General features: G+C 71.4%; 108 protein-coding genes. 62 read left to right on the top strand and 46 right to left on the bottom strand.

Annotated elements, in window-relative coordinates:
* Positions 1-35 precede the first annotated feature (35 nt).
* Complete coding sequence (murA, locus tag RIN75_RS22435) at positions 36-1,295, top strand: UDP-N-acetylglucosamine 1-carboxyvinyltransferase (protein ID WP_309113958.1); 1,260 nt, start codon at positions 36-38, stop codon at positions 1,293-1,295.
* On the opposite strand, the gene RIN75_RS22430 is transcribed toward murA, so the two are convergent.
* Both RIN75_RS22430 and RIN75_RS22425 read right to left on the bottom strand, forming a co-directional pair.
* Positions 1,285-2,343 carry a molybdopterin-dependent oxidoreductase gene (locus tag RIN75_RS22430; RefSeq protein ID WP_309113957.1) on the bottom strand — a complete coding sequence of 353 codons (1,059 nt, stop codon included), beginning with the start codon at positions 2,341-2,343 and terminating at the stop codon, positions 1,285-1,287. The genes murA and RIN75_RS22430 overlap by 11 nt on opposite strands.
* Entirely contained in the window at positions 2,340-2,645 is a 306-nt protein-coding gene (locus RIN75_RS22425; protein ID WP_309113956.1) for a hypothetical protein, read from the bottom strand. Before RIN75_RS22425 ends, RIN75_RS22430 begins: the two co-directional genes overlap by 4 nt.
* 91 nt (positions 2,646-2,736) lie before the next feature.
* On the opposite strand from RIN75_RS22425, the gene RIN75_RS22420 reads away from it, so the two are divergent.
* Positions 2,737-4,728, top strand: a complete 1,992-nt coding sequence (locus tag RIN75_RS22420; protein ID WP_309113955.1) for a protein meaA — start codon at positions 2,737-2,739, stop codon at positions 4,726-4,728.
* A gap of 82 nt (positions 4,729-4,810) precedes the next feature.
* Here the strand turns inward: RIN75_RS22420 and RIN75_RS22415 are convergent, their stop codons facing one another.
* Entirely contained in the window at positions 4,811-5,338 is a 528-nt protein-coding gene (locus tag RIN75_RS22415; protein ID WP_309113954.1) for a cysteine hydrolase family protein, read from the bottom strand.
* Between the two features lie 72 nt (positions 5,339-5,410).
* Between RIN75_RS22415 and RIN75_RS22410 the strand changes: the two genes are divergently transcribed.
* Entirely contained in the window at positions 5,411-6,361 is a 951-nt protein-coding gene (locus tag RIN75_RS22410; protein ID WP_309113953.1) for a helix-turn-helix domain-containing protein, read from the top strand.
* Here RIN75_RS22410 and RIN75_RS22405 read toward each other — a convergent pair.
* Positions 6,348-7,154 carry a hypothetical protein gene (locus RIN75_RS22405; RefSeq protein ID WP_309113952.1) on the bottom strand — a complete coding sequence of 269 codons (807 nt, stop codon included), beginning with the start codon at positions 7,152-7,154 and terminating at the stop codon, positions 6,348-6,350. The genes RIN75_RS22410 and RIN75_RS22405 overlap by 14 nt on opposite strands.
* Positions 7,155-7,210: 56 nt before the next feature.
* Between RIN75_RS22405 and RIN75_RS22400 the strand changes: the two genes are divergently transcribed.
* Positions 7,211-7,984: an enoyl-CoA hydratase-related protein gene (locus tag RIN75_RS22400; RefSeq protein WP_309113951.1), complete on the top strand. Its 774-nt coding sequence runs from the start codon at positions 7,211-7,213 to the stop codon at positions 7,982-7,984.
* A 1-nt stretch (position 7,985) separates the two neighbouring features.
* Here RIN75_RS22400 and RIN75_RS22395 read toward each other — a convergent pair whose 3' ends face one another.
* Genes RIN75_RS22395 through RIN75_RS22380 form a run of 4 tightly spaced genes read right to left on the bottom strand, consistent with a single transcriptional unit; the run spans position 7,986 to position 10,594 of the window.
* Positions 7,986-8,219 carry a hypothetical protein gene (locus RIN75_RS22395; protein ID WP_309113950.1) on the bottom strand — a complete coding sequence of 78 codons (234 nt, stop codon included), beginning with the start codon at positions 8,217-8,219 and terminating at the stop codon, positions 7,986-7,988.
* A 25-nt stretch (positions 8,220-8,244) separates the two neighbouring features.
* The gene (locus tag RIN75_RS22390) at positions 8,245-8,760 is read right to left on the bottom strand and encodes a GNAT family N-acetyltransferase (protein WP_309113949.1); all 516 of its coding nucleotides are present in this window, start codon (positions 8,758-8,760) and stop codon (positions 8,245-8,247) included.
* Positions 8,757-9,293 carry an NUDIX hydrolase gene (locus RIN75_RS22385; RefSeq protein WP_309113948.1) on the bottom strand — a complete coding sequence of 179 codons (537 nt, stop codon included), beginning with the start codon at positions 9,291-9,293 and terminating at the stop codon, positions 8,757-8,759. The genes RIN75_RS22390 and RIN75_RS22385 overlap by 4 nt, the downstream gene beginning before the upstream one ends.
* A gap of 2 nt (positions 9,294-9,295) precedes the next feature.
* Positions 9,296-10,594 (bottom strand): amino acid permease, encoded by a 1,299-nt coding sequence (locus tag RIN75_RS22380; protein ID WP_309113973.1) that lies wholly within the window; start codon positions 10,592-10,594, stop codon positions 9,296-9,298.
* Positions 10,595-10,711: 117 nt separating this feature from the next.
* On the opposite strand from RIN75_RS22380, the gene nucS reads away from it, so the two are divergent.
* The 4 genes from nucS to RIN75_RS22360 all read left to right on the top strand — a co-directional run bounded on the left by nucS (position 10,712) and on the right by RIN75_RS22360 (position 13,064).
* Complete coding sequence (gene nucS, locus RIN75_RS22375) at positions 10,712-11,371, top strand: endonuclease NucS (RefSeq protein ID WP_309113947.1); 660 nt, start codon at positions 10,712-10,714, stop codon at positions 11,369-11,371.
* A gap of 100 nt (positions 11,372-11,471) precedes the next feature.
* A complete protein-coding gene (locus tag RIN75_RS22370; RefSeq protein ID WP_309113946.1) occupies positions 11,472-12,224 on the top strand; it encodes an FHA domain-containing protein in 753 nt (250 codons plus the stop codon).
* A 10-nt stretch (positions 12,225-12,234) separates the two neighbouring features.
* Entirely contained in the window at positions 12,235-12,582 is a 348-nt protein-coding gene (locus RIN75_RS22365; protein ID WP_309113945.1) for a hypothetical protein, read from the top strand.
* A gap of 170 nt (positions 12,583-12,752) precedes the next feature.
* Positions 12,753-13,064 carry a hypothetical protein gene (locus RIN75_RS22360; protein WP_309113944.1) on the top strand — a complete coding sequence of 104 codons (312 nt, stop codon included), beginning with the start codon at positions 12,753-12,755 and terminating at the stop codon, positions 13,062-13,064.
* Here the strand turns inward: RIN75_RS22360 and RIN75_RS22355 are convergent.
* Positions 13,031-13,675, bottom strand: coding sequence for a hypothetical protein (locus RIN75_RS22355; RefSeq protein ID WP_309113943.1), 645 nt, complete (start codon positions 13,673-13,675; stop codon positions 13,031-13,033). The two genes, RIN75_RS22360 and RIN75_RS22355, sit on opposite strands and share 34 nt — an antisense overlap.
* A gap of 133 nt (positions 13,676-13,808) precedes the next feature.
* Here RIN75_RS22355 and RIN75_RS22350 point away from each other — a divergent pair, with 133 nt between their 5' ends.
* The 9 genes from RIN75_RS22350 (at position 13,809) to RIN75_RS22305 (ending at position 23,931) form a co-directional block, all read left to right on the top strand.
* On the top strand, positions 13,809-15,494 hold the full coding sequence (locus tag RIN75_RS22350; protein WP_309113942.1) for a sodium:solute symporter family protein: 1,686 nt from the start codon (positions 13,809-13,811) through the stop codon (positions 15,492-15,494).
* Positions 15,495-15,518: 24 nt separating this feature from the next.
* The gene (locus tag RIN75_RS22345; protein WP_309113941.1) at positions 15,519-15,779 is read left to right on the top strand and encodes a hypothetical protein; all 261 of its coding nucleotides are present in this window, start codon (positions 15,519-15,521) and stop codon (positions 15,777-15,779) included.
* Between the two features lie 216 nt (positions 15,780-15,995).
* Positions 15,996-16,991 carry a hypothetical protein gene (locus RIN75_RS22340; protein WP_309113940.1) on the top strand — a complete coding sequence of 332 codons (996 nt, stop codon included), beginning with the start codon at positions 15,996-15,998 and terminating at the stop codon, positions 16,989-16,991.
* Between the two features lie 85 nt (positions 16,992-17,076).
* Positions 17,077-18,582, top strand: a complete 1,506-nt coding sequence (locus RIN75_RS22335; RefSeq protein WP_309113939.1) for an aldehyde dehydrogenase family protein — start codon at positions 17,077-17,079, stop codon at positions 18,580-18,582.
* A 128-nt stretch (positions 18,583-18,710) separates the two neighbouring features.
* A complete protein-coding gene (gene dhaK, locus RIN75_RS22330; RefSeq protein WP_309113938.1) occupies positions 18,711-19,712 on the top strand; it encodes a dihydroxyacetone kinase subunit DhaK in 1,002 nt (333 codons plus the stop codon).
* Positions 19,712-20,347, top strand: a complete 636-nt coding sequence (gene dhaL / locus RIN75_RS22325; RefSeq protein WP_309113972.1) for a dihydroxyacetone kinase subunit DhaL — start codon at positions 19,712-19,714, stop codon at positions 20,345-20,347. The genes dhaK and dhaL overlap by 1 nt, the downstream gene beginning before the upstream one ends.
* The gene (gene dhaM, locus RIN75_RS44185; RefSeq protein ID WP_375296003.1) at positions 20,344-21,396 is read left to right on the top strand and encodes a dihydroxyacetone kinase phosphoryl donor subunit DhaM; all 1,053 of its coding nucleotides are present in this window, start codon (positions 20,344-20,346) and stop codon (positions 21,394-21,396) included. Before dhaL ends, dhaM begins: the two co-directional genes overlap by 4 nt.
* A gap of 136 nt (positions 21,397-21,532) precedes the next feature.
* Positions 21,533-23,308 (top strand): 3-hydroxybutyryl-CoA dehydrogenase, encoded by a 1,776-nt coding sequence (locus RIN75_RS22310; protein WP_309113937.1) that lies wholly within the window; start codon positions 21,533-21,535, stop codon positions 23,306-23,308.
* Positions 23,309-23,346: 38 nt separating this feature from the next.
* On the top strand, positions 23,347-23,931 hold the full coding sequence (locus RIN75_RS22305; RefSeq protein WP_309113936.1) for a DUF3558 family protein: 585 nt from the start codon (positions 23,347-23,349) through the stop codon (positions 23,929-23,931).
* Positions 23,932-24,391: 460 nt separating this feature from the next.
* Here RIN75_RS22305 and RIN75_RS22300 read toward each other — a convergent pair whose 3' ends face one another.
* Positions 24,392-24,601: a zinc ribbon domain-containing protein gene (locus tag RIN75_RS22300; protein ID WP_309113935.1), complete on the bottom strand. Its 210-nt coding sequence runs from the start codon at positions 24,599-24,601 to the stop codon at positions 24,392-24,394.
* 4 nt (positions 24,602-24,605) lie between these two features.
* Positions 24,606-24,992: a hypothetical protein gene (locus RIN75_RS22295; RefSeq protein ID WP_309113934.1), complete on the bottom strand. Its 387-nt coding sequence runs from the start codon at positions 24,990-24,992 to the stop codon at positions 24,606-24,608.
* 51 nt (positions 24,993-25,043) lie between these two features.
* Here RIN75_RS22295 and RIN75_RS22290 point away from each other — a divergent pair, with 51 nt between their 5' ends.
* A complete protein-coding gene (locus RIN75_RS22290) occupies positions 25,044-25,337 on the top strand; it encodes a hypothetical protein (RefSeq protein ID WP_309113933.1) in 294 nt (97 codons plus the stop codon).
* Positions 25,338-25,539: 202 nt separating this feature from the next.
* Entirely contained in the window at positions 25,540-26,292 is a 753-nt protein-coding gene (locus tag RIN75_RS22285; RefSeq protein WP_309113932.1) for an alpha/beta hydrolase, read from the top strand.
* On the opposite strand, the gene RIN75_RS22280 is transcribed toward RIN75_RS22285, so the two are convergent.
* Entirely contained in the window at positions 26,268-26,798 is a 531-nt protein-coding gene (locus tag RIN75_RS22280; protein ID WP_309113931.1) for a GNAT family N-acetyltransferase, read from the bottom strand. The two genes, RIN75_RS22285 and RIN75_RS22280, sit on opposite strands and share 25 nt — an antisense overlap.
* Positions 26,799-26,835: 37 nt before the next feature.
* On the opposite strand from RIN75_RS22280, the gene RIN75_RS22275 reads away from it, so the two are divergent.
* Positions 26,836-27,546: an alpha/beta fold hydrolase gene (locus tag RIN75_RS22275; RefSeq protein WP_309113930.1), complete on the top strand. Its 711-nt coding sequence runs from the start codon at positions 26,836-26,838 to the stop codon at positions 27,544-27,546.
* 3 nt (positions 27,547-27,549) lie between these two features.
* On the opposite strand, the gene RIN75_RS22270 is transcribed toward RIN75_RS22275, so the two are convergent.
* Both RIN75_RS22270 and ccrA read right to left on the bottom strand, forming a co-directional pair.
* Complete coding sequence (locus RIN75_RS22270) at positions 27,550-28,824, bottom strand: chromosome segregation protein (protein ID WP_309113929.1); 1,275 nt, start codon at positions 28,822-28,824, stop codon at positions 27,550-27,552.
* Positions 28,825-28,892: 68 nt separating this feature from the next.
* Entirely contained in the window at positions 28,893-30,224 is a 1,332-nt protein-coding gene (gene ccrA / locus RIN75_RS22265; protein ID WP_309113928.1) for a crotonyl-CoA carboxylase/reductase, read from the bottom strand.
* 209 nt (positions 30,225-30,433) lie between these two features.
* Between ccrA and RIN75_RS22260 the strand changes: the two genes are divergently transcribed.
* Both RIN75_RS22260 and RIN75_RS22255 read left to right on the top strand, forming a co-directional pair.
* On the top strand, positions 30,434-30,793 hold the full coding sequence (locus RIN75_RS22260) for an SPW repeat protein (protein WP_309113927.1): 360 nt from the start codon (positions 30,434-30,436) through the stop codon (positions 30,791-30,793).
* Between the two features lie 69 nt (positions 30,794-30,862).
* Positions 30,863-31,414, top strand: a complete 552-nt coding sequence (locus RIN75_RS22255; RefSeq protein ID WP_309113926.1) for a helix-turn-helix domain-containing protein — start codon at positions 30,863-30,865, stop codon at positions 31,412-31,414.
* A 125-nt stretch (positions 31,415-31,539) separates the two neighbouring features.
* Here RIN75_RS22255 and mce read toward each other — a convergent pair whose 3' ends face one another.
* Positions 31,540-31,980, bottom strand: coding sequence for a methylmalonyl-CoA epimerase (gene mce / locus RIN75_RS22250; RefSeq protein ID WP_309113925.1), 441 nt, complete (start codon positions 31,978-31,980; stop codon positions 31,540-31,542).
* 125 nt (positions 31,981-32,105) lie between these two features.
* On the opposite strand from mce, the gene RIN75_RS22245 reads away from it, so the two are divergent.
* The 3 genes from RIN75_RS22245 to RIN75_RS22235 are packed head-to-tail and all read left to right on the top strand — an operon-like array spanning position 32,106 to position 34,841.
* Positions 32,106-33,293 carry an acetyl-CoA C-acetyltransferase gene (locus tag RIN75_RS22245; RefSeq protein ID WP_309113924.1) on the top strand — a complete coding sequence of 396 codons (1,188 nt, stop codon included), beginning with the start codon at positions 32,106-32,108 and terminating at the stop codon, positions 33,291-33,293.
* 4 nt (positions 33,294-33,297) lie between these two features.
* Positions 33,298-34,263 (top strand): methylmalonyl Co-A mutase-associated GTPase MeaB, encoded by a 966-nt coding sequence (meaB, locus tag RIN75_RS22240; RefSeq protein WP_309113923.1) that lies wholly within the window; start codon positions 33,298-33,300, stop codon positions 34,261-34,263.
* Positions 34,260-34,841, top strand: a complete 582-nt coding sequence (locus tag RIN75_RS22235; protein WP_309113922.1) for a hypothetical protein — start codon at positions 34,260-34,262, stop codon at positions 34,839-34,841. The genes meaB and RIN75_RS22235 overlap by 4 nt, the downstream gene beginning before the upstream one ends.
* Here RIN75_RS22235 and RIN75_RS22230 read toward each other — a convergent pair.
* The gene (locus RIN75_RS22230) at positions 34,822-35,655 is read right to left on the bottom strand and encodes an arylamine N-acetyltransferase (protein ID WP_309113921.1); all 834 of its coding nucleotides are present in this window, start codon (positions 35,653-35,655) and stop codon (positions 34,822-34,824) included. The genes RIN75_RS22235 and RIN75_RS22230 overlap by 20 nt on opposite strands.
* Positions 35,656-35,765: 110 nt before the next feature.
* Here RIN75_RS22230 and RIN75_RS22225 point away from each other — a divergent pair, with 110 nt between their 5' ends.
* From RIN75_RS22225 to RIN75_RS22215, 3 genes are read left to right on the top strand one after another with little or no spacing between them, the layout of a single operon-like run.
* Entirely contained in the window at positions 35,766-36,164 is a 399-nt protein-coding gene (locus RIN75_RS22225) for a pyridoxamine 5'-phosphate oxidase family protein (protein ID WP_309113920.1), read from the top strand.
* 49 nt (positions 36,165-36,213) lie between these two features.
* Positions 36,214-37,782, top strand: coding sequence for a GAF domain-containing protein (locus RIN75_RS22220; protein WP_309113919.1), 1,569 nt, complete (start codon positions 36,214-36,216; stop codon positions 37,780-37,782).
* 11 nt (positions 37,783-37,793) lie between these two features.
* Positions 37,794-38,447 (top strand): response regulator transcription factor, encoded by a 654-nt coding sequence (locus RIN75_RS22215; RefSeq protein WP_309113918.1) that lies wholly within the window; start codon positions 37,794-37,796, stop codon positions 38,445-38,447.
* Positions 38,448-38,638: 191 nt separating this feature from the next.
* Here RIN75_RS22215 and RIN75_RS22210 read toward each other — a convergent pair whose 3' ends face one another.
* A complete protein-coding gene (locus RIN75_RS22210; protein WP_309113917.1) occupies positions 38,639-40,135 on the bottom strand; it encodes an alpha/beta hydrolase in 1,497 nt (498 codons plus the stop codon).
* A gap of 132 nt (positions 40,136-40,267) precedes the next feature.
* Here RIN75_RS22210 and RIN75_RS22205 point away from each other — a divergent pair, with 132 nt between their 5' ends.
* Positions 40,268-41,272, top strand: coding sequence for a hypothetical protein (locus RIN75_RS22205; protein WP_309113916.1), 1,005 nt, complete (start codon positions 40,268-40,270; stop codon positions 41,270-41,272).
* A gap of 612 nt (positions 41,273-41,884) precedes the next feature.
* Here the strand turns inward: RIN75_RS22205 and RIN75_RS22200 are convergent.
* From RIN75_RS22200 to RIN75_RS22180, 5 genes are all read right to left on the bottom strand, one after another.
* On the bottom strand, positions 41,885-42,853 hold the full coding sequence (locus RIN75_RS22200) for an ABC transporter substrate-binding protein (protein ID WP_309113915.1): 969 nt from the start codon (positions 42,851-42,853) through the stop codon (positions 41,885-41,887).
* Between the two features lie 18 nt (positions 42,854-42,871).
* Positions 42,872-43,885 carry an ABC transporter permease gene (locus RIN75_RS22195; protein WP_309113914.1) on the bottom strand — a complete coding sequence of 338 codons (1,014 nt, stop codon included), beginning with the start codon at positions 43,883-43,885 and terminating at the stop codon, positions 42,872-42,874.
* Entirely contained in the window at positions 43,882-44,643 is a 762-nt protein-coding gene (locus tag RIN75_RS22190; protein ID WP_309113913.1) for an ATP-binding cassette domain-containing protein, read from the bottom strand. Before RIN75_RS22190 ends, RIN75_RS22195 begins: the two co-directional genes overlap by 4 nt.
* Before the next feature lie 291 nt (positions 44,644-44,934).
* A complete protein-coding gene (locus tag RIN75_RS22185; protein ID WP_309113912.1) occupies positions 44,935-45,921 on the bottom strand; it encodes a class I mannose-6-phosphate isomerase in 987 nt (328 codons plus the stop codon).
* Positions 45,918-46,901: a LacI family DNA-binding transcriptional regulator gene (locus tag RIN75_RS22180; RefSeq protein WP_309113971.1), complete on the bottom strand. Its 984-nt coding sequence runs from the start codon at positions 46,899-46,901 to the stop codon at positions 45,918-45,920. The genes RIN75_RS22185 and RIN75_RS22180 overlap by 4 nt, the downstream gene beginning before the upstream one ends.
* A gap of 335 nt (positions 46,902-47,236) precedes the next feature.
* Between RIN75_RS22180 and RIN75_RS22175 the strand changes: the two genes are divergently transcribed.
* Positions 47,237-50,434, top strand: coding sequence for a GH92 family glycosyl hydrolase (locus RIN75_RS22175; RefSeq protein WP_309113911.1), 3,198 nt, complete (start codon positions 47,237-47,239; stop codon positions 50,432-50,434).
* 68 nt (positions 50,435-50,502) lie between these two features.
* The gene (locus RIN75_RS22170; protein ID WP_309113910.1) at positions 50,503-51,561 is read left to right on the top strand and encodes a monodechloroaminopyrrolnitrin synthase PrnB family protein; all 1,059 of its coding nucleotides are present in this window, start codon (positions 50,503-50,505) and stop codon (positions 51,559-51,561) included.
* Here the strand turns inward: RIN75_RS22170 and RIN75_RS22165 are convergent.
* Positions 51,544-52,962: a PLP-dependent aminotransferase family protein gene (locus tag RIN75_RS22165; RefSeq protein ID WP_309113909.1), complete on the bottom strand. Its 1,419-nt coding sequence runs from the start codon at positions 52,960-52,962 to the stop codon at positions 51,544-51,546. The two genes, RIN75_RS22170 and RIN75_RS22165, sit on opposite strands and share 18 nt — an antisense overlap.
* A 63-nt stretch (positions 52,963-53,025) precedes the next feature.
* On the opposite strand from RIN75_RS22165, the gene RIN75_RS22160 reads away from it, so the two are divergent.
* From RIN75_RS22160 to RIN75_RS22145, 4 genes are all read left to right on the top strand, one after another.
* The gene (locus RIN75_RS22160; RefSeq protein WP_309113908.1) at positions 53,026-55,239 is read left to right on the top strand and encodes a GH92 family glycosyl hydrolase; all 2,214 of its coding nucleotides are present in this window, start codon (positions 53,026-53,028) and stop codon (positions 55,237-55,239) included.
* Positions 55,240-55,346: 107 nt separating this feature from the next.
* Positions 55,347-56,258 carry an ABC transporter ATP-binding protein gene (locus RIN75_RS22155; protein WP_309113907.1) on the top strand — a complete coding sequence of 304 codons (912 nt, stop codon included), beginning with the start codon at positions 55,347-55,349 and terminating at the stop codon, positions 56,256-56,258.
* Complete coding sequence (locus RIN75_RS22150; protein ID WP_309113906.1) at positions 56,255-57,298, top strand: ABC transporter permease; 1,044 nt, start codon at positions 56,255-56,257, stop codon at positions 57,296-57,298. The genes RIN75_RS22155 and RIN75_RS22150 overlap by 4 nt, the downstream gene beginning before the upstream one ends.
* 421 nt (positions 57,299-57,719) lie before the next feature.
* Positions 57,720-58,049 carry a DUF3817 domain-containing protein gene (locus RIN75_RS22145; RefSeq protein ID WP_309113905.1) on the top strand — a complete coding sequence of 110 codons (330 nt, stop codon included), beginning with the start codon at positions 57,720-57,722 and terminating at the stop codon, positions 58,047-58,049.
* On the opposite strand, the gene RIN75_RS22140 is transcribed toward RIN75_RS22145, so the two are convergent.
* Together RIN75_RS22140 and RIN75_RS22135 are read right to left on the bottom strand one after the other, a co-directional pair.
* On the bottom strand, positions 58,031-59,068 hold the full coding sequence (locus tag RIN75_RS22140) for a phosphotransferase (RefSeq protein WP_309113904.1): 1,038 nt from the start codon (positions 59,066-59,068) through the stop codon (positions 58,031-58,033). The genes RIN75_RS22145 and RIN75_RS22140 overlap by 19 nt on opposite strands.
* Positions 59,069-59,138: 70 nt before the next feature.
* The gene (locus RIN75_RS22135; RefSeq protein ID WP_309113903.1) at positions 59,139-59,642 is read right to left on the bottom strand and encodes a MarR family transcriptional regulator; all 504 of its coding nucleotides are present in this window, start codon (positions 59,640-59,642) and stop codon (positions 59,139-59,141) included.
* A gap of 43 nt (positions 59,643-59,685) precedes the next feature.
* Between RIN75_RS22135 and RIN75_RS22130 the strand changes: the two genes are divergently transcribed.
* The 3 genes from RIN75_RS22130 to RIN75_RS22120 all read left to right on the top strand — a co-directional run bounded on the left by RIN75_RS22130 (position 59,686) and on the right by RIN75_RS22120 (position 61,897).
* Positions 59,686-59,988, top strand: a complete 303-nt coding sequence (locus RIN75_RS22130; protein ID WP_309113902.1) for an MTH1187 family thiamine-binding protein — start codon at positions 59,686-59,688, stop codon at positions 59,986-59,988.
* Between the two features lie 25 nt (positions 59,989-60,013).
* Positions 60,014-60,859 carry a hypothetical protein gene (locus RIN75_RS22125; RefSeq protein WP_309113901.1) on the top strand — a complete coding sequence of 282 codons (846 nt, stop codon included), beginning with the start codon at positions 60,014-60,016 and terminating at the stop codon, positions 60,857-60,859.
* 69 nt (positions 60,860-60,928) lie between these two features.
* The gene (locus RIN75_RS22120; RefSeq protein ID WP_309113900.1) at positions 60,929-61,897 is read left to right on the top strand and encodes a tetratricopeptide repeat protein; all 969 of its coding nucleotides are present in this window, start codon (positions 60,929-60,931) and stop codon (positions 61,895-61,897) included.
* A gap of 42 nt (positions 61,898-61,939) precedes the next feature.
* On the opposite strand, the gene RIN75_RS22115 is transcribed toward RIN75_RS22120, so the two are convergent.
* A complete protein-coding gene (locus RIN75_RS22115) occupies positions 61,940-63,379 on the bottom strand; it encodes a neutral zinc metallopeptidase (RefSeq protein WP_309113899.1) in 1,440 nt (479 codons plus the stop codon).
* A gap of 395 nt (positions 63,380-63,774) precedes the next feature.
* A complete protein-coding gene (locus tag RIN75_RS22110) occupies positions 63,775-65,148 on the bottom strand; it encodes a neutral zinc metallopeptidase (protein WP_309113898.1) in 1,374 nt (457 codons plus the stop codon).
* 293 nt (positions 65,149-65,441) lie between these two features.
* Between RIN75_RS22110 and RIN75_RS22105 the strand changes: the two genes are divergently transcribed.
* The 3 genes from RIN75_RS22105 (at position 65,442) to RIN75_RS22095 (ending at position 66,815) form a co-directional block, all read left to right on the top strand.
* Positions 65,442-66,005, top strand: coding sequence for a discoidin domain-containing protein (locus tag RIN75_RS22105; RefSeq protein ID WP_309113970.1), 564 nt, complete (start codon positions 65,442-65,444; stop codon positions 66,003-66,005).
* 289 nt (positions 66,006-66,294) lie between these two features.
* Complete coding sequence (locus RIN75_RS22100) at positions 66,295-66,528, top strand: hypothetical protein (RefSeq protein ID WP_309113897.1); 234 nt, start codon at positions 66,295-66,297, stop codon at positions 66,526-66,528.
* An 86-nt stretch (positions 66,529-66,614) separates the two neighbouring features.
* Positions 66,615-66,815, top strand: a complete 201-nt coding sequence (locus RIN75_RS22095) for a hypothetical protein (protein WP_309113896.1) — start codon at positions 66,615-66,617, stop codon at positions 66,813-66,815.
* Between the two features lie 8 nt (positions 66,816-66,823).
* Here RIN75_RS22095 and glgB read toward each other — a convergent pair whose 3' ends face one another.
* From glgB to RIN75_RS22075, 4 genes are all read right to left on the bottom strand, one after another.
* The gene (glgB, locus tag RIN75_RS22090) at positions 66,824-69,019 is read right to left on the bottom strand and encodes a 1,4-alpha-glucan branching protein GlgB (protein ID WP_309113895.1); all 2,196 of its coding nucleotides are present in this window, start codon (positions 69,017-69,019) and stop codon (positions 66,824-66,826) included.
* Complete coding sequence (locus RIN75_RS22085) at positions 69,016-70,365, bottom strand: aminoglycoside phosphotransferase (RefSeq protein ID WP_309113969.1); 1,350 nt, start codon at positions 70,363-70,365, stop codon at positions 69,016-69,018. Before RIN75_RS22085 ends, glgB begins: the two co-directional genes overlap by 4 nt.
* 8 nt (positions 70,366-70,373) lie before the next feature.
* On the bottom strand, positions 70,374-72,185 hold the full coding sequence (gene treS / locus RIN75_RS22080; RefSeq protein ID WP_309113894.1) for a maltose alpha-D-glucosyltransferase: 1,812 nt from the start codon (positions 72,183-72,185) through the stop codon (positions 70,374-70,376).
* An 89-nt stretch (positions 72,186-72,274) separates the two neighbouring features.
* Positions 72,275-74,254 (bottom strand): alpha-1,4-glucan--maltose-1-phosphate maltosyltransferase, encoded by a 1,980-nt coding sequence (locus RIN75_RS22075; protein WP_309113893.1) that lies wholly within the window; start codon positions 74,252-74,254, stop codon positions 72,275-72,277.
* A gap of 396 nt (positions 74,255-74,650) precedes the next feature.
* Here RIN75_RS22075 and RIN75_RS22070 point away from each other — a divergent pair, with 396 nt between their 5' ends.
* From RIN75_RS22070 to RIN75_RS22060, 3 genes are all read left to right on the top strand, one after another.
* A complete protein-coding gene (locus RIN75_RS22070) occupies positions 74,651-77,242 on the top strand; it encodes an NACHT domain-containing protein (RefSeq protein ID WP_309113892.1) in 2,592 nt (863 codons plus the stop codon).
* Between the two features lie 138 nt (positions 77,243-77,380).
* A complete protein-coding gene (gene glgP, locus RIN75_RS22065) occupies positions 77,381-79,951 on the top strand; it encodes an alpha-glucan family phosphorylase (RefSeq protein ID WP_309113891.1) in 2,571 nt (856 codons plus the stop codon).
* Between the two features lie 228 nt (positions 79,952-80,179).
* Complete coding sequence (locus RIN75_RS22060) at positions 80,180-80,698, top strand: hypothetical protein (RefSeq protein ID WP_309113890.1); 519 nt, start codon at positions 80,180-80,182, stop codon at positions 80,696-80,698.
* Positions 80,699-81,576: 878 nt separating this feature from the next.
* Here RIN75_RS22060 and RIN75_RS22055 read toward each other — a convergent pair.
* The 4 genes from RIN75_RS22055 to glgX all read right to left on the bottom strand — a co-directional run bounded on the left by RIN75_RS22055 (position 81,577) and on the right by glgX (position 86,629).
* Positions 81,577-82,686 carry a hypothetical protein gene (locus RIN75_RS22055; RefSeq protein ID WP_309113889.1) on the bottom strand — a complete coding sequence of 370 codons (1,110 nt, stop codon included), beginning with the start codon at positions 82,684-82,686 and terminating at the stop codon, positions 81,577-81,579.
* A 39-nt stretch (positions 82,687-82,725) separates the two neighbouring features.
* Positions 82,726-83,112 carry a rhodanese-like domain-containing protein gene (locus tag RIN75_RS22050; protein ID WP_309113888.1) on the bottom strand — a complete coding sequence of 129 codons (387 nt, stop codon included), beginning with the start codon at positions 83,110-83,112 and terminating at the stop codon, positions 82,726-82,728.
* Positions 83,109-83,687: a cysteine dioxygenase family protein gene (locus RIN75_RS22045; protein WP_309113887.1), complete on the bottom strand. Its 579-nt coding sequence runs from the start codon at positions 83,685-83,687 to the stop codon at positions 83,109-83,111. The genes RIN75_RS22050 and RIN75_RS22045 overlap by 4 nt, the downstream gene beginning before the upstream one ends.
* Before the next feature lie 821 nt (positions 83,688-84,508).
* A complete protein-coding gene (gene glgX, locus RIN75_RS22040) occupies positions 84,509-86,629 on the bottom strand; it encodes a glycogen debranching protein GlgX (RefSeq protein ID WP_309113886.1) in 2,121 nt (706 codons plus the stop codon).
* A gap of 271 nt (positions 86,630-86,900) precedes the next feature.
* Between glgX and RIN75_RS22035 the strand changes: the two genes are divergently transcribed.
* From RIN75_RS22035 to RIN75_RS22020, 4 genes are all read left to right on the top strand, one after another.
* Positions 86,901-87,677, top strand: a complete 777-nt coding sequence (locus RIN75_RS22035; protein ID WP_375296004.1) for an ABC transporter ATP-binding protein — start codon at positions 86,901-86,903, stop codon at positions 87,675-87,677.
* 160 nt (positions 87,678-87,837) lie between these two features.
* Entirely contained in the window at positions 87,838-88,617 is a 780-nt protein-coding gene (locus tag RIN75_RS22030) for an enoyl-CoA hydratase-related protein (RefSeq protein WP_309113885.1), read from the top strand.
* Positions 88,607-89,563 carry a class I SAM-dependent methyltransferase gene (locus tag RIN75_RS22025; RefSeq protein ID WP_309113884.1) on the top strand — a complete coding sequence of 319 codons (957 nt, stop codon included), beginning with the start codon at positions 88,607-88,609 and terminating at the stop codon, positions 89,561-89,563. Before RIN75_RS22030 ends, RIN75_RS22025 begins: the two co-directional genes overlap by 11 nt.
* Before the next feature lies 1 nt (position 89,564).
* Positions 89,565-90,719: a class I SAM-dependent methyltransferase gene (locus RIN75_RS22020; protein ID WP_309113883.1), complete on the top strand. Its 1,155-nt coding sequence runs from the start codon at positions 89,565-89,567 to the stop codon at positions 90,717-90,719.
* Here the strand turns inward: RIN75_RS22020 and RIN75_RS22015 are convergent.
* On the bottom strand, positions 90,693-91,640 hold the full coding sequence (locus RIN75_RS22015; RefSeq protein WP_309113882.1) for a nucleoside hydrolase: 948 nt from the start codon (positions 91,638-91,640) through the stop codon (positions 90,693-90,695). The genes RIN75_RS22020 and RIN75_RS22015 overlap by 27 nt on opposite strands.
* Before the next feature lie 35 nt (positions 91,641-91,675).
* Here RIN75_RS22015 and RIN75_RS22010 point away from each other — a divergent pair, with 35 nt between their 5' ends.
* A complete protein-coding gene (locus RIN75_RS22010; RefSeq protein ID WP_309113881.1) occupies positions 91,676-92,419 on the top strand; it encodes an acyltransferase in 744 nt (247 codons plus the stop codon).
* Position 92,420: 1 nt separating this feature from the next.
* Here the strand turns inward: RIN75_RS22010 and RIN75_RS22005 are convergent, their stop codons facing one another.
* Positions 92,421-92,627, bottom strand: coding sequence for a helix-turn-helix domain-containing protein (locus RIN75_RS22005; RefSeq protein WP_309113880.1), 207 nt, complete (start codon positions 92,625-92,627; stop codon positions 92,421-92,423).
* A gap of 46 nt (positions 92,628-92,673) precedes the next feature.
* Between RIN75_RS22005 and RIN75_RS22000 the strand changes: the two genes are divergently transcribed.
* Complete coding sequence (locus RIN75_RS22000; protein WP_309113879.1) at positions 92,674-93,228, top strand: NADP-dependent oxidoreductase; 555 nt, start codon at positions 92,674-92,676, stop codon at positions 93,226-93,228.
* Between the two features lie 24 nt (positions 93,229-93,252).
* Here the strand turns inward: RIN75_RS22000 and RIN75_RS21995 are convergent, their stop codons facing one another.
* The 3 genes from RIN75_RS21995 to RIN75_RS21985 are packed head-to-tail and all read right to left on the bottom strand — an operon-like array spanning position 93,253 to position 96,792.
* A complete protein-coding gene (locus tag RIN75_RS21995) occupies positions 93,253-94,503 on the bottom strand; it encodes a glycosyltransferase family 4 protein (protein ID WP_309113878.1) in 1,251 nt (416 codons plus the stop codon).
* Between the two features lie 58 nt (positions 94,504-94,561).
* On the bottom strand, positions 94,562-96,049 hold the full coding sequence (locus RIN75_RS21990; RefSeq protein WP_309113877.1) for a glycoside hydrolase family 57 protein: 1,488 nt from the start codon (positions 96,047-96,049) through the stop codon (positions 94,562-94,564).
* Positions 96,046-96,792, bottom strand: coding sequence for a class I SAM-dependent methyltransferase (locus tag RIN75_RS21985; RefSeq protein WP_309113876.1), 747 nt, complete (start codon positions 96,790-96,792; stop codon positions 96,046-96,048). Before RIN75_RS21985 ends, RIN75_RS21990 begins: the two co-directional genes overlap by 4 nt.
* Positions 96,793-97,110: 318 nt before the next feature.
* On the opposite strand from RIN75_RS21985, the gene RIN75_RS21980 reads away from it, so the two are divergent.
* Genes RIN75_RS21980 through RIN75_RS21970 form a run of 3 tightly spaced genes read left to right on the top strand, consistent with a single transcriptional unit; the run spans position 97,111 to position 99,321 of the window.
* Positions 97,111-98,112 (top strand): hypothetical protein, encoded by a 1,002-nt coding sequence (locus tag RIN75_RS21980; protein ID WP_309113875.1) that lies wholly within the window; start codon positions 97,111-97,113, stop codon positions 98,110-98,112.
* Complete coding sequence (locus RIN75_RS21975; protein WP_309113874.1) at positions 98,112-98,687, top strand: hypothetical protein; 576 nt, start codon at positions 98,112-98,114, stop codon at positions 98,685-98,687. The genes RIN75_RS21980 and RIN75_RS21975 overlap by 1 nt, the downstream gene beginning before the upstream one ends.
* Positions 98,688-98,694: 7 nt before the next feature.
* Positions 98,695-99,321 carry a hypothetical protein gene (locus RIN75_RS21970; RefSeq protein WP_309113873.1) on the top strand — a complete coding sequence of 209 codons (627 nt, stop codon included), beginning with the start codon at positions 98,695-98,697 and terminating at the stop codon, positions 99,319-99,321.
* Positions 99,322-99,335: 14 nt separating this feature from the next.
* Here the strand turns inward: RIN75_RS21970 and RIN75_RS21965 are convergent, their stop codons facing one another.
* On the bottom strand, positions 99,336-99,494 hold the full coding sequence (locus RIN75_RS21965; RefSeq protein ID WP_309113872.1) for a hypothetical protein: 159 nt from the start codon (positions 99,492-99,494) through the stop codon (positions 99,336-99,338).
* Between the two features lie 49 nt (positions 99,495-99,543).
* Positions 99,544-100,386 (bottom strand): DegV family protein, encoded by an 843-nt coding sequence (locus RIN75_RS21960; RefSeq protein WP_309113871.1) that lies wholly within the window; start codon positions 100,384-100,386, stop codon positions 99,544-99,546.
* Between the two features lie 285 nt (positions 100,387-100,671).
* Here RIN75_RS21960 and RIN75_RS21955 point away from each other — a divergent pair, with 285 nt between their 5' ends.
* The 7 genes from RIN75_RS21955 (at position 100,672) to mnmA (ending at position 108,717) form a co-directional block, all read left to right on the top strand.
* Positions 100,672-101,454 (top strand): electron transfer flavoprotein subunit beta/FixA family protein, encoded by a 783-nt coding sequence (locus tag RIN75_RS21955; protein ID WP_309113870.1) that lies wholly within the window; start codon positions 100,672-100,674, stop codon positions 101,452-101,454.
* Positions 101,455-101,471: 17 nt separating this feature from the next.
* A complete protein-coding gene (locus RIN75_RS21950) occupies positions 101,472-102,431 on the top strand; it encodes an electron transfer flavoprotein subunit alpha/FixB family protein (RefSeq protein ID WP_309113869.1) in 960 nt (319 codons plus the stop codon).
* 148 nt (positions 102,432-102,579) lie between these two features.
* On the top strand, positions 102,580-103,344 hold the full coding sequence (locus RIN75_RS21945) for a GNAT family N-acyltransferase (RefSeq protein WP_309113868.1): 765 nt from the start codon (positions 102,580-102,582) through the stop codon (positions 103,342-103,344).
* Positions 103,341-104,222 (top strand): lysophospholipid acyltransferase family protein, encoded by an 882-nt coding sequence (locus RIN75_RS21940; RefSeq protein WP_309113867.1) that lies wholly within the window; start codon positions 103,341-103,343, stop codon positions 104,220-104,222. Before RIN75_RS21945 ends, RIN75_RS21940 begins: the two co-directional genes overlap by 4 nt.
* An 858-nt stretch (positions 104,223-105,080) precedes the next feature.
* Entirely contained in the window at positions 105,081-106,454 is a 1,374-nt protein-coding gene (locus RIN75_RS21935; RefSeq protein ID WP_309113866.1) for an MFS transporter, read from the top strand.
* Entirely contained in the window at positions 106,454-107,629 is a 1,176-nt protein-coding gene (locus RIN75_RS21930) for a cysteine desulfurase family protein (protein ID WP_309113865.1), read from the top strand. The genes RIN75_RS21935 and RIN75_RS21930 overlap by 1 nt, the downstream gene beginning before the upstream one ends.
* Positions 107,630-107,634: 5 nt before the next feature.
* The gene (gene mnmA / locus RIN75_RS21925; protein ID WP_309113967.1) at positions 107,635-108,717 is read left to right on the top strand and encodes a tRNA 2-thiouridine(34) synthase MnmA; all 1,083 of its coding nucleotides are present in this window, start codon (positions 107,635-107,637) and stop codon (positions 108,715-108,717) included.
* A gap of 1 nt (position 108,718) precedes the next feature.
* Here the strand turns inward: mnmA and RIN75_RS21920 are convergent, their stop codons facing one another.
* From RIN75_RS21920 to RIN75_RS21910, 3 genes are all read right to left on the bottom strand, one after another.
* Positions 108,719-109,384, bottom strand: a complete 666-nt coding sequence (locus RIN75_RS21920; protein ID WP_309113864.1) for a hypothetical protein — start codon at positions 109,382-109,384, stop codon at positions 108,719-108,721.
* Between the two features lie 80 nt (positions 109,385-109,464).
* Positions 109,465-110,325, bottom strand: a complete 861-nt coding sequence (locus RIN75_RS21915; protein ID WP_309113863.1) for a serine/threonine dehydratase — start codon at positions 110,323-110,325, stop codon at positions 109,465-109,467.
* A gap of 19 nt (positions 110,326-110,344) precedes the next feature.
* Positions 110,345-110,854: a DUF6584 family protein gene (locus RIN75_RS21910; RefSeq protein WP_309113862.1), complete on the bottom strand. Its 510-nt coding sequence runs from the start codon at positions 110,852-110,854 to the stop codon at positions 110,345-110,347.
* Positions 110,855-110,886: 32 nt separating this feature from the next.
* Here RIN75_RS21910 and RIN75_RS21905 point away from each other — a divergent pair, with 32 nt between their 5' ends.
* Together RIN75_RS21905 and RIN75_RS21900 are read left to right on the top strand one after the other, a co-directional pair.
* On the top strand, positions 110,887-112,062 hold the full coding sequence (locus RIN75_RS21905) for a hypothetical protein (RefSeq protein WP_309113861.1): 1,176 nt from the start codon (positions 110,887-110,889) through the stop codon (positions 112,060-112,062).
* A gap of 31 nt (positions 112,063-112,093) precedes the next feature.
* Positions 112,094-112,507: a hypothetical protein gene (locus RIN75_RS21900; RefSeq protein WP_309113860.1), complete on the top strand. Its 414-nt coding sequence runs from the start codon at positions 112,094-112,096 to the stop codon at positions 112,505-112,507.
* Between the two features lie 44 nt (positions 112,508-112,551).
* Here RIN75_RS21900 and paaI read toward each other — a convergent pair whose 3' ends face one another.
* A complete protein-coding gene (gene paaI / locus RIN75_RS21895) occupies positions 112,552-112,938 on the bottom strand; it encodes a hydroxyphenylacetyl-CoA thioesterase PaaI (protein WP_309113859.1) in 387 nt (128 codons plus the stop codon).
* Between the last annotated feature and the right edge of the window lie 139 nt (positions 112,939-113,077).

The raw sequence follows: 113,077 nt of genomic DNA, 5'->3' as shown, positions 1-113,077 counted from the left end.
GCGGCGCAACGACAACCGGATGAGGAGTTTCCTTGGTGAGCGAACACTTCCGGGTCCAGGGCGGTGCGCGGCTGGTCGGCGAGGTCGACGTCGTCGGTGCCAAGAACAGCGTGCTGAAGCTGATGGCGGCGGCGCTGCTGGCCGAGGGCACGACCACCATCACCAACTGCCCCGAGATCCTGGACGTGCCGCTGATGGCCGACGTCCTGCGCAGCCTCGGCTGCGAGGTGACGCTGTCCGGCGACGTCGCCACCATCACCACGCCCAAGGAGCTCAACCACCGGGCCGACTCCGAGGCGATGGGCAAGCTCCGCGCCTCCGTGTGCGTGCTCGGGCCGCTGGTCGGCCGGTGCAAGCGCGCGGTGGTCGCGCTGCCCGGTGGGGACGCGATCGGGTCGCGGCCGCTGGACATGCACCAGAGCGGGCTGCGCAAGCTCGGGGCGCACAGCGAGATCGAGCACGGGTGCGTGGTCGCCGAGGCCGAGGGCCTGCACGGGGCGCAGATCTGGCTGGACTTCCCCAGCGTCGGCGCCACCGAGAACATCCTGATGGCGGCGGTGCTGGCGAACGGCACCACGGTCATCGACAACGCGGCCCGCGAGCCGGAGATCGTCGACATCTGCGTGATGCTCCAGCAGATGGGCGCCAAGATCGAGGGCGCCGGGACCTCGACGCTGACCGTGCACGGCGTGGAGTCGCTCCAGCCGACCGAGCACCGCGTCATCGGTGACCGGATCGTCGGCGCGACCTGGGCGTTCGCCGCCGCGATGACCCGGGGTGACATCACCGTGCGCGGCGTGAACCCGCACCACCTGGACCTGGTGCTGGAGAAGCTGCGGATGGCGGGCGCGGAGGTCACCACGTTCGACTCCGACGGGTTCCGCGTGGTGCAGCAGGACCGGCCGCAGTCGGTGGACTTCGTGACGCTGCCCTACCCCGGGTTCGCGACCGACCTCCAGCCGTTCGCGATCGCGCTGTCGTCGGTGTCCGAGGGCACGTCGATGATCACCGAGAACCTGTTCGAGGCCCGGTTCCGGTTCATCGAGGAGATGGTTCGGCTCGGGGCCGACGCGCGCACGGACGGCCACCACGCGGTCGTGCGCGGGGTGGAGAAGCTGTCCAGCGCGCCGGTGTGGGCCTCCGACATCCGCGCGGGCGCGGGGCTGGTGCTGGCCGGGCTGTGCGCGGACGGCGTGACCGAGGTGTACGAGATCTTCCACATCGAGCGCGGCTACCCCGGCTTCGTGGAGAACCTGCGCAAGCTCGGCGCGACCGTGGAGCGGGTCACGGCCTGACCGTCACCGCCAGGCGCTGGGCCATGTTGTTGGCCATGCCCTGGCGGTTCCACGGCTGCTCGACGGGCTGGGTGCGGCCCTCGGCGTCGGTGGCGCGGACGCTCAGCTCGTGCTCGCCCGGGGTCGCCTCCCACAGGTGCTCGAACCGCCGCCACGCGTAGGGGTCGGTGGGCGGGTCCAGCTTCGCCTCGTGCCACACGCCGTCGATGCCGACCTCGACGCGGGCGACGGGCGCGAACCCGCACCACGCGCGGCCGTGCAGCCGGACCGGACCGGTCTCGACGAACCGGCGGCGGGTCATGAAGTCGGGGAAGCCCGGCGGGGCGAGCAGGGCCTTGGGCAGGATGCGGGTCACCGGCACGCCGTCCTCGTCGGCGTCCTGCTTGACCCGGTACGCCACGGCCTGCTGGAAGCCCTGGAACGGGGTGTTCAGCGCGGTCACCGAGCACAGCCACTTCACGTGGGCCATGCCGTACCAGCCGGGGACCAGCAGCCGCACGGGGAAGCCGTGCTGGGGCAGCAGCGGGCGGCCGTTCATCGCGTAGACCAGCAGGACGTCCTCGCGCAGCGCCTCCGCGACCGGCAGCGCCCGCTGGTAGTCCTGCTCGACGCCCCGGTCCAGGCCGTGGTCCGCGCCGGTGAACACGACGTCCACGGTGTCCGGGGGCAGGTCGGCGAGCAGCGGCGCGAGGGGTGTCCCGGTCCACTCTGCGCAGCCGACCGCCTCGTCCAGCCACGGCTGGCTCACCGGGCGCGGGAACAGTTTCGCCCGGCCGTTGCCGGCGCACTCCAGGGTTACTCGGGCGGTCACGGCGGGCAGCGCTTTCAGGTCGTCGAGCGAGTACTGCCGGCCCAGGACGTCCAAGCGCCACGTGTCCGCGTCGACGAACGGGATGTCGTAGTGGATCAGCAGGTAGTGCAAGCCCTCCGGGGTCACGTCGTAGCGCAGCGCTTCCAGGGGCAGCCCGTGGTTGCGGGCGGCGAGCCGGAGTTCGTCGAGCGAGATGTCCTCGTCGACGCCTGCGACGCGGGACAGGCCGATCGTCATGGCGACCCCTTCAGCAGCAGCTTGGCGTCGGGCACGTCGGCGGGGAAGACCAGCAGGCGGTGTCCGGCGTTCCGGAGCACCACGGTCACCCTGATCCCCGCGCCGCGCAACCGGTTGGCCAGCACCTCGGCCGCCTCGGCGGTCGGCAGGACCGCCACCTCCACCAGGAGCCCGAAGTCGTCGCCGGTGTGGTCGGGCACGCCGCGCCGGTCGTTCCCGAACGCCCACCGCAGCAGCAGGGCGAGCGCCGCGAAGACCACGAGCAGCAACAACGTCTGGGTGAGCGCGGTCACGGTGCCCATGGTCCTCCGTGCTCGATTCAGTGGGCAACGCCACGCGCGGCGGGGGTTACTCGTCAGTACGCTACGGAGAACAACGTCGTAGGAGGTTGCCGTGCCGTATCCGGCCGACCGTGAGCGCGACCGCCCGTGGGTGATGCGGACTTACGCGGGGCACTCCAGCGCGACCGCGTCCAACGCGCTCTACCGCCGCAACCTGGCCAAGGGGCAGACCGGTCTGTCCGTGGCCTTCGACCTGCCCACCCAGACCGGTTACGACCCCGACGACGAACTCGCCAAGGGCGAGGTCGGCAAGGTCGGCGTGCCGATCAGCCACATCGGGGACATGCGGGCGCTGTTCGACCAGATCCCGCTGGGCGAGGCCAACACCTCGATGACCATCAACGCGACCGCCATGTGGCTGCTCGCGCTGTACGTCAGCGTCGCCGAGGAGCAGGGCGCGGACCGCGCGGCCCTGGCCGGCACGACGCAGAACGACATCATCAAGGAGTACCTGTCCCGCGGCACGTACGTGTTCCCGCCCGGGCCGAGCCTGCGGCTGATCACCGACATGGTCGCGTGGACCGTGGCGAACGTGCCGAAGTGGAACCCGATCAACATCTGCTCGTACCACCTCCAAGAGGTCGGCGCGACGCCGGCGCAGGAGATCGCGTACTCGATGTCGACCGCGATCGCCGTGCTGGACTCGGTGTTCGACTCCGGCCAGGTGCCCGAGGAGCGGCGCGGCGAGGTCGTCGCGCGCATCTCGTTCTTCGTGAACGCCGGTGTGCGGTTCATCGAGGAGATGGCCAAGATGCGGGCGTTCGTCCAGCTGTGGGACGAGATCACCCGCGACCGGTACGGCATCGAGAACCCCAAGCACCGCCGGTTCCGCTACGGCGTGCAGGTCAACTCGCTGGGGCTGACCGAGGCGCAGCCGGAGAACAACGTCCAGCGGATCGTGCTGGAGATGCTCGCGGTGACCCTGTCCCGCGACGCCCGCGCCCGCGCGATCCAGTTGCCCGCGTGGAACGAGGCCCTGGGCCTGCCGCGGCCGTGGGACCAGCAGTGGGCGCTGCGCATGCAGCAGGTGCTGGCGTACGAGACGGACCTGCTGGAGTACGAGGACATCTTCGCCGGGTCGCACGTGATCGAGGCCAAGGTGGCGGAGATCGTGGCCGGGGCGCGCGAGGAGATCGACCGCGTCCAGGCGATGGGCGGTGCCGTCGCGGCCGTCGAGTCCGGGTACATGAAGTCGCAGCTGGTGTCGTCGCTGGCCGAGCGGCGGCGGCGGATCGAGGCGGGCGAGGACGTCGTGGTGGGCGTGAACAAGTTCGCCACCACCGAGCCGTCCCCGTTGCAGGCCGAGGGCGCGCAGGCGATCGAGACCATCGACCCGATCGTCGAGCAGCACGCCGTGGAGGCGGTGCGCGCCTGGCGCGCTTCTCGGGACAACGCCCTGGTCGTGTCCACTTTGGACGCCCTGCGGGCGGCGGCGAAGACGGACCGGAACCTGGTCGAGGCCACCATCGCGTGCGCCAAGGCCGGGGTGACGACGGGCGAGTGGGCGTCCGCGCTGCGCGAGACGTTCGGCGAATACCGTGCTCCCACCGGGGTTTCGGCCGCTTCGGCTTCTGGCGAGGCCGGTGCGGAGATCGCCCGCGTGCGCGATCGGGTGCGGGCGACCGGTGAGGAACTGGGCGAGCGGCTGCGCATCCTCGTCGGGAAGCCTGGTTTGGACGGGCACTCGAACGGTGCCGAGCAGGTGGCCGTGCGGGCGCGTGACGTCGGTTTCGAGGTGGTCTACCAGGGCATCCGCCTGACCCCGGCGCAGATCGTGGCCGCCGCGGTGCAGGAGGACGTGCACGTGGTGGGCCTGTCGATCCTGTCGGGTTCGCACCTGGAGGTCGTGCCCGCGGTGGTCGACGGCCTGCGCGCGGCCGGGGCGGGTGACGTGCCGGTGATCGTGGGCGGCATCGTGCCACCGGACGACGCGGCGAAGCTCATCGACCGCGGCATCGCGCGGGTGTTCACGCCCAAGGACTACGAGCTGACCCAGATCATGGACGAGATCGTCTCGGTCGTCCGCAAGGCCCGCGGCCTGTAGTTTCGGCCGGAGTTCGAGCGTTCACCGCGACTTGCGCGGACGACTCGGCGGGCGGTTCCCCCCGGGAGCCGCCCGCCGAGGGTCACCGGCCGGTGATGTCCTTCGTGGACACGATCTCGGCGAAACCGCCGCCGCGCAGGTTGGTCGCGGTCGTCTCGTAGAGCTGTTCCGCGGTCAGGTCTTCGAGGTCGAACGTGAAGGTCGCGTCCAGGACCAGCTTCACCCGGTAGCCCAGGTTGCCGCCGACCCGGGCGGTGGTCTCGACGCACATGTTGGTCTGGATGCCGGCCAGCACGATGTCGGTGATGCCCCGGTTGGTCAGCCACGCGTGCAGGTCGACCTCGCCGTGGAACGCCGAGTTGACCTTCTTGCCGAACACCAGGTCCGGCTGGGCGCGGTCGAGTTCGGGCTTGAAGCGGTTGCCGGGCGAGTCGGGGTGCAGGGTCGAGCCGGGCTTGGTGGAGTCGTGCCGCACGAGGACCAGCGGGCCGTCCCAGGCGTCCAGCAGGGCGGCGATGTTGGCCTCGGCGTCCGGGTTGTTGCGGCGGCCCCACGCCGGGTCGTCGAAGCCCTGCTGCACGTCCACGATGATGAGCGCGGTGTTCGTCATGGCCCTCAGTGTTCGCCGCCGGCGGGATGAGATACGAGCGGCAGAACTGGCGCGATCCGGTACTTTCCTGCCATGCGCACGGTGGGAGTGCTGGTGCTGCCGGGCAGCCGGTCGTTCGACGTCTCGGTGGTCGGCGAGGTGTGGGGCGTGGACCGGTCCGACGCCGGGATCGGGCCGTTCGAGCTGCGCCTGTGCGCGCCGGGGCGCAAGCCCACCGCACTGCACCCGGTGGGCCACGTCCGGGCCACGCACGGGCTGTCCGGGCTCGCGGACTGCGACCTGGTCGTGGTGCCGGGGCGGGTGGACCCGTTCGCGGAGGTGCCTCGGTCGGTTGTCAAAGCGCTGGGGGCGTTCGACGGCGCGGTCGCCGCGCTGTGCTCGGGAGCGTTCACCCTGGCCGCCGCGGGCCTGCTGGACGGTCGCGAGGCGACCACCCACTGGCGCCTGCTCGACGCCCTCGAAACCGCCGCGCCGCACGCCACCGTCCTGCGGGACGTCCTGTTCACCGACGAAGGCCGCGTGCTCACCTCCGCCGGCGTCGTCGGCGGGCTGGACCTGTGCCTGCACCTGGTCCGCCGGGCGCACGGCGCGGACGTCGCCGCCGCCCTCGCCCGCCGCCTCGTCATGCCCCCGACCCGCGAGGGCGGGCAACGCCAGTACGTCGACCCGCCCCTGCCGCACCAGCCGGACCGCGCCGGCATCGCGTCCACGGTGGACTGGGCGGTGGACCGGCTCACCGAACACATCGGCGTCGCCGACCTCGCCGACCACGCGGGCCTGAGCGAACGCACGTTCCACCGCGTGTTCCTCGCCGCCACCGGCAGCACGCCCGGCCGGTGGCTCCAGAAGCAGCGGGTCCTGCTCGCCCAACGCCTCCTGGAGACCACGGACCTGCCGGTGGACCGCGTCGCCGAACGGTCCGGGCTGGGCACGGCCGCGAACCTGCGGCGGCGGCTGCGCGCCGAACTCGGGGTCGCGCCCGACGCCTACCGCCGCACGTTCCGCGTCCCTACCGCGTCGTGACCGCCACGACCCCGCCCTGCCCGTCCACCAGCAGCCGGTTGCCCAGCGGTTTGGCCAGCTTCACCGGGTAGGGGTCGAGCTTCAGCGCGAGCGTGCGCGGGCAGTCGCCGACCTCGCCGATGGTCCGCACGGTCACCGTCACCGACGTCTCCGACTCGCTCACCACGGGCTCGTTGCGCGCGGGCTCGTCGCCGGGGCACGGGTCGGGCGGCGCGGGCATCGACACGGTCAGGTCCGTGCCGTCGCCGCTCGCGTTGGCCGTCACGGCCGGCTGCACCTCGCCCAGCCGCCAGAACAGGTCCGGCGACAGCGCGGGCGTGGCCACGACGCTGCCCGCCTCGGTGGTGAACCGCCACGCGGGCAACGGCCACCGGCCCCGGTCCGTGGTGAACTCCGCCGTGCCGAACTCGGCGCTCACCAGCCGCACGGGCGCGTTCTGCTGCCCCTTGCCGCGCGGCGGCGCGGCGACCGCCTGCAACGCGTCGGCGGCCGGCAGGAACGCGAGTCGGGTCGGCCCGTCGGGCAGGGTGACGGTGGCGGGCTCCGGCGTGGCGGGCGGCGTGCCGACGAACTCGAAGCCGCTCTCGGACGCGCCCAGCTTCTCCTCGCCGGACCGGTACCCGTCCACGACCTCCACCCGCGACCCGAGCAGCACGATCGGCCGGGGCTTCGCGGTGACCGGGAAGTCGACCGGCGCGGCGCCGGTGGGCAACTGGGCGGGGGAGGCCGCGTCGTGACCGGCGGCGCACCCGGTCAGGACCGCGGCCAGCGCGAGCACGGGCAGTCGTCTCATGACTGCAGGACGGAGCGCCGCGCGCAGGTGGTTGCACGGCGGACTACGGTCGGAACATGGCCGAGTACCAGCACATTCGCGTCGAAGAGGCGGACCGCGTCGTCCGGATCACGATGGACCGCGCGAGCAAGCGCAACTCGCTGTCCCACGACCACCTCGCCGAACTGCTGGCGGCGTTCCGCGCGGTCGCCGGCACCGACGCCGTGGGCGTGGTGCTGGCCGCCGAAGGCCCGGTGTTCTCGGCGGGCCACGACTTCGCCGACGTGGCGTCCCGCGACCTGGAGGGCGTGCGCGAGCTGCTGACCCTGTGCACGGACCTGATGACGACGATCGAATCGATCCCGCAGGTGGTGATCGCCCGCGTGCACGGCCTGGCGACGGCGGCCGGCTGCCAGCTGGTGGCGTCCTGCGACCTCGCGGTGGCCGCCGAGGAGGCCGGGTTCGCGCTGCCCGGCGGCAAGGGCGGCTGGTTCTGCCACACGCCCGCCGTGCCGGTGGCCCGTGCGATCGGCCGCAAGCGCCTGATGGAGATGGCGCTGACCGGTGACGTGGTCGACGCCCGGACCGCCTCGGAGTGGGGCCTGGTCAACCGGGTGGTCCCGGCGGCGGAGCTGGACGAGGCGGTGGACGACCTGATGCGGCGGGCCACGCGGGGCAGTCGGGCGAGCAAGGCGTTGGGCAAGCAGACCATCTACGCCCAGCTCGACCGGCCGGAGGCCGACGCCTACGCGATCGCCCTGGAGGTGATGGCGGCGGCGTCCCAGACCCCGGCGGCCAAGGAGGGCATGTCGTCGTTCCTGGAGAAGCGCCCGGCGAACTGGACGGACTGACTCACTTCCGCCACAGCGTGACCCGGAGGTCGACGCTGGGGCTCCCCGACGACGTCTGCGGCCGCAGCCCGATGGCCTCCACCAGAGCCACGGCCTGTTCGTCGGTGAGCACGCACAACTTGGTGCCCGCCACGATCCTGGACGCCGTGCCGACCGGTTCCTCGCTGCTCACCGGCCGGGTGTTGGCGGCTTCGAGGCACGCCTCGGGCGTGGGCGTGCCGTCCGCGAAGCCCACCTTCGCGCTGTTCGTCGGCGGGTGGTCAGACCCTCTTGTAGAACAACGTGGTCGGCCGCAGCACCCCGCCCGGGTCGGCCGCGTAGTCCGGGATCACGCCCGCCTCGGTCCAGCCCGCCGCCCGGTACAGGCGCTCGGCGGCGGAGCCGGTCTGGGTGTCCAGCACCAGCAGGGACGCGCCGCGCGCCGCCGCGCCCTTCTCCGCCGTCGCCAGCAGCTCACGGCCCAGGCCGCGGCCCCGGAAGTCCCGGTGCACCAGCAGTTTCAGGACCTCGGCGCGGTGCGTCCCGTTCGGTGTGGTGGTGAGCGCGACCTGGACGGTGCCGGCGATCCGGCCGTCCACCCGGGCCACCCACACCACGAGCACCCCGTTCGCCACGCCCGCCGCCCGGGACTTCCACCACGCCGCGGCCTGCGCGTGCGGCAGCGGCGCCAGGAAACCGACCGACGCGCCACCCTCGACGGCGTCGCGCAGCACGTCCGCCAGCTCGTCGGCGCAGGCCAGGACGTCGGCCGACAGCAGCTCCTCGACCCCGGTCACGGCTGGGCGTGCTCGTGCAGCAGGAGCAGGGTGTAGGCGGCGATCGACTGGGCGTCGGTGATGTCACCGCGCGCCACCATCGCCTCGAACTCCGCCCGCGGGAACCACGCCGAGCGCATGTCCTGCTCCTCGTGCTCGCGCTCGTGGAAGCCCTCGGTCAGCTCGGTGGCCAGGAACACCCGGCCGCGCTGGCTGGACATGCCCGGCGCGACGTCCAGCACACCCAGCTCCACCAGCTTCCCGGCGCGCAGCCCGGTCTCCTCGCGCAGCTCGCGCTCGGCCAGCGCGCGGGGGGTCGGTTCGGTGCCGTCCGGCGCGGTGCCCTGGGGGAACTCCCAGCGCCGCATCCCCAGCGGGTAGCGGAACTGCTCGACCAGCCGCAACCGCTCCCCGTCCAGCGGGATGACCAGCGCGTAGTCCGGCTTGTCCACCACGCCGTAGATCCCGGTCGTGCCGTCGGCCCGCCGGATCGGGTCCTCGCGGACCGTCATCCACGGGTTCGCGTACACCTCGCGCGATCCGAGGGTTTCCACGATCACTCTCCCTGTGCCAGCTGCGAGCGCCTGCGCCCGTAGGCGAAGTACACCACCAAGCCCACCACGGACCAGATCCCGAACGCCAACCAGGTCACCGGCGCGAGTCCCGCGACCAGCAGCACGCACAGCGCCACGCCCAGCAGCGGCACCACCGGCACCCACGGCGTCCGGAACCCGCGCGGCAGGTCCGGCCGGGTCCGCCGCAGCACGATCACACCCACGTTGACCAGCCCGAACGCCACGAGCGTGCCGATGCTGGTGGCCTCCGCGAGCTGCCCGAGCGGCACCAGCGCGGCGAGCACCGCGACCACGCCGCCGACGATGAGCGTGTTCGCCGCGGGCACCCGACGCGCTCCGATGCGGGCGAACACCCGCGGCACCAGGCCGTCCCGCGACATCGCCACCAGCACCCGGGTCTGTCCATAGAGGACGGTCAACACGACGGACGCGATCGCCACCACCGCACCCGCCGAGAGCACCACCGACGGCCACGACGCCCCGGTCACGTGCTGGAGCACCGTCGCCAGCGACGCGTCCGACCCCTCCAGCACGCCGACGCCCACCGCACCCACGGCGGTCAGCGCGACCAGCACGTACACGACGGTCACGATCGCCAACGAGATCACGATGGCCCGCGGCAGGTCCCGCTGCGGATTCCGGGCCTCCTCACCAGCGGTCGAGGCGGCGTCGAACCCGATGAACGAGAAGAACACCAGCGAGGCGGCCCCCGTCACCCCCGCGATCCCCGCAGGCGCGAACGGCGCCAGGTTCTCCTGCTGGAACCCGAATACCGCCACCACGACAAAGAACAACAACACGGCGACCTTCAACACGGTAGTCACCGTCGTGACCAGCGCACTTTCCTTCGCGCCACCCAGCAACACCGCCGTAGCCAGCAACACCACGACAGCCGCCGGCAGGTTCACCACTTCGCCGGACAAGGCCGCCGGCAGCTCAACCCCCACCGTCGCCTGGAGGAACGCGTTGAGGTACCCGCTCCACCCCACCGCGACCGCCGCCACCGACACGCCGTACTCCAGCAGCAGGCACCACCCGCAGACCCACGCCACCAGCTCGCCCAGCGTGGCGTACGCGTACGAGTACGCCGACCCCGACAACGGCACCGCCCCGGCCAGTTCGGCGTAGGACAGCGCGGAGAACAAAGCGGCCAACGCCGCCACGACGAACGACACCGCGACCGCCGGCCCCGCGACCGGCGCGGCCTGCCCGAGCACCACGAAGATGCCGGTGCCCAGGGTCGCGCCGACCGACAGCGCGACCAGCGGGACCAGCCCCATGGTGCGGCGCAGACCGGTCTCGGGGGTGCGTTCGACGGGTTTGGTGCGAAGCAGTGACACGACGACCGACGGTACCTGCCGGTGCTCCGCCCCTCGCACCCCGTAGCCTGTCCGACCGTGCGCCTCGTCATCGCTCGCTGCCAGGTCGACTACGTCGGACGCCTCACGGCCCACCTCCCGATGGCCCAGCGCCTGCTGCTGATCAAGGCCGACGGCTCGGTGTCGATCCACTCCGACGACCGCGCGTTCAAGCCGCTGAACTGGATGAGCCCCCCGTGCTGGCTCATCGAGGACCCGGACATGTGGGTCGTGCAGAACAAGGCGGGCGAGAAGCTGATCATCACCCTCGCCGAGGTCCTCCACGACTCCAAGCACGAACTCGGCCCCGAGCCCGGCCTGGTCAAGGACGGCGTCGAGGCCGACCTCCAGAAGCTCCTGGCCGAACACGTGACGACTCTCGGCGAGGGCTGGACCCTGGTCCGCCGCGAGTTCCCCACCCCGATCGGCCCGGTCGACCTGATGTGCCGCGACGAAACCGGCGCCTCGGTCGCGGTCGAGATCAAACGCCGAGGCGAGATCGACGGCGTCGAGCAACTGACCCGCTACCTCGAACTCCTCAACCGCGACCCGTTGCTGGCCCCGGTGCGCGGCGTGTTCGCGGCGCAGCAGATCAAGCCCCAGGCGCGGACCCTGGCCGAGGACCGCGGCATCCGCTGCGTGGTCCTGGACTACGACGAACTGCGCGGCATCGAACCGGACGAGTTCCGCCTCTTCTGACGGGTCACCCGAAGGGAGGACAACGCCGGCCGGCGTGTATCCGGGCGCCCGTCGCTGCCCCTTGTGGTTCAGCGGATTGTGCTGACCGGCGGAGGGCGTCATGGCGGCTCGGCTCGTGGTGGTGAGACCTGCCTCGTTGCGGGGTTCGGCGTTCGTCGTGGCCGCCGACCGGGCTGTGGTCGGCCGGGCGGGCGGGGTGGACATCCGGATTCCCGACCGGTCCGTCAGCTCGTGCCACGCGGCGATCGTGCGGCGGGGTGGTCGGGTGGTCGTCGAGGACCTGGGGTCGACGAACGGCACGGCCGTGAACGGCACCACCGTCTCCACAGCCCGGCCCCTGAACAACGGTGACGTCATCGGGTTCGGCGGCGTCGAGTTGCGGTTCGAGGAGGCGTACGACGGCAGCGCCACCGGGTTGTTCGAGCCGGTCGACCGGGGCGTGAACTTCGAGATCCCCGAGCAGCGCGCCGAGGTGATCAACAACGTCGGGCGTGACCAATACGTCCTGCACCAGCGGGACGGGTTCCTGCGGGAGATCGCCGCGACCCGCACCCGCGCCACCCGGCTCATCTGGCTGGGCGCGGTCCTGATCGTCGGTGGTGGCGCGGTGTTCGCGGGCATGGTGCTCAAGTTCATGAGCGACCTGAGCCTCCCGACGTTCCCGCAGGAGCCCGGGGTCATGCCGGATTTCGACTTCATGGGGCCGCGGATCGGCGGCATCCCGATCGGGCTCATCGGCTGGGCGGTCTGCGGGATCGGCAACGTGCTGCTGATCGCGGGCATCGTCCTCCACGTCGTCGCGACCGCGCGCAAGCGCAAGGTCGACGCGCGTTTCCCCGTCCGCCAACCCTGAGGAGGCAGCAATGGCCATCAACATCGGCAGCCAGCACGCCGGCGTGATCAACAACGCCGAAGGCGACCAGAACGTCTACATCGGCAACGCCACCTACACCACCCTGGTCGACCGGGTCCGCGCGGAGCTGCGCAACGTGCCGTTGCCGCCGGCCGTGCAAGCCGAGGTGAACGCCGAACTCGACGCCGTGGGCACGTCGACGGACCAGCAGGCGGTCGGCCGGGTCGGTCGGGTCATCGGGCTGCTCCGGTCGGCGGGCGCGCTGGCCGGTGCGGGCGGCGGCCTGGTGACGGCGTTGTCCGCACTCGTCGGGTCTTTCGGCGAATTGGGTCAGCCGCTCGCGGCGATGCTGCCGTAGACATCGGCCGTTCGGGCGCGTGGCACCGGGAAATTCGCGATATACGCTTTACGCCCCCGTGAAAATCCCCTGGAGCGTCCGCCGTGCGAAGACGAAGACGAAGATCCGGTCGGCTCGCGTTGATCTTTTCCGGAGTTCTCCTCGGATCGGGTTGTGCCGCCGAGGACACCTTGCCGCCGCTCGTCCAGACGCCGAGTTCGGTCGCCGTAGCGCCCGCCCACCTCGCGGCACAACCGTTGTCCGGCAAGGCGGGGGGCGAGGTTCGGCTCAGCGGCGAGGGGTATCCCGCGCACACCCGAGTCGTCTTCACGTTCCACGGGCAACGCGTCGGTGACGCCACCACGGACGGCGCCGGGCGCTTCGTCGACGTCGCGGTGAAGGTGCCCGAATCATTCGACGGTTCCACGCCCGGCGCGCAATTCGTCATCGGCGCCACCGCGGGTCCGTTCTACGCCGAAACGCCGTTCGTGCTCACCCGGTAGCGTTCGAACTCGGCCAGTTCCACGTGCGCGGTGACGAGTCCCGCGTCGATGCGGCCCGGGTACACGCGGCGGTCGGTCCATTGGCGGAACGCGATGCCCTCGCGCATGGCGCCGGCCGGGCCGTGCAGCACGTAGCCGCCCGCCGCCGACCGTTCCTGCAACGCGTGCACCAGGTCCGGCGGGCCGGCGCACCACGTGCGCTCGAACCCGGCGACGGACGCCGCGCCCTCCAGGTACTCAAGAGCCAAAGACCACGGCACGCCCGGCACCGTCGCGAGCACGAACACCAGCGGCAGGTGGTCGGGGTAGTCCTCGGCCGCCGCGTCGGTCACCGCGGCGAGCGCGTGCCCGTACCCGGCGTCCCGCCCGCCGCGCCCGTCGGCGTCACCGAGCCGGTGGTAGAGCAGGACCAGCCGCCCGGCGGCGCGGTGCCGGGCGAGCGCGCCCTTGTGGTGGCTGACGCAGCGCGGGTTCGTCGGGTAGCCGATGGGCCGGAACAGGAACCGCAGGTCGTAGCCGCCGGTCCGGGTGTACTCGGCCAGTTCCCACGGCATCAGCTCGCGCGCCGTGTAGTCGACGCCGTACGCAGTCGCTTCACCTGTTGGGGTCACGCCCGGGACTACGGGGTTTAAGCCCGGGTAGTTCAGATCGGCGAGATCCACTCGTGCGCACTACGGTCGGCTGATCGGGTGTGCGTTAGTGTCCGATGTTGTTTGAGCTTGTTGAATGTGGAGGTGGGCGACGGTGCCCGTGCTCGCGCAGGCAGACCTCCGGCTCGACGCCGGGCCGCTCGACTACGCGCTGCTGGCGGTCTACTTCGTGTTCGTCCTGGGCATCGGGTTCCTCGCCCGCCGCTCGGTGTCGTCGAGCCTGGACTTCCTGCTCTCCGGCCGCTCCCTGCCCGCGTGGGTCACCGGTCTGGCCTTCATCTCCGCCAACCTCGGCGCGATCGAACTGCTCGGCATGGCGGCGAACGGCGCGCAGTACGGCATGGCGACCGTGCACTACTACTGGATCGGCGCGATCCCGGCCATGGTGTTCCTCGGCCTGGTGATGATGCCCTTCTACTACGGCTCGAAGGTCCGCAGCGTCCCCGAGTTCCTGCGCCGCCGCTTCGGCACGGGCGCGCACCTGGTCAACGCCCTCAGCTTCGCCGCCGCCCAGGTGCTGATCGCGGGCGTCAACCTCTACGCGCTGGCGTTCCTGCTCAACCTGATGCTCGGCTGGCCGATCCCGTTCTCGGTGGTCATCGCGGCGGCGATCGTGCTCACCTACACCGCCCTCGGCGGCCTGTCCGCGGCGATCTACAACGAGGTGCTCCAGTTCTTCGTCATCGTCGCCGCCCTGCTGCCGCTGACCATCGTCGGCCTGCACAAGGTCGGCGGCTGGCAGGGCCTGGTGGACAAGGTGACCGCCGGGCCGGGCGGGGCGGAGCAGCTGTCGGCGTGGCCCGCGACCGAGCTGACCGGCATCCAGAACCCGGTGCTCAGCGTCATCGGCATCGTGTTCGGCCTGGGCTTCGTGCTCTCGTTCGGCTATTGGACGACGAACTTCGCCGAGGTGCAGCGCGCGCTGTCGGCCAAGAGCATGTCCGCCGCCCGGCGCACGCCGATCATCGGCGCCTACCCCAAGGCGCTGATCCCGTTCGTGATCATCATCCCGGGCATCATCGCGGCCGTCGTGGTGCCCGAACTCGCCGCGCTCAAGGCCGGTGACGGCAGCGCCGGCGTCGTCTACAACAACGCGCTGCCCGCGCTGATCGGCGAACTGCTGCCCAACGGCATGCTCGGCATCGCCATCACGGGTCTGCTGGCGTCGTTCATGGCCGGTGTCGCGGCGAACGTGTCCTCGTTCAACACGGTCTTCACGTACGACCTGTGGCAGGACTACGTCCGCAAGGACCGGCCCGACGAGTACTACCTGCGCGTCGGCCGGCTGGCCACGATCGGCGGCACGCTGGTCGCCATCGGCACCGCGTTCCTGGCCGCCGGCTACGGCAACATCATGGACTACATCCAGGCGCTGTTCTCGTTCTTCAACGCGCCGCTGTTCGCCACGTTCATCCTGGGCATGTTCTGGAAGCGGATGTCGGCGGCGGCGGGTTGGACCGGCCTGGTCGCGGGCACCTTGGCCGCCGTGGTGGTGTTCGTGCTCGCCGAGACCGGCGCGGTGGACCTGCCCGGCCAGGGCGCGAGCTTCGTCGGCGCGGGCGCGGCGTTCGTCGTGGACATCGTGGTGAGCGTCGCGGTGACCATGTGGACGCGGCCGGTGCCGGAGGAAAGGCTGGTCGGGCTGGTGTGGAGCATGACCCCGAAGGAGAACCGCCGGCACTCCACGACCGGCGAGGACGCCGGCTGGTACCGGTCGCCGGCGCTGCTGGGCATCGGGGTGCTGGTGCTGACCGTCGTCCTCAACATCGTCTTCGGCTGATCGAACCGACCGGGAGGGTTCGTCATGGTGCGCAAGGCCGGTCTGTTCGACCTGCGGCTGGTGATCGCGATGCTGTTCGCGGTCTACGGGGTGGTCCTGGTGGTGGTCGGGTTGGGCTTCACCGACGAGGCCGACCTGGCCCGCGCGGACGGGCTCAACATCAACCTGTGGACCGGGGTCGGGATGCTGGTGCTGGCCGCGCTGTTCGCGTTGTGGGCGTTCCTGCGGCCGGTGGTGGTCCCCGACGAGGTCGACGGTGACCTCAAGGCGGGGGACCAGGTGTAGTCAGCGCCGGGGGTAGACGGGGTTGAAGGCCTCCACCGTCCAGGCGTCGAACCAGCGGACCGCGCGTCGGATGCGCTCGCGCACTCGGTGCTCCTCTCTTCGTGGGTTCCACCTGTTACAGCGAGTCGATCTTCTGGATCGTTTCCGAACGCGGTGGTGAGGCCCAACACAGGGTTCTCGCCACGGATGGCGCAGTCGATCGCTACCGTGCACTCCGTGCATCGACTCGTCGCCGTCCTGTGCGCGCTCCTCGTCGTCACCGGCTGCGCCGCCGGTTCCGACCTCGCCAAGCACAAGCCGTACCCGCGCTCGACCGTGAAGGCGAACGCGGAGGCCGTGTCCGAGTCGGGCACCCAGCCCACCACGTCGGCCGAGGGGCAGCCGGTGGACGCCGCGTTCGCCCCGGACAAGCTGCGCCTGATCGACCCGTGCGAGCTGCTCGACCGCAAGCTGCTGGAGCAGGTCGGCAAGCCCGGCGAGGTGTCGCCGACCGGGTTCAGCCGCTGCTCCAACTTCATGGCGGACGCGGCGGGCAAGGACCTGGCGGTGACCATCGAGGTCGGGCAGACCATGACCACCGAGGTCAAGAACGCCGACAAGACGCTGTCCGGGCTGAAGAGCTACGAGCAGACCCTCGACAACGACGCGTGCTTCGTCTCGGTCATCACCCAGGAGCGGCCCGCGCTGGGCATGACCGTGCAGATCGGCTACAAGGACGGCGACGCCTGCGCCCCCGGCCGGAAGGTCATGGAAGGCGCGTTGAAGACCATCCGCGAACGGGGTGCCACGCGCTCCCCGGCGAAGGGCTCCCTGGTCACCCTCGACCCGTGCGTGCTGCCGGACAAGGCGGTGGTCGACGCGGCGGCGACGGCGTCCAACCGGCAGTACCCGTACGGCCTGCACAGCTGCACGTGGGTCGCCGACGGCCGCGACCTGGTGTTCGACCTGCGCTCGACGTTCGTGCCGGACGATCGGAAGTTCGACGACAAGCAGGTCGAAGTGGACCTCGGCGGCGGGGTCAAGGGGTACCAGCTTGCCAGCACGGGCGCGTACCCGTCGTGCACGGTCAAGTGGGTGCACCGGATGGACGCGGACCAGGAAGGCGAGGTCGTGGAGATCAAGTCGGCGGGGGCGAAGAAGTCGGAGTTCGACCGCTGCGCGACGGCCGTGGCCTTCGCGAAGGGGGTCCTGCCGAAGCTGCCCAAGGCGTGAGGGTGCGAGGCTGAACGGGGGCTGACGGGAGCGCTTGTTACCCGTTACTCTCCAGTAACACCTCGCGCACCTTGGAGGGCCTCCCATGACGCAGACCGCTCCCACCACGCCGTTGCGGGTCGACGACGAGCAGAAGCGGTTCGCCTCGCTCGACCCGCGCACCGGGGAGGTCATCGCGCACCACCCCGTGCACGGCGAGTCCGACGTGCGGGCGGCCGTGGAGCGCGCCCGGGTGGCGGCGGCCTTCTGGGACGACCTCGGGTTCGACGGGCGCAAGGCCCGGCTGGACGCGTGGCGGAAGGTGCTGGTCAAGCGGCTGGACGAGTTCCAGGCGCTGATCTGCGCGGAGACCGGCAAGTCCGCCGACGACGCGCGCACCGAACTCGCCCTGGTGATCGACCACCTGCACTGGGCGGCGAAGCATGCGCCCAAGGTGCTGGGCAGGCGGCGGGTGTCGCCGGGGATGTTGATGTACAACCACGCCGCGACGCTGGAGTACCGGCCGCTGGGCGTGGTCGGCGTGATCGGGCCGTGGAACTACCCGGCGTTCACGCCGATGGGGTCGATCGCGTACGCGCTCGCGGCGGGCAACGCGGTGGTGTTCAAGCCCAGCGAGTTCACGCCCGGCGTCGGGGTGTTCCTGGAGGACACGCTCGCCGAGGTGGTGCCGGAGTACCCGGTGCTGCAGGTGGTGACCGGGTACGGGGAGACCGGCGCGGCGCTGTGCGCGGCCGGGGTGGACAAGCTCGCGTTCACCGGGTCCACGCCGACCGGGAAGAAGGTCATGGCGGCGTGCGCGTCGTCGTTGACCCCGGTGCTGGTCGAGTGCGGCGGCAAGGACCCGCTGATCGTCGCCGAGGACGCGGACGTGGCCGCCGCCGCCGAGGGCGCGGTGTGGGGCGGGATCTTCAACTCCGGGCAGACGTGCGCCGGGGTCGAGCGGGTGTACGTGGCCGACGCGGTGTACGACGAGTTCGTCAAGCTGGTGGTGGAGAAGGTGAAGAAGCTGCGGCCCGGCGGCGAGCCGGACGCGGACTTCGGGCCGATCACCATGCCCAAGCAGGTGGACGTCATCCAGTCGCACGTCGCCGACGCGCTGGACAAGGGCGGGAAGGCGCTCGTGGGCGGGCTGGAGTCGATCCGGCCGCCGTACGTCGAGCCCGTGGTGCTGGTGGACGTGCCGGACGACTCGACGGCGGTGACCGACGAGACCTTCGGGCCGACCCTGGTGGTGACCCGCGTGGCCGACGCCGACGAGGCCGTGCGCAAGTCGAACTCGCTGCCCTACGGGCTGGGCGCGACGGTGTTCTCGCGCAACCGGGGCGAGGAGATCGCGGCGAGGCTGCGCTGCGGGATGGTGTCGATCAACTCGGTGCTGGCGTACGCGTCCGTGCCGGGGCTGCCGTTCGGCGGGGTCGGGGAGTCCGGGTTCGGCCGCATCCACGGCGAGGACGGGCTGCGCGAGTTCACCTACGCGCACTCGGTGACCCGCAAGAAGTTCGGCGGGCTGCTCAACCCGATGACCTACGAGCGCAGCTCGCGCACCATGCGGCACGTGCTGCGGTTGGTACGGCTCCTCTACGGGCGCTGAGGATTCGGCGCTGAGGATTCGGCGCTGAGGATTCGGCGCTGAGGGATTTCGGCGCTGAGGGGTTTCGGCCGGGCCGTTCGCCCTCGGGTGGGGTAGGAATGTGGTGACCATCGGCGAGGGAGGTCACCATGAAGAAGATCATCAACGATCCGGCGACCGTGGTGGCGGACGCGCTGCGCGGCATGGCCGCCGCGCACCCGGACCTGCTCGACGTCCAGTACGACCCCGCCGTGGTCGTCCGGGCGGACGCGCCGGTCTCGCGCAAGGTCGCCGTCATCTCCGGCGGCGGGTCCGGCCACGAGCCGCTGCACGGCGGGTTCGTCGGGCGGGGGATGCTCGACGCGGCCTGCCCCGGCGCGGTGTTCACCTCACCCACCCCGGACCAGGTGCGGGCGGCCATCGCGCGCACCGACGGCGGCGCGGGCGCGCTGCTGATCGTCAAGAACTACACCGGCGACGTCCTGAACTTCGAGACCGCCGCCGAGCTGGCCGCGGTCGACGGGGTCGAGGTCCGCTCGGTGGTGATCGACGACGACGTGGCCGTGAAGGACTCCCTGTACACGGCCGGTCGGCGGGGCGTCGGCGGGACGGTGTTGCTGGAGAAGATCGTCGGCGCGGCGGCCGAGCGCGGGGTGGACCTGGACGGCTGCGAGGCGTTGGCGCGCAAGGTGATCGGGCAGGTGCGCTCGATGGGCCTGGCGCTGTCGGCGTGCACGGTCCCGCACGCGGGGGAGCCGAGCTTCACGCTGGCCGACGACGAGATGGAGCTGGGCATCGGCATCCACGGCGAACCGGGCCGGCAACGGGTGCCCGTGGGACCGGCGTCCGAGCTGGTACCGGCGCTGCTGGACCCGATCGTGGAGGACCTGCCGTTCGCCGAGGGTGACCGGGTCCTGCTGTTCACCAACGGCATGGGCGGCACGCCGCTGATCGAGCTGTACCTGGCGCACGGGATCGCGGAGCGGCTGCTGGCCGAGCGCGGGATCGTGGTGGAGCGGCGGTTGGTCGGCCCGTACATCACCAGCCTGGAGATGCAGGGCATGAGCCTGACGCTGCTGAAGCTGGACGACGAGCTGATCGACCTGTGGGACGCCCCCGTGCACACGCCCGCCCTGCGGTGGGGCCTGTGATGGCGGCCGGGTGCACCACCGAGGGCCTGGCCGACGCCCTCCGCGCCGCGGCGAGGGTCATCTCCGAACACCGCGACGAACTGATCCGCCTCGACCGAGCGATCGGCGACGGCGACCACGGCGAGAACATGAACCGCGGCTTCACAGCTATGGTGTCCAAACTGGACACTTCGGAGCCGGCTTCCCCCGCCGCTGTCCTGAAGCTAGCCGCTTCGACACTGATCTCGACGGTAGGCGGCGCAGCCGGACCTTTGTACGGCACGGCTTTCCTCCGCGCAGCCGCCGCCGTGGGTGATGCTGCGGAGTTGGATCCTCCTTTGCTGGCAAAGGCTTTGCAGGCCGCTTTGGAGGGTGTGGTCGCCCGCGGCAAGGCAGCCGTCGGCGACAAGACGATGGTGGACGCTCTCACTCCGGCCGTCGCTGCGGCGGAGTCGGTAGCCGTGACCGGCGGCGATGTGGCCTCGGTCCTGGCAGCGGCAGCCGAGGCAGCCGAACAGGGAGCGGAATCCACCGTGCCGCTGGTCGCGCGCAAGGGCCGGGCGTCTTATTTGGGGGAGCGCAGCGCCGGGCACTTGGATCCAGGCGCGCGGTCGACGGCGCTGTTGCTGCGGACGTTCGCCGGGAGCGCCCGGTGATCGGCGTGGTGGTGGTGTCCCACAGCCGCCGCTTGGCCGAGGGGGTGGCGGAGCTGGCGGGCCAGATGGCGCCGGACGTGACGATCGTGCCGTCCGGTGGGGATGGTGCGGGCGGTCTGGGCACGGATTTCCTGGCGGTGTCGGAGGCGATCACCCAAGCCGGCCCTGATGGTGTGGTGGTGCTGTACGACCTGGGCAGTGCACGGATGGTCGCCGACATGGCGGCGGAGGAGTCGTCGGTAGAGGTCCGCGTAGTCGACGCCCCGCTGGTGGAGGGCACAGTAGCCGCAGCCGTTGCCGCACAAGGAAACGCACCTCTGGAAGCGGTAGCCGGCGCGGCCGCCCGCGCCGTCGAGGAAGCAGGCTGGGCGCGCCCCGACTCTGGCCTCCGGCCCCCGTCTCCATTGTCCCACGGGGCACCGACAATTCCAGGCGGTGAAGGCGGCGGCGACATCGCTGCGGACAACGCTCCCCAGGCCGACAGCGCTTCGGCGAGCGACAGCGCTTCGGCGAGCGACAGCGCTTCCGGGGGCCATGGCGCTGCCGGGGGCGGCGGCGCTTCCGGGATCGCCAGCACCTCCGAGGACGACAGCGCTTCCCAGGGTGACAGCGCTTCCCAGGGCGATAGCGCTTCCCAGGGCGATAGCGCTTCCCAGGGCGATAGCGCTTCCCGGGGCGACAGCGCTTCCCGGGGCGACAGCGCTTCCCGGGGCGCCAGCGCCGTTTTGTCGGTGGTCGGTGGGACAATGGAGACGGGGGCCGGAGGCCGCGCCGATGTGGCCGGCGAGGTTCGAGCGCAGGTCGTGTTGACCAATGACGTCGGGTTGCACGCTCGGCCTGCCGCGCTCGTCGTGCGGTCGCTGGCGGGGCTGGATGCGCGGGTCGCGGTGCGGTTTGGTGATCAAGAAGCCGATGCCACCAGCGTGCTCGCGCTCATGGGGCTCGGTGCGCCCGGTGGGGGTCGGGTCGAGGTGGTCGCGTCCGGGGCCGACGCGGCCGAGGCGGTGCGGAGGGTGGAGGACCTCGCTGCCCGCAACTTCGACGAATGAGCTGTTGAGACGGGTCTTGACCGGTTTCTTGCTCGATACCGATGGTGAAGCTCACGCGAACGACGGGTGACCGCCGTGGGATAGTCGGGCGCAAGTTACCGTCCGGTAGCCACTCCGCAGAGTGGGAGGTATCGCAGTGACGCGCCAGTTCACCAAGGTGGGAGTCGTCGGCCTCGGCACGATGGGCGCCGGCATCGCCGAAGTACTCGCCCGGACCGGCCTCACTGTCGTCGCGGTGGACGTCGACGAGGAGGGCCTGACCCGCGGCCGCGGTCACCTCGACCACTCCACCAGCCGCGCGGTCGCCAAGGGCAAGCTCGACGATGCCGCCCGCGCCGAACTCCTCGGCCGCATCAGCTACGCCACGTCCCTGGACGCGCTCGCCGACGTCGACCTCGTCATCGAGGCCGTCCCCGAGCGCATGGACCTCAAGGCGCAGGTGTTCGCCGACCTGGACCGCATCTGCCGCCCCGAGGTGGTGTTCGCGTCCAACACGTCGTCGCTGTCGATCACCGAGATCGGCGTCCACACCGGACGCCCCGGCAAGGTCGTCGGCATGCACTTCTTCAACCCGGCGCCGGTGCTCAAGCTGGTCGAGGTGGTGCGCACGGTCGTCACCGAGCCCGACGTGGTCACCGACGCCGTCGCGTTCGCCGAGAGCCTGGGCAAGTCCCCGGTCGTCATCGGCGACCGCGCCGGGTTCATCGCCAACGCGCTGCTGTTCGGCTACCTGAACCACGCCGTGCGCATGTACGAATCCCGTTACGCCACAAGGGAAGACCTCGACGCGGCGATGCGCTACGGCTGCGGCTACCCGATGGGTCCGCTGGCACTGCTCGACCTGATCGGCCTGGACACCGCGTACGAGATCCTCGACACGATGTACCACCAGTCCCGCAACCGCCTGCACGCCCCGGCGCCGCTGCTCAAGCAGATGATCACCGCCGGTCTGCTGGGCCGCAAGAGCGGGCGCGGCTTCTACACCTACGACGGTCCCGACTCGCCGAACGTCGTGCCCGACGCGCTCACACCGGCCGCCGCGTCCTCGGACGCGCCGACGCGCGAGGTCCAGCGGGTCGGCGTCATCGGCACCGGCACCATGGCCACCGGCATCGTCGAGGTGTTTGCCAAGCGCGGCTACGACGTCGTGTTGCGCGCCCGGTCGCAGGACAAGGCCGAGGGCGCGGTCGGCAAGGTGCGCAAGTCGCTGGACAAGGCGGTGTCGCGCGGGAAGCTGTCCGAGGCCGACCGCGACGCCACGCTGGCCCGCATCACCCCGGCTGTCGAGTTCGAGCACCTCGCCGACTGCGACCTCGTCGTCGAAGCGGTCGCGGAGGAGTTGGAGATCAAGAAGGCCGTCTTCCAGGCGCTGGACGAGGTCTGCAAGCCGGGCGCCGTGCTCGCGACCACGACGTCCTCGCTCCCGGTGATCGAGTGCGCGGCGGCGACCTCGCGACCCGGTGACGTGGTGGGCCTGCACTTCTTCAACCCGGCGCAGGTGATGAAGCTGGTGGAGATCGTGGAGACAATCGCCACCTCCGCCGACGTCGTCGCCACGGCCCGCCGGATCTGCCTGGACCTGGGCAAGGTTCCGGTGCACTGCGGCGACCGGGCCGGCTTCATCGTCAACGCACTGCTGTTCCCGTACCTCAACGACGCGGTGAAGATGCTGGAGGCGCACTACGCGGACGCCGACGACATCGACAAGGCGATGAAGGTCGGCTGCTCGCTGCCGATGGGCCCGTTCGAACTGCTGGACGTCGTGGGCCTGGACGTGTCGCTGGCGATCGAACGCACCCTGTACCTGGAGTTCCGCGAGGCCGGCTTCGCCCCCGCGCCGCTGCTGGAGCACCTGGTGACGGCCGGTCGACTGGGTCGCAAGACGGGCAAGGGGTTCCGGGACTACACCTGAGTCACGGGCCGTTGCGCGCGTTTGGCATCGTGGTGACCATGCGGCGTGTGGTTCTCTCGCTCTTGGTGGCGGCACTTGGCGTATCCGGTTGCGCCTACAAGGTGAACGGCACGCCGGTGGCCGGCGTGCTGGACGTCGACCCACCTTTCTCGTCCGCTCCGCCGACGCCGACGTCGGGTTCGACGTCGGCGTCGGGCACACCGAAGCCGGACCGGAACGTCGGCGACATCTGCAAGCTGTTGACTTGGCGCGATCTTCCGTACGACGTGCGGGACAAGTCCGCACCGCCGACGGAAACCGACTACGACCCGTCGTTCGACCAGTCGTGCAAGTGGCAGACCTCCGTCGACAAGCTGGACGTCGGTGTGACCCTGCGCTTCCGCGGTGGTCGGCCGATCTCCCTGGACACCAGCAACGGCTCGTTCGACGTGGGCGGCCGGAAGCTGACGTACTTCGACCGGACGACGGACACGTCGGTGCAGCCGTCGTGCGTGCTGGTGATGGACTACGCGGGCGGGGGAATCGGGATCATCGTGATCGACGGTTCGGCCCGGTTCGGGGCGATCTGCGACCAAGGCAAGAAGGTCGCGGAAGTGCTGCTGTCCAAGGAACCCAAGGGCTGACCCGCATGCGCACGCCACCAGCACGCCCGCCGGAAGGGCTGTAAGTCCGCGCCTTGGCCGCAGATCCACGCAAGTCGCACAACCGCGCCAGGTCGCACAACCGCGCCAGATCGCACAACCGCGCCAGGTCGCACAACCGCGCCAGGTCGCACAACCGCGCCAGGTCGCAGAGCCGCGCCAGGTCGGCTGGGGCGGACCACGTTGGGTCGGCTGGGGCCAGGTCGGCTGGGCCGGACCAGGTCGGGAAGGCTCGGCCAGGTCGGGCCGGCTCGGGGCTGGGCCAGATCGGGCTGGGCCTGCTTGGGGCGGGGACGGTTGCGGTGTCCGGCGGGCTTTGCCTGGGCGGCTGCGGTTTGCGTTGGTTGCCCGGAATGTTCCGACTTGTTCCGGTTAGGCCGAGTGCGTGGTTCGGGCGGTTTGGGCGATTTGCCCGAATTGGCAGGATTGGCAGGGTTGGCGGTCAGCTGCAGCAGCCGCCGCCGCAGCAGCCTCCACCGCCGGCTTGCGGGGCGGACTGGGTGGCTTTGCCGGAGAGGCCTGCCATGGAGAGGAGTTTCACGGTGTCGTCGTGGCCCTGGGGGCACGGGGCGGGGGTGGAGGCTTCGGTCATGGGGCGCTTGACGTCGAAGGTGGCTCCACACGCCTTGCAGCGGAACTCGTAGGTCGGCACGTGCCTATTGTGGCTGCTTCGCGGGTAGCAGCACCAGCGCGGGCACCAGGGCCGCGGCGAGGCTCGCGAGGAGGGTCAGGATCGGCAGGCCGTGGGCCCAGCCCAGGCCGGCTGCGGCGGCGTGGGCGCCGGAGAAGGTCGCGAGCCAGGTGCGGGACCGAGGACGGAGCCAGGCGGTGACCAGGGCGGAGCCGGAGGTGACCAGGAGGATCGTGCTGGCGGCCAAGAGCATGCCGGGCCGGTTGCCCAGGGAGGCCAGGCCGTGACCCGGGCCGGTGCCGAGGCCGTCGCCGCCGCCGACGCCCGCGCCGGCGCGGATGGCGGGGATCGCCAGGACCGCCATCTCGGCGAGTAGGACGGTGCTCACGGCACCCTGCTGCCACTTGTTCACGCCGTGGACCGTAAGGGATCAAGGTCACCACCTTCATTACCCTGGGACCTCGTGCCGCGTCGCAACCGTTCCCAGCGTCCCGCCGAGCCGAGTCCGCCCGGTGGGGGTGCTTGGCCGCGGGCGGAGAGCGGGGCGGACGGGGAGTGGCTGGTTCGCGACGTGTCCGGGGCGGCGACCACGAAGACCTACCGGTGTCCGGGGTGCGACCACGAGATCCGGCCGGGGACGCCGCACCTCGTGGCTTGGCCGGCGGGGGACTACGGGTCGATCGAGGACCGGAGGCACTGGCACCAGGGGTGTTGGGCCTCTCGGGGGAGGCGGGGGCCGACCACTCGTCGTTGGTGACCGAACCGGGTGGAGGGTGGAACCGCTCGGGGTTGGTGAGGGGCGGGGAAGCTGGTCGGTGTTGGTGTGGTGGGTCGGTGGCGAAGGGGTGGGCCGGGTGAGGGGGTGCCGTCTTCCCGCGCTCCTTGTTTACGGGACGTTTGAGGTCGGGGTTGGTTTCGGATTCTGCATGTCGCACGAACGGGTGATTGGGGTTCTGGCTGTGGGTGAGGGTGTGCGGATCACCGGGAACACCCTGTTGCCGGCTCGTCGGGAGGCGGTCACGTTGGTGACCGAGGACGGGTTGCGGCTGGTTGGGGAGTTGGCGTTGCCGGAAGGGCGGGAGCCCGTGGCGACGTTGGTGATGTTGCATCCGTTGCCCACGCACGGCGGGATGATGGATTCCCACCTGTTGCGGAAGGCGGCTTGGCGGTTGCCCGCGTTGGCGGGTGCGGCGGTGTTGCGGTTCAACACACGGGGGACGGCCAGTGCGGCTGGGCGTAGTGAGGGCAGCTTCGACAACGCCAGGGGCGAGCGACTGGATGTCGCCGCCGCGCTGGCGTTCGTCGCCGACCGGGGACTGCCCGACGTCTGGCTGGTCGGGTGGTCCTTCGGCACGGATCTCGCGTTGATGCACGGGTGTGACCCGCGCGTTGTCGGGGCGATCCTGATCTCACCTCCTCTGCGTTGGAGCACGCCGGAACATCTCGTGCGCTGGGCGGACAAGCGGGTGGTGTGCCTGGTACCGGAGCACGACTCCCACCTGCCCCCGACCGAGGCCAGGCGGCGGTTCGGTGCGGACCTCCCGACCGCGGACGTGATCGACTTCCCCGGCGCCAAGCACCTCTTCGTCGGGCAGTCCGACGAAGTGCTCGACGCGATCGTGTCCGCGGCCCTGCCCGAGGTGCCCACACCGCTGCCGCGCACCTGGTCCGGCCCCTGCGAGAAGCGTCAGGCCATCACCACCACCTCCTGACGCCGGTAGACCAGCACCGGCCCCTCGGCCGTGACGGCGTCGCCCACGTGCGCGAAGCCCAGCTTCTCCGCGACGCGCTGGGAGGGCTTGTCACCGGGGTCGGTGATGATCACCACCGGACGGTGCGGACGCTCGCGCCGCGCCCACTCGACGGCCGCGCGTGCCATCTCGGGCGCGTAGCCCCGGCCCCAGTGGCGGGGCCGGAAGCGGTAGAACAGGTTGAGCGTCCGCTCACCGTCCAGCTCGTGGTGGCGCAGCCCGCCGAAGCCGATGACCTCCCCGGTCTCCGGCAGCACCACCGCCCAGTACCCGATGCCCTCGTGCGCCCAGTGCGCCTGCCACTGCGCCAGCAGGTCGGCCGTCTCCGCGGCGGACGGCGGCCCTGCTGGGTTGTGGCGGTTCGTCTCCGGGTCGGACAGGATGGCGATCGCGGCACGCAGGTCACCCGGGCCGACGCGCCTGAGGACCAGGCGGTCGGTGCGGATCTCTTCCGGGTTCGAGGTCATGGGACGAAGGTAGCGAGGGGGACCGACAATTTCGGGCATGGATCACTTGCCGCTTTTTCTGCTGCACGCGTTCCCGCTGGATTCCCGCATGTGGGACGGGGTGCGCGACGTGCTCGACCCGGTCACACCGGACCTGCGCGGGCGCGACCGGGAACCCGATCTGGGGGTCTTCGCGGACGACATGCTCAGGGAGTTGGACGCCCGCGGGCTCGATCGGGTGGTGCTCGGCGGGTGCTCGATGGGCGGCTACGTCGCGATGGCGCTGCTTCGGCGCGACCCGTCGCGGGTGGCCGGGCTGGTCTTCGCGGACACGCGGTTCACGGCGGACGGGGACGAGGCTCGCGCCAACCGGCTGGTGATGGCGGACCGGGTGCTGGCGGAGGGCGTGGAGTGGGTGCCGGACGTCGTCCTGGGCGGGCTCCTCGGGGCCGCGCCGGTGGACGGGGTGGTCGAGCGCGTGCGGGAGCTGATCCTGGCGCAGGACCCGGCCGACGTGGCGTGGGCGCAGCGGGCCATGGCGGCGCGGCCGGACTCGCGGGAGGTGCTCGCGGGGGTGGACGTGCCGGCGTTGGTGCTGGTGGGGGCCCAGGACACGCTGACGCCGCCGACCGCCGCCCGGGAGTTGGCCGACGTGCTGCCCCGGGCCTCGTACGTGGAGCTGCCCGGGGCCGGGCACTTGACGCCGGTCGAGGTGCCGCAAGCGTTTGCGGCGGCCGTGGACGACTGGCGGGGGAGGGTTGGGCTCTGAAGATCAGCGCTTGCCGGAGCGGGCCTTGGGTGGGTTCGGGCGGGCGATCTTCTGGGTCGGGCCGTCCGGGCCGCCGGCCTGCGGGGGCTTCGGCTGGTCGGGCTGCTGAGCGGACTGCTGGACGGCAGGCGGCTGAGCGGCCGGAGGTTGGGCCGCGGGGGGCTGCTGGCCGTCCTGGGCAGGCTGGGGAGCCTCCGGCGTGGCGGCCGGCGGCACGGGTGTGGCGGCGGGGGTGGCCGGCGCTGCGGGAGTGGCCTGGGCAGCCGGGGGCTGGGGCTTCTCCTCCTCCAGCGGGTCCAGCAGGGGGACGACCTCGTGCAGGGCCGTCCGCACCGAGTGCAGCTGCTGCGACAACCGGTTGCGGAGCTGGCGCAGGGCCTCGACCTTCTGCGTGGCCTGCGTGACCCGGCGGTTGGACTCCTCCGTCGCCTCCCGCACCCGGCGGTTGGCCTCGTCCGTCGCCTCCTGCACGCGCGCGGTCGCCTCGCTGATCGAGTCGTGCCGGCGGCGGTTCGCCTCCTCGGTCGCCTCGCGGACCAGGCGCTGGGCCTCCGCGTTGGACGCGGCCTGCTCCTGCGCGATCTGCGCACGCACCCGCGCGGCCTCCTCGGCGGCCTCGCGCACCCGCCGGTCCGCCTCGGCCTTCGACGCCGCCTCCTGCTCGGCGAGCAGCTTCATCGACTCCACGCGACGGGCCGCCATCGCGATCTCGAAGTCCTCCTCGACGGTGGTCCGCCGCTGGAGCGACTCCTCGTCCAGCTTCGCCGCCGCGTCCCGCGCCTCGCCCACGATCCGCTCGGCCTCGGCGCGCGCCTTCTCCAGCACGCCCCGGTGCTCGGCCTCCATCTCGGTGCGCCGCTGGTCCAGCTCGGCGATCAGCTTCTCGTACCGGGTCCGCAGCACGGCCGCGTCGGCCTCGGCCTTGGCCCGGATGTGCCCGCCCTCGGCCTCGGCGCGCGCCTTGATCTCGTTCGCCTCGTCCTGCGCGAGGCGCAGCATCCGCTGCAACCGCTCGCTCAGGCCTTCCAGCGTGGTGGGTGGCAGGGACAGGCGTTCGACCTGCCCGCGCAGTTCGGCGATCTCCGAACGGGCCGCTTCGAGCTGGCGGGACAGGTCGTTGGTCTGCGACACCGCCGCGTCCCGGTCGGCCGCGAGCAGCCGCAGGTCCGCGTCGAGGCGCTCCAGGTGGTCCTCGACCTGCGCGCGGTCGTAGCCGCGTTTGACGATGTCGAAGCCGGATCCCAGGGGGACGAGGTCACGGTCGTCGGCGAGGCCCATGACGTGCACGCTACCCGTTCCGGCCGTGCGAGGGGCACCCCGCCACCCGCACGGCCGGTCACTTCCCTTTAGACGCCCCGGAAACGGTTGATCGCGTCCAGGTGCTGGGCGCGCTTCTCGTGATTGCGCACACCCAGGCCCTCCTCGGGTGCGAGCGTCAGCACGCCGACCTTGCCCTGGTGGGCGTTGCGGTGGACGTCGTGGGCCGCCTGGCCGACCTGGTCCAACGAGTACACCTTGGACAGTGTCGGGTGGATCTTCCCCTTGGCGATCAAGCGGTTGGCCTCCCACGCCTCGCGGTAGTTCGCGAAGTGCGAGCCGATGATCCGCTTCAGGTTCATCCACAGGTAGCGGTTGTCGTACTGGTGCATGTACCCGCTGGTGGACGCGCAGGTGACGATCGTGCCGCCCTTCTTGGCCACGAACACCGACGCGCCGAACGTCTCGCGGCCCGGGTGCTCGAACACGATGTCCGGGTCCTCACCGCCGGTCAGCTCGCGGATCTTCGCGCCGAGGCGCTTCCACTCCTTCGGGTCCTGCTCGTGCTCGTCCTTCCAGAACTTGAAGCCCTCGGCGGACCGGTCGATGATCAGCTCCGCGCCCATCTTGCGGCAGATCTCCGCCTTCTCCGGCGAGGACACCACGCAGATCGGGGTCGCGCCGCCGTTGAGCGCGAACTGGGTGGCGTAGGAGCCGAGGCCGCCGGAGGCGCCCCAGATCAGCACCGTGTCGCCCTGCTTCATGTTCGCGCCGTTGACCGACACCAGCTGCCGGTACGCGGTGGAGTTGACCAGACCGGGGGAGGCGGCCTCCTCCCAGGACAGGTGGTCGGGCATCGGCATCAGCTGGTTGGCCTTGACCAGGGCGATCTCGGCGAGGCCGCCGAAGTTGGTCTCGAAGCCCCAGATCCGCTGCTCCGGGTCGAGCATGGTGTCGCTGTGGCCGTCCGGGTGCTCCAGCTGGACGTCCAGGCAGTGCGCGACGACCCGGTCGCCGGGCTTCCACGCGTTGACGCCCGGACCGGTGCGCAGCACGACACCCGCCAGGTCGGAGCCGACCACGTGGTAGGGCAGGTCGTGCTTGGCGGCCTCGGGCGAGCTCTTGCCGTAGCGCTTGAGGAACCCGAACGTCGACATCGGCTCGAAGATCGAGGTCCACACCGTGTTGTAGTTGATGGCGGACGCCATCACGGCGACCAGCGCCTCGCCCGGGCCCAGCTCGGGCACCGGGACCTCGTCGACGTGGAGCGACTTGCGCGGGTCCTTGTCCTTGGTCGCCAGGCCCTGGAACATGTCGACCTCGTCGGCGTGCACGGTAACGCCGCGGTAGGTCTCCGGTACGTCAAGCGATCCGACCGCGTCCAGTTCGTCGGCGAGGATCGCGTCGAGGATCTTCTGCACGGCGTGTGCCTCCCAATGGGTGATGCTCCGGGATTGTGGCGTTGGACGCTGGTCCACGCAGGTTGCCGGAGGTTACCCATCGGTAACCGATTCAGAACCCGACCTGTGAGGCATTGCACTGGGGTTGCACCCGATCGGTCCATCTTGACCGGGCGGCCAACCAAGCGGAGCATCGGTGGTGTCCGCTTCACAGGACGGAGGTGCAGGTCATGACCAAGGCGTGGACCAGGTGGCAGGACTGGGCCGAAGTCGCAATCGGCGTGCTGGTGCTGCTGTCGCCGCTCGTGGTGGAGACGTCCACGGCGGCCATGTGGACGATGATCGTGCTCGGCGCGCTCATCGCCATCGACGGCCTCGCGTCGCTCGCGATGCCCGCCATGGTGTACGGCGAGTGGTTCCAGATGCTGCTCGGTGCGCTGCTGTTCATCTCCCCGTGGGTGATGGGCTACAGCGACCTCATGGCGGCCTCGTGGGTGTCGTGGGTCGGTGGTGTGCTGACCGTCGCGATGGGTGCGATGGCCATGCCCGCGGCGAACGCGGCCCACAGCGGCCTGGCGGGTTCGCACTAGGTTGGAAACGCGCGAGGTCGTCCGCCCAGGGCGGCCTCGCACGCTCGATCCCGTGAAAGGCGGCACGCGTTGGCAGAGGACTCGTCGGCCAGGGAACGGATCTTGAACGCGGCCGAGGAGTTGTTCGCCGAGTCGGGCTTCGACGCCACGCCGACCTCCCGCATCGCCGAACGCGCCGGGGTTCCCAAGGGCCTCGTGCACTACTACTTCCGCCGCAAGAAAGACCTGCTGGCCGCGCTCGTGCAGCGACTGCCCGACGGCGCCGTGGACCAACGGCGGGTCGTGGTCGTGGGTGACATCGCGGAGAGCCTGCGCAGGCTCGTCGCCGCGCTGGACGCCCGGTTGAACGCGTCTCCGCTGCTCAGCCACCTGTTGTGGCGCGAGGCGGACACGCACCAGGACGTGCGGGACGCGCTGCACGCGCGGTACCAGTTGGTCGCCGCGCAGATCCGGCAGGTGATCCTCGCCGCCGGTGGGGCGGCGGTGGCCAAGAAGGACGTGGACAGCGCGTCCGCGCTGGTCGCGTTGGCGGTCAGCTACCGCCACTCGGTCGCCCGGCACACGCCCGACGACGACCGCATGGACCAGGAACTCGCCTTCGTGGCCACCGCGCTTCAGTGAGATGCGAGGCCGCGTCGATCGCCCGAGGGTCTCTTCGTGACGATCATGCTCTTCGATCGGCGCGAAGAGACCCTCGGACGATCGACTTCCAGGCGGCCCGCCGCCTCGGCGGAGCCGAGGCAGTCCTACACAGCCGGCTCGACCAGTTCCACCAGAACGCCGCCGGCGTCCTTGGGGTGCACGAAGTTCACCCGGGAGTTGGAGGTACCGCGCTTGGCGGCGTCGTACAGGAGGCGCAAGCCGTTCGCCCGCAGGGCGTCGGCGGCCGCGTCCACATCGGACACCCGGTAGGCGAGCTGCTGGAGACCGGGACCCGAGCGGCCGATGAACTTCGCGATCGTGGACTCCGGGGTGAGGGGCGCGAGCAGCTGGATCGCGGTCCCGGAACCGGTGTCGCCGGGAGCGCGGAGCATGGCCTCGCGCACGCCCTGCTCCTCGTTGACCTCCTCGTGCGCCACCTCCAGCCCGAAGTTGTCGCGGTGGAACGCGATCGCGGCGTCGAGGTCCGGCACGGCGATCCCGACGTGGTCGATGGCGGTGACGAAACCGCGGAGTTGTTCTTGCATGACAACGAGGGTAGGACCGGAATCGGTGCAGCGGGGGTTGTGCGTCGTCTCACAGACTTACCCTCGGGTAACCCTGGGTATCGTTGCGAGTTAACAACCGCTTACACATGCTCGTGGAGGCCGATGTGTCCGGTTCCGTCATCGTCGCCGGGGCCCGTACCCCGATGGGGCGACTGCTCGGATCGTTGAAGGACTTCTCCGGCGCCCAGCTCGGCGGCGTCGCGATCAAGGCGGCGCTGGAGCGGGCCGGCGTCGCGCCCGAGCAGGTCCAGTACGTGATCATGGGCCAGGTGCTCACCGCGGGCGCCGGCCAGATCCCCGCCCGGCAGGCCGCGGTCCACGCCGGCATCCCGATGTCGGTCCCGGCGCTCACCATCAACAAGGTGTGCCTGTCCGGCATCGACGCCATCGCGCTGGCCGACCAGCTCATCCGCGCCGGCGAGTTCGACATCGTCGTGGCCGGCGGCCAGGAGTCCATGACCCAGGCCCCGCACCTGCTGCCCAAGTCCCGCGGCGGGTACAAGTACGGCGACGTCACCCTGCAGGACCACATGGCCTTCGACGGCCTGTTCTGCGCGTTCGACCAGGTCGCGATGGGCGCCTCGACCGAGAAGTACAACTCCCGCTACGGCCTGACCCGCGAGGAGCAGGACGCGTTCTCCGCGCGGTCGCACCAGCTCGCCGCCAAGGCCGCCGAGAACGGCGTGTTCGCCGAGGAGATCGCCCCGGTGGCGATCCCGCAGCGCAAGGGCGACCCGGTCCTGTTCAGCACCGACGAGGGCGTGCGCGGCGACACCACCGTGGAGACCCTGGCCAAGCTGCGCCCGGCGTTCGCCTCCGACGGCACCATCACCGCGGGCTCGGCGTCGCAGATCTCCGACGGCGCGGCGGCCGTGGTCGTGATGAGCAAGGCCAAGGCCGAGGAGCTGGGCCTGACCTGGCTGGCCGAGATCGGCGCGCACGGCGTGGTCGCGGGCCCGGACGCGAGCCTGCACGAGCAGCCCGCGAACGCCATCAAGGCCGCGTGCGCCAAGGAGGGCATCGACCCGGCCGACCTGGACCTGGTCGAGATCAACGAGGCGTTCGCCGCGGTCGGCGTCGTCTCCACGCGGCAGCTCGGGATCTCCGAGGACAAGGTCAACGTCAACGGCGGCGCCATCGCGCTGGGCCACCCGATCGGCATGTCGGGCGCCCGGATCGCGCTGCACCTCGCGCTGGAGCTGAAGCGCCGCGGCGGCGGCGTCGGCGCGGCGGCCCTGTGCGGCGGCGGCGGTCAGGGTGACGCCCTGATCGTGCGCGTGCCTAAGGTCTAGGGGTGTGACCCGCACCGTTGACGTGGCAGAGCTGGTCGACCGCGCGCGTGCGGGCCAACCGCGCGCGGTCGCCAGGCTGATCTCGCTGGTCGAGGACGCCAGTCCGCAGCTGCGGGAGGTCGCTGCCGCGCTGTCCCCGTTCACCGGGAACGCCCAGGTCATCGGCCTGACCGGCGCGCCGGGCGTGGGCAAGTCGACGTCCACGTCCGCGCTGATCCGGGCCTACCGGGAGCGCGGCGCGCGGGTCGGGGTGCTCGCGGTGGACCCGTCGTCCCCGTTCTCCGGCGGCGCGCTGCTCGGCGACCGGGTCCGGATGGGTGAACACGCCACCGACCCGGGTGTTTTCATCCGCTCGATGGCCACCCGCGGCCACCTGGGCGGGCTGTCCTGGGCCACCCCGCAGGCCCTGCGCGTCCTGGACGCCGCCGGCTGCGACGTCGTCCTGGTCGAGACGGTCGGCGTGGGCCAGTCCGAGGTCGAGGTGGTGTCGCTGGCCGACACCACGGTCGTGCTGCTCGCGCCCGGCATGGGCGACGGCATCCAGGCCGCCAAGGCGGGCATCCTGGAGATCGCCGACGTGTTCGTGGTCAACAAGGCCGACCGCGACGGCGCCGACCAGACCGCCCGCGACCTCAAGCACATGATCTCCCTGGGCCGCCGGGAACGCGCCGAGGCGCTGTGGCGGCCTCCCGTGGTCAAGACGGTGGCGGCCCGGTGCGAGGGCGTGCAGGACGTCGTGGACGCCATCGACGCCCACCGCGCCTGGCTCCAGGAGAAGGGCGAGCTGGACCGGCGGCGCGCGCAGCGGGCCGAGGCCGAGATCGAGGCCATCGCCCTGGAGAGCCTGCGCTCCCGCATCGGCGACCTGCACGGCGGCAGCGCCCTCACCACGTTGGCCAAACGGGTCGTGGCGGGTGAGCTGGACCCCTACGCTGCGGCTGACCGCTTGGTCGAGGGGGTGGGTGGGTGACTCCGGTCGTCATCGACATCGGCACGCGGGACACCCGGCGGGTGCTGGTCGGTGGCACCGTGGCCGGCGTCCTGGGCCTGCTCGCGCTGTTCGGCGCGGTGTCCGCCTACGCCGACGGCGAACCCGTCGGCGGCACGATCGCGCTGGTCATCGGCCTGCTGTTCACCTTCGTCGCGGTGGCCGCGATCGTGAACTGGAAGAAGGTCTCGCGGCCCCGCAAGCTCGTCTTCGAGGCCCCCGGCGTGCGGTGGGACGACCCGCAGGGCTCGCCGTGGGCGGTGCCGTGGCCGGACCTGGGCGCGGTGCGCATCTCCCGCACCCGGGAACGGGCCGTGCAGCTGTCCGACGCCCTGACCCGCCGCACCATGGTCCGCCTCGACCTCGTCCCCGCCCACCCGCGGGCCTTCGCCGCGCGCCACCCCGGCCTGGCGCCCCTGGCCAGGCCGGACGGCACCTACCGGCTGCCGCTGGGCGACGCGGCCAACCTGATCCCGGTCATCGAACGGGCGATGACGACCTTCGCGCCCCAGCTGTACCGGGGCGTCCAGGACGAGGGGTTCACGGTCGGCTTGAGCTGACGTGCGCCTCGTGCTGGGCCAGCGCCTTGGTCCACAGCACGTCCCGCTCCTCGGCGGTGAACACCAGCCCGAACACGTCCGCCAGCGCCCCGAACCAGTCGCGGGGCGTCTCCAGCACGGTCTTCTTCGTCGTCTCCTCGACCCGGGACAGGGTCAACGCGCGCATCGAGTCCCAGCCCGAGCCGTCGGTGCGCTGCGCGCAGAACGTCTTCACGAACCCCGACTCCGGCGACGTGGACAGGTGCTCGTGCCGGTCGGCGAACACCGACAGCTCCACCGCCTCCGGGTCGAAGTCCACGCCGTGGAGGCTGCCGCGCGGGTCGTGGTCCAGCCGCCAGCCGCCGGGCGCGACCTCGGACGGCCGCAGCCCGATGGTGAAGGGACCCTGGGCGTAGGTGCCGGTGCGCAGCGGCAGCGGGGCGTGCAGGCCGTCGCCCAGGCCCACGTCGACCAGCCACAGGTCCTCGCCCAGGTCGTGCACGAACAGCCCGACGTGGTTGCGGTTGATCGACGGCTCGTCCTCCGGCCGCATCTGCACGCCCGCCTTGTGCCTGGTCACGCGGTACCCGAGCGCTTCGAGGAGCACGGCGAACGCCCCGTTGAGGTGGAAGCAGTAGCCGCCCCGGCCGGCGAGGATGCGGTCCAGCGAGTCCACCGCGTCCAGCGACGTCACCCGGCCGAGCTGCACCTCCACGTCCTCGTAGGGCACGTGCTCCACGAACGCCCGGTGCAGCCGGGCCAGCGCGGCCGGGCTCGGCGGCTCGGGCTCGGCGCCGATGCGGCGGAGCAGGGCGGATACGTCGGGCGCACGCATGGAAAATCCCCCATCCGGGTGGGACGTCAAAGCCGGGACTTCCGACTCTAGGCAACGACGATCACGAGGAAGAACGATTTACTCCGGCAACTGGGGGATGAAGAGGTGCGATGTACGACTCCGCTGGGCTCCAGGTGCTCCCCCGGGAGGAGTGCCTGCGGCTGTTGAGCACCGCGTCGATCGGGAGGCTCGTCTACACCGACCGGGCGCTGCCGGTCGTCCACCCGGTGGTCTACGTGCTGGACGGCGAGGCGGTGGTGCTGCGCGTCCCCGAGGGCAGCGCGACCCTGGTCGCCAGGGACACCATCGTGGCCTTCGAGATCGACGAGGTGGAGCCCGACCTCTCCAAGGGCTGGACCGTGATGGCCGTCGGCCACCTCAGCGAGGTGCTCGACGAGCAGCGCCTGGCGCGGGTCCGCCAGCTCCCGCTGGCCTCCCGCGGGCACGGCACCCGCGACCACTACCTGGAGGTCGAGCTGGAGGTCGTGTCGGGCCGTCGCATCCCCTGACCGGAGGCGCTAACCTCGGAATCCTCCCTGCTTGAGGGGTGGGTTCGCCTTGCCTGGAACGTCCCCGGACGCGAACGCCGCGCGCCTGGACGGCCTGCTGCGCCAGCTGACCGACCGGACCGCCGAGGTGATCGTCTCCCAGGAGCGCATGCACCGGCTCCTGGACGCGGTGGTGTCGCTGGCCAGCGACCTGTCGCTGCCCGACGTCCTGCGCCGGATCGTGGAGTCGTCGTGCAGCCTGGTCGACGCGCGCTACGGGGCGCTGGCCGTGGTCGGGCCGAACCGGCAGCTGCTGGAGTTCACCCACGGCGACGAGCCGCACCACGCCGAGTTCGACGGCACCGCGTTCGACCCCGCCTCGGCCCGGTTCCTGGGCGTGCCCGTGCACGTGCGCGGCGAGGTGTTCGGCAACCTGTACCTCACCGACAAGGTCGGCGGCGCCGACTTCACCCGCGCCGACCACGAGGTCGTGGAGGCGATCGCCGCGGCGGCCGGCATCGCCATCGAGAACGCGCGCCTCTACGAGCGGTCCAAGCAGCGCGAGGTGTGGCTGCGCGCGTCCAACGAGGTCACCAACGCCCTGCTCACCGGTACACCGGACCGGGACGCGCTGCGCCTGGTCGCGGTGCGCGCCCGGCTGGCCGCCGACGCCGTGTGCGCGGCGCTGGCACTGCCCGACGCCCACGGCGAGCTGGCCGTGCGGGTCATGGACGGCGAGCTGCGCGGCTTCACCGTGTCCCGCGAGGGCAGTGCCAGCCGCGAGGTGTACGCCACCGGCAAGACCAAGGTCCTCGACGGCCTGCCCGGCCACTTCGACCGCATCGGACCGGTCGTCGTGGTGCCGCTGGCGGCGGGGGACCGGGTCCTGGGCGTGCTCATGGTGGCCCGCGCGCGGGACCACCGGGCGTTCGACGCCTCGGACGTGGCGCTGGTGGAGTCGTTCGCGCGGCAGGCGGCGCTGATCCTGGAGTTCACCCGGGCCACCGGCGCGGGGAAGCGGCTGGCCGTGCTGGAGGACCGCGACCGGATCGCGCGCGACCTGCACGACCTGGTCGTGCAGCGGCTGTTCGGCCTGGGCCTGGGGTTGCAGGGCCTCAACGGGCTGGTCGAGCAGCCGCTGGTGGCGCAGCGGCTCGCGGACTTCGTCAACGAGGTCGACCAGACCATTCGGGAGATCCGGCGCACCATCTTCTCGCTCCAGGAGCCGCCCACCGGCCAGGCCAGCCTGCGCATGCAGCTCATGCGGGTCGTGCAGGACTCCAGCCGGCTGCTGGGCTTCGAACCGGCGCTGTCCACCGACGGCCCGGTCGACTCGCTGGTGCCCGACCCGGTCCGGCCCGACCTGCTGGCCACCCTGCGCGAGGCCCTGGCCAACGCGGCCCGCCACGCCTCCGCGCGCCGGGTGGACGTGGACATCACCCTGGATAGGGAAGGGACGCACCTGGTGCTGGTCGTGCGCGACGACGGCGACGGCCTGCCGGACGGCCGCGCCCGGCACACCGGTGGTTTGGTGAACATGGCGGCCCGGGCGGCGCGGTGGGGCGGGTCGTGCGAGGTTCAGTCGGAAGTGGGAAAGGGCGTAACGGTGACGTGGTCGGTGCCGTTGACAACTGGGTAGGGAGGCCAGCCATGTCCATCTCGGTACTGCTCGTGGACGACCACGAGATCGTGCGCCGCGGCCTGCACCAACTGCTCGACGTGGAGCCCGACATCGAGGTGGTCGGCGAGGCGGAGAGCGCGGCGGCGGCCATCGCGGCGGCGGCCGAACACCGGCCCGACGTGGCCGTCATCGACGTACGGCTGCCCGACGGCGACGGGGTGACGGTGTGCCGCGAGATCCGCTCGACCGTCCAGCCGCCGCCGGCGTGCCTGATGCTGACGTCGTACTCGGACGACGAGGCGCTGTTCGGGGCGATCATGGCGGGCGCGGCGGGGTACATGCTGAAACAGGTGTCCGGCAACGACCTGGTGTCCGCGATTCGGACGTTGGCCGCGGGTGGGTCGCTGCTGCACTCGGGGGTGACGGCGACCGTGTTGCAGCGGTTGCGTGGTGGCCCGGTGGAGGACCCGCGGTACGCGTCGCTGAGCCCGCAGGAGCGGCGCATCCTGGACCTGATCGCGGAGGGCCTGACCAACCGGCAGATCGCGCAGCGGCTGTACCTGGCGGAGAAGACGGTCAAGAACTACGTGTCGTCACTGCTGCACAAGCTGGGGTTCGACCGGCGTACCGAGGCTGGGGTGTACGCGGCGAAGCGCCGGCAGTCAGGGGCGCGGTGGTACTAGAGCGAGCGGTCCATCTCGGCGATGGCGATCAGGGTGTCCACGTCGCCGAGGTCGGCCAGGCGGTCGTTCAAGGCGTCCGAGCAGAGCCAACCGCGGACTGGGGCGGGTGTGGGCGGCGGCGCAGTGGTGCCACTCCATGCCGCGAACGGCAATGGGGCCGGAGGGGAACCCCCGACCCCATCAACCGGTCGTCACAGCCAGCCGTGCGCCAAGGACGGCTTCTTGGCCGCGAGCATCGCGGTCGGGTCGGGCAGCGGCTCGCCGGGGCACGTGGTGTCGCGCGGCGGGACCTTGCCGTCCACGATGAACGACTCCACCAGGTCGTTCACGCAGGCGTTGCCGAAGCCGTAGATGCCGTGGTCGCCCTCGTCCACAACGGTGATCATCCGCGAGCCGGCGAACCGGTCGTGCGCCCGCTGCGCGCCTTCGACGGGCGTGGCCGGGTCGCGCACCGACTGCACCATCAGGATCGGCGGCACGCCCTTGCCGGTCGGCGTCCTGAGCTGCAACGGCGGGCGGTTCCAGAACGCGCACGGGGCGAGGATCTGGTAGTAGCCGGCGAGCGGGTACTTCGCGCCCAGCTCCCGGGCCTCGCGGTCCAGGAACTCACGGCCGCCGCGGAAGCGGGTGTCGTTGCACGTGATGGCGAACAGGGTGGCGTTCGCCGCGTCCGGGTAGCGGACGTCGACCGCCGCCAGCGTCTGCTGGTTGAGCTGCGACAGCAGTGACGCCGCGTCCGCGAACGCCCACTTGCTGTACTGCGCCTGCACCAGGACCAGGTCCAGCAGCACGCCGTCCAGCATCCGCCCGTCGGGCAGCGGGATCGGGTTGGCGGCCAAGCGCGCTCGCGTCTTCTCGTAGACCGCCCGGACCTCCTCGGCGGTCGTGCCCAGGTGGAAGCGGCTGTCGTACTTGGCCACCCACGGCAGGAAGTCCACCTCGAACCGGCGCTGGAAGCCGCGCCCGAACTCGTCGAAGATCTCCTGGAACGTCGTGGTGAACTCGGTGTTCGAGTCGAGCACGAACTTGTCGACCCGGTTCGGGAAGTAGGTGGCGTAGTACGCGCCCATCCACGTGCCGCCGGAGTAGCCGATCCAGCTGATCTTGTCCCGGCCCAGCAGGTGCCGCAGCAGGTCCAGGTCCTTCACGGTCTGCTCGGTGTTGACCACCTTGCCGAACTCGCCGGACTTCGCCTGGCACGCGGTGGCCTGGAGTTCGGCGGCGTCGTAGAGCAGGTCGACGTTCTCGCGGCTGCGGTCGCGCGGGTCGGTCAGCGCGAGGAAGTCGAACCCGCCGCACGTGACGTTGGTGCTCGCCCCGGTGCCGCGCGGGTCGATGCCGATGATGTCGTGGTCCTGGACGAGCTTGGCCCGGTCCACGTAGAGCGCGGGCAGCGTCCGCCCCGGGCCGCCCGGACCGCCCGGGTTGGTCAGCACGCTGGCCTTGGCCTGGCCGCTGCGCGCCTTGAGCCGGCTGATCGCGATGGTGATGGTCTTGCCGTTGCCCGGCGCCCGCCAGTCCCGCGGCGCGGTGTAGGTCGCGCACTCCAGCACCGGCACGTCCAGGTCCGTGCACGCACCCCAGGTGATCGCCTGGTCGCGGAACGGGTCGGCCTGCGCCTGCGCCACGGCGGGCAGGCCCGCGGCCGTGAGCAGGGCGGCGGACACCGTCACTGCCAGTCTTCGCATGGTTCCCCCTCCGGTGTTCGTGCCATCCACCTCATCGGTGTGGTGGGGTGGGAAACAACGGCGGAAAGGCTTGCGTTCGGGTCTACGAAAGAACTACGCCGGTCGGAGTCGAGGGAAAGTAGGGTTGTCGGGGTGGGGATTTTCCGGAGGAAGCGGCCCGCCGCGGTGGCCCGTGAGGTCGTGCGGGACCACACGTACGACGACGCGATCCTGGACATCGCGGCCGAGGAGATGGACGCGGGCCACCTGCGGGCGGCCACGACCGTGCTCGCCGAGTGCCGCGACGAGCCCGAGGTCCGGGCCCTGCGCGCGGAGGTGCTGGGCGAGCACGCCATCGGCCACGCCGACGAACTGCTGGAGTTGGCCAAGGCCAACTCCGACCCGGACCTGTGGCTGCTGGCCGGCACCGCGTTCATCCGGGAGGCCTGGGCGATCCGCGGCTCGGGCCGGGCCGACACGGTGGGCAAGGACCGGTTCAAGGTCTTCTTCGGCACCCTCCGCAAGGCGGTCGGCCCCCTCCACGAGGCCGCGAAACTGCTGCCGGGGGACGCCGTGCCGTGGTCCCAGCTGCAGACGGCGGGCCTGGGCCTCCAGGTCGACCGGGACCAGAAGGACGAGGTGTGGCGCGAGATCGTCGCCCGCTGCCCGTCCCTCTACCCCGCGCACTGGACCCGGTTGCAGATCCTCGCCTCGAAGTGGGGCGGTTCGGCGGAGGAGATGATGGCCTTCGCCCACGGCAGCGTCGACGCGGCCCCGCTGGGCGATCCGGTGGTGGCCATGCTGCCCCTGGCGCACTTCGAGATCTTCCTGGAGCAGTTCGAGGACGCGGTGCAGGCGCGGAGCGCGTTCAAGATCGCGACCTTGAAGATGCGGTACTTCAGCCGGGTGCGCGACGAGATCGCCGAGGCGGCGGACAAATGGGAGGCCCGGCCCGGCAAGGCCCACCCGAGGTCGTTGCAGGCGCACAACCTGTTCGCGGCGGCCTTCGCACTGGCCGACGACGCGCCCCGGGCGAAGAAGCACCTGCTGGGGATGCGGGACCACGTGCACGACGTGCCGTGGTCGTACGTGGCTTACCTGGCCGACGACTTGGAGAAGGAGTACTCCGAGCTGGCCAACAAGTACCTCGACGCCTAGCTCGTGCGCCAAGGTGGGTTCTTCGCCGCGCAGCGGCTGCTTTTCGTTTTCGCCGCGCTCCGCGCGGCGGGCTGGCTATCAGCCACGGCGGGGGGAACCGACGCCCTTTTCCCCATCGGTGGTCTGCCCGCCGGCGAGGCGCTTTTGATCTTGAGAGCGCGTCAGCGCGTTCAAGGGTGCGCCAGTGCGTTCAAGAGCGCGAAGCGCGTCCGAGCTTGCGAGCGCGGAGCGCGTTGCGTGACCACCCGCGAAGCGGGGATTTGAGAGCGAAAGAACCGGTCTAAAGATAAAAGCGCCTCGCCGGCGGGCGAGCCGCCAAGGATGACACAACTACAACTGCGGGGCTTTCTTGCTTGTGTCATCCCCGCATGACCCGGCAAAGCCAACCACAGATTTCCCGGGTGCCGCTGAAATTTTTTGCTCGTTCCTCACAAAAAATTTCGGCCGCACCCGGGAAATCTGTGGTAGCCCTTCGGGCGGGCCATACGGGGATGACACAAGCAAGAAGCCCGGCTCGGGTTGTGCCCTCCTCGGCGGCCCTTCCCGCCGGCGCTGCGCGCCGGAGAACAGGCGCTGCGCGCGCTCACGTGGAGCGCGCGCAGCGGACTCAGGTCAGCACTTCTGCTTGTAGAAGTACTTCTGATTGGCGTCCATGTCGGCCTTGGTCAACGCGACCAGGTCGGTTTCGATGTCCCGCTTGACCGTGCCGCCCTCCAACGCCGCGATCGCCTGTTCGACACCGGTCCGGCCGATGGTGGCCGGGTCCTGCGCGATCAGGGCCTGCACCGCGCCGCCGCGGAGGTCCTCCACCTGCTTCGGGCTGGCGTCGAAGCCGACCAGGTTCACCGCCCCGGTCTTGCCGGCGTTGCGCAACCCCGTCGCCGCGCCCTCACCCGTGTTGAGGTTGGTGGCGAAGACACCCACCAGGTCCGGGTTCGCGGCCAGGGTCGCGGTCACCTTCGAGGCCGCCTGGTCGGGCTCGTTGTCGGTGTACTGCTGGCCCACGTACTTCAGGTTCGGGTACTTCTTGATCTCGTCCTCGAAGCCCTTGGCCCGCGCGTCGGTGGTCGACGTGCCCGCCTTGGTGTTCAGGACCAGCACCGACCCGGACTTGCCGGCCACCAGCTTGGCCAGGGTCTGCGCGGCGAGCTGGCCGCCCTGCTCGTTGTTGGACGAGATCGTCGACACGGCGATGGACGTGTCCTCCAGCTTGGTGTCGACCTCCACGACCTTGATGCCGGCGTCCTTCAACTGCTTCATCGGGCCGGCCATCGCCTTGTCGTCGGTCGGGGCGATGAGGACCGCGCCCGGCTTGTTCGCCAGGACACCGGTCACGATCGGGGTTTGCAGGGTGGAGTCGAACTTGGCCGGGGCCTGGACGTCGACCTCGTAGCCCTTGGCCTTGGCGGCCTCCCGGAAGCCGCACTCCATGGAGATGTAGAAGGGTTCGGCGGCCACACCGGGGATCAGGACCATCCTCTTGGTGTTCCCGGAGCTTCCCGAGTCGCCGATCTGGCCGCCACCGCCGCACGCGGTGAGCAGCAGGGTCGCCCCGAGCAGGGCGGCTGTCCTCGTTGACATGTCTCCCGCACCTTTCGCCTAGCGTTGATTGCGCGCCCTTCGTCGTGACTGGTCGAACCACACCGCCGCGACCAGCACGATGGCCACGGCGACGGGCTGCCAGTACACGTTCACGCCGACGATCACGAACCCCTTGCGCAGCACGGCCGGGATGAACACGCCCAGCACCGTGCCGACGACCGAGCCCGAACCACCGAACAGGCTGGTGCCGCCGAGGACGACACCCGCGATGGCGTTGAGGTTGTCCGTGTCGTGCCCGGTGATGGACGCGACCCGGAAGTACGCGAGCGCCATGAACCCGGCCAGGCCCGCCAGGGTGCCCGCGAGCAGGTACACCTTGACCAGGTGGCCGGTGACGCCGATGCCGACCCGCCGCGCGGCCTCCTCGTTGGAGCCGATGGCGTAGGTGTAGCGGCCGAAGCGGGTGGTGGCCAGGACCAGCGCGCCGATCGCGGTGACCACGGCGGCCAGCAGGACCAGGTTGGGGATGCCGAACCAGGTCCCGGTGCCGAGGCTGTTGGAGAGCACGTTCGGCACGCCGGACACGTTCGAGCCGTTGGAGATCAGCTGTCCCGCGCCGAGCGCCGCGCCGAAGGACCCCAGGGTGACGATCAGCGGCGGGATGCCGGTCTTGGCGATCAGGACGCCGTTGAGCAGGCCCCAGGCGGCGCCGGAGACCAGGGCGACGAGGAGGCCGACGAAGACCGTTCCCCAGCCGGCGGTGGTGGCGTTGCCGTCGTTCAGGGCGTTCATGGTCATGGCGGACGTGACGCCCGAGAAGACGAGGACCGAGCCGACGGACAGGTCGATGCCGGACGTGATGATCACGTACGTCATGCCGACGCTCAGGACGAGGAGGACGGACGTCTCGACGAGGGTGGTCTGGAGGGTGAACGTGGTCAGCACGGCGTCCGGGCGGATCGCGCCGAACACGGCGATCAGCACCAGCAGCACGAGGCCGATCCACAGGGTGTTCGCGCCGAACAGCCGCTGCCTGATCGAGCGTTGTCGGACGTCGGTGGCCGCGTTCATGAGTCCTCCTGGGACAGGGCTCCGGTCATCGCGCCGACCAGTTCTTCGACGGTCGTGTCCGCCGCCCGGAACCGGGCGACCCGGCGGCCGAGGCGCAGCACCTCGACCCGGTCCGACACGGCCAGGACCTCGGGCATGTTGTGGCTGATGAGTACGACCGCCATGCCCTGGTCGCGGACCCTTTTGACGACGTCCAGGACGCGCTCGCGTTGTACGACGCCCAGGGCGGCGGTCGGCTCGTCCATGAACACGAGTCGGCTCGCCCACACCACGCTGCGCGCTACCGCGACGCTTTGCCGTTGACCGCCGGAGAGCGCGCCGATCGGGACGTCCACGCTCTGCAGCGACACGCCGAGGTCGCGGAACGACTCGGTGGCGCGCCGCCGCATCTCTTTCTTGTCCAGGACGCCGAACCAGCCGAGGGGGCCGGGTTTCACCAGTTCGCGGCCGAGGTAGAGGTTGGCGGCGGGGTCGAGGTCCGGTGCCACGGCGAGGTCTTGGTAGACGGTCTCGATGCCGAGCGAGCGTGCTGCGGTGGGTGAGGGGAGGGAGATTTCGGTGCCGTCGAACGTGATGGTGCCGGAGTCGGGTTGTTCGGCTCCGGAGAGGCACTTGACCAGGGTGGACTTGCCGGCGCCGTTGTCCCCGATGAGGGCCACGACTTCGCCCGCGTGCGCGGTGAAGGACGCGCCTCGTAGGGCTTCCACGCTGCCGTAGTGCTTGACGAGGTTGCGGGCGTCCAGCAGGGGTTGGGCCATGGCGCCTCCCGACGGCGTTCCGACGGTGTTCCGTTCTGGGCGGTGGGTCCGGTTGGTGGTTCCGGCGGTGGTTCCAAACGGCGGAAAATTTTAGTTCAGTGGACTAAATATTTCAGTGGTGCGGTGGGAATCGCGAGAACGGGTGAATGAGGGCAGCGGGACGGGCGGCTCGAAGGTGGGGCGAGAGTCACGGCAGCGGGGGCGGGTGTCTGGTTGGCGGCGGTGGGGTCTGGTCGGCGGCGGTGGGTGTTGCGGCGGCCGGGGCACGTCCCGAGGGCAGTGGCGTCGGAGTCATGGCAGGAGGGGAGGGCGGCAGCGGATGGTTACCAAGTTGCCGGACAGTTCGCATGGGCCGGCGGCGTGAGGGACGACTACCGTGCTGCCCCGTCGCAAGGGCAGGGCGTCCAGCGTCCCCTCGCCTTCCAGTACCACCAGCACGGCGAAGGACTCCTCCAGCACCACCTTCCCCGACACGTGCAGCCGGTCCGCCCGGAAGAAAGGATCGGCCTGCGCCCCCAACAGCTCAGCCGACGCCGACGTACCGGTCCGCAGCACCAAGTCCTCGACCCGCTGGGCCGAGCGCTCCACGCACCCCAGCGCCGTCTCCTGCCCCATCCCGAGGTGCCAAGCCTCGGGATCGTCCAGGAAACCGCGCCACTCCAACGTCACCGAGAAGTCCGTCGGCTGCTGCAACTCGACGATGAACACACCCTCGCCGATCGCGTGCGGCACCCCCGCGGGCACGAACACCGTGTCACCGGGCCGCACCCCCACCGCGTTCAACGAACCCAGCATCGCCGAAGAGTCCTGAGTGGACACCCACTCCGCCACCACCGACGCCGGCACGTCCTCCCGGAACCCGATGTGCACCGTCGGCGAAGGCCCGGAAGTGCCCACCACGATCCACGCCTCGGTCTTCCCGTGCCGGCAGTCCAAGTGCCGCGAAGCGAACGAGTTGGACGGGTGGCAGTGCACCGGCAGCCGCTGCCCGGCGTCGAGCAGCTTCACCAGCAACGCGGTGTCCGCGCCGAACTCCGCCACGTGTTCGGGACCCAACCAGGAAACAGGGTCGAGGCGAACAGCGTCGCGCAGCCAACGGCCGTCGGGCAGCCGGGTCAGCCCATCCGGCTCCCGGCCGAACAGGGTCGTCGTGGACGCCACCCAGTCCTCCGGACCGAAGTCCGCCCCGGGCTCGCCCCGCAACTCCGCGATGGCCGCTCCGCCCCGGTAGAACTGCCGGGGCTGGTTGGCGGGCAGCGCGATCGGTCGCTCGCTCACGCGCGGACCTCCCCTGATCCTCGGGCCACCAGGCGCACCGGCAGCACGACACGACGAGGTGGTGACCCGTCGCCGTCCAAACGGGCGTACAGCAGGTCCGCCGCCGCCTTGCCCAGCGCGCTCGCGTCGTGCGCGATCACGCTCACCGGCGGCGACAGCAGGTCCGCCAGCTCGAAGTCGTCGAAGCCCACCAGGGCCGGCCGCCGGGCAGCACCGGCCAGGGCGCGCAGTGCGTGCACAGTGATCCGGTTGTTGCCGGTGACCACGGCGGTCGCCGGGTCGGCGCCCGAAGTCAAGCCGTGCAACGCCTTCCGCACCGACGTCTCGTCGTGCGGACCCATCACGACCAGCGACTCGTGGAACCCGATACCCGCCCGCACGCACCCCTCGCGGTACCCGCGCAAGCGCTCGTTGGCGGTGAAGATGTCCGGCGCGTCGCCCAGGAACGCGATCCGCCGGTGCCCGAACGACGCCAGGTGCCGCACCGCCTCCGTGGTCCCGCCGACGTTGTCCACCAGCACGGTGTCCGCCACGACGTCCCCCGCCGGCCGGTCCAGGAACACCACGGGCGTCCCCGCCCGCATCTCCGGCACCAGGTACCCGTGCTGCAACCCGGCGGGCACGATCAGCAGGCCGTCCACCCGGCGCGAGCAGAACTCCAGCGCCAGCTCCCGCTCCCGCACCGGGTCCTCGTCCGACGAGCCGGTGATGACCTGCCGCCCGCGCAGCCGGGACACCTCCTCGACCGCCCGCGTCACGCCCGAGTAGAACGGGTTGCCCACGTCCTCCAGCACCAGCCCGACCGTCCCGGTCGACGACCCCCGGCGCAGGTTGCGCGCGCTCAGGTTGCGCCGGAAGCCGAGCTGGTCGATCGCGGCGAGGACCCGCTCGGCGGTGGCCGGGTGCACACCCGCCTCGTCGTTCACCACGCGCGAGACCGTCTTGATGCTGACGCCGGCCAACCGCGCCACGTCGTTCATGGTGGCGCGGCGCACCTTGCGGCCGGCGGCTGCGGACAACGTTGTCATAGTGCGCGAATCACACACCCGGGACCGGCCGATGTCAATGATGCGAACGCGAGGCCGCGTCGGCTTGTCGCGTCGCCTTTCGCTCCGGTCGGCTCTTCCGGCCGGAGCGAAAGGCGACGCGATGAGCCGACTACGAGGCGGCCGAGCCGCCGCGACGCCAGTCGCGGCCGTCCAGCACTGTCTTGAACGGGACAACACCTGCGAGCAGCCTTGACGCGGACCTGCCACGCTCCGCAAGGATTCGACTACTGGATGCCTTGGACAGCGTTGTCAACCGAGGAGGTCTCGTGAAGACGGCACTGGTCGCGGCGGCGGCCACAGCGCTCGCGGTGCTCCACCCGGTCCAAGCCCAGGCTCAATCAGAGGACCTGGCCCGGTGGGTGAACCCGTTCGTCGGCACCCAGCCGGGTGGACCCGACCACGGCACGGGCGGCGGCGCGGGCAACAACTTCCCGGGCGCGGACGTGCCCTTCGGGATGGTCCAGTGGAGCCCGGACACCGTCACCCGCCAGCACGGCGGCTACTACTACCAGGACAACCGGATCAAGGGGTTCAGCCTCACGCACCTGTCCGGCGCGGGCTGCTCGACCTACCAGGACATCCCGATCATGCCGTTCGTCGGTGAGGTCACCACCTCCCCGGCGACCGACCCGGCCCGGTACGTCTCGACGTTCTCCCACGCCAACGAGTCCGCGACCCCGGGCTACTACGGCGTCACCCTCGACAGCGGCGCGAAGGTCGAGCTGACCGTCACCCAGCGCACCGGCGTTGGCCGCCTGGCCTACCCCGGTGGGGCGACCTCGACGCTGCTGGTCAACACGTCCGGCTCGATCGCGGGCACGGACGACGCCGAGGTCACCATCGGCACCAACACCATCAGCGGCTGGGCCACCAGCGGCCGGTTCTGCGGCGCGGACCACCGCTACCGGGTGTACTTCCACGCCCGGTTCGACCAGCCCTTCGCCACGCACGGCACGTGGAAGAACGGCGCGGTCACCCCGGGCCGGACGCAGGAACGCGGCGGCTCCGGCGTCCGCGACACCGGCGACGCGCCGAAGACCGTCGAGCAGAAGCGCACGGTCGTCGCGCAGGACACCACCGTTTCCGGCCCCGGTTCGGGCGCTTACGTGACCTTCGACGACCCGGACGTCACCATGCGCGTCGGCCTGTCGTTCGTCTCGATCGACGGTGCCAAGCGGAACCTGCGCGCCGAGAACGTCGGCAAGTCCTTCGACGCCGTCCACACCGCCGCCCGCAAGGCCTGGAACGACCGGCTCAACCAGGTCAAGGTCACCGGCGGCACGGATGCGCAGCGCACCACGTTCTACACCGCGCTCTACCACTCCCTGTTGCAGCCCAACGTGTTCTCCGACGTGGACGGCCGCTACCCGGGCTTCGACGGCCGCATCCACACCGCCGACCGGGGCCACGCCGTCTACACCAACTTCTCCGGCTGGGACGTCTACCGCTCGGAGATGCAACTGCTGTCCCTGCTGGCGCCCAAGGAATCTTCGGACATGGTCCGGTCCATGATGCTGTTCGCCGAGCAGGGCGGCAGTTGGGACCGGTGGACCGTGGCCAACGGCTACACCGGGGTCATGGTCGGCGACCCGTACCACGTGATGGTGTCGAGCGCGTATGCGTTCGGGGCCAAGGACTTCGACGCTTCCAAAGCGCTCTTGCTGATGCTCCGGGGCGCGACCCAACCCACGCAGGGCTACGAAGAACGGCCCGGCCTGACCGACTACCGGACTCTCGGCTACGTCCCGATCGGCGCGCGCAACGTGTGGGGACCGCCCGCCACGACGCTGGAGTACACCACCGCGGACTTCTCCATCGCCGAACTGGCCCGCCGCCTCGGCGACGGCGCGACCTGGCAGACGTTCATGAAACGCGCCCAGTACTGGCAGAACCTCTTCAACCCCGCCACCGGCTACCTCCAAGCGCGCAACCGGGACGGCTCGTTCGTCGAACCGTTCTCGCCCGGCAACCCGGACACGTGGGTCGAGGGCAACGCCGCCCAGTACACGTGGATGGTCCCGTACAACGCGCGCGGCCTGTTCACCGCGATGGGCGGCGACGCGAAGGTCCGCGACCGGCTGGACTTCTTCTTCACCAAGCTCAACGCCGGACCGCACGAGCCGCACGCGTTCCTGGGCAACGAGCCGATCATGCACACCCTGTGGCTCTACAACTGGGCCGGTGCGCCCGACAAGACCCAAGCGGTGGTGCGCAAGGCGGTGGACGAGCTGTTCGGGCCGGGTCCGAACGGGTTGATGGGCAACGACGACCTCGGCCAGATGTCGTCCTGGTACGTGTGGGCGGCGCTGGGCCTGTACCCGGTGATCCCCGGCCGGGCCGAACTGGTCGTCAACAGCCCGCTGTTCCCCGAGGTCGCCATCACCCGGCCGAACGGGGCGCCGATCGTGATCAAGGCCTCGGGTGAGGGGAAGTACGTGTCGGGGTTGGCGTTGAACGGCCGTGCGCAGACCCGGACCTGGCTGCCGGAGTCGTTCGTGGCCAACGGCGGCACGCTGGAGTTCGGCCTGTCCGCCACCCCGACGGCCTGGGGAACCGGTGAAAATGACGCACCGCCGTCGTTCCGGGACGGCGAGATCGCCCAGCAGTCCTACGTCGAGCCCGGCCGGCTCGTGCTGCCCGCCGGCGGCAGCGGCACGGTGACCGTTGGCGCGCAAGACTTCTCCGGACGCGGCGGCAAGGTGACCTGGACGGCCCAGCCGCCGCCGGGGATCACCATGACCCCGGTGAGCGGCGAGGTCACCGTGTCGCCGGGGGAGAAGGCCGGGCAGTCGGTGACCGTGGCGGTGGCCGCGAACGCCGCCGAGCAGACCCACCGCGTGCCGGTGCTGTTCGGGAACGGCCAGCGCAGCACCATCTCCGTGCTGGTCGCCGAACCGGGCAGCCTGCGGGCGGCGTTCAACAACGTCGGCACGTCACCGGACGACGACCAGGCCATCGGCAACTTCGACGGCGGCGGGTGGAGCTACTCGCGCAAGGCGTTGGCGGAGCAGGGTGTCACACCCGGTGCGGTGCTCACCTCGGACGGCATCACCTACACCTGGCCGACCTCGCCGGTCGGGGAGCCGGACAACGTCAACACCACCGGCCAGACCGTGACCGTCAACGCGACCGGCACGAAGCTCGGCCTGCTGGGCAGCGGCGCGGGCGGCCGGTCGTCCGGGCGGCTCACCGTGACCTACGCCGACGGCACCACGCAGACCGCGGACGTCGGGTTCTCCGACTGGGCGTTGGGCGGCAACCCGTCCACGCCCCCGTCGTTCGACAACCGCATCGTGGTGACCACGCCGTACCGCAACAACACCAGCGGCGAGGCGCAGCAGCTCAAGGTGTTCGTGTTCGCGACCGCGCCGATCACGGTGGAGGACAAGCCGATCCGGTCGGTGACGCTGCCCGCGTCGGTCACCGGCGGCACGTTCCACGTGTTCGCGATCGGCCTTGCCTGATTGGACCTGTTCGACACGCGTGGAATGGACCTGGAACCCCGTCGTGGCCGCCGAGCAGCATGGCGGTCATGACGGAGTTCGAGCGGTGGCTGGGTGAGGGGTTCGTCCAGCTCAACACGGTGTTCGAGGAGGCCTACTTCGCGGCCGGGCAGGAGTACGCGCCCGACCTGGGGCAGGAGGAGGTCCTGCACGAGGGGGCCAAGCGGCTGCCCGGCCTGGAGCGGGAACACAGCCTGGAGGGGGACCGGTACCGGCTGCTGGGGTCGGTCGGGCTGTACCTGGCGGCGTGCGCGCGGCACCGGGTGGAGGACGAGGAGGTGCTGGCCCCGGCGTGGGCACTGGCGACGCGGCTGGGCACGTCGCTGGGGGTCGCGCCGCGGTACGTGTTCGCGCACCAGAGCCTGTACGGGTTCCGGACGTTCACGTCGTTGCCCGACGAGCAGGCTTTCGTGCGGCTCAACGGGTTGGCGGTGGTCGCTTACGAGCGTGCGGCGCACGCGCTGCGGCTGGTCGCGACGACGGGTGTGGACAGCCCGGTGGTGGAGCACTTGCTGGGGGAGGCTCGGAGGGCGCTGGAGGACGTCCTGTCGTTCAACCGGGTGTTGGCGGAAACCGTTGACCCGCAACGGTTCTATCTGGGCATCCGGCCGTACTTCCGGTCGCACCGGGTGGGTACGCAGGTGTACCGGGGCGTGAACGCCGGCGATTTCGCGGCTGTGAACGAGATCGACCTGCTGTTGGGGCTGTGTCGTGCGGACGACCCGTTCTACCAGCGGATTGTGGCGGAGAAGCTGCCTTATGTGCCTCCGGACCACCAGACCCGCCTGCACCAAGCCGTGCTGGTTGAGCCGCTCCTGCACCGGTTCCTGCGGGAGCCTTTGTACGCCGGGCTGTTCCTCGACGTGTGCCGAGCGCATGGCGCGGCATACGCGCTGCACCACGGGCGGCTGGTGAAGCCGTTCCTGGAGGCGCAGGCGGGGGCGGAGCAGGACGTCACGGCGAGCGGTCCGCCGTTGAGCGTGGTGGTGGCGGAGTTGGCGCACCTGGTGGACCTCCGCACGGCTCGGCCGCGCGCGGGGGCGTTCGGCGCGCACGAGGAACTCCGGCGGCTAGCCGAGCTGGTGTAGTGCCTTGGCGATCGCCGCGATGCCCTCGGCCAGCACGGTGGCGGGGTTGGCGGCGTAGCCCAGCACCAGGCCGGGGCGGGTGGGGCGTTGGGCGTGCCAGGAGAGGGGTTGGGCCTTGACCCCGAGGTCGAGGGCTGCGGCGGCGAGGGCGGTGTCGGGCACGTCGGTGTCGAACGTGACGGTGAGGTAGAGGCCGGCCGCCACGCCGTGCACGCGTGCGCCGGGCAGGTGGTCGGCGATGGCGCGGGTCATGGCGTCGCGGCGGCGGACGTGGCGGCGGCGAAGGAGCCGCAGGTGCCGTTCCAGCTCGCCGGAGTCCATCAGTTCGGCGAGGACCAGTTGGGGGAGGGCGGTGCTGCCCAGGTCGGCGAACCTCTTGGCGACCACCACGGCCTCCCGGTACCGCTCGGGGACGACCAGCCAGCCCGTGCGGAGGGCGGGTGCCAGCAGTTTCGACACGCTGCCCGCGTAGCAGACCTGGTCGGGCAGGGTCGCTTTCAACGCGGGGACGGGTGGGCGGTCGTAGCGGTGCTCGGCGTCGTAGTCGTCTTCGACGATCAGGCCGCCCCACGTGGCCAGCTCGCGCCGACGTTCGGGGGCCAGCACGACGCCGGTCGGGAACTGGTGCGCGGGGGTCACCAGGACGGCGTCGGTGCGGAGTTCGGCGACTTGGAGCCCCAGGTCGTCGACCGGTACGGGTGGGGTGGCCATGCCGTGGTGGTTGAGGTGCCGGCGCACGCCCAGGGAACCGGGGTCTTCGACGGCGATCTCGTGGATGTCGTGCGCTTGGAGGGCTTCGGCGAGCAGGGCCAGTGCCTGGGCGACCCCGGTCACCACGACGACGTCGGTGGGTTCGGCGACGATCCCGCGGGTGCGGGCCAGCCAGCGGGTGATGGCGGTGCGGAGGGCGGGCGCGCCGCGTGGGTCGCCGTAGCCGAAGTCGGGGGAGGACAGGCGGGTCAGGACGGCGCGTTCGGCGCGCAGCCAGGCGGCGCGGGGGAACGCGGTGAGGTCCGGCACGCCGGGTGACAGGTCGATCCGGGCGGGGGCTTCGCGCAGCACGTCGAACACGTCGGCGCCGGGCGTTCGGGGGAAGATCGCTTTGGTGGTCGAGGTGTGGCGGCCTGGGATCGGGAGCGCGGGGACGGCGACGACCACGGTGCCCGCCCGACCCCGGCCTGCGACGTGGCCCTCTTCGGCCAGCCGCCGGTACGCCTCGGTCACGACGCCGCGCGAGACCCCCAACTCGGCGGCCAGGACGCGGGTCGCGGGCAGGCGTTCGCCCACGGACAGGCGGCGATCGGCGATGGCCGCGCGCAGCCGCGCGGCCAGCCAGTCGGCGAGGCCGCGAGCGGGCGCGTCGGCGGCGTCGAGGAGCAGGAAGTCCGAGCCGGTCGACACCGGCCCCAGGATAGGTGCGCTCGTCGGGTGGTGCAGGCGGGCCGCGGCCCTAGGGTGGGGAGGGTGACGACTGATCCGGTGCGGGCTGTGAACACGTTCATCGGGACCAAGGACGACGGCAACACGTTCCCCGGCGCGTCCATGCCGTTCGGTATGGCGCATTCGAGTCCCATCGGGTCGCACTACGCCGGGTACCGGTACGACGACCAGGTGATCCGGGGTTTCGGCCACTTCTTCCTGTCCGGCGCGGGGTGCTGGGAGCAGGGCGGGCTGGTGTCGGTGTTGCCGGTGGCCGGGTTGCCGCGTGTGTTCGACCACCGGCGGTACGGGGCGCGGTACAGCCATGACGGCGAGGTCGGGGAGGCGGGGTACTACCGGGTTCGGCTCGACGGGGGTATCACCGTCGAGAGCACGGCCACGCTGCGCACGGGGGTCGAGAGGTTCACGTTCCCCGCCGGGGTGACCCCGCACGTGTTGGTGAACGTGGGGCAGGCCAACGACAAGGAGCCGGTGTTCGCGAGTTCCATCCGGGTGGTGGACGACCGCACGCTCGCGGGATCGGTGACGTCCCAGGCGTTCTGCGGCGGCAAGCCCTACACGACCTACTTCGCCACGACCTTCGACCGGCCCTTCACCCGGACCGGGAACTGGGGTGGCGCGTCGGGTGGGGCGGGGTTGCGGGGGCAGTGGGTGGCGTTCGCGGACGGGCCGGTGACGGTGGCGACCGCGTTGTCCCACGTCGATGCCGAGGGTGCCCTGCGGAACCTGGCGGAGGCGCGCGGGAAGTCGTTCGACGGCCTGCGGGAAGCTGCGCAGGACGTGTGGCGGGCGGAGTTGTCGTCGGTGGAGATCGCGCCGGCGTCGGCGGACGACGAGACGGTCTTCTGCACCGCGCTCTACCACGTGCTGCTGCAACCCTTGACGGGCAACGACATCGACGGCCGGTACCGGGGGTTCGACGACCGCGTTCACACGGCCGAAGGGTGGACCTACTACGAGTACTTCTCGCTGTGGGACACCTACCGCGCCCACAACCAACTCCTCGCCCTCCTGCGCCCCGACCGCGCCCGTGACGTGGCCCGGTCCCTGCTCGCGATCCACGAACAGGGCGGCTGGTTGCCCCGCTGGGCCTACGCCAACCAGGAGACCAACACGATGACCGGCGACCCGGTCACCCCGTTCCTGGTGGACCTGTGGCGGTTCGGCGCGCTCGAAGGGCTGGAGGAGCAGGCGTATCGCGCGCTACTGCAGAACGCCACGCAACTGCCGCCGGCGGAGTCTCCGTTCGAGGGGCGGGCGGGTGTCCGGTCGTACCTGGACAGCGGGTTCGTGCAGTTCGACCCGCACCACCGCAAGAAGGGGCAGGACGTCGACCCGCACCACGGGGCGTCCGCGACCTTCGAGTACGCGCTGGCCGACGCCTCGTTGTCGATCATGGCGGAAGCGTTGGGGCACAAGGAAGACGCGGAAGTCCTGCGCCGACGTGGACGCAACTACCGGACGTTGTGGGACGGGACGGTCACCGATCGCGGGTTCACCGGGTTCCCGAGGCCCAAGACCGCGGACGGCCGGTGGCTGGCCGAGTTCACGCCCCAGGGGCAGGACGGGTTCCACGAGGGCACGGCGTGGCAGTACCAGTGGCTGGTCCAGCAGGACGTGCCGGGCCTGGTGGAGTCGTTGGGCGGCAAGGAGCAGGCCGCCGCGCGGCTGGACGACTTCTTCGCCTACGCCGACCTGGTCGCCGACCCGGCGCGCACGGTCCGCGAGAAGTGGGTGGTCGGCCCGTACAACTACTACAACCAGTTCCGCTACAACCCCAACAACGAACCCGACCTGCACGCGCCCTGGATGTACGTGCTGATCGGCCAGCCGTGGAAGACCTCGGCGGTCAACCGCGCCGCGCAGACCCTGTTCGTCAACGCCCCCAACGGGGTCACCGGCAACGACGACCTCGGCACCATGTCCGCCTGGTACGTGTTCAGCGCCTTGGGCCTGTACCCGGCGACGCCCGGCACCGGCCGGTTCCTCCTGCACGCGCCGCGCTACCCCGAGTCGACCATCCACCTGGCCAACGGCCGGTCCATCAAGATCACCGCGCCGGGCGCGACGCCGGCCAAGCTCCAGTACATCAGTGCGGTTGAGCTGAACGGCGTCACCCATGACGACACGTGGATCGACTACGACCGCCTCGTCGCCGGCGCAGACGTGGGAGTGACGCTCGCCGACGACCCGACCGATTGGGGCACCCCGCCGCCGTCACCGTGCGCGGACGGCTGACCGCACAGCGATCGACGTCCTACGAAAGCATTGCGGACAGATCTACTTTGGTGGTGACCGCGCCGGAAACCGTCGTGGGCCTCTGTGCACGGCCCTACGGTCTCCCCATGACTGGGGAGAGAGCGGCGGTCGTGGTCAGCGACATCCGCAAGCACTACGGCGACCTCAAGGCGGTGGACGGCGTCTCGTTCACCGTCGCCGAAGGCGAGTTCTTCGGCATCCTCGGCCCGAACGGGGCGGGCAAGACCACCACGCTGGAGATCGTGGAAGGGCTGCGCAAGGCCGACTCCGGCCGCGTGCGCCTGCTCGACGAGGACCCGTGGCCGCGCAACCCCGCGCTGCTGCCCCGGATCGGCGTGCAGCTCCAGGCGTCCAGCTTCTTCGAGAAGCTCACCGCCAAGGAGCAGTTGGAGACGTTCGGCTCGCTCTACGGCGTGCCGGCGTCCCGTGCGGCGGAGATGCTGGAGCTGGTCGGGCTCACCGACAAGGCCGACGTGCGGGAGAACAAGTTGTCCGGCGGCCAGCGGCAGCGGCTGTCCATCGCGTGCGCGCTCGTGCACGACCCGGACGTGGTGTTCCTCGACGAGCCGACCGCCGCGCTGGACCCGCAGGCCCGGCGCAACCTGTGGGACGTGCTGCGCGCGATCCAGCAGCGCGGCAAGACCATCGTCTACACCACGCACTACCTGGACGAGGCCGAGATCCTGTGTGATCGCGTGGCGATCATGGACAAGGGGCGGATCCTGGCCATGGACGCCCCGGCGACGTTGGTCCGGGGCTTGGACGCGCCCACGCACGTCGTGCTCCAACGCGGTGCGATGACCGTCGACGACGCCCGCGCGATCACCGGCGTCGAGCAGGTGCAGGAGGACGAGGTGTCCCTGACCATCGCGACCCGCCGTCCGGCACCCGTGCTGTCCGCCCTGGCCGAGCGCGGCACGCTCGACGGCCTCCAGGTCCGCACGGCGACGCTCGAGGACGTGTTCCTCAGCCTGACCGGACGGGAGTACCGCGCATGACCGCGTTCAAGAGCCTGTCCGCCGCGATGGTGAAGGGTTTCCTGCGCGACCGGCTGACCCTGTTCTTCGTCTTCGTGTTCCCGCTGATGTTCCTGGTCGTGTTCGGCTTGCTGTTCCGGGATTCCGGCGCGGAGAAGACCAAGGTCGCGGTCGTCGGCGACGGCCCGGTGGTGAGCGCGCTGGCCGAGTCGGGCGCGCTGGAGCTGGAGAAGCACGACGACTTCGAGGCGGCGCGGCGCAAGGTGGACGACGGCGACCTGCCGGCGGTGATCGTCGCGCGCGGTGGGGCGGTGGAGCTGACGTTCGCGGCCGGCGACCAGACGCAGGCGCAAACCGTGCTGGGCGTCGTGTCGGGGACCGTGGACAAGGTGAACCTGGCGGCGACTGGCGTTGTGCCTGCGTTCTCGTTCAAGGCGCAGCCGGTCGAGGACGCTTCGCTGAAGCCGATCCAGTACCTGACGCCGGGGATCCTGTCGTGGGCGGTGTCGATCTCGGGGGTGTTCGGGGCGGCGCTGACGTTGGTGTCATGGCGCAAGAAGCAGGTGCTGCGGCGGATCCGGCTGGCGCCGGTGGGGCCGACGGTGGTGCTGTCGTCGCGAATCCTGGTCAGCATCGGGACGGCCGTGGCGCAGGGCGTGGTTTTCGTCGCGGTGGCCCTGACCCCGCTGTTCGGGCTGGAGCTGACCGGGTCGTGGTGGCTGGCGCTGCCGTTGCTGGTGCTGGGGACGACGGCGTTCTTCGCGATCGGGATGCTGGTGGGGGCGTTCTGCAAGACGGAGGAGGCGGCGAGCGGGGCGGCGAACATCGTGATCATGCCGATGGCGTTCCTGTCCGGGACGTTCTTCCCGCTGGAGAAGGCGCCCGGGTGGTTGCAGGCGGTGTCGAACGCTTTCCCGTTGCGGCACATGAACGACGGGATGCTGGACGTGCTGGTGCGGGGGAAGGGCGTGGAGGCGCTGCTGCTGCCTTCGGCGGTGCTGATCGCTTTTACCCTGGTCGTCGGCTTCATCGCCGCCCGCGTGTTCCGCTGGGAGGATTGAGCCGGGTGGGTCGCTCCACCCGCTACCTGGCGGGTGGAGCGCCGTGCTCACCCCGAATTGTCGGTGGCTCATGGGACAATGGAGACGGGGGCCGGAGGCCAACCACACACACGTCTCACCTGGGCAAACCCGCCGCCACCACTCACTCGCCGCGCGCCGCCGCCGATCGGTGCCACCCGCCGCAGTTGTCGCCGCTGCCGGCTGCCCCGCCGCTGCTGCCTGCCGCCGCCCGGCCGCCCGCGCCACTGCCCGCCGTCGTTGCCCGCCCCCGGCCGTCCGCCGGCAAACCGCCCGCCGCCCGCCGAGAACCGCGAACCACCGAGCGCCGGCCGCCGGCCCCCGATCACCATTTTCCCAGCGACCACCGACAAAAACGGACCCAACGGACAGGTGACCGGGATCACTCACCACAATGGGTGACATGCTTAGCAGCCCCGTTGGCCGTTTCCGCCTCTTCGCGCTCGCCGAGGCCGTGTCCTGGGCCGGTCTGCTGATCGGCATGTTCTTCAAGTACGTCGTCGTCGAGAACGAAGTCGGCGTGAAGATCTTCGGCCCGATCCACGGGGTCGTCTTCGTCGGCTACGTGCTCGTCACCCTCATGCTCGCCCACCGCTGGAACAAGGCCACCACCATCTGGGCCCTCGTCGCCGGCATCCCGCCGTTCGGCACCGTGATCTTCGAGCGCTGGGCCGCGAAGAACGGGAAGCTCGACGACGACGTTCAGACCGAGGTTCAGACCGCGAAAGACTGAGCCAGCGCCAACTGCTCCTCCGGGTCACCCCGGTGGTACACGCGCTCGCTCTCCTCGATGTTGTCGAGGAACTCCTGGTACACCTCCGCCCCCAGCAGGTGTGCCGCCGGTCGACCCTGCCTCAGGGCGCTCCACGGGTCGCTGTCCGGGCAGTGCCTCAGCCACGCCTCGCACCAGACGCGCTCGACCAGCGGCCCCAGGTCCGGGCCGACGAAGTCGACCAGCTTGGCCGCGTCCAGTGCCGGGTGACCCCAGTGCGCCTCGCCCCAGTCCAGCACGACCCCGCTCGACCGCCAGTTGCCCGGGTGGAAGTCACCGTGCAGCAACGAGTCCGGCAGGCCGAACGACGGCACCGTCACCCCGCGACGCCGCAACCGGACCGGCGGGAAAAATCCCGCCAGGGCGTGTTGCACGGCGACCCAGCGGGGGACCATGTGTTCGATCATCTCCGCACTCGGTGACCAGCAGTCCGTCCCGGGCACGTCCTCCAGCAGGATCCTCCTGCCCTCGGCCGCCGGCACGCCCGGCACCAGCGACGGGTCGACCGACCGCACCAGTTCGATCACCGGCCCCTCGGGCGCCGGGAACGGCGGGACCTCCTTCGCCCACACCACCCCCGCCCTGGTGCGCAACCGGTACAGGCACGACAGGTTCCACGTCTTCACCTGCACCGCCGGCTCGACCCGCCGCACGTGCCCGTCCGCCCACTCCACCAGCGCCGCCGGCCCACCCGGTCGCGCCCACGGCATCCGCAACAAGTCATCCGGGAACTCCACCGGGTCCACAGTGGACAAAGCGACCGGCTCGGACGCCTCGACCTGGTAGCTCACCGTCCCGCCGCGCATCCCCGAACCCCTCGCGGACACCAGCCGCAGCACGCTCGTCGGCACGCCCAGCACCCGGTCGAGGTGCGCGGTCACCGGCTCGACGTCGTTCCACCACGGGCTCGCCACGGTGAACTCCGGCAGGGTCCCCACGTGCCGGCCACCCACGGTCACCAAGGCGACTACGGTTCGCACGGCGCACAGCGTGGCCGACTGGCCAGGTTCCGGTCGAGCGGATTAGCCCTCGAACACCGCGTCGAGCGGATCAGTCCTTGAAGTCGCCGACCGCGCGGCGGACCTTGGCGAGCAGGTCGGTCAGCTGCTCGGTCTGCCGGTCGGTCAGCCCGCGCAGGCCGAACTCGACCTCGGTCACCGCCTCCGTCGCCGCCTCCCGCCGCGCGTGACCGGCCTCGGTGATCTCCACCAGGGTCGTCCGCCGGTCGGTCGGGTGCGGGTTGCGGCGGACCAGGCCGTCGGCCTCCAGGCGGTCCACGATGTTGGTCACGCTGGTCGGGTGCAGCTGGAGCCGCTCGCCCATCACCCGCATGGGCAGGCTGCCGGTGCGCGAGAACGTCAGCAGCACCAGCGCCTCGAACCGGGCGAAGGTCAGACCGTGCGGTTTGAGGGCGGAGTCCACCGAGGACTGGATGATCTGCTGTACTCGCATGACGCTCGTGACCGCCGCCATCGCCGTCGACGGTCCGATCCGCTTCTCCCACAGCTCGGCGGCGCGCGCGATGGGGTCGAACGGCAGCGGTTGGGACGTCATGCGCCGAAGCTACCAGTGGGTACCCGACCAAGAGGAGGGAACTGTGCTCGTCGCGTTCAGCGTCAGCCCGCTCGGCGGGGAGTCCGACAGCGTGGCCGCGGCCGTCGCGGAGGCGGTGCGGGTGGTCCGGGAGTCCGGGCTGCCCAACCAGACCAACGCGATGTTCACGCTGGTCGAGGGCGAGTGGGACGAGGTGATGGCGGTGGTGAAGAAGGCGACCGAGGTCGTGCAGGCCACGGCGCCGCGGGTCGGCCTCGTGCTCAAGGCCGACATCCGACCGGGGTACACCGGGCAGCTGACCGCCAAGGTCGACCGGATCGAGCAGCACCTCAACCCTTCCGAATAGTCGGACGTCCTACTAATTTGTCGGCATGGACCCTCGCGCCCTGTGGCTGCGCTTCGAGCCGTACCACGACGTCACGTACTTCACGCCGGAGTCCCGCGCGGTGACCGACGCGCTGGGCTGCAAGGGCGGCTGGATGGGCTACTTCGCCATGCGCGCGGCACCGCTCGGCGCCGCGGCGCCGCAGACCGTGACGGCCGCGTTCTACAGCTTCCACCCGCGGATGGTGGCGCGTGCGCTGCCCGACGCGTGGGAGGTCGCCCCGCCGGAGCGCTTCCTGGCGGCACGGCTGGAGGGCGTGGACGGGGCGTTGCGGCGGATGCTGCCGACCCTGGACGTGGCGGAGGCGGCCGACCTCGCGGTCCGGGCGGCGGCTGCCGCGCCGGTGGCCGGGCGGGTGCTGGGAGCGGCCAACGCGGCGCTCCCGGTGCCCGACGAGCCGCACCTGAAGTTGTGGCAGGCGTGCACGACCTTGCGCGAGTCACGCGGGGACGGGCACGTCGCGGCCCTGGTGGCGGCCGACCTCACCCCGTGCGAAACGCTCGTGCTGTTCGGCGCGGACAAGGGATTGGAGGGCTCCTACCTGCGGCAGGCGCGCGGATGGTCCGAGGAGGAGTGGGCACAGGCGGAGCGGTCCCTGACCGAGCGCGGGCTCTTCGACCGCGGGCTCACGCCGGCCGGGCGCACCCTCCGGGAGGAAGTCGAGCGCCGGACCGACGCGGCCGCCCGGCACCCGTGGCAGGCGCTCGGCGAGGAGGGCACGGCCCGGTTCCTGGAGCTGATGACACCACTCGCGCTGGCGCTGGGCCGGCAGAACGACGCCATGCGGACCAACCCGATGGCGATCGACCCGGTCGCCCAGATCGCGGGGTGACGAGGGACGCCCGGGCGCGTCCGGCCGGGCTGCCGTCGCGACCGGCCGGTGCCGTGCCAGGATGGGAGCGTGACAAGGCCAGACCCTCGCAAGTCCGCTGCACTGTCCGCCGCGCTCTCCGGGGCGGTCGACCTCGGCGCGCTGAAGGCCCGGGCCGACGCCGCCCGCCAGCGCGCCGCCACACCGCCCCCCGCCGCCGGTGGTCCGGCCGCCGAGGGGCCCAGCCCGTGGGTGCTCGACGTCACCGAGGCGACGTTCCAGTCGGTCGTGGAGCGCTCGCTGGAGGTCCCGGTCGTGGTCGAGCTGACCGCGTCCTGGAGCCCCGAGGCGGGTCAGCTGTCGCCGATCTTGGAGAAGGCCGCCCGCGCGGCCGGTGGCGCGTGGCTGCTCGCCCGGGTCGACCTCGACGTGAGCCCGCGCGTCGGCCAGGTGTTCGGCGTGCAGTCGGTGCCGACCGTGGTCGCCGTCGCCGCCGGGCAGCCGGTGGACGCGTTCGCCGGTCCGCTGCCCGAAGCCGAGTTCACCAAGTGGATCAACCGCCTGCTGGACGCCCTGCGCGACCGCCTGCCCGGCATCCGCGCCGCCGAGGCCAACCGGGGCGCGGCGGGTGAGCCGGTCGCGGAGCCCGAGGACGAGCGGTTCACCGCCGCCGAGGACGCGTTCGAACGGGGCGACTTCGCCGCCGCCGAGGCCGCGTACGAGGCGATCCTGGCGACCGAACCCGGCAACGCCGACGCCAAGGCCGCCCTCGCCCAGGTCCGCTTCACCGCCCGCGCGGAGAGCCTGAGCCCGGACGCGGTGGCCAAGGCCGACGCCAACCCGGACGACCTCGACGCCCAACTGGCCGCGGCCGACGTCGAACTGGCCACCCAGGACGTCGAGGCCGCGTTCAAGCGGCTCATCGACACCGTCCGGCGCGTCTACGGCGACGACCGGGACCGGGTCCGCGAGCACCTGGTGGGCCTGTTCGAGCTGTTCCCCGCCGACGACCAGCGCGTTTCCGCGGCTCGCCGCTCCCTCGCCAGCGCCCTCTACTGACGCCTGGGGCCGTAGGCGCTCCCACCCGGAGCGCCTACGGGGTCACCCGGAGTACTTCCGGGTGCAGAGCCCGCTGCCGTCGAAGAAGCCGTCCCGGAACGCCTCGACGCGGGCGAAACCGGAGGGCACCACGGTGCCGTTGACGTCGGCGGCGATCAGGCTCCGGTCGGCCAGCAGCTCCGCCACCGCCTCGTCCAGATCGCCCGAGGACAGCCGGAGCTTGGCCTTCTGGTCCGTGGTCGTGCCCGCCCACGCCCCGGTCAGGCACGCCGTGCGCAGCCCCGCCGCCGGGCCCTCCAACGGGTAGCCGGTGGCCTTCTGGATGGACAGCGCGAAGCGCGAGGCGATCTCGGCGAAGGCCGCGAAGTCGCCGATCCCGCCCTTCTGGCCGCGCTTGGGCGGGGTGCCGATCTTGACCAGGTCCTGCAGGTCGATGCCGACGGTGTTGGTGGCCGGGCAGTAGGTGGCCGGCGAGGTCACCTTGGCGTCGGTGCAGGCGACGTCGCCCTGCTTGAAGGTCGGCGGGGTCGCGCCGCTCTGCTTGAAGGCCTCGCGGAGGCTTTCCTCCAGCAGTTGCAGGTACTTGCGGTCGTCGACCTTCAGGTTGCCCTTGCCCTGGCCGGTGTCCACGTCCTGGGCGTCGAACTTCTGCTGGGTGATGCGGTCCTTGATCTCCTGCTCGTCGATCTCCGCGCACCGCTTCGGGTCGCCCGCGAAACCGAACTGGAAGGCCGCCACCCGGTCGAACGCGCTGCCGTGCGCACCCTGCTTCTCGGCGGACGTGCCCGCCGCGTCGCGGATGAAGAACATGGTCGCGAGGACCTGGTTCAGGCCGGGACCGGTGGAGATGCGGAAGTGCTTGGACTTGCCCTCCGCGACCCAGCGGAAGAAGTTGCCCGCGTAGCAGTCCGCCTGCTGCTCCTTGATGATCGACGGGGTGGCCTGGTTGACCCCGCCCTGCGCGCCGAGCTTGTACTGCACGGCGTGGCCCATCTCGTGCGCCAGCACGGTCACCACGGACATCGGGCCGAACGCGTCGTCCAGCATGGGCAGCAGGTCGCCGCGGTCCCAGGCGATGCTGTCGTCCAGCGAGCAGTAGAACGCGTTCGCGACACCGGCGGTGTTGGTCCGGCAGATCTCCACGCCCGCGCCGGTCGAGTCGTAGGACACCAGGCGCTTCACCGGCTCGAACTTCTTGCCGTCGAAGTGCTCGGGCATCTTCTCGGTCCAGTACTCCGAGACGTCGGCGAGGGTGTTGATCGCGAGCCGGTCCATCTCGCCGCCGTCGGCGTTCTCGACCCGGAGGTCGGCGTCGGGCACGCCGGGCTTGGGGCCGCTCTCCCCGGTGGTGATCTCCAGCCCGGAGACCTTGGTGACGTCGGGCTGCACCGCCTTGGCGAGCCCGTCCACCGCCTGCGTGCACGCGCTGGTCAACGCCGAGACCAGGACGAGCGCCGCAACCCCCACCACCCGTCGAGCCATGCCACGCCCCATCCACCGAGCCGAACCACCGAGCCGTCCGCCCGAACCCTACTTAACGACCCCACTCCACCGTGGCGGAACCACACCAACCACCACCCCACAGCCGCCGCATTCCGCGCCGCAGGCGCGCCCAGGGCTGCCAAGCCACAGGAAGGGCCTCGGTTCGTCCCCCGTACGGCCTGGGCGCAGCCCAACCACGCTTTGGTCTTCTCCGCAAGCACGCTTCACCGCTGGCGGAGAAGACCAAAAGGGTGGTTGCCTCCGGCAGGCCGTACGGGGGACGAACCGACGCCCTTCCACCCCCGGGGGCCTGCCGCGCGGCGAGCGCCGTTTGTAGCTTTTGATCTTTGATCTTTCAAGCTTTTGATCTTGAAAGCGCTCAGCGCACGCGCGTCTCAGAACCCGCAGGCCGAGACACCCGTGAAGACACCGTTGCGGAACAGGTCCACCCGCTTGAACCCCGGGTCCACCGCGTTCTCGCCCGACGCGTCCCGCGCCGCGAAGTCGTAGGCCAACAACACCTGAACGGCCTCGTCCAAGTCACCCGGCGACAACCCGAACCCCTGCTGCCGCGTGAACACCTCGCGCGTGTAAGCCCCCGCCAGGCACAACGCGCCCTCCGCCGCCTCGGACCCCTCGACCTTCAACCCCGCCGCCGCGCGCGCCGCCAACCCGTACCGGCTCGCCAACAGCACACCGGTCGCGTAGTCGCCGATCTTGGCGTGCAGTTCGGGCAGGTCCTCTGCCACGTCCACCTCGACCGACTTGTCCGCCGGGCAGAACGCCACCGGCCCCTGGTCGCCCGAGCACGCGGGCTCCTCGCGGACCGCGGTGGCCTTCGGCTCGGTCCACGTCTTGCCCTTGGTGGCCACCAGTGCCTTGTAGTAGTTGTTCAGGTCCGGCGCGATGGCGTCGAGCATCTCGTCGAACGGCAGGTTGCCGCCCCGTTCCTTGTCGTCGAGGCTGGTGAACGCCTGCTGGGTGAACGGCCGGTTCTGCACGGTCATCGCCGCGCAGAACTTCGCGTCCTTCAGGTAGCCGTCCTGGAAGGCCGACACCCGGTCGAACGCGTTGCCGTGCGCGGAGTTGTCGTCGGGGGACGTGCCCACCGGGTCTTTGAACGTGATCAGCGCGCCCAGCGCCGAGTCCAGGGTGTCGGTGCCGATGTCCAGGTGCTCGGACTTGCCGTCGTTGACCCACTTGACGAACGCGCCGGCGAAGCAGTCGGCCATCGCCTCGGTGAGGATGGTCGGGTACCTGTCCGGGTCGCGCCGCTCGGCCTCGGGCGTGATGCCCATGCGCCGCTGCACCGCGTGCCCCATCTCGTGGGCCAGCACGATCACCACGGCCGCGTCGCCGAACCGGTCCTTGAGCACGGGCAGCAGCGCCGCCCGGTCCCAGGCGATGGCGTCCGCGCTCGGGCAGTAGAACGCGTTGCCCTCGACGTCGCTGGCCTTCTCGGTGCACGGCGGCGGCTTGGCGGCCGGGTCGGCGGTGTCGACCGAGTAGATGCCGCCCTCGATCGGCTGCCACTTCTCGCCGAACGTGGCCGGGAAGGTCTCCTGCCAGAACGCGTCCACGTCGGTGATCGCGGTGGCCGCGAGCTGGTCGATGGGTCCGCCGTCGGTGCCCCGGATGAACCCGGTGTCCACCCCGTCCTTGGTCACGACCTTGCCCGCGACCGGGCGTCCGTCGACCAGTTGGGCGCACCCGGAGGCCACCAGGGCCACCGCCACGAGCAGGACCAGCCGAGCCGATGCGAGCCGCATCTGCCCATTGTGCCGCCTCCGCACCCCTAAGGGGCCGGTTACGGCACTTCCCGGTCGCCCCGTTGACACCCCTGTTCAGCGCCCGTTAACCTGCCGATCGTAAACAATCTTTACGATTACCCTTTCGGACCGCCGCCCCGGACCGCGAGGAGAACCCGCGCGCCGAGTCGCACCCTTCGCCGCGGCGGCAGCGCTGCTCCTGGTCGTCCCGCTGACGGCCGCCAGCGCACCCGCCGACGTCCTGCTCTCCCCAGGGCAGGCCCACCACCACGTCCTCGACCGAGGACCCGACACTGGCCGGCCAGTTCGCCGTCGACGGCCGTTCCGACACCCGCTGGGCCGGCGCGCCCGGTCTCGACCCCCAGTGGCTCACCGTCGACCTCGGCGGCGCGGCCGAGGTGCACCAGGTGCTCGTCCACTGGGAGGCCGCGTACGCGAGCCAGTACAAGGTCCAACTCTCCACCGACGGCACGTCGTGGACCGACATCAGCGGCCGGACCAGCGGCGACGGTGACACCGACACGCACGGCGGCCTCAACGCCACCGGCCGCTACCTGCGCATCCTCGGCACCCAGCGGGCCACCGAGTGGGGCTACTCGATCTGGGAACTGGAGGTCTTCGGCGTCCGGAACAGCAACGACACCACTCCGCCAAGCGCCCCCACCGGCCTCCAGGTGACCGGCACCACCGCCAACAGCGCGTCCCTCACCTGGTCCCCGTCCACCGACAACATCGCCGTAACCGCGGCCTGGCCGTGCTGCAAACCGGCCAAGCGCTGGCCAAATTGGTGTCATCCGTCCTGTTTGGAGCGTTGTGGACGATCTGGGGAATGCCAACAGCAGTCCTGGCCTCGCTGACGGCCCTCGGCCTGGTGCTCGCGGGCGCGTGCGTGTTGCGGCCGTTGCAGCAGTCGCCGTCCTCCTGACCGCCTGCGCCGTCGGCTACGTCCTCCACGCACGCGGAAGAACAGGCGAGCCCACCCCTGCGCCCGCCACTCGTCCGCAGCCACCACGACAGCCCCGCCTGACCGCCCTCCCAGGCCTACCTCCCATGGCAGAACTGAAAGTAACGACCAACGGTCAAGCGCAGACCCACCAAATCCCCGGCATCCCCAGCCGTCTACAGGTGTCCCGCAGCGGCCGAATGGTGTCCTGGACCGTCTTCGTCTCCGGCGACTCCTACAACACAGCAGGCTTCTCCACCCGAACCGGCATCCTGGACACCACCACGAACGAGGTCAGAAAGTCCGTCGAAGACATCCCGCTCACCATCAACGGCTCCCGCTACTACGCCCCTGACCTCAACTTCTGGGGCGTCACCTTCGCCTCCGACGACACCACCTTCTACGCCACCGCCGCCAGCCAGAACAAACGCACCTGATCCGAGCCGCATACACGACGTGGGAAGCAACAGCCCTGCGAGAAAACGTGGAGTGCCCCTCACTATCCCCCGACAACACCCGCCTGGTGTTCAAGAAGCGAGTAGCCCCCGGCCCATGGCAATTGCACGCCCTGGACCTCAACACGATGGCGGAGACACCACTGGCGGAAACCCGGAGCGTGGACGACCAAGCCGCCTGGATCACCAACGACACAGTCACCTACAGCCTGAACGGCCAAACGTGGCAAACCCCGGCCAACGGCACCGGCACCCCGACCCCGAGCTGACCCGCTGGTCAGAGCTGCTCGGCGTCCTCCGGCTCCAAGTCCTCGACAGCTTCCGCCTCCGGCACCAACCACAACACCCCCGCCGGAGGCAGTTGCAGCACCGCCGAAGCCGGTCGCCCGTGCCAAGGCTTCTTCTCGGCCTCCACCCCGCCCAGGTTCCCCACACCCGACCCGCCGTACACCGTCGAATCCGTGTTCACGACCTCACGCCACCGACCCGCCACCGGCAACCCCACCCGGTAGTCGTGGTGCGGCATCCCGGCGAAGTTGGCGATGCACGCGAGCAGCGACCCGTCCTCACCCACCCGGACGAAACTCAGCACGTTCCCGGCCGAGTCGTTCGCGTCGATCCACGAGAACCCCTCGGGCCGGTTGTCCTGGCTGTACAAGGCAGGCGACTCGCGATACACCCCGTTCAAATCCGCCACCAACGCCCGAATCCCGGCGTGGTACGGGCTCTCCAACAAGTGCCAGTCCAACGACCGCGACTCGGACCACTCACCCTGCTGCCCGAACTCGCCACCCATGAACAACAACTGCTTGCCCGGGTGCGCCCACATGAACGCCAGCAACGACCGCAGCCCGGCCGCCTTGTTCCAGTCGTCCCCGGGCATCCGGGCCCACAACGACCCCTTCCCGTGCACCACCTCGTCGTGCGACAGCGGCAGGACGAAGTTCTCGCTCCACGCGTACACCAGCGAGAACGTGATCTCGTTGTGGTGGTACGACCGGTGCACGGGCTCACGCGACAAGTAGTGCAGGGTGTCGTGCATCCAGCCCATGTTCCACTTGAACCCGAAGCCCAACCCACCCAAGTGCGTGGGCCGCGTGACGCCGGGCCACGCCGTCGACTCCTCCGCGACCATCACGACACCGGGGTGTCGCTTGTAGACGGTCGCGTTCAGCTCCTGCAGGAACCGCACGGCGTCCAGGTTCTCCCGCCCGCCGTACTGGTTGGGCAGCCACTGCCCTTCCTGCCGCGAGTAGTCCAGGTACAGCATCGAGGCCACGGCGTCGACCCGCAGGCCGTCGATGTGGAACTCCTCGATCCAGTACAGGGCGTTCGCGACCAGGAAGTTCCGCACCTCGTTGCGCCCGAAGTCGAACACCAGCGTGCCCCAGTCGGGGTGCTCGCCCCGCCTCGGGTCCTCGTGCTCGTACAGCGCGGTGCCGTCGAACCGGGCCAACGCCCACGAATCCCTCGGGAAGTGCGCCGGCACCCAGTCCATGATCACGCCGATCCCATGGCTGTGCAGCACGTCGACGAAGTACCGGAAGTCGTCCGGTGACCCGAACCTCGACGTCGGCGCGTAGTACGACGTCACCTGGTAGCCCCACGAGCCGCCGAACGGGTGCTCGGCGATGGGCATCAGCTCGACGTGCGTGAACCCGTTCTCCACCACGTACGACGCCAGCTCGTCCGCCAGCTCCCGATACCCCAACCCCGGCTTCCACGACCCCAGGTGCACCTCGTAGACGCTCATCGGCGCGTTGATCCACGCCGTGGCGTCACGCCGGGCCGTCCACTCGCCATCGCCCCACTCGTACGTCGAGCGGGTCACCACGGACGCGGTCTGGGGTGGCGTCTCGGTGGCGAACGCCATCGGGTCGGCCTTCTCGTGCCAAGCCCCGTCCCGCCCCAGGATCCGGAACTTGTACCGCGTCCCAGCCGGGATGCCGGGGATGAAGATCTCCCACACCCCCGAAGACCCCAGCGACCGCAACGGGTTCGCCCGCCCGTCCCAGCCGTCGAAGTCACCGCACACCCGCACGCCACGAGCCGTCGGCGCCCACACGGCGAACGACACGCCGCTCACCGACCCGGACGCGGTCTCGTACGTCCGGACGTGCGCGCCGAGCACGTCCCACAGCCGCTCGTGCCGGCCTTCGCCGATCAGGTGGAGGTCCAGCTCGCCGACCGTGGGCAGCCACCGGTAGGGGTCGTCGACCTCGACCGTCGCGCCGGGGTAGGCGACCTCCAGCCGGTAGTCGCCCGGGTGCTCGGGCAGGCCGCCCTCGAACAGGCCGTCGGTGACGCGGTCCAGCTCCCACGTCTTGTCCCCGGCCACCAGGGACACCGCCGTCGCCCCGGGCCGGAACGCCCGCGCCACCACCTCGCCGGAGGCCAGGTGGTGCACGCCGAGCACCGAGTGGGGGTCGTGGTGCGCGCCCGCGAGCAGCCGGTCGATGTCCTGTGGGTTCATCGCTTTCCCTCTCCCGTGATCCGCGCGATCGACGACAGCGGCACCGTCAACCACTCCGGCCGGTTCGCGTGCTCGTAGGACACCTCGTACACCGCCTTGTCCAGCTCGAAGGCCCGCAGCAGGTAGCCCCGCTCGCGCGGGTCGCCCACCGAGGACGCGGCGGCCTCCGCGTAGCCCTCGGTGAAGGCCGCCCGGTTGCGCCGCGACCACTCCAGCGCGCGCACCGCGAGCTGGTGGTCCTCCGGCTGCCCGACCAGCAGCTGGTGGGCCGCGTAGTCGAACGACCGCAGCATGCCCGCCACGTCCCGCAACGGCGAGCGCAACGCCGTCCGCTCGGCGATCGGGGCGCCCGGCTCGCCCTCGAAGTCGATCAGCAGCCAGCCGTGGACGGTCCGCAGCACCTGGCCCAGGTGCAGGTCGCCGTGGATGTGCTGGATCGCGATCGCGCCGGGCGTGTCCCGGGCCGCCTCGAACGCCTCGCGCAGCGCCGGCACGTACGGCCGCAGCTCCGGCACCGCCGCCACCACCGAGTCCAGCCGCGCGGTCATCGCCCGCACGGTCTTGTCGATGTCGTCGGCGTCGGCGTGCTGCGTGCCCAGGGCGCGCTCCAGGTCGGCGTGCACGGTCGCCACGGCCTGGCCCAGCCGCTGCGCCTCGCCCGCGAAGTCGCCGCCGACCTCGTCGGCGTGCAGGTCGCCCTCGGCCATCAGGTCCCGCACGCTCGTGGTGGCCATGGCCCAGCCGTCCACCGCGTCGGGCAGGAACTGCTGGAGCATCCCGACCGTGGTGACCTCCCCGTTCAACCGGCCGGTGATGGAGCCCAGCGGCCGGGCGATGTGGTCGCAGCCCACCCGGTGCAGGGCGCGTTGCAGGACCAGGTCCGGGTTCTCGCCCAGGGTCAGCTTGCGGAACAGCTTGAGGATGTACTGGCTGCCGAACACCAGCGACGTGTTGGACTGCTCGGCGGTGATCGGCCGGGCGCGCAGGCCCTTGTTCAGCTCCACGTCCGGCTCGTGCTCGAACGCCAGCCCGTCCACGGTCGCGCCGTCGGCCAGCAGGTCCAGCAGCCGCCCGGCCAGCTCCGGGTCGCCGGTCGCGTCGTGGTTGTCCACGGTGTCGCTGACCAGCAGCTGGTATGGCTCGCGGCGGTCGGGCTGAGAGACCTCGACCACCAGGTGCACCAGCACCGGGTCGGCCTCGCTCAGCACGGTGGTCCGGAGTGCGCGGACGCCGGTGACCGGCCGGTCCTTGCCGCCGAACCAGCGCTGGGCGGGCAGCCACCCGGGCAGTTCGGCCACCACCTCGTCCACCAGCGCGCGGGGGTCGGTGTTCGTCCGCGGGTTCATCTCGGTGCTCACCTCGCCTCCCCTTCGTCGCCCACCTCGGCCAGCTGGAACCAGTAGAAGCCGTGGCCCGGCAAGGTCAGCAGGTAGGGCAGCTCGCCCACGGTCGGGAAGCGCACCCCGCCGGTCAGCTCCACCGGCCGGGACCCGATGTGCTCGGACAGGTCCAGCTCCACCGGCTGGGGGAACCGGGACAGGTTGTTCACGCACACCACGATGTCCTCTTGCCCGTCCGGCCGGCACCACCGCCTGCGGTAGGCCAGCACGCTGGGGTTGGAGCCGCCCAGGTCGGTGAAGTCGCCCTCGGCGAACGCGTGGTGCTGCTTGCGCACCTCGATCATCCGCCGGGTCCAGTTCAGCAGCGACGACTGGTTGTTCAGCTGCGCCTCCACGTTGAGGCCCTGGTAGCCGTACACGGGGTCCATGATCACCGGCAGGTAGATCCGGCCTGGGTCGCACGAGGAAAAACCTGCGTTACGGTCCGGGGTCCACTGCATCGGGGTGCGCACCGCGTCCCGGTCGCCCAGCCAGATGTTGTCGCCCATGCCGATCTCGTCGCCGTAGTAGAGCACCGGCGACCCGGGCAGCGACAGCAGCATCGCGGTGAACAGCTCCTGCTGGTTGCGGTCGTTCTCCAGCAGTGGCGCCAGGCGCCGCCGGATGCCGATGTTCGCCTTCATCCGCGGGTCTTTCGCGTACTCGGCGTACATGTAGTCGCGCTCTTCGTCGGTGACCATCTCCAGCGTCAACTCGTCGTGGTTGCGCAGGAAGATGCCCCACTGGCAGCCGTCGGGGATCTGCGGCGTCTGGGCCAGGATCTCCGAGATCGGGAACCGGGACTCGCGGCGCACCGCCATGAAGATGCGCGGCATCAGCGGGAAGTGGAACGCCATGTGGCACTCGTCGCCGCCGACCTCGGCGTTGCCGAAGTACTCGACCACGTCCGACGGCCACTGGTTGGCCTCCGCCAGCAGCACCCGGCCGGGGTACTCGTCGTCCACGACCTTGCGGCAGCGCTTGAGGAAGTCGTGCGTGCGCGGCAGGTTCTCGCAGTTGGTGCCCTCCTGCTCGAACAGGTACGGCACGGCGTCCAGGCGGAACCCGTCGATGCCCAGGTCCAGCCAGAACCGCAGGGTGTCCAGCATCGCCTCCTGGACGTCGGGGTTCTCGTAGTTCAGGTCCGGCTGGTGGGAGAAGAACCGGTGCCAGAAGAACTGGCCGCGGACCGGGTCGTAGGTCCAGTTCGACGTCTCGGTGTCGACGAAGATGATCCGGGCGTCGGGGTACTTCGAATCGTCGTCGCTCCACACGTAGTAGTCGCCGTACGGGCCGTCCGGGTCGGAGCGGGACTGCTGGAACCACGGGTGGGCGTCGGAGGTGTGGTTGAGGACCAGGTCGGTGATCACCCGGATGCCGCGCCGGTGCGCCTCGTCGAGCAGGTAGACGAAGTCCTCGACGGTGCCGAACTCGGGCAGCACCGAGCGGAAGTCGGAGATGTCGTAGCCGCCGTCGCGCAGCGGCGAGGCGTAGAACGGCGGCAGCCACAGGCAGTCCACGCCGAGCCACTCCAGGTAGTCCAGCCTGGAGGCCAACCCCCGCAGGTCACCGGTGCCGTCGCCGTTGGAGTCGGTGAACGCGCGCACCAGCACCTCGTAGAACACCGCGCCCTTGAACCAGCCCGGTTCGCGCGGCGCGAGCCGGGCCGAGCGGAAGTCCTCCGCCTGGGGCTCGACCAGCAGGCCGTCGGCGCCGATGGCCTCGCCGGTGTGCGGCACGCCCTCCAGTCCGGTCAGCGCGGCGTCGGGTCGGGGGTCTTCTGCCATGTGCTCCACCTCGTCCCACCTCGTCGGGGGTGCGTTCGACCGTCCCCCGCGTGCGGCCGCGGGGGACGTGAGTAGCCGGGCTTGCCCTGCTAGCTGCTGAACCTGCGCTGCACGGCCACGACGTGCGCCGGTGCACGCCACGGTTCGAGCCGGACGTAGTTGGCCTGCCCCCAGTCCCAGGTCTCCCCGGAGACCTCGTCGTGCGCGATCAGCCGTTCCGGCCAGTCGAAGCCGAGCGAGGGCAGGTCCAGCCACACGGTGCCGTCCTGCGCGTTGTGCGGGTCCAGGTTCACCACCACGACCACGGTGTCGCCGCTGCCCGGGTCCTGCTTGGAGTAGGCGATGAGCGCGGGGTTGTCGACGTGGTGGAAGCGGAGTGTTCGCATCTGCTGCAACGCCGGGTGCGCGCGGCGGATGGTGTTCAGCTTGCGCAGCCAGGGTTCCAGGGAGCGGCCCTCGGCCACGGCCCTGGCGTAGTCGCGGGGCCGCAGCTGGTACTTCTCCGAGTTGAGGTACTCCTCGCTGCCCTCCCGCACCGCCTGGTGCTCGAACAGCTCGTAGCCCGAGTACACGCCCCAGGTGGGCGACATCGTCGCGGCCAGCGCGGCGCGCAGCGCGAACATGCCGGGGCCGCCGTGCTGGAGGGACGCGTGCAGGATGTCCGGGGTGTTGACGAAGAGGTTGGGCCGGGCCTCGTCCCAGTGCTCGACGAGTTCGACGCCGAATTCGGTCAGCTCCTCCTTGGTGGTCCGCCAGGTGAAGTAGGTGTAGCTCTGCGTGAAGCCGAGCTTGGCCAGCCCGTAGAGGCGGGCGGGCCGGGTGAACGCCTCGGACAGGAACAGCACGTCCGGGTGGGCGTCCTTGACCGTCCAGATCAGCCACTGCCAGAAGTCCGGCGGCTTGGTGTGCGGGTTGTCGACCCGGAAGATCCGCACCCCGTGGTCCACCCAGTGCAGCACGACCCGCAGCACCTCGTTGTAGATGCCCTGGGGGTCGTTGTCGAAGTTGACCGGGTAGATGTCCTGGTACTTCTTGGGCGGGTTCTCCGCGTAGGCGATGGTCCCGTCGGGGCGCGTGGTGAACCACTCCGGGTGCTTGAGCACCCACGGGTGGTCCGGCGCGCACTGGAGGGCGAGGTCGAGCGCGACCTCCAGGCCAAGTTCGTTCGCGCGGGCCACGAAGGCGTCGAAGTCCTCGATGGTGCCCAGCTCGGGGTGGATCGCGTCGTGGCCGCCCTCGTCCGCGCCGATCGCCCACGTCGAGCCGGGGTCGTCCTCGGTGGCGGTGAGGGTGTTGTTGGGGCCCTTGCGGTTGACCCGGCCGATCGGGTGGATCGGGGGCAGGTACGCCACGTCGAAGCCCATCGCGGCGATGCGGTCCAGCTCTTTCGCGGCGGTGGTGAAGGTGCCGTGCACCGGGACGCCGGACTCGTCCACGCCGCCGGTGGAGCGGGGGAAGAACTCGTACCAGGAGCCGAACGCGGCCCGCTTGCGGTCCACCCAGACCTTCTGGGTCTTGCCCTTGGTGATCAGCTCGCGCACCGGGTGGTCGTGCATGACCTGCCGGACGTCCTGGGCGAGGGCGGGCGCGACCCGTTCGGGCAGCGGCCGGTCCTCGTCGCGCAGCGCGGCGGCGGCGTTGAGCAGCAGCGGCTTGTCCTTGCGGCGGTCGGGCCGGCGGGCGACGCGGTCCAGCAGCCGGGCGCCGGTCTCCAGGTCGTTCTCCAGCTCGCCCGCGCCCTGGCCGGCGGCCATCTTGACCTCCACCGCGTGCAGCCACGTGGCCCACGGGTCCGACCAGGCGTCGACGCGGAACGTCCACGACCCCTCGGCGTCCGGGACGATCGTGGCGACCCAGCGGTCCAGCCCGACGCCCAGCGGCGCCATGCGGGTCTGTCTGGCGACCCGGTCACCCGGCCCCCGCCACGCCACCGTGGCGGCGACGGCGTCGTGGCCCTCGCGCCACACCGTCGCCTCGACCGGGACGTGCTCGCCGACCACCGCTTTGGCCGGGTACCGGCCCGCGCTCACGGTCGGGGTCACGTCGTCGATGCCGAGTCGTCCGCTCATCGGCAGCGCCCCTCTCACCTGGTGTGACGCTTGCACGGTCAAGTTTGCCCGGCTCGGTCGCGCGCGCTGTCACCGGGGACTCCCACCTGCAGTTCCTACCCCCTCTGGTTGGATCGCACACTTGGGGACTTGATCGATTCCCGCGATGCAGACACCCGTCCCACATACCGGATCGTGTGTCACACGGCCGGGGGAGTGAACGTCAACCCGGGCTCCACTTGACTTCCCGGGTGCTCACCAACCTCGGCTGGTCCGCCGCGCTGATCACCCCCGTTGTCGCCGCACTGCTGTTCGTGCCGCGCGCTGTGGCGGCGGTGGCGTGACCGGGTTGTCGAACGGGTGGATTCCGGGCTTCGCCGTGGAGTGAGCCGTTTCGGTCGCCATTACCGGCGGTACATGTTGACCTCGTTCAGGTACGTCGACCTCAAGGGACTGTTCGTGGTCGGGTTCCACACGCCGAGGTTCGACGAGGTCTTCGTGGACGTCGGCCTGGCCCTCCAGACCCCGCACAACGCGCCGACGTCCCTGCTGGCCCGATTACCCGGGGGCGACCGGCACGCCCTGACGGATCTCCTGGGCCACCCGGAGCCGGTGGTGCTGGCCGTGATCGGGGTCCCGGGGAGCGGCAAGACGACCCTGCTGCGCCACGTCGCCCTCGCCGTCGCCGGCTCTCGACGGGTTCGGCGGCGCATCCCCCTTGTGCTGTACCTGCGGGACCACGTGCCCGCCATCGTCGCCGACACCGCCCTGCCCGACCTGGTCCGCGCCTCGCTCGTCCGGTTCCCCGAGCAGGAGCCGCCCGGGTGGTTCGAGCAGCGGCTGCGCGCCGGCGACTGCGTGGTCCTGCTGGACGGCTTGGACGAGGTGGCCCTGCCCGAGGACCGCCGGCGGGTGTCGGCGTGGGTCGAACGCCAGACCAGGCAGTACCCGCGCAACGACTTCGTCCTCACCTCCCGCCCGCAGGGCTACCGCAGCGCACCGGTGTCCGGGGCCACGGTCCTCCAGGTGCGGGACTTCACCGACGAGCAGGTGGTTCGGTTCGTGCGAGGTTGGTACGGGGCGATGGAACGGCTCAGCACCCGCGACGACGACGAGGCCGTGCGCCTGCGCGCGGACAAGGCCGCCGACGAACTCCTGGACAAGCTCCACGCCACCCCGACCCTGTACGACCTCTCCGCGAACCCGTTGCTGTTGACCATGGTGGCCAACGTGCACCGGTTCGGCAGCAAGCTGCCCGACAGCCGGGCGGAGTTGTACCGGGAGATCTGCGAGGTCGTGCTGTGGCGGCGGCACGAGGCCAAGGACCTGCCGGTGCGATTGGACGGCCACCGGAAGGAGGTGGTGTTGCAGACCTTGGCTTTCACGATGATGAGCCGGCGGGTGCGTGACCTGCCTCGGGATGACGTGCTCGCGGTGTTCAGGCCGGTGTTGCGGCGGATGTCGACGTCGATGACGGAGGAGCTGCTGCTGGAGGACGTGAGTTCGAACGGGTTGCTGGTGGAGCGGGAGAGCGGGACGTTCTCGTTCGCCCACCAGACCTTCCAGGAGTACCTGGCTTCGGTCCACGTGCGGTCGGCTGATTTGTTGTCGTTGGCGGCGGTGGTGGACGACGACTGGTGGCGCGAGACGACGGTGCTGGCGGTGGCCCGGACGTTCGCCGACCCGGTGGTGCAGGCGTGCCTGGAGTCGGGGACGGTGGCGGCGCTGTCCCTGGCGTTCGAGTGCGCCGAGGTGTGCTCGGAACTGTCCCCGGAACTGAGGGACCGACTGGACGGCATCGCGAACACCGACGACCCGGAGAAGCGCCGACTGGCCGCGGGTATCGCGTTGACCAGGCTCATGCGGGAGCGGGTCGTCGTGGGCGACGGGGTGGCGGTGTGCGCCCGCCCGGTCCCCGACGCCCTCCACCGCCTCTACCTGCTCGACCACGACCGCCCGGTGCCGGACGGGCTGGACCCGGACGCGCCCGTGCGCGGCGTGTGGGCCACCGAGGCGGAGGACTTCGTCCGGTGGGCGACCGAGGTGGTGGGCGGCTCGACCCGGTACCGGCTGCCCGCGAAGACCGAAGTGGGGCACCCGGCGGTGCGGCGGGTGGTCGGCGGTGCGGGGCACCGGTTCTGGCTCGACTCGGGTGAGCGCGAGCCGGCGTTCCCCTCGAAGTACCCGGGCGCGGTCGTGGCACAACACCTGCGGGACGACCTGGCCTCCGCCGAGTGGCAGCACCTCCTGGTCATGCTCTACCTGGAGACGGTGGCCTCGTCCCATGTCGCGACCTTGCGCGGTCATCAGGTCGCGGTCGGTGCCCCGCGGCCGGTCGCGGCGGTGTTCCGGCGAGCCCTCGACCACCTTCCGCCGAACTTGGAGTTGACCGGGGTGGGCACCGCACTCGGCGCGCTCGCCGTGGCCGTGTCACCGCGCACCGCCCTCCGGGCGGCCGAAGAACTCCAGTTCGCCCTCCACCGCGCGCGGCTGCTGGTGGGCCGGTGGCGCTCGGACGAGCCGGTCGTGGCGGTGCTGGGGTTGACCCGCGAACTCACCGGTGCCGAGCGTTTGCCCGCCGGCGGGAGTCGGGGCACACCGTTCGAGGAGTCGCCGGTCGGGCGCTCGCTGCACAGGTCGATCATGGAGCGCGTCGGGTTCGCCGCGACCCTCGTCGGCATCCCCGCGGTCCTCGAACTGCGGCCCTCGACGCTGGTCGACGACGCGCGCCGGACCCCGGACAAGACCGTCGCCTGGGACATCGGATTGCCCGAGCGCCTGCGGGCGGTCGCGGAGCCGGTTTTCAGTGGGCGGCAGGCGGTTGCTCCGAAGCTGGCCACGGCCATCCGGGTGGGTGCGGCGATGTTGGCCGTGGAGTTCCACGGGTCGGACGACTCGCTCCGGTACTGGCGGATGGCGGCCGGGATCACGTTGCTGGAGCGGCGGGCGTCCGGGGACGAGCCGGCGGACGAGACGATCGTGCCGGCCGTCGATCGGCGGAACGGGTGAGGGTTGCCCGGTCGGCCGCCAACTGTGTACGAAAGAACACGCGCGGGGCCTTCTGTGCTGGTAGAGCTGGATCGGTACCTGCATCGGTTCGGGTGACCGTTGCTCGACACCGCTGGATGGGGGATAAGGTCCGACGCCATGCGAGCACTCCGCCGGTTCACCGTCCGAGCCAGCCTGCCAGAGCCGCTGTCCGCACTGGGCACGCTCGCCCTGAACCTGCGCTGGACCTGGCACCAGCCGACGCAGGACCTGTTCGCCTCGATCGACCCCGACCGGTGGTCGGACAGCGCCGACCCGCTGCGGCTGCTGTCCACGGTCGACCCGGAGCGGCTGGAGGGGTTGGCGCGGGACGAGCAGTTCCTCGCGCACACCCGCGCGCTCGCCGACGACCTGCACCGCTACCTCACCGGGCCCCGGTGGTTCCAGCGGCGGCAGGACGAGGTGCAGCAGCGGCGTGAGCACGGCAACTACGACCTGAGCCCGCTGCCGTCGGCCATCGCCTACTTCTCGATGGAGTTCGGCGTCACCGAGGCCCTGCCCAACTACTCCGGCGGTCTCGGCGTGCTCGCGGGCGACCACCTCAAGGCGGCCTCGGACCTCGGCGTCCCGCTGATCGCGGTCGGCCTGCTCTACCGGTCCGGCTACTTCCGCCAGGCGCTGTCGCTGGACGGCTGGCAGATCGAGCACTACCCGGTGCTCGACCCGCGCGGCCTGCCGCTGGAGCTGCTCACCGAGCCGTCCGGCGCGCCGATCCTGGTCCACGTGGCCATGCCCGGCGACCGGGTCCTGCGCGCCAAGATCTGGAAGGCCCAGGTCGGCCGCATCCCGCTGCTCCTGCTCGACTCCGACGTCGAGGAGAACGACGAGGACCTGCGCGGCGTCACCGACCGGCTCTACGGCGGCGACCAGGACCACCGCATCCGCCAGGAGATCCTGGCCGGCATCGGCGGCGTGCGCGCGGTGCGGACGTTCTGCGACCTCACCGGGCACCAGAGCCCCGAGGTGTTCCACACCAACGAGGGCCACGCCGGGTTCCTCGGCCTGGAGCGCATCCGCGAGCTGGTCACCGGTGAAGGCCTCGACTTCGACCAGGCGCTCGCCGCGGTCCGCGCCGGCACCGTGTTCACCACGCACACCCCGGTTCCGGCGGGCATCGACCGGTTCCCCGTGGACCTCGTGCAGCACTACTTCGGCTCCGAGACCCTGCTGCCCGGCGTGAACACCCAGCGCATCCTGGCGCTCGGCGCCGAGGAGAACCCGGGCCTGTTCAACATGGCGCACATGGGCCTGCGGCTCGCCCAGCGCGCCAACGGCGTGTCCAAGCTGCACGGCAAGGTCAGCCGGGACATGTTCCGCGGCCTGTGGCCGGGCTTCGACGTCACCGAGGTGCCGATCGGGTCGGTCACCAACGGCGTCCACGGGCCGACGTGGGCGGCCACCGAGATGAGCCGGCTGCTCGGCGAGTCCGACGACGCGGGCGCGGGCCTGCGCGGCTTCGAACCGGTCACCGACCAGCGGTTGTGGGAGCTGCGCAACGACCTGCGCGGCAAGCTGGTGGACGAGGTGCGTCGGCGGACCCGCGCGTCGTGGCTCCAGCGCGGCGCGTCGGCGTTGGAGCTGGGCTGGACGGACTCCGTGTTCGACCCGGACGTGCTCACCGTCGGCTTCGCCCGCCGCGTCCCCACCTACAAGCGCCTGACGCTGATGCTGCGCGACCCGGAGCGGCTGCGGACCCTGCTGCTGCACCCGGAGCGGCCGGTTCAGCTGGTCGTGGCGGGCAAGTCGCACCCGGCCGACGACGGCGGCAAGGCCCTGATCCAGCAGATCGTGCGGTTCGCCGACGACGCGGGCGTGCGGCACCGGATCGTCTTCCTGCCCGACTACGACATGTCCATGGCGCGGTACCTGTACTGGGGCTGCGACGTGTGGCTGAACAACCCGATGCGCCCGCTGGAGGCGTGCGGCACGTCCGGCATGAAGTCCGCGTTGAACGGCGGTCTCAACCTGTCGATCCGGGACGGGTGGTGGGACGAGCTGTACGACGGCAGCAACGGCTGGGCCATCCCGACCGCGGACGGCGTCACCGACCCGACCCGCCGCGACGACCTGGAGGCGGCGGCCCTCTACGACCTGCTGGGCAACCAGGTCGCGCCGCTGTTCTACGACCGGTCCGACAACGGGGTGCCGACGCGGTGGCTGTCCATGGTGCGGCACACGCTGGCGTCGCTGGGGCCGGCGGTGCAGGCGTCGCGGATGGTGCGGGAGTACGTGGAGAACCTGTACGCGCCCGCCGCGTCGTCCGCCGCGTCCGTGGTGGGCGAGGGGTTCCGGGGTGCGAAGGAGTTGGCGGCCTACCGGCAGCGGCTGAGGGCGTCGTGGACCCGGGTGCGCGTGCTGGACTCGGACCTGACGCTGAACGGGTCCGCCGCGCCGTTGCTGGGCACGCCGGTCGGGGTGCGGGCGCGGATCGAGCTGGCCGGGCTGGAGCCGTCCGAGGTGGACGTGCAGGTGGTGCTCGGCAAGGTCGGCGACTCGGACGAGCTGTACGACGTGGTCACGCACACCATGCACTACTCGGGCAACGGCAACTACGACATCGAGGTGCCGCTGCCGCACGCGGGTGCGGTGGGCTACACCGTGCGCGTGCTGCCGCGCCACGACCTGCTCGCGTCACCGGCTGAGCTGGGCCGGGTCGTGCTCGCGGGCTGAGTCACCTGGTCGGATGACCGCCGGTGGTGACCGGCGGTCATCCGAGCCGTCCTCGGTTTCATCCGTCGGTGCCGCGTTATGCCATCCGGTGAACTCGCGGTGGTGCGGGAGCCGGGACGACGTGCACGGGCTTACGCTTTTTTCGCGTGGAATAGCACTTTGTTCCCCTCCCGGTGCAGCCCTGGTCCCCCGGTGCAGTGCAGAACCGCGAGAGGAAGCGTGGGCCCGGTGAAGAAATTCGCGTCAACCGCCTCGTTGCTCGTAGTCCTGGTCGCCGCGGCGGTCGTTCCGGCCGCGACGGCCGAAGAGTCCGCCGCGCCGGCGCCACCAGTCGCGTGCGCGGGCCTGGTGCAGCAGTTGTCGGACACCCTGAAGAAAGTCGTCAGCGCACTGACAGGCGTCCCGCCGGCTCCGTCCGCGACCGTCGTGCCGCTGGGTGAGGCCCTGGGTCTGCTGACGGCGTTGCAGGGCGCGAAGTGCCTGCCGACCCCGTCGGTCGGTTCGGCGGCGGCCGTGCCGATCGCGCACCGGGCGTCGGAGCAGTGCTTGTCCAACACGATGAACGTGTTCGCGGCCGTGTTCGGGACGCTTGCCGCTGTGGTGCCCGGTGCCCCTGCGGTGGCGGACGTCCCGGCGTTGCTCAAGCAGGTGGGCGCGCTGCTGAAGAACCTGGGTGAGGCTTTGAAGAACTGCGGCCTGCCGGAGCCCGCCGGCGGCCTGCCAACCGTCCCCAGCCTGCCCGTGTAGCCGGATCAGGGTGCGGAGTGGCACCGCCGCTGGTGCCACTCCGCACGATCACATCTCGTGATCGTCCCGCGGCCGGCGTCACCCGATGATCACCGCGCATCGGCGGCCAATGCGGACGGAGCGCTCGTACACCGCTCGCGATATGTGAGCGGAACCTTTGCGCGCCACTCCTCCGGGCGATAGTTCACCCCGTACCCGCAATTTGTGAGTAATGTCAGGTGGACCGGTCGGCTTGTGCAGGACCGGGGCGCGGGGGCCGGGGACACGCGCCGTCCCCGGCCCATCCCCATTCGCATTCCCCATTCCCCGCACGCCGGAAATTGTCGTACCCGGGTGGGAGAATGGAAACCGGGGGCCGGAGGCCGGCCCCTGTGGCCGGCCCCATGGCCGGTGAGGCTTGGTGCCGCACGGTCGGCCCCGGCCCCGGCCCCGGCCCCGGCCCCGGCCCCGGCCCGGCTCGGCTCGGCGACGCGCGGCCCGGCATGCCCGGCGCGGCGCGGCGTGGCGCGGCTGGCCCGGCGCGGCGTGGCGCGGCGTGGCGTGGCGCGGCGTGGCGTGGCGCGGCGTGGCGTGGCGTGGCGCGGACCCGGCTTGGCCCGGCCCGCCCCGCGTGGCGTGGCGCGGCCTGACCTGGCTCGACGCGGCTTGACCTGGCTCGGCGCGCCCCGGCGTGGCTCGGCGCGCCACGGCCCGGCCAGCCCGGCCTCGGCGTGGCCGGCTTGGCGGGGCGCGACTCGATGCAGTCCCCGCGACTCGGTCCGGCGTGGTGTGGCTCGGCGTGGTGTCGCCTGGCTTCGTGCCGCTGGCGGGGCTGCGCGGCCCCGTCCGGTGAGGCCCAGCGCGGTGCGGTGGTGTGGCGTCAGGTCGTGCGGGTTGGGTCAGGTGATGTCGAGGCGGGCGCTGACCTCGGCCACCCGCGGCATCCAGCCCGCCAGTGCGCGGGCCTCCTCCAAGGTCCGCCGGGCCGCCGCGTTGTCGCCGGAGGCCATCTGCGCCCGGGCCAGGGTCGCCAGTGCGTCGGCTCGGCTCAGGGACGTCTCCGCGGTCTGCCGCGCCTGCCCGGCCAGCGCGATCGCCCGCGGCAGGTCGTCCTCCAGCAGCGCGAGCTGTGCCAGCGTCGCCGTCGCCCGGTACCGCGGGTACCCGAGCTGCACCGCCCCGTCCGACGCCCGCTTCGCCGCACCCAGCCCGACCTCCAGCGGCAACTGACCGGCCTCCATGGCGTTCGCGGTCGAACTGGCCATCTGCGCCATCACGAACGCCATGTCCCGCTGGTCCAGATCGGTCCGCCCGACCAGGTTGCTCACCATGTGCAGCGCCTCGGCGTACCGGGTCCGCATCGTCAGCACGGAGACCTTCGTCCCGATCGCTGACAGCAATGTCGGGTGCGCGGCCATCAGGCGCTCCGCGACCTCCTCGGCGCGTTCCAAGTCACCGGCTTCCAGCGCGTCCGACGCGGCGGTCACCAGCGGTGCGGCCTCCAGTTCGGCGACGACCCGGCCCTTCAGGCGCGGCAGGGTGAAGAGGAACCAGCCCGCGGACGTCCCACCGGCGCCCCGGCGTGGCACCAGGGCCTTGACCAGCACGGCTGTCCCGGCCACGGCCAGACCACGGGCGAAGGGACCGTCGAGGAGCCAACTTGCGGCGACGACCGCGGCGGTCAGGAGCACCGAGGTGCAGGACGTCAGCCAGAGCCGTCGTCGAACGGGCGCGCGTCCGGCGGTGATGCCGACCGACATGAGCACGGGGACGTTCCGCAGCACGACCCGCAGCCCCGGCCGGTTCCACGTGCGGACCTCGCCGCCGACGCCGATCACCACCGCCGTCACGCGCGTCCGCCACACCAGCGCCCCGAGCAGCAGCCCGATCTCCAGCAACGCCATCGCGGCGAGCGCACCGCACGCGGCACCCGCGAGGCCGACCGGGGCAGCGCGGTAGTCCCAGACCACCAGGACGAGGACGACGACCGCCGTCAGCACCTTCCACACAAGCCTGAAGACGCTACCGCCCCGCCGCCGGTTCCGTGGTCAGGTAACGGCTTCGCTCGCCCCTTCGCGAACCGGCAACCCGGCGGCGGCGTACGCGCGGAACCCGCCGACGAGGTCGGTCGCGTTGGGCAGTCCGACGCGCTGGAGGTCGCGGGCGGCGAGGCTGGAGGCGTAACCCTCGTTGCACAGCACGACGACCGTGGTGTCGGCGTCGAACCCGGGGATGCGGTGGTCGCCGTTGGGGTCCAGCCGCCACTCCAGCACGATCCGCTCGACCGGGATGGATCCCGGGATCTCGCCCTCGGCCGCCCGGTTGTGGCGGGGGCGGATGTCGATGACGAGCGCGTTGTCGAGGTGGACGAGTTCGGTCGGTGTGACCCGGCGCAGGCTGCGCCTCGCTTCGTCGAGCAGCGCTTCGGCGCTCACGGGCCCTCCTGGTCGGCCAGTTCCCGCAGCCGTTCCAGCGGCAGGCGGTGCGCGGGCAGCGGCGGGATCTCGGGTGGGATGTCGAGCAGGCTCGGGTATTCGCGGGTGGGGACGAGCGGCGGCGAGTAGGCGTGCACGCTGGCCGCGCCGACGGTACCGAGGTTCTTGACCTGGTGCGCCCGTCCGGCCCCGAACCCGATGGCGTCCCCGACTTCGCGGGTGACGGAGCGGATCGGGCCGCCGGGGTAGCGGTAGTCCTCGGCGAGCCGGCCGGTGAGGACGGTGAACGAGCCGGCCGCGCCGCCGTGGTCGTGCGGTTCGGTGCCCTGGTTGGGGAGCCAGGAGAGGAGCCACAGTTCGACGCCTTCGGTGAGGCCGAGGCGTGCCCACCAGCGGCGGGCGGGGTCGTACTCGAGGATCGACAGGAGTGGGGTGGTCAGTTCGCCGGCCACGACGGAGGTCAGTTCGCGCAGTTCGCGCGGGGTCCAGAGGGCGCGGTCGGGGTGGATGAGGTCGCGCAGGAGGGGGACGTCGAGCGCTGGGTGCAGGTCGGCACGTGCGAGTGCGGAAGTCACGGGGTGTCGCTCCTGATGGCTACGGTCGGGCTTGGGTAGCGATCACGACGCGACGTGGCGGAGCGGGGATCAACCCACCGGGGTGTCGGGAGACGGGCCACCACGCCGCGTCCGGCTACACGCGCACGACGCGACCAGGAGGAGGTCGATCGTGCGGTCACACCAGGTGAGCAACGGACGGTCCACGCCCGCATGGTGCCACGACCGCATGGATGGCCGCACCCGCTCCCACCAGCCAAGATTCCCTCGGCTCCAGACACACCGCTGCGCCCCCGGCCCTCACTCGCGGGCAGTTGCCGATCACCGCCCGCAACGGGGGCGCTCGGCACGGCAGCGGGCGTGTGGCGGCTCGCGTGTGGTGGTGGGTGTGTGGCGGGGGGTGGGGCGGTGACAGGCACGCGGCGGGGCTTGCGTGCGGCCGTGGTCGTGCGGTGACGGGCGCTTAGCGGCGGCGTGCGGCGTGCGGCTTGCGCGTGGCGGCGGGCATGCGGCGGCTGGCGGGTGTGCGGTGGCGGGTGGGCAGGCGGCGGGCTGCGGTGCCGGCATGCGGCAGGGGGTGCGCGAAGGTGGGTTTAGGGCGCGCGGTGCGGCTGCGGCGGGCCTGCGGCTGCGGCGGGCGGGTGGCCCGGAGGCGTGGCGGGTGGCCGGGAGCCGGGGCTGGGGCGGTTGGCGGGGGCGGCGGGTGGGTGGGTGGTGGGGGCTGTGGGTGTGGGGCCGGCCCGCGGGTTCCTCCATATCTCGGGACGTGTGGGGGGTGGGTTGGTCGCGGATTCTGTATGTCGCTCGATCGGGTGATTGCCGCGCCCACCCGTTTTAGCTGGTCAGGGGGTGTGGTTGGGGATCTTCAGGAGTAGCAGGGACCGGGCGGAGAGGGTTAGGTGGGTGGTGGGGGCGCGGGGAGTGGGGGATTTCGGGGTGCCGTCCGGGGTGGTGGTGTCCAGAGCGGGGATGTAGTGGGTGCCGTATTCGGGGCCGGGGAGGGTTACGTCCTGGCGGGTTGGGCTGGCGTTGAGGAGTAGGAGCCAGGAGTTGTCGCGGACCAGCTCGCCCTCGCGGGTGCGGGAGAGTGACGTCGAGCCGTCGATCCACATGCCCAGGAACCGGCGGCTGTCGTCGAACCAGTCGGTTTCGGCCATCTCCTCGCCGTCCGCCCGGAACCACACCAGGTCCGGGGCGCCGGACGGGGTTGTGCGGCCGTCGAAGAACTCCGGCTGGCGTAGGGCGGGGCTGTGGGCGCGTAGGGCGATGACCCGGCGGGCGAAGGCGAGCATCGACTCTGCCTCGGTCGACAGCTTCCACTCCACCCATGACGTCTCGTCGTCCAGGCAATAAGCGTTGTTGTTGCCGCCTTGGGTTCGCCACAGTTCGTCGCCGGCGGTGAGCATGGGTGTGCCTGTCGAGAACAGCAGGGTTGCCAGAAGGTTTCGGGCCTGGCGCGAACGCAGGGTGAGGATGGCGGGGTCGGTGGTTTCGCCTTCCGCGCCGCAGTTCCACGAACGGTTGTCGTTGGTGCCGTCGCGGTTGTCCTCGCCGTTGGCCTCGTTGTGCTTCTCGTTGTACGACACCAAGTCCCGCAACGTGAAGCCGTCGTGCGCGGTGATGAAGTTGATCGACTGCCACGGCCGGCGCAGGTCGTCGGCGTAGAGGTCGGACGAACCCGACAGGCGGTACGCCAGGTCGCGCACGCCGGTGTGACCGCGCCAGAAGTCCCGAACCGTGTCGCGGTAGCGGCCGTTCCACTCCGCCCACTGCACGCCGAAATCGCCCACCCGGTAACCGTCGCCGGTCGCGTCCCACGGTTCGGCGATCAGCTTGCAGCGGGACAGGATCGGGTCGGTGGTGATCGCGGTCAGCATGGCCGACGCGCGGTCGAAGCGGCCGCCGTGGGGGCGACCGAGGGTGGACGCCAGGTCGAAGCGGAAGCCGTCCACGCCCAGTTCGGTGGTCCAGTAGCGAAGGCTGTCGGTCACCAGGCGGACCACCTGGGGGGAGCCGGCCTCCAGGGTGTTGCCGCAGCCGGTGATGTCCAGGGTGCTGCCGCCGCCCTCGATGTGCAGGTAGTACCCGGGCGCGTCGAAGCCCCGGTACGACAGCGTGGGACCTTCCGGACCGCCCTCGCACGTGTGGTTGAACACCACGTCGATCACGACCTCGATGCCCGCCGCGTGCAGGGCGGCGACCATGGTCCGGAACTCCTCGATCTCCCTCCCGGGCTCGCTGGCGTAACCGGGGTGCGGCGCGAAGTAGCTCAGCGGCGAGTAGCCCCAGTAGTTGTGCCGGCCGTTGCGGATCAGGGCCGGTTCGTCGACGAACGCGTGGACCGGCAGCAGCTCCACCGTGGTGACGCCCAGCCGGACCAGGTGCTCGACCACCGCGGGGTGGGCCAGCCCCAGGTACGTGCCGCGCAGGTGCGCCGGCACGGCCGGGTGGCGCTTGGTGAACCCCCGCACGTGCAGCTCGTAGACCACCGCCTCCTCGAACGGCACCTCCGGCTTCACGCCCGTGTCCGGCCCGCCCGGCGAGGTCACCACCGACAGCGGCACGCTGCCCAGCGAGTCGACCGACGACGGCGGCCCGTGCATCGGGTCGACCGCGTACCCCAGCGCCGCCTCCAGGTCGGTGAACGCCCCGGTGATCCTCGTCGCGTACGGGTCGACCAGCAGCTTGGCCGGGTTGCACCGCAGCCCGCGCGCCGGGTCGTACGGGCCGTGGACGCGGTAGCCGTAGCGCTGGCCGGGTGTGACGCCCGCCACCAGGCCGTGCCACACGCCGAACGTGCGCTCGGTGAGCTGCACCCGCCGCTCGGTGCCGTCCTCGCTGATCAGGCACACCTCGACGGCGTCGGCGGGCGGCGCGGACACCGCGAACCGCACACCACCGGCTTCGGGGTGCGCGCCCAGCGGGAACGGCCGGCCGGCGAGCGGGGACGAGTCGAGTGCCATGCCCCCGATCTTCCCAGGGACCACCGACAAAGTGGGGATGGCGACCCGGACCGGACCTCTCGTCCTGCCGCGGAGGGCGGCAATGGAAGACTGTCCGCGCGCGAGGTCGCGTCGGTGGGTCGGGGCTCATGTCGCGGTGATCACGCTTTTCGATCACCGCGGAATCAGGCGCGACCCGCCGACTGCCAGGCGACCTCGCCGCCGCGACGAAGGAGCGGCGATCGGACAGAGCGGCGAGGGTAGCGTGGAAAACGAAGATCTGGTCATCCACATGCAGGGTGTTTCGGTTCGACGGGGCAAGACCACGCTGGTGGGGGACGTCGACTGGAGCGTGGAGCTGGACGAGCGGTGGGTGGTGCTCGGGCCGAACGGCGCGGGCAAGACGACCCTGCTCCGGCTGGCCGCCGCCGAACTGCACCCCACCAAGGGCAAGGTGCGCCTGCTGGGCGAGCGCATCGGCAAGACCGACGTGTTCGAGCTGCGCCCGCGCATCGGCCTGTCGTCGGCGGCGCTCAACGGGCGCATCCCGGCCGACGAGAAGGTGTCCGACCTGGTCGTGAGCGCCGGGTACGCGGTGCTGGGCCGCTGGCGCGAGGAGTACGACCAGCTCGACACGGGCCGCGCGAAGGAGCTGCTGGCGCAGTTCGGCATCGACCACCTGGCCGACCGCACGTTCGGCACACTCTCCGAGGGCGAGCGCAAGCGCACGCTGATCGCGCGGGCCCTGATGACCGACCCGGAGATGCTGCTGCTCGACGAGCCGGCCGCGGGTCTGGACCTGGGTGGCCGGGAGGACCTGGTGGCGCGGCTGTCCGAGCTGGCCCTGGACCCGGACGCGCCGGCGACGGTGCTGGTCACGCACCACGTGGAGGAGATCCCGCCGGGCTTCACGCACGTGCTGCTGCTGCGCGAGGGTGCGATCGTGGCGCAGGGCCTGCTGGAGGACGTCCTGACCGAGGAGAACCTGTCCAAGACGTTCGACCAGCCCCTGGAGCTGCAGAAGGCGGGCGACCGGTACTTCGCGCGCCGCAAAGCTACCCAGGGGTAACCTCCTCTGGTGACCGACCACCCGCGAGGCCGCGTCGGCTTGTCGCGCCGGTTTCCCGACGATCAGCTCTTCCGATCGTCGGGAACCGGCGCGATGAGCCGACTTTCAGGCGGCCGAGCCGCCGCGACGGAGTCGCGGCCAAAGACACGGAGGGTGTTTCGTGGCTGAGTTCGTGAGGCTCGATGTCGAGGACGGCATCGGCACCATCCGGCTGGACCGCCCGCCGATGAACGCGCTGAACCGGCAGGTCCAGGAGGAGATCCGGGCCGCCGCGCAGGAGGCCGCGCGGCGGGCCGACGTCTACTCGGTGATCGTCTACGGCGGGCCGAAGGTGTTCGCGGCCGGCGCGGACATCAAGGAGATGGCCGACCAGTCCTACGTCGAGATGGCGGCCAAGGTCAGCGCCTTCCAGTCGTCGCTGCGCGCGGTCGAGGAGATCCCGAAGCCGACCGTGGCCGCGATCACCGGGTACGCGCTGGGCGGCGGGTTCGAGCTGGCGCTGTGCGCGGACCGGCGCATCGCGGGCGACAACGCCAAGGTGGGCCAGCCGGAGATCCTGCTCGGCGTCATCCCGGGCATGGGCGGCACGCAGCGCCTGCCCCGGCTGATCGGCCCGTCGAAGGCCAAGGACCTGATCTACACCGGTCGGTTCGTGGGCGCCGAGGAGGCCCTGCGGATCGGCATGGTGGACGAGGTCGTCGCGCCGGACGACGTGTACGAGGCGGCCAAGCGGTGGGCCGGCCAGTTCGTCAACGGTCCGGTGGTCGCCTACGCCGCCGCCAAGGCCGCGATCGACGGCGGGCTGGACACCGACCTCGGCAACGGCCTGAAGCTGGAGAGCCAGCTGTTCGCCGCGATGTTCGCGACCGAGGACCAGAAGACCGGCATGGCGTCGTTCATCGAGAACGGCCCGGGGAAGGCGAAGTTCAGTGGCCGTTGATCCCAAGCCGAACCCGCACGCCACCGTTGAAGAGGTCGAGGCGGCGTACCAGGACCCCAAGCTCGCCAACGTGCTCTACCACGACTGGGAAGCCGGCACGTACGACGAGAAGTGGTCGATCTCCTACGACGAGCGCTGCATCACCTACGCCAAGGACCGGTTCCGGGCCGTCGCGGGCGAGGTCGGCCCCTACGAGCACGCCCTGGAACTGGGCTGCGGCACGGGGTTCTTCCTGCTCAACCTGATGCAGGGTGACGTGATCCGCAAGGGCTCGGTGACCGACCTGTCGCCGGGCATGGTCGAGGTGGCGCTGCGCAACGCCAAGAACCTGGACCTGGACGTGGACGGCCGGGTCGCCGACGCCGAGCGCATCCCGTACGACGACAACACGTTCGACCTGGTGGTGGGCCACGCCGTGCTGCACCACATCCCGGACGTGCCGGCCGCCATGCGCGAGGTGCTGCGCGTGCTCAAGCCGGGCGGGAAGTTCGTGTTCGCGGGCGACCCGACCAACATCGGCAACTTCTACGCCCGCAAGCTGGGCCGGCTGACCTGGTGGCTGACCACCAACGTCACCAAGCTCGCCCCGCTCAACGACTGGCGGCGCCCGCAGGAGGAGCTGGACGAGTCGTCCCGCGCGGCGGCCCTGGAAGCCGTCGTGGACCTGCACACGTTCGACCCGTCCGACCTGGAGCGGGTGGCGCGCGGCGCGGGCGCGGTGCACGTCAAGGCGGTCACCGAGGAGCTGTCGGCGGCGCTGTTCGGGTGGCCGGTGCGCACGTTCGAGGCGGCCGTGCCGCGCGAGAAGCTGGGCTTCGGCTGGGCGATGTTCGCCTACCGGACCTGGCAGCGGCTGTCGTGGGTGGACGAGAACGTGCTGGCGAAGGTCCTGCCGCGGGAGGTCTTCTACAACGTGTCGGTGACGGGCCGCAAACCGGTCTCCTGACATGGGCTACGCGTTCAGCCTGGACGACGTGGCGTACCTGCGTTCCGACGCCGGGTGCGCCGCGTTGTCGGCGTTGGCGGACCTGCCGCTGACGCCCGCGTCCCGGCTGGACGACGTGCGGCGGGCCAGGCAGGTGTCCCCGGACCACTCGGGGGCGGTGCTGGAAACGGTGCTGCTGCGCCGCAAAGCTGTGTCCAAAGTGGACTTTTCGGAGGGGTTGTTCACCGACGACGCGCTCCAGCAGGCCACCCCGCGCGAGGTCGCCGCGCACCGGGCGCGGCGGTTCGCCGGGCGGGTCGCGCACGACGTGACGTGCTCGATCGGGGCGGACCTCGCCGCGCTGCCCGAGGGGTCGTTCGGCTCCGACCTGGACCCCGTTCGGGTGGCCATGGCCCGGCACAACCTGGCCGGATCGCACGCGGTGCTGCGCGCCGACGCGCTCGAACCGGTCTCGCGGGACGTCCCCGTGGTGGCCGACCCGGCGCGCCGGGACTCCAGCGGGCGCCGGACGTGGCGACCCTCGGACTTCGCCCCGTCGCTGGACGAACTGGCCGCCGCCTACGCCGACCGGGACCTGGCGGTGAAGTGCGCGCCGGGCGTGGACTTCGCGGTCGCGCCGTGGGCCGACGAGGTCGAACTGGTGTCGCTGGACGGGCACGTGCGCGAGGCGTGCCTGTGGACCCGGGGCCTGGCCACCCCGGGCGTGACTCGACGGGCGTCCGTGCTGCGCTCCACCGGCGAGCACTGGACGATCACCGACGCCGAACCCGACGACTGCCCCGTCACCGAGCCGCGGGAGTGGCTGGTCGACCCGGACGGCGCGGTCGTGCGGGCAGGTCTGGTGCGGCAGTACGCGCACCAGCACGGCCTGGCGCAGCTCGACGAGCGGATCGCCTACCTCACCGGACCCACTCCGCCGCCCGGCATCCGCGCGTTCCGGGTCGTCGAGCACGGTCACTACAGCGAGAAGACGCTGCGGGCCGTGCTGCGCGCGCACGACGTGGGCAAGCTGGAGATCCTGGTGCGGGGCTTGGACATCGACCCGAACGCCCTGCGGCCGCGCCTGAAGCTGTCCGGTGGCGGCTCGATGACGGTCGTGCTGACCCGCATCGGCCGCCGTCCGGTGTACCTACTGGCGCACGCCGAACGCACTTAGGCGCTCGAAGAGGAACCCGCGCAGAACGTCGAGATCGGTGTCCACGGCGATGTCGACCCCGTCCTCCTTGGGCGTCTCCAGCCGTTCGTCGACCAGCAGCCCACCGCGACCCGGCCCGAACGCGCACTCCACCTCGACCGGGAACCGTTGCGTGGTCAGGATTCCCGGCCGGACCGCCTCCGCCACGGCGACCGCGTCGTGCACGGCCATGCCGTCCCAGCCCAGGAACTGGCGGTAGGTCGCCAGGTAGTCCGGGGTGAGCCCGACCAGCCGGGCCCCGATCTCCGACGACTCGCCGACCCGCTGGAGCCACTCGGCGCTCACCGCGCACCGCTTGGTCAGGTCCATGGTGACCAGCGTGGTCGGGACCCGTTCCTCGACCAGCACCCGCCGCGCCGCCTCGGGGTCGCACCACAGGTTGAACTCGGCCGCAGCGGTGATGTTGCCGCCTCTGATGCCGCCTCCCATGACCACCAGACGCGCAATGCGGTCTTTAAGACGCGGGTGCGCGGCCAAGAGCAACGCGATGTTCGTCAAGGGTCCGATGGGGACGATGGTCACCGGCTCCTCGGACGCCTCCAGCAGGTCCTTCAGCAACGTCACCGCGTCCCTCGGGTCCGGCTCGACGGTCGCTTCGGGCAGGGTGTCGGCGAACCCGGACAGCCCGTCCGCGCCGTGCGCGCGGGAGACGTGCGGCTGGGGGTGCACCAACGGCCGTTCCGCGCCCACCGCCACCGGGACGTCGTCGCGGCCGAGCAGGGTCATCAGGCGCAGGGCGTTGCGCGTGGTCTTGTCCAGCCCGACGTTGCCGAACACGGTCGTCACGCCGAGCAGGTCCACCTCCGGGCTCGCCACGGCCACGGCGAGCGCGAGGGCGTCGTCCACGCCCGGGTCGGTGTCGATGATCAGGGGGATCGTCACGCCACCCATCCTGCCCCGCGGGTTACAGTGCGGGCGTGACGAGCATGTGGGGTGCGCCGATGTGGACGAGGTGGCGTCGGAACCGGCGTGACCCGGCGCAGGCGCGGTTCCTCACGGTGGCCTCCCTGAAGTGGGTCCTGCGCCACCGGGCCTACACCCCGTGGTACCTGGTCCGCTACTGGCGCCTGCTCCGCTTCCGCCTGGCCAACCCGCACGTGGTGCTGCGGGGCATGGTGTTCCTCGGCAAGAACGTGGAACTGCACTGCCGCCCCGGTTACGGCCGCCTGGAGATCGGCCGCTGGGTGCACATCGGCGACGGCAACGCCATCCGCTGCCACGAGGGTTCGCTGCGCATCGGCGACAAGGTCGTGTTCGGCAAGGACAACACGGTCAACTGCTACCTGGACGTCGAGATCGGCGCGGCCACGCTGATCGCCGACTGGGTGTACATCTGCGACTTCGACCACGTGACCTCGGACATCAACCTGCCCATCAAGGACCAGGGCATCGTGAAGTCCCCGGTCCGCATCGGCCCGGACTGCTGGCTGGGCACGAAGGTCACGGTGACCAGGGGCACGCGGATCGGCCGGGGTTGCGTGCTGGGCGCGCACGCGGTGGTGCGGGGGGACGTGCCGGACTTCAAGATCGCGGTCGGCATCCCGGCCAGGGTCGTGAAGGACCGCCGCGAGGACTACGAGGCGGACGCGGTCCGCCGCGCGGCCGTGGCCGACATGGCCCGCAAAGCCCGCGAGGCCCTCGAAAAGTCCCAGAACGCCTGACTCAGACCGGCTGGAGTTCTTCGCCGGCCTTGGCGTCGTAAGCGATTTGGGCGCTGCGGATGTCCTCGATGTGGTCCTCCGCCCACACCCTGATCGCGTCCATCAGCACGCCCACGTCCTGCCCCAACGGCGTCAGGCTGTACTCGACCTTCGGCGGCACGCTCGGGTACAGGTCCCGGTGCACCAGACCGGCGCGCTCCGCCCGCAAGCCCGCCCGGCTCGACCACGTCGGGGCCGCCGCGCTGCCGCTGGCCGTGCTGACCGCCTGGCAGTCCCTGGTCGAGGCCGGAAACCTCCGGGCGGGGCAGCGGGTCCTGGTGCACGCCGCCGCGGGCGGGGTCGGGCACCTCGCGGTGCAGCTGGCCAAGTCGCTCGGGGCGCACGTCGTCGGGACCGCCGGCGCGGGCAAGCACGAGCTGTTGCGCGACCTGGGCGCGGACGAGCTGATCGACTACCGGACCGAGGACTTCACCACCGTCGAGCCCGTGGACGTGGTGCTGGACCTCATCGGCGGCGACGACTACGTGGAGCGGTCGCTGCGCGTGCTCAAGCGCGGCGGCACGTACGTGTCCGTGGTGAACCCGTTCGTCCTCGACGAGGTCCGCCCCAGGGCGGAGCCGTTCGGCGTGCGCGTCGAGACCGTCATGGTGACCGCCGACCACGCCGTCCTGGAACACGTGGCCGCCCTGGTCGACAAGGGCGAGCTGCGGGTGGTCGTGGCCGAGACGTTCCCGCTGGAGGACGTCGGCAAGGCCCACGAACTCGGCGAGGCCGGCCGCACCACCGGCAAGGTCGTCCTGACCGTCTGAAGCGGCCACACCGTCCGAGAACAGCTACAGGAACGCGTTGCCGGTGGCGATCTTCGGCCGGCCCAACGGCCCGTGCTCGCGCACCACGGCCCGTTCGTAGACCGCCGCGGTGTCGCCGGCGATGCGGGTCCAGTCGAAGTCGGTGGCCAGCCGGGCCTTCGCGGCCTTCGCCCGGCGCACCGCCGACGGCCGGTCGGCCAGCACCGACCGCACGGCCCGGGCCAGCGCCTCCACGTCACCGGGCGCGAACGACAGGCCGGTGACCCCGTCCAGCACGACCTCGCCCAGCCCGCCGGCCGTGGACGCCACCAGCGGCGTCCCGGCGGCGGCGGCCTCCAGGGCGACGATCCCGAACGGCTCGTACCGGCTGGGCAGGACGACCGCGTCGGCGGCGGCCAGCACGCCCGCCAGCTCCCGGTCGGACAGGTGGCCGACGAAGTCCACCGCGCGCCGGACCTTGTGCTTGCGCGCCTGCTCGACCAGCCACTGCCCGTGGGTGCCCTCGCCGGCCACGACCAGCCGGGCGCCCCGGTGCGCGCGCCGGATGCGGGGCAGGGCGGCGATCAGGTCCTGCACGCCCTTCTCCCACTCCAGCCGGCCGAAGAACAGCAGCAGCGGCGCGCCGTCCGGGCTGTACTTGGCCCGCGCCGCCGCCACGTCGTCGGACCGCACCCGCCACCGGCGCGGCTCGATCCCGTTGTGCAGCACGGTGACCTGGTCGGCGTCCACTTCGAACAGGTGCGCCACCTCGGTGCGCATCGCCGACGAGCACGTGATCAGCGAGTCGGCGCGGTTGGCCAGCCACCACTCCACCGAGTGCACCTGCTGGTTGAGCGTCTGGGACAGCCACCCGCTGTGCCGGCCCGCCTCGGTCGCGTGCACGGTCGCCACCAGGGGCGCGCCGGACGCCTCGGCCAGGGCGATCGCGGGGTGCGTGACGAGCCAGTCGTGGGCGTGCACCACGTCCGGCCGCCACCCGCGCAGCAGCGCCAGGCCGGCGCGGGTCATGGCGTGGCCCATGGCCAGCGTCCACGCCACCAGGTCGCGCTCGAACACCAGGTGCGCGGGGTCCTCGGCGACCCGGACCAGCCGCACGCCCTCCACGACGGTGTCGGTGGTGGGGTGGGTGACGGCGTCGGTGCCCGCGGGCTGGCGGCACAGCACGACGACGTCGTGGCCCTGCGCGGCGAGCTGCGTGGCCAGCGCGTGCACGTGGCGGCCGAGGCCGCCCACGACGACCGGCGGGTACTCCCACGACAACATCAGCACGCGCATGGGTCGTCATCCTCCGGTGTCTGTTGAGGGCTGATTGTCGCCCATGGGCAATGCGGCATCAGACCAGGTCCCGCGCGTCGAGGTGGCCGAACGGACCGTCGACCCGGCGCAGTTCGGCCGCCCGCGCCCGCCCCCGGCCGTGGCGCAGGGCGGCGGCCAGTTCGGCGAAGCGGTCCGCGTGGACCTTGGCGCGGTAGCGGGCGTAGTCGGCGGCGGAGTCCTTGGTGACCATGAACGCCCAGTCGCTGGACAGCGCCAGCAGCGCCTCGCGCACCGCCTGGTCGGCGACCGGGTTGCGGGTCGTCCCGCCCAGGTCCAGCCCCGGCAACTCCTCCTGCACGCGGGCGTTGAGGTCGACGATGTCGGAGACCTGCGGGCCGTTCCACACGTGCCAGTCCTTGCCCGCGCCCCACGACGACGGCGGGATCTCGACCGGCGCGCCCACGTGCCCGGCCTCCACCGCGCCGCGCAGCGTGGTCACCCGCACGCCCGCCTCCGGCAGCGCCCGAAGCACGGCCTCCAGCCACTGCGGACCCTCGTGCCACCAGTGCCCGTACAGCTCGGTGTCGTACGCGGCCACCACCAGCGACGGCTTCCCGTGCCGCTCCTTCAACTCCCGCAGCCGCTTGACCACGTGGTCGACGAAGTCCGCGGCGTGCCGGCGCACGGCGTCCGCGGCGGCCTCCGGGTCGTAGGGCTTCTTGTCCTCGGGCGCGACGCCCTTGCCGGTCACCCGGGACGGCTTGAGCCCGCTGGGGTGGTCGTAGGTGTGGAAGTCCCGGTAGGCCGGGTCGCCGGGGTAGCCGACCTTGGGCGACCACACCCGGTAGGACACCTCCAGGTCCCGCCCGAACGCCAGCACGTCCGAGCCGCCGACCGGGCGCGCCGCGGCGGTGTCGCCGTGCAGGGACGGGCCGTCCACCAGGAACCGCCGCACGCCCGCCGCCGCGTAGCCGTCCTCCAGGCCCGGCGCGTAGGCGCACTCCGGGGCCCAGATGCCCTCGGGCGCGGAGCCGATGCGGTGCCGCGTGTCGGCCAGTCCGGTGCGCAGCGAGAACGCCCGCAGCCCGGGGTCGAGCAGCGGCTGGAACGGGTGCGCGGCCGGGCCGCCCAGCAGCTCGATCACCCGACTGTCCACAAGGGACCGCAGGAGCGGCGAGAACCCGTGCCGCCACTTGGTCTCGAAGGTCTCCAGCGCCCACTTCGACGCCCGGTGCTCGCGTGCGGCCAGGTCCGGCAGGCGCGGGCTGGCGCTGTGCGCGCGGAGCTGCCAGTTGCCCAGCCAGTCGTGGACGCCGCGCAGGCAGTACGGGTCGTCCAGCTGCGCGGCCAGGATCGGCGTGACGCCGAGCGTCAGCACGTCCTCGCGGCCCTCGGCGGCGAACCGCTCCAGCAGGTCCACCACGGGCAGGTACGAGTGCGCCCACGCCTGGTACAGCCACTCCTCGCCCACCGGCCACGCCCCGTGGTGCGCGAGCCAGGGCAGGTGGCTGTGCAGCACCAGGCAGAACGTCCCCTCGGCGCGCGAAGGGTTCGGGGAGATCATGTCCGCACCGCCACGGCGACCAGGTCGAGGCTCGCGTCCAGGTCGTCGGTGGTGATCTCGAAGTCCTCGCTGCGCACGTCCGCGACGGCCGCGAGCAGGTCCGGCGGCCACTCGTCCCCCTGGACCACCACCGCGACCTGCGCGTCGATGATCGACCCGCCGAACCGGGCGTCCAGCTCGCGCAGCCGGGGGCCGTGCCGCAGCCCGGCCAGCAGCTCCAGCTCCAGCCCGGCGCCGACCACCAGTTCGGCCAGCTCGGCCGGGTTCAGCTCGCGGGTGTGGAACGGGTTGAGCGGGGTGTCGCGGCCGGGGGAGAACGTGATCCGGTTCGGCGTGGTGACGATGAGCCGCCCGCCGGGCCGCAGCACCCGCGCGCACTCGGCGAGGAAGCCCGCCTGGTCCCACAGGTGCTCGATGACCTGGAGGTTCGCCACCACGTCGACGCTCGCGTCGCGCAACGGCAGGGACGCCAGGTTGCCGCGCAGCACGGCCAGCTCCGGGTAGGCGCGGGCCGCGTGCTCGGCGGTGAGCTGGTCGTAGTCCAGCGCCACCACCCGCGCGGCGTGCCGGGCGATCAGCGCGGCGCCGTAGCCCTCGCCGCAACCGGCCTCCAGCACCACCGCGCCCGCGCAGTGGTGCACGAGGTCGAGGTAGGCGGCCTCGTGGCGGCGGAACCAGTAGTTCTCCTCGGCGATCCCGGGCACGGTGCGCTCACCGGTGAGGGGCAGCGGCTCGACGGTCACCCGGCCAGCGTAGTCGCTGGTTACTGGCGGGTAGCCATCGGCTCGCCGTTCGAGTGTCACTATTTCGGGTTAAGCACTCGGGATCTGATTACCGGATGCCGTGTCGTGCGCGCATTGTCGAAAAGTTGCGCTTCAAACCCGAAATGACACCATCGGGTGACGCGAGGCCGCGATCTGTTGATCTTTGACTGGAATATTTGCGCTGCGTGGTGTGCGCACAACACTGCGCCGGCCGCTCTCGACTGGCCCGCTAACGCGCTGGTTGGGCACTCACGCGCTGGGTATCCTCTGGTGAATCTTCAAGCGAGTGGGGCGGCTATGAGTGCGAAAGAGCCGGAGATTGTTCCGCTGCACGCGGCTTTCGACGTCGTGTACCGCGGTTTCCACCGCCGTCAGGTGATCGAGCAGCTCGAACACCTCGAAGAGCAGTTGCGCTACACCAGCATGGACCGCGAGGAAGCCCTGGCCCAGGCCGCGGACCTGCGCAAACTCCTGGAGATCACGCGCCGGGACCTCGACGAGGCGCGGGCCCGCGTGGAACGCCTGGAGATGTCGCCGAACACCACCACCGGCGCGGCCGAGCGGCTGCACCGGATGCTGGTGCTCGCCGAGGACGAGGCGGCCGACCTGCGGCTGCGCGCCGAGCGCGAGGTCGAGTCGCTGCGCGCCCGCACCGACGTGGAGCTGGCCGAGCAGCGCCGGGCCGCCGAGGAGGAGGTCGCCGCGCTGCGCGCCGAGGCGCAGGCGCACGCCCGCCAGCTGCGCGAGACCGCCGCCCGCCGCGCCGCCGAGCTGGACCAGCGCGAGGTCGACGTGGAGCGCCGCCGGGCGGAGAACGAGCACCACCTGCGGGCGCGGATCGCCGAGGTGGAGGCCGAGTGCGCCGCTGCGGTGGCCCGGGCCCAGGAGGACGCCGACCGCCTGCTGCGCGAGACCGCCGAGCAGTGCAACCAGCTGGAGGCCGAGTCCGAGGCCAAGCGGGTCAAGGCGCAGAACTACTTCGAACTCCAGATGACCCGCCGGCGCAACGAGGCCGCCCTGCACTTCACCGAGCAGGAGGAGCTGTCCAAGGCGCGGGCCGCGTTCGTGATCAAGATGGCGTGCCGGGAGGCGCAGCGCCGGATCGCCGAGGTCCAGGAGCGCACCGAGGAGCTGCACGACCTGCGCCGCACCGTCGTCGCCCAGCTCAACGCCGCCCGCGCGGCCCTGGCCGCCGCCGCCGACCGCGTGCCCGGGCTGATCCCCGAGCAGGACCGCGTCGAGCAGGTGGTCTCCGACGTCGAGCAGGTGGTCTCCGACGAGGAACGGCTGGGTGCCTGATGGCCCGTCGCCCGGTCCTGCCGCTGGTGGTCGCCGGGGTGCTCGTCCCGACGGCCGTCACCGCGTTCGGGTTCACCGTGTACGGCGACGAGATCACCGGCGCGCTGCCGTTCACCTCCTCGGCCGTGCCGTCGAGCCACCTGGTCAGACCGCCCTCGAAGCTGCCCATCCCGTCCCGGCCGACGGCCACGCCCGAGGTCGTCGCACCGCCGCCTTCTCCGGAGGTGGCGCGCCAGAACGTGGCGAGCCTGTTCGCGAGCAACGCGGTCAAGGGCATCACGTTCGCGCCCGGCACCACCGACCACATCGGACGCGGCGAGGCCGTGCAGACCGGGGTGGGCAACCTGCTGGGCGGCGTGCCCGGCGCGGTCGTGACGTTGGTGGCGCACGCGTGGAACGGCGAGACCACCTCGCACCGCTGCGACGTGCTCGCGATGCGGCGGGCGCTGCTCGTGCGGGACTACCTGGTCGCCCGCGGGGTGCCGGCGGAGGCGATCAGCACGCAGGTCGTGGTGGACCCGGTGTGGGGGCCGCCGTCCGAGGCTGGTCCGCAAGTCGACGTGCTCGTCGGGTAGGAGCGATATGTCCGGTGCGGTCGCGTTGGTGTTCGGGTTGTGCGCCTTGTCGTTCGCGGCGGGCTGCGTGCTGACGGCGTACATGCTCAGACGCGAGCCGGAGCCGGAGCGACCGCCCGCACCGGCTCCGGAGGCGCCGCCGGTCGAGTTGAAGCTCGACGTGGTGTGGCCGCCGGAGGACTACGCGACCAAACCCATCCACCGCAACCCGGTGATGGGCCTGCCGGTGACCGAGCGCCCGGCCGAGCCGTCGCGCCCGGCGCTCACCCTGGTCCCCGAACTCGAACCGACCCTGGACGACCCCGAACCCGAGGCCGCTGAGCCCGAACCCGAGGCCGCTGAGCCGGAGATCGCGCCCGAGCCCGGGGCCGCGGAGCCCGAAGTCGCGCCGGAGCCGGTCGTGGTCGAGGTGCCCGCGCAGCCGGAACCGGTCGTGGTCGAGTGCCCGGAGCCCGAGCGCGTAGCGGAAGTGCCCGCGCAGCCGGAACCCGTGGTGGTCGAGCTACCCGAACAGGTGGAACCGGAGCCGGTCGCCGACGTGCCCGCCCAGCCGGTCCACCTGCCGGATCCCAGCGAGTTCCGGCAGCGCTACCTGCGCAGCTTCGAGGAAGTCCGCAAGCGCACGAGCACCTAGTCCCGCACCCCGGGCTAGTGGTGCCCGGGCCGCTTGCCGCGGAACTTGCGGAGCAGTTCCTGCGCCTTGGCCTTGGTGCGCGGGTCGCGGGCCGCGTGCTTGATCTGCTCGGTGAGCCGCCGCCCCTGCGGGCTGCGGGCGAACGCACTGATCTTGCTGAACAGCGATGCCATGACCATCACCTTCCCTGTCCAGCCAACGGGCAAACGCAGCCGCGGGTTCCTAGACCGGCGAAACGGTCACGCCCAGGGCCCCCGGACCCACGTGCGCCCCGATGGCCGAGCTGACCTGGGTCACCAGGAACCGCCGCAGGTTCGGCAGCTTCGTCCGCAACTGCTCCAGCACCGACTCGGCCCGTTCCCGCGCGTCGAAGTGCTCCACGGCGATGTCCACCGGCGCGTCACCGGCCCGCTTGACCGCGAGGTCCACCAGCTTGCGCACCGCCCGTTCCGTCCCGAGCACCTTGTCCAGCGGCGCGATCCGACCGTCCACCATGGTCAGCAGCGGCTTCATGGACAGCGCCGACCCGAGCAGGGCCGCCGCCGCGCCGATCCGGCCGCCGCGCCGCAGGTACTCCAGGGTGTCCACGTAGATCAGCTCGGTGCTGCGGTGGAAGCTGTGCTGCGCCGCTGAGAGCACCCGCTGCACGTCACCGCCGGCCGACGCCACGGTGGCCGCCGCCACGACCGCGTACCCCAGCGACATGCCGCACGTCCGGGTGTCCACGACGTGCACCGGCACCGCCACCTGCCCGGCCGCCTGCCGCGCCATCTCCACGGTCTGCGACAGCCCGGTGGAGACGTGCAGCGACACGATCGCCTCCACCCCGGCGGCCGCGGCGTCGGCGTAGGCCCAGAAGAACGCGCCCGGGTCGGGCGGGGAGGTCGCCACCTCGACCGAGTCGCGCAGGGCGTCCACCAGCTTGGGCACGGGCACGCGCGCCTCGTCGTCCACCCAGTCGCCGATGCGGACCTGGATCTGTGCGACGGTGATGCCGAGCTTCTCGGTCAACTGCGGCGGGAGGCACGCGGTGGAGTCCGTGACGATCGCTACCCGGCGGATCATTGTTCCGACCCTAGCCCAGTAGGGGGAGGGGCTGTAACGCCGCCACCAGGCCGTACGATGCCAACCGATTGGGCCCAAAGGCCCTTGTGTCCATCGTCACGCGGCACAGGCGCTTGCTGTCGTTTGCACCCCTGCTACTGGTGGGTAACATACGGGTGGCCGACACCACCATGCCAACGCGGCGAGGACATGGCAGGGTCACCACATCTGGTAACACCCGGATCGCACGCGAAAAGCGTCGCCTGATCCGTCGCCGCCCCGTCCGCAGGAGGTCGAAGAGGACCCATGAACATTGTCGTCCTGGTCAAGCAGGTGCCCGACACCTGGTCCGAGCGCAAGCTCACCGACGCCGACCACACCCTCGACCGCGAGTCCGCGGACGCCGTGCTCGACGAGATCAACGAGCGCGCGGTGGAGGAAGCGCTGCTGCTCCAGGAGGCGCACGGCGGCGAGGTGACCGTCGTGGCGATGGGTCCCGACCGGGCCACCGACGCGATCCGCAAGGCGCTGTCGATGGGTGCGGACAAAGCCGTCCACGTCTCCGACGAGGCCCTGCACGGCTCCGACGTGCTGACCACCGCCAAGGTGCTGGCCAAGGCCATCGGCACGGTCGAGGGCTTCGACCTGGTCATCGCGGGCAACGAGGCCACCGACGGCCGCGCGGGCGCCGTGCCCGCCATCCTGGCCGAGCTGCTGGGCCTGCCGCAGGTCACCCAGGTCCGCAAGCTGACGGTCGAGGGCGGCACCATCAAGGCCGAGCGCGAGACCGACGAGGGCGTGGCGCACCTGGAGGCGAGCCTGCCCGCCGTCGTCTCGGTGACCGAGAAGATCAACGAGCCGCGGTACCCGTCCTTCAAGGGCATCATGGCGGCGAAGAAGAAGCCCGTGACCACGCTCACCGTGAGCGACCTCGGGCTGGACGCGGGCGAGGTCGGTCTTTCCGCCGCGTGGTCCAAGGTGCTGGAGGCGGCCCCGAAGCCGCCGCGCAGCGCCGGTCAGCGCGTCGAGGACTCGGGTGACGGCGGTCGGAAGATCGCCGAGTACCTGGTCGGCCAGAAGCTCATCTGAAGGCGAGGAGGGAACAAATGTCTGAGGTCCTGGTCCTCGTCGACCACGTCGACGGCGAGGTCAAGAAGGTCACCTTTGAGCTTCTATCCGCCGCGCGCCGTCTCGGCGAGCCGTCCGCGGTGGTGGTCGGATCGCCCGGCACCGCGGGCAAGGTGAGGGAGTCCCTGGCGCGCTACGGCGCGGCCAAGGTCTACGCGGTCGAGTCCGACGACGCCGCCAACTTCCTGGTCACCCCGAAGGTCGACGCCCTGGCGACGATCGCGGGCGCCAAGTCCCCGGCCGCCGTGCTGGTGTCCGCCACGCTGGAGGGCAAGGAGGTCGCGGGCCGCCTCGCCGTGCGCCTGGGCTCCGGTCTGCTCTACGACGTGGTCGACCTGGACGGCGAGGGTGTCGGCACGCAGTCCGTCTTCGGTGGCGCGTACGTCGTGAAGTCCAAGGTCACCAACGGCACGCCGGTCGTCGCGGTGCGCCCCGGCGGCGTGGAGGCCGAGGAGGCCCCAGGCGACGCCGTCGAGGAGGCCGTGGAGCTGCCCGCCACCGACGCGGCCAAGGCGACCCGGGTCACCGGCCGCGAGGCCGTCGTGGGCGGCGACCGCCCGGAGCTGACCGAGGCGTCGGTCGTCGTCTCCGGTGGCCGCGGCGTCGGCTCGGCGGAGAGCTTCGCCGTGGTCGAGAAGCTGGCGGACAGCCTGGGCGCGGCCGTCGGCGCGTCGCGCGCCGCGGTGGACTCCGGCTACTACCCGCACCAGTTCCAGGTCGGCCAGACCGGCAAGACCGTGTCGCCGCAGCTCTACATCGCGCTGGGCATCTCGGGCGCGATCCAGCACCGCGCCGGCATGCAGACGTCCAAGACGATCGTCGCGGTCAACAAGGACCCGGAGGCGCCGATCTTCGAGATCGCCGACTTCGGCGTCGTGGGCGACCTGTTCAACGTCGCCCCGCAGCTGACCGAAGAGGTCGACAAGCGCAAGGGCTGATCACCAGCGCTTTTGGTCCGAGGGCCGTCCCCGATCTTGGGGGCGGCCCTCGGACTATTCGCCCACACCAGGGTTTAACCGACCTGCCACTAATGCGTCATCGGAACGACCTGCTGTAGGACGCCATCCGGTCGGTAGACCAGACCCCATGACGCAGCCTCAACTGCTTGTCAGCACCGGGGAAGCCACCGGACCGCGCTACTCGCTGCTCGTCGCACGCGACAGCGCCGAGGTGGTGGCCGCGCAGAAGCTGCGCCACCAGGTCTTCGCCGGCGAGATGGGCGCCACCCTCCACTCGCCCGTGGCGGGCCACGACGTCGACGAGTTCGACGAGCACTGCGACCACCTCGTGGTCCGCGACGACCGGACCGGCGAGATCGTCGGCACCTACCGGATGCTCCCGCCGGAGCGGGCCGCCGACGCGGGCCGGCTGTACTCCGACACGGAGTTCGACCTGACCAACCTGGCCGGGCTGCGCCCGAGCGTGGTCGAGACGGGCCGCTCCTGCGTGCATCCCGACCACCGCAACGGCGCCGTCGTGTCGCTGGTGTGGGCGGGCATCGCCCGGTACATGCTGCTGTCCGGCCACTCGTGGCTGGTGGGCTGCGCCTCCGTGCCGCTGCACGACGGCGGCTCGTACGCGGCGGGCGTGTGGGACACGGTGCACGCCAAGCACTACGCGCCCGAGGAGTACCGGGTGACGCCGCTGCGCCCGTGGGACGTGGACGCTGTTGCGCGCCCTGCTCGGACCGTCCTGCCGCCGCTGCTGAAGGGTTATCTGCGGCTGGGGGCCTGGGTGTGCGGGCGGCCGGCGCTGGACTCGGACTTCGGCGTGGCGGACCTGTTCGTGCTGCTGGGCATGGAGCACGTGGACCAGCGGTACCTGAAGTTCTTCCTGGGGGAGACGGCGTGAGCGCCCACCCGTGGATGCCGGTGTCGCCGTGCGGTGACGGGTGCGTGGACCACTCGTCGGCGCGGGTCGGTGTCGTCCGCGTGGTGCTGCGGGTGGTCGCCGCGCTCGTCGTGCTGTTGACCGGGGTCCTGGTGGTGCCGGCGGTGCTGGTGTCGCGGGGGCGGGTGCGTTCGGTGCTGCTGCGCTCGTGGTTCCGGGCTTTGCTGCGGGCGTTCGGTGCTCGGCTGCGGGTGGTTGGTGGGCCGGTGTTCCAGGCGACGCCGGGGCGCGGGGTGCTCGTGGTGAGCAACCACGTGTCGTGGTTGGACGAGTTGGCTATCGATGCCGTTCAGCCGATCCGCATGGTGGCCAAGCGGGACATCCGGTCGTGGCCGGTGTTGGGGTGGCTCATCACGGCTGCGCGGACGGTGTACCTGGACCGGGAGCGGTTGTCGTTGCTGCCGGGGACGGTGGCCGAGCTGGCGGGTGCTTTGCGGTCGGGTGCTGCGGTCGGCATCCATGCGGAGGGGACCACTTGGTGCGGGATGGCGTCGGGGCGGTACCGGCCGGCGTTGTTCCAGGCGGCTTTGGATGCCGGTGTGCCGGTTCGGCCGGTGGTGCTGCGGTACGTGCAGGACGGGCGGACGACCACGGGGGCGGCGTTCATCGGGTCGGACACGTTGGTCGACTCGATGCGGCGGGTGCTGCGGTTGCGCGGGTTGGTGGTCGAGGTGCACGTCCTGGACGAGGTGGCTCCGGGGCGTGCGGCGGGGCGGCGGGAGCTGGCGGAGTTGGTGCAGCAGGAGTCGGAGCGGGCTTTGTACGGGGATGTGCAGGTGCCGGCGCAGCGGGTGCACGTGCCGTGGGGGGTGCGGCGGCAGGCCGTCCGAGGCCGTTAGGTCGTTTGAGGCCGTCTAGAGACCACGGCGGGGGTGCGGTCGCCTACGCACCCCCGCCCTGCCAGTTCCCGCGGCCTCGGCCACTCCGCTTCTGCTGCCTCGCCGCTCCGCCCCTCGCCGCTCCACCTCGCCGCTCCACCTCGCCGAGCCACCCCTCGCCGCTGCTCCACTCTCGCGCCGGTCTGCCTGCGGTTTTGTGCCTCCTCGGTGCGCTTCCCTCTGTCGGTCCGCCTGGGTTGTCGGTATCCCGTGAGATGATCGACTCGGGGGCCGGAGGCCACGCCGCCGTGCATTTCCGGCTGTTCAGGGCCGTTTCGCTGGGTGGTCGGTCGGCAAGTCGGAGTGGGCACAAGCCCGGCGGCGCTGCCGCCGCCACGCGGCTTCGCCGCGAGCGACTTCGTCGCCGGCGGGTGCCGATCGGCTTGGCGAGCGGGCGGCCCGTGCCGGTTGGCGTGCGGGTGGTGGTGGCTGGGGTGCGGCCGGCGGCCGTTGGTGGGCGGGGTGGCTGGTGGGCGGCGGTGGCCCGGGTGCGGCCCGTGCCGGTTGGCGTGCGGGTGGTGGTGGCTGGGGTGCGGCCGGCGGCCGTTGGTGGGCGGGGTGGCTGGTGGGCGGGTGGCGGTGGCCCGGGTGCGGCCCGTGCCCGTTGGCGCAGGCGGTGGTGGCTGGTGTGCGGGCGGCGGCGGTTGGCGGGCGGCGGTCGTTGGAGTGCGGGGCGTGCGAGTGTGCCGGTGGGGTGCGGCGTGGGTGGGGCTGGGGTGGGTGGTCGGAGCGGTCAGGTGGAGTCGGGCGGTACGGGCGTGCCAGATTTGTGTCATAAGGCCTTGACCTCGACCCCGCTGGAGGTTGAACCATTGACCCGTGACCACGACTGAGCAGCGCGAATCGCCGAAGGGCGACCTCTGGACCGCCGACCGGCGCGGCCCGACGATCGGGATCATCCTCCTCGTCACCCTCCTGGCGTTCGAGAACATGGGCGTCAGCACCGCGATGCCCAGCATGGTCGCCGAACTGGACGGCAACGACCTCTACGCCTGGCCCTTCCTGTCCTTCCTCGCCGCGAGCGTCATCGCCACCGTCCTCTCCGGCAGGCTGAGCGACCTCCGCGGACCCCGGCCCAGCCTGCTCATCGGGCCCGCGCTCTTCCTGGTCGGTCTGCTGGTCGCGGGCACCGCGCAGGAGATGGGGCAACTCATCCTCGGCCGCGTCCTCCAAGGGCTCGGCGGCGGTGCGCAGGTGGTCGCGGTGTACGTGCTCATCGCGTTGGTCTACCCCGAGCGCTCCCGGCCCGCCGTGTTCGGCCTGCTCGCCAGCGCCTGGGTGGTGCCGTCGCTGGTCGGTCCGGCGCTCTCGGGGTGGCTGACCGAGACGCTGTCGTGGCGGTGGGTGTTCCTGGGGTTGGCGCCGTTCGTGCTCATCGGGGTGTTGCTGCTGGTCCCGGTACTCAAGAACCTGCCGCCGCACACGCCTGACCAGGGGACCCGCAAGGGACTGCCGTTGGCGGCCGTGGCGGCCGGCGTCGGGGTTGTGGGGCTCAGTTGGGCGGCTCAGCACCCGAGCGGGGTCAACCTGCTCATCGGCGCGGCGGGGCTCGCGATCCTCGTCCCCGCCCTGCGCATCCTGCTGCCGAAGGGGACGCTGCGGGCCAAGGCCGGACTCCCCGCGACGATCCTCTCCCGCGGGCTGCTCGCGGGCTCGTTCTTCGCGGCCGAGGCGTTCATCCCGTTGACCCTCACCTCCGTGCACGGGTACTCCGCGATCTGGGCGGGCATCCCGCTCACGCTCAGCGCCCTGGGGTGGTCGTCGGCCGCCTGGTGGCAGGGCCGCAACCCGCACATCCCGCGCGAGAAGCTGGTCCGCTGGGGTTTCGTGCTCAACGCCACGGGCATCGCGGGAGTGACGCTCATCGCACCTTCGTGGGGTCCGGCGTGGCTGACGCCCGTCCTGTGGGCGGTCGCCGGCGCGGGGATGGGGATCGCGATGTCGAGCCTGAGCGTGCTCACGCTGGGCGCGTCCAGCGACGTCGACCGGGGTTTCAACTCGTCGGCGCTGCAGATCAGCGACATGCTGGGCTCGGCGCTGCTGGTCGGCCTGGGCGGGGTGCTGGTGTCGGCGCTCGCCTCGACCGCCGCGCCGACCGCCGCCGTGGTGCCGTTCGACCTGCTGATGGCCGGGATCGCGGTGCTCGGTGCCGTGCTCACCCGGCGGCTGGGCCGGGCTACCCTGGAAGACTGATGGCCTACTTCGACCATGCCGCCACGACGCCCATGCTCCCCGAGGCGATCGAGGCGATGACCAAGGCGTTGTCCACCACGGGCAACGCCTCGTCGCTGCACACCTCCGGCCGCAAGGCGCGGCGCGTGGTCGAAGAGGCCCGGGAGGACATCGCCGACGCGCTCGGCACCCGCCCGTCCGAGGTGATCTTCACCAGCGGTGGCACGGAGAGCGACAACCTGGCCGTCAAGGGCGTCTACTGGGCGCGCCGCACGGACCGCCGCCGCCGGGTGGTGGCCTCCAGCGTCGAGCACCACGCCGTGCTGGACACCGTGCAGTGGCTGGCCGACCACGAGGGCGCCGAGGTCACCTGGCTGGAGCCGGACCGGCACGGCCGCATCCACCCCGACGCGCTGGCCGAGGCGCTCGACGACGACGTGGCGCTGGCCACCGTGATGTGGGCGAACAACGAGGTCGGCACCATCAACCCGGTGCGCGAGCTGGCCGAGCTGGCCGCCGAGGCCGGGGTGCCGTTCCACACCGACGCCGTCCAGGCGGTCGGGGCCGTGCCGGTGGACTTCACGGAGTCCGGCGCGAGCGCGCTCACCCTCACCGGCCACAAGCTGGGCGGCCCCTACGGTGTGGGCGTGCTGCTGCTGGGCCGGGACGTGTCGACCACGCCGGTGCTGCACGGCGGTGGCCAGGAGCGGGACGTGCGCTCGGGCACCCTCGACGTGCCGGCGATCGTCGGCCTGGCCGCGGCGGTGCGCCACGCGGTGACCGAGCAGCTGGCCGAGGCGGCGGAGCTGGCGGCGCTGCGCGACGAGCTGGTGGCGGCGGTGCGGCGGGCCGTGCCGGACGTGGTGCTCAACGGCGACCCCGTGCACCGGCTGCCTGGCAACGCGCACCTGACGTTCCCCGGCTGCGAGGGCGACAGCCTGCTGATGCTGTTGGACGCCAAGGGGATCGAGTGCTCGACCGGCTCCGCGTGCACCGCGGGCGTGGCCCAGCCGAGCCACGTGCTGCTGGCGATGGACGTGAACCCGGTGCTGGCACGCGGGTCGCTGCGGTTCTCCCTGGGCCACACCTCCACGTTGGACGACGTGCGGGAGCTGGCCGAGGCGATCGGACCGGTGGTGGAACGCGCCCGCACGGCGGGCATCGCGGGGATGAAGCGGACGAAGGCGGGGGTGTGACCGGGATGCGGGTGCTGGCGGCGATGAGCGGCGGCGTGGACTCCGCCGTGGCCGCGGCGCGGGCCGTGGCGGCGGGGCACGACGTGACGGGTGTGCACCTGGCGCTGTCGGCCAAGCCGGGCACGCTGCGCACCGGGGCACGCGGGTGCTGCACGATCGAGGACGCGCGTGACGCCCGCCGGGCCGCCGACGTCCTGGGCATCCCGTTCTACGTCTGGGACTTCGCGGAGCGCTTCACCGAGGACGTGGTCGAGGACTTCGTGGCCGAGTACGCCGCCGGCCGCACGCCCAACCCGTGCCTGCGCTGCAACGAGCGGATCAAGTTCGAGGCGTTGCTGGACAAGGCCATCGGCCTGGGCTTCGACGCCGTGTGCACCGGCCACTACGCTCGACTGTCCACTGTGGACGGACGGCTGGAGCTGCGCCGCTCGGCCGACGACGGCAAGGACCAGTCCTACGTGCTGTCCTCGCTGACCGACGAGCAGCTGTCGCACGCCATGTTCCCGCTGGGCGACTCGACCAAGGCCGACGTCCGGGTCGAGGCGGCCGAGCGCGGCCTCCAGGTGGCCGAGAAGCCGGACAGCCACGACATCTGCTTCATCCCGGACGGCGACACCCGCGGCTTCCTGACCCGCAAGCTCGGCGAGCAGCCGGGCCTGCTGGTCGACGACGAGACCGGCGCGGTCCTCGGCCGGCACGTGGGCGTCCACGAGTTCACCGTGGGGCAGCGCCGCGGCCTGGGCATCGACGCCCCCGCCGCGGACGGCCGCCCCCGGTACGTGCTGTCCCTGGAGCCGGTGACCGGCACCGTGCGGGTCGGTTCGGCGGAGAAGCTGGCGGTGACCGAGATCGTGGCCCAGCGGCCGGTCACCCGGGTGCCCTTCGCCGGTCCGGTGGAGTGCGTCGCCCAGGTCCGGGCGCACGGCGGCCTGGCCCCGGCGGTGGCCGAGCTGGTGGACGGCGAGCTGCGCGTGCACCTGCGCGAGCCGCTGAGCGGCGTCGCCCCGGGCCAGGCGGTGGCGGTGTACCGGCCGGACCCCGCGGGCGACCTGGTCCTGGCCAGCGCCACCATCGACGCCACCCGCTGACTCACGCGAGAGCGTTGACCAGCGCGGCACCCGCGATCAGGGCCGCATAAGCACCGGAGGCCAATGCCGCGGTCCGAACCTTGCGGCTGTCGTTCCATGTGGTGAAGTCCAGCAGCCAAGCCAAAAGAGGCAGCAGCAGGACGCCGTGCATGGCGACGCCGTGAGCGAGCTTCCACGAACCGCCCCGTTCGGCGATCATGAGCCCACCGAAGGCCATTGCCACCACCAGGGTCCCCGCTCCCGCCCGAACCGCTAGACGCATCGCGGGCGTCAGGTCGCGCGTCCGCAGTGCGGCCACCCCGAGCGCCAGCACGCACACGACCAGCGTGACGCCGCCCACCGTCAACGCCCGCGTCACCACAGTGTCGAAGGGCGTCGACTCGTTGAAGTGCGAAGGCACCTTCCGCCAAGCCTGGACGCTGATCAGCGCCACCTCCACCACCGACGCGGCCGTGAACACCGCCGGCCACCCCGCCCGCAGGCGTACGAACCCCGCCACCCACGTGTAGGACGCCAGCGTCAGGCCGAACGACAGCCCGAACGTCACGGCCTTGCGCCACGACACCGGACCCTCCCAAGGCCCGCCGTCGACGAAGAACACCACCAGGTGCGCCAACCCCGACAGGAACAGCAGCGCCGACACCCGGTACGCCACGCGCGTAGTCATGGCACCTGATGGTGGTCATCCGATCGCGTGGCGGCGTCCCCCGCCAGGCGTCTCAGTTACGTACGTCGAGAGGCGTACGGCTACGGCGTCCAGTCCGTGTTCGCCCCGCACAGCACCACGCACGCCGTACCCGGCACCCGCCCGTGCAGCCACGCCGCGAAGGGAACCGCCGCCGCCGGCTCGACCGCCAGCCGGAACTCCTCCCACAACCGGTCCCGGGCGGACACCAGTTCGGCCTCGCTCACCAACGTCGACGTCACCGACGACGACCGCAGCACCGAGAACGGCACATCACCCACCCGGGTGGCACCCAACGCGGACGCGGCCACCGAGTCGACCGGCGAATCCACAGGCTCACCGGCCATCAAAGCGTTGTGCACGCAGCAACACCCCTCCGGCTCGCACGTGACCACGTGCCGGCCGGACAACGCCGTCCCCGCCGCCAACCCGCCACCCCCGGCGGCCACCGCGATGACGTCCACGTCCGGCGCCTCCTCCACCACCTCCAGCGCCACGGTGCCCTGCCCGGCGATGACGGCCGGGTCGTTGTAGGCCTCCACGTAGAAGCCCGAGGCCGACCGCGCGGCGACCACGGCCTCCGCGTAGGTGTCTCCGGCCCGGATCAGCTTCGCGCCCGCCGCCTCGATCCGCCGCACCTTGCCCTCCGGTGCGCCCACGGGCACATAAACGGTCGCCTGCGTGCCCAACAACCGGGCGGCCATCGCGACGCCGAGGCCGTGGTTGCCGCCGGACGCGGTGACGACCCGGTCGGGGACGTCCGCCAGCAGGAGCGTGTTCACCGCCCCGCGCAGCTTGAACGAGCCGGTGAGCTGGAGGTGTTCGAGCTTGAGCACGAGCGGGCGGCCGTCGACGGAGACGCGCCACAACGGGGTGCGGCGGACGTGGGGGCGGATGCGGTCGGCTGCTGCGGTGACGTCCATGCCTCCAGGATGCGCCCACTCAGCCGGCGAACCACCGGTACACCCACACCACCACGGTCACCGCGCCGATCACGAAGCACAGCAGGACGACCACGAGCCCGAGCAGGACCAGCACGTTGGCGACCCACGACGAGTCCCGGTCGTCGGCCACCGCCAGCCGCGCCCGCAGCGACTCCGACACCGCGCTCTGCAACGCCGCCAGCCGCACCCGCGCGGTCTCGGTGGTGTGCTCGCCGCTGACCCAGTTCAACGCGGCCAGCCGGGCCTGCGGCGTGCGGTAGGCGCGTTCGAAGGCCGCCACCTCCGCCTCGACCCGCTCCTCGGACAGGTAACTCCACCGGCCCGCCTGTACCGGGTCGCCGAGCACCCGGTACACCGCCGCCAGCCGCTCCCTCAGGTCCAGCCGGTCGGGGTAGGTGGTGACCAGCCCGACGAGGCGCTGCCTGGCGCGCAGCACGCTGGCCAGATCACCGCGCCGCAGCTCCTCGGCGGCCTTGCGCAGCGTCAGCTCCACCGGCATGACGCTCATGTTCCCAGCCGACGCAACCGTAGGATCGGCGGGTGATCGGGGTGTCCGTCGTCGCCTTCGGCCTGGCCTGGTGGCTGGGTCTGTACCTGCTGCTCCGCGACCCGCGCAAGCCGCTCCTGCAACGCGCCGCGGCCGGTCTGCTGGCCTACGCGGCGGCGCTCGCGCTGCCCGTGCCGCCGGTGGTCCTGGCGCTGCCCGCGGTCGCGTGGACGGGGGCCATCGCGTGCTGGCTGCCCGAGCGCTACGACCGGTGGTGGCGGCTGTCCGCGGTGCCGCTGGTGGCGGTGGCGTGGTTCTTCCCGCCCGTCGTGCTCGTGCCGCTGGTCGCCGCCCTGGTGCTTTACCTGCGCGAGCACCGGACCCTGGTGGGCGCGGCGACGCTGATGTTCCTGCTCGGGTCGGGCGCGGTGCTGCTGAACTTCGTGCCGACGGTGTGGCTGGTGGGCGCGATCGGCGTGGACCTCATGCTGTTCGGCGTGCTCGTAGCGGTGCGGGACGCGTTCGACGAGGGCGAGGCGATCCGCGCGGACATGGTGCGGTCGCTGCTGGTGTCGGCGGGCATGGCGGCGGTGTTCGGCGGGCAGGTGGCGCTGTTCCTCGACGACCGGCTCACGCCCCTGCTCTACGGGACGGTCGCGGCGGCGGTCGCTTTGCAGGTGCTCGCCAACCCGCTCGCGGCGGTCGTGGACCGGGTCGCCGTGCCCGAGGTCGCCGAGGAACGGGCGGAGTTGCGGGAGGCCGCCGACGCCCTGCCGCGCCGCGCGCCGCTGGACGCCGACGCCGATTTCGTGAAACTGACCCGGCGGGCGTTGAGCAGTTACGGCGACCTCGGGAGACTGGTGGCCAGCCCGTTGACGGAACTGCCGGTGATCTCCGCGCGACTGGCCGCCCGGGGTGCGCCCGACCAACCGCTGGAACGCGCCGCCGAATTGAAGTCGTTGTTGTTGGAGAGCATCCAGCGGCTCAAGCCCAAGGACGGCGACTTCGGCACCAGCGACGAATGGCGGCATTACAACGCGCTGTACTTCTACTACGTGGTGGGAATCCGGCCGTATTCACGCCGGACGAAACGGGAGGACCTCGACGCGGACGCCCGCAAGGCGCTCGCGTGGTTCGTCAACCAGGTGCCCGAGCGGACCCTCCACAACTGGCAGAACGCGGGGGCCAAGTTGGTGGCCGCCGACCTGTCCGCCCAGGTCGCGGGCTGAGAACTGGCAGCCGTTGGCAGCGTTTGACGTCGTGCCGGCAGTGCTCGCGGCCCTAACTTCTCCGGCCATGACGACGACTCGCGTTCGCAACGACGGTTTCCTCCGCTTCGCCCTCAAGCTCGACGGTGTCGCCTCGGGCGGGCTCGGCCTCATGGCCCTGCTGATCGACCTGCCGCTGGGCCTGCCCCGCGGTCTCGTGCTCGGGCTGGGCGCATTCCTCGTCGCTTACGGCGTGGGTGTTTTCTTCTTGGGCACGCGCCCCGTCCGGGCACTCGTCGGCGTGGTGGTGGTCGGCAATTTCGTGTGGGTGGTGGACAGCTTCCTGACCGCTTTCGCCGGGTGGTACCCGGTGACCGGGCTGGGTGTTTTCCTGATCGTGGCCCAGGCGGTCGCGGTGCTCGGCTTCATCACCCTCCAGGTGATCGGCCTGCGCCGCTCGGCGTGACGTCCGAGTAGACCCAAGGCGCGCGGCTCACGGGCCGCGCGCCTTCACTGCGTCAGCGTCCGGCTGCGGCCCCGGAACTCCGCCACGACCTCGTCCCCGCGACGAACGGTGATGTCGTAGATGCCGCTGCGGCCGCGCCGGACCCGCTCCACGGCGGTGGCGACCAGCTCGTCGCCCAACTGGACCGGGGCCAGGAAGTCGATCTCCGCCTGCGCCGCGACCGTCACCGAACCGGGGCGGTTGCAGGCGCAGGCGAACGCGGTGTCGGCGAGCAGGAAGACGTACCCGCCGTGCGCGATGCCGTGGCCGTTGATCATGCGGTCGGTGACGGTCATGGCGAGCGTGGCGGAACCGTCCGCCAGCTCCAGGGCTCTGATCCCGAGCGCGGTGGACGCGGCGTCCTTGGCGAGCATCTCCGCGGGTCCGTTCATCCTGTGCACTCTAGGTGCCCCGCCGGCGGGGGTGGCGCCGCAGGGCCGCCACCCCCCCCCCCCCCAGGGGGCGCGACGCCGGGAACCCCCAGGACAGGGTGGGGGACTCGTACCCCGACGGGGAGATGCTCGCCCAGGA

The organism is Saccharothrix sp. (assembly GCF_031180885.1).
Taxonomy (GTDB): domain Bacteria; phylum Actinomycetota; class Actinomycetes; order Mycobacteriales; family Pseudonocardiaceae; genus Actinosynnema.
Note: the sequence above shows the minus strand (reverse complement) of the source record. Positions and strands in the feature narration are given on the sequence as shown.

Coding starts and splice junctions, on each gene's coding strand:
- RIN75_RS22430 (WP_309113957.1), bottom strand. CDS start 2,343: ATGACGATCGGCCTGTCCCGCGTCGCAGGCGTCGACGAGGACATCTCG.
- RIN75_RS22425 (WP_309113956.1), bottom strand. CDS start 2,645: ATGGGCACCGTGACCGCGCTCACCCAGACGTTGTTGCTGCTCGTGGTC.
- RIN75_RS22415 (WP_309113954.1), bottom strand. CDS start 5,338: ATGACGAACACCGCGCTCATCATCGTGGACGTGCAGCAGGGCTTCGAC.
- RIN75_RS22410 (WP_309113953.1), top strand. CDS start 5,411: ATGCGCACGGTGGGAGTGCTGGTGCTGCCGGGCAGCCGGTCGTTCGAC.
- RIN75_RS22405 (WP_309113952.1), bottom strand. CDS start 7,154: ATGAGACGACTGCCCGTGCTCGCGCTGGCCGCGGTCCTGACCGGGTGC.
- RIN75_RS22400 (WP_309113951.1), top strand. CDS start 7,211: ATGGCCGAGTACCAGCACATTCGCGTCGAAGAGGCGGACCGCGTCGTC.
- RIN75_RS22380 (WP_309113973.1), bottom strand. CDS start 10,594: ATGGGGCTGGTCCCGCTGGTCGCGCTGTCGGTCGGCGCGACCCTGGGC.
- RIN75_RS22370 (WP_309113946.1), top strand. CDS start 11,472: ATGGCGGCTCGGCTCGTGGTGGTGAGACCTGCCTCGTTGCGGGGTTCG.
- RIN75_RS22365 (WP_309113945.1), top strand. CDS start 12,235: ATGGCCATCAACATCGGCAGCCAGCACGCCGGCGTGATCAACAACGCC.
- RIN75_RS22345 (WP_309113941.1), top strand. CDS start 15,519: ATGGTGCGCAAGGCCGGTCTGTTCGACCTGCGGCTGGTGATCGCGATG.
- RIN75_RS22335 (WP_309113939.1), top strand. CDS start 17,077: ATGACGCAGACCGCTCCCACCACGCCGTTGCGGGTCGACGACGAGCAG.
- dhaK (WP_309113938.1), top strand. CDS start 18,711: ATGAAGAAGATCATCAACGATCCGGCGACCGTGGTGGCGGACGCGCTG.
- dhaL (WP_309113972.1), top strand. CDS start 19,712: ATGGCGGCCGGGTGCACCACCGAGGGCCTGGCCGACGCCCTCCGCGCC.
- RIN75_RS22305 (WP_309113936.1), top strand. CDS start 23,347: ATGCGGCGTGTGGTTCTCTCGCTCTTGGTGGCGGCACTTGGCGTATCC.
- RIN75_RS22280 (WP_309113931.1), bottom strand. CDS start 26,798: ATGACCTCGAACCCGGAAGAGATCCGCACCGACCGCCTGGTCCTCAGG.
- RIN75_RS22275 (WP_309113930.1), top strand. CDS start 26,836: ATGGATCACTTGCCGCTTTTTCTGCTGCACGCGTTCCCGCTGGATTCC.
- RIN75_RS22270 (WP_309113929.1), bottom strand. CDS start 28,824: ATGGGCCTCGCCGACGACCGTGACCTCGTCCCCCTGGGATCCGGCTTC.
- RIN75_RS22260 (WP_309113927.1), top strand. CDS start 30,434: ATGACCAAGGCGTGGACCAGGTGGCAGGACTGGGCCGAAGTCGCAATC.
- mce (WP_309113925.1), bottom strand. CDS start 31,980: ATGCAAGAACAACTCCGCGGTTTCGTCACCGCCATCGACCACGTCGGG.
- RIN75_RS22230 (WP_309113921.1), bottom strand. CDS start 35,655: ATGCGTGCGCCCGACGTATCCGCCCTGCTCCGCCGCATCGGCGCCGAG.
- RIN75_RS22225 (WP_309113920.1), top strand. CDS start 35,766: ATGTACGACTCCGCTGGGCTCCAGGTGCTCCCCCGGGAGGAGTGCCTG.
- RIN75_RS22215 (WP_309113918.1), top strand. CDS start 37,794: ATGTCCATCTCGGTACTGCTCGTGGACGACCACGAGATCGTGCGCCGC.
- RIN75_RS22210 (WP_309113917.1), bottom strand. CDS start 40,135: ATGCGAAGACTGGCAGTGACGGTGTCCGCCGCCCTGCTCACGGCCGCG.
- RIN75_RS22200 (WP_309113915.1), bottom strand. CDS start 42,853: ATGTCAACGAGGACAGCCGCCCTGCTCGGGGCGACCCTGCTGCTCACC.
- RIN75_RS22195 (WP_309113914.1), bottom strand. CDS start 43,885: ATGAACGCGGCCACCGACGTCCGACAACGCTCGATCAGGCAGCGGCTG.
- RIN75_RS22190 (WP_309113913.1), bottom strand. CDS start 44,643: ATGGCCCAACCCCTGCTGGACGCCCGCAACCTCGTCAAGCACTACGGC.
- RIN75_RS22180 (WP_309113971.1), bottom strand. CDS start 46,901: ATGAACGACGTGGCGCGGTTGGCCGGCGTCAGCATCAAGACGGTCTCG.
- RIN75_RS22170 (WP_309113910.1), top strand. CDS start 50,503: ATGACGGAGTTCGAGCGGTGGCTGGGTGAGGGGTTCGTCCAGCTCAAC.
- RIN75_RS22155 (WP_309113907.1), top strand. CDS start 55,347: ATGACTGGGGAGAGAGCGGCGGTCGTGGTCAGCGACATCCGCAAGCAC.
- RIN75_RS22150 (WP_309113906.1), top strand. CDS start 56,255: ATGACCGCGTTCAAGAGCCTGTCCGCCGCGATGGTGAAGGGTTTCCTG.
- RIN75_RS22145 (WP_309113905.1), top strand. CDS start 57,720: ATGCTTAGCAGCCCCGTTGGCCGTTTCCGCCTCTTCGCGCTCGCCGAG.
- RIN75_RS22135 (WP_309113903.1), bottom strand. CDS start 59,642: ATGACGTCCCAACCGCTGCCGTTCGACCCCATCGCGCGCGCCGCCGAG.
- RIN75_RS22125 (WP_309113901.1), top strand. CDS start 60,014: ATGGACCCTCGCGCCCTGTGGCTGCGCTTCGAGCCGTACCACGACGTC.
- RIN75_RS22115 (WP_309113899.1), bottom strand. CDS start 63,379: ATGGCTCGACGGGTGGTGGGGGTTGCGGCGCTCGTCCTGGTCTCGGCG.
- RIN75_RS22110 (WP_309113898.1), bottom strand. CDS start 65,148: ATGCGGCTCGCATCGGCTCGGCTGGTCCTGCTCGTGGCGGTGGCCCTG.
- glgB (WP_309113895.1), bottom strand. CDS start 69,019: ATGAACCCACAGGACATCGACCGGCTGCTCGCGGGCGCGCACCACGAC.
- RIN75_RS22085 (WP_309113969.1), bottom strand. CDS start 70,365: ATGAACCCGCGGACGAACACCGACCCCCGCGCGCTGGTGGACGAGGTG.
- treS (WP_309113894.1), bottom strand. CDS start 72,185: ATGGCAGAAGACCCCCGACCCGACGCCGCGCTGACCGGACTGGAGGGC.
- RIN75_RS22075 (WP_309113893.1), bottom strand. CDS start 74,254: ATGAGCGGACGACTCGGCATCGACGACGTGACCCCGACCGTGAGCGCG.
- RIN75_RS22070 (WP_309113892.1), top strand. CDS start 74,651: ATGTTGACCTCGTTCAGGTACGTCGACCTCAAGGGACTGTTCGTGGTC.
- glgP (WP_309113891.1), top strand. CDS start 77,381: ATGCGAGCACTCCGCCGGTTCACCGTCCGAGCCAGCCTGCCAGAGCCG.
- glgX (WP_309113886.1), bottom strand. CDS start 86,629: ATGGCACTCGACTCGTCCCCGCTCGCCGGCCGGCCGTTCCCGCTGGGC.
- RIN75_RS22035 (WP_375296004.1), top strand. CDS start 86,901: ATGCAGGGTGTTTCGGTTCGACGGGGCAAGACCACGCTGGTGGGGGAC.
- RIN75_RS22020 (WP_309113883.1), top strand. CDS start 89,565: ATGGGCTACGCGTTCAGCCTGGACGACGTGGCGTACCTGCGTTCCGAC.
- RIN75_RS21995 (WP_309113878.1), bottom strand. CDS start 94,503: ATGCGCGTGCTGATGTTGTCGTGGGAGTACCCGCCGGTCGTCGTGGGC.
- RIN75_RS21990 (WP_309113877.1), bottom strand. CDS start 96,049: ATGATCTCCCCGAACCCTTCGCGCGCCGAGGGGACGTTCTGCCTGGTG.
- RIN75_RS21980 (WP_309113875.1), top strand. CDS start 97,111: ATGAGTGCGAAAGAGCCGGAGATTGTTCCGCTGCACGCGGCTTTCGAC.
- RIN75_RS21975 (WP_309113874.1), top strand. CDS start 98,112: ATGGCCCGTCGCCCGGTCCTGCCGCTGGTGGTCGCCGGGGTGCTCGTC.
- RIN75_RS21970 (WP_309113873.1), top strand. CDS start 98,695: ATGTCCGGTGCGGTCGCGTTGGTGTTCGGGTTGTGCGCCTTGTCGTTC.
- RIN75_RS21965 (WP_309113872.1), bottom strand. CDS start 99,494: ATGGCATCGCTGTTCAGCAAGATCAGTGCGTTCGCCCGCAGCCCGCAG.
- RIN75_RS21960 (WP_309113871.1), bottom strand. CDS start 100,386: ATGATCCGCCGGGTAGCGATCGTCACGGACTCCACCGCGTGCCTCCCG.
- RIN75_RS21955 (WP_309113870.1), top strand. CDS start 100,672: ATGAACATTGTCGTCCTGGTCAAGCAGGTGCCCGACACCTGGTCCGAG.
- RIN75_RS21950 (WP_309113869.1), top strand. CDS start 101,472: ATGTCTGAGGTCCTGGTCCTCGTCGACCACGTCGACGGCGAGGTCAAG.
- RIN75_RS21945 (WP_309113868.1), top strand. CDS start 102,580: ATGACGCAGCCTCAACTGCTTGTCAGCACCGGGGAAGCCACCGGACCG.
- RIN75_RS21930 (WP_309113865.1), top strand. CDS start 106,454: ATGGCCTACTTCGACCATGCCGCCACGACGCCCATGCTCCCCGAGGCG.
- mnmA (WP_309113967.1), top strand. CDS start 107,635: ATGCGGGTGCTGGCGGCGATGAGCGGCGGCGTGGACTCCGCCGTGGCC.
- RIN75_RS21920 (WP_309113864.1), bottom strand. CDS start 109,384: ATGACTACGCGCGTGGCGTACCGGGTGTCGGCGCTGCTGTTCCTGTCG.
- RIN75_RS21915 (WP_309113863.1), bottom strand. CDS start 110,325: ATGGACGTCACCGCAGCAGCCGACCGCATCCGCCCCCACGTCCGCCGC.
- RIN75_RS21910 (WP_309113862.1), bottom strand. CDS start 110,854: ATGAGCGTCATGCCGGTGGAGCTGACGCTGCGCAAGGCCGCCGAGGAG.
- paaI (WP_309113859.1), bottom strand. CDS start 112,938: ATGAACGGACCCGCGGAGATGCTCGCCAAGGACGCCGCGTCCACCGCG.